Origin of the sequence: Bacillus sp. 005/A4HT-01/001 (genome assembly GCF_004634445.1) — a bacterium.
GTDB lineage: Bacteria > Bacillota > Bacilli > Bacillales > Bacillaceae > Bacillus > Bacillus altitudinis.
In genome coordinates this window covers 115,344-230,686 of the sequence record NZ_SEIZ01000001.1, presented here as the reverse complement: position 1 = coordinate 230,686, position 115,343 = coordinate 115,344, and the positions used below count along the sequence as shown (strand labels likewise).

Here is a 115,343-nt window from a genome sequence, read left to right as displayed (position 1 = left end):
GACAAAGCCGCGCAAAGAACATGATTTCTTCATCGGTGAAGTCAGGCTGATGAAAAAACCATTTCAATTAAGCGATTTGACCATTTCAGGTTTTATTGGCGATGTCAAAATCGACTTATCAAAGGCGATCATTGCAGAGGAAGAGAGCACGATCGTCATTAGTGGGCTCATCGGAGATGTCGATATTTACGTACCGCAGGATATTGAAGTGTGTGTGAGTGCTTCGGCTGCAATTGGTGATATGAAAATCATTGATGAAAAAAGAAGCGGGTTCGGCAGTAAAGTGTATGTCATGACAAATGATTATGATGAGAGCAAGCGAAAAGTGAAAATCTCCATTTCTCTCCTGATTGGGGATGTGGATGTGAGGTACTTATGAGGAAACTGCATTTAGGCATCCAGTGGCAATCTGTTCGTCTTGCAGTCGGTATCTCGCTTGGTGTTGTCATCATGACGACACTCCCAATGTTTTTTTATTACCAGCTTGATCCTATGATTTTGCTGTCTACGCGGTGGTTCGGCATCCCGTTTTTTTGTATTTTACTCATTATTAGTCTCGCCATTGGTGTATCAGCGGGGCATGTGTTTGGCTATCAGCATAAGAAGCGGCTGGATCAGCTTGTAGAGTCGATTTTGAAGTTTGAAAATGGGAATTTTGCCTATAGACTGCCTTCTCTAGGTGATGATGAAATTGGTTTGGCGGCAGATCAATTAAATGAAATGGCGAAACGAGTGGAAGGGCAAGTAGCCTCCTTACAAAAGCTCTCAAATGAGCGAGCTGAATGGCAGGTTCAAATGAAAAAATCGGTTGTCTCAGAAGAGCGTCAGCGTCTAGCGCGTGAGCTGCATGATGCAGTCAGCCAGCAGCTATTCGCCATTTCGATGATGACGTCTGCGATTCTTGAAGGGATGAAGGAAAAGGATGAAAAGATTTTAAAGCAAATGCGTCTTGTGGAACGAATGGCTGGCGATGCACAAAATGAGATGCGTGCACTCCTTCTGCATTTAAGACCGATCACCCTTGAAGGAAAAGACTTGAAAAAAGGCTTGATTGAGCTACTCAATGAATTTCAGGCAAAGCAGCCAATTGATATTGATTGGGAAATAGAAGATGATGCTCCGCTGTCTAAAGGGGTGGAGGACCATCTGTTCCGAATTGTGCAAGAAGCCCTTTCCAATGTGTTTAGGCATGCAAAGGCGACAAAGGTGACAGTACGTCTGCTTATTCGGAACCGTCAAGTTCAGTTGAAAATTATCGACAACGGGATTGGTTTTCAAACAGATCATGTGAAGACTGCTTCCTACGGACTTGAATCGATACGAGAAAGAACAAGTGAAGTAGGCGGTGTCGCAGAGATTATGTCATTTGAGGGAAAAGGCACACAAATTGATGTGAAGGTTCCCATTTTTGATGAAGGAAAAGGAGAGAACGTTCGATGATTCGAGTGCTTTTAATTGACGATCACGAAATGGTGAGAATGGGTCTTGCTGCTTTTTTAGAGGCACAGGCGGATATTGAAGTCATCGGTGAAGCGTCAGATGGACAAAAAGGTGTAGAACTAGCGGTTGAATTAAAGCCAGACGTGATTTTAATGGACCTTGTTATGGAAGGCATGGATGGCATCGAAGCAACGAAAAGAATTTGTCAAGAAATAGAGGATGCTCGGATTATTGTACTGACGAGCTTTATTGATGATGATAAAGTGTATCCAGTGATTGAGGCTGGTGCATTAAGCTATCTTTTAAAAACATCGAAAGCAGGAGAAATTGCTGATGCCATCAGGTCTGCGAGTATCGGCGAACCAAGACTTGAATCAAAAGTAGCTGGAAAGGTCATGAACAAACTCCGCCATTCATCAAATGGGTCCATTCTGCACGATTCGTTAACCGCAAGAGAGATGGAAATATTAAAGCTGATTGCCGATGGGAAATCGAATAAGGTCATTGCTGAGGAATTGTTTATTACCATCAAAACAGTCAAGACGCATATTACCAACATTCTTTCCAAGCTTGATGTAGAAGACCGCACACAAGCAGCCGTGTATGCACATCGCCATAAGCTGATTCAATAAAAAAACAGCTTTCAAATGAAAGCTGCTGGAACATGCGCAAAATTAGTCCTTCTGTCCTGTGATTGGACGTTCGGATAGTTGATGGAGCTCAGGAACTGGAAAAGCCTCCTGCTCCTCGGCCGATTTGTCTTCTAGGGTTTTCTTCAACTCGGAAAGCAGTTTGACGCTTTCCTTTGCCACTGCCGCTTTTTTCTCTTGCAAATCAATGATCTGTGAAAGTCCAACAAATAAACCGCCTCCAATCAGAAGGAGCGCAGGGGTTTGTCCATAATAAATCACGATCAAAAATGTGCTTGAAAAGCTGTCGGCTTCAATGAAGAAATCTTCTTTTGATTGCATGAATACCACGACTAACAGAAGTATTCCTAGAATCAAAAATAGAATGCCGGCCGAAAGTAAAGCTCGTTTCATGATTGACACCCTTTTTTTCTTACCATTTTAACATACTCTATAAGGATTGTGTTGCGCCCTTAGTCCCGAAGTCACGGATTTTCACATTTACCTTGTAACGAATATCCGATTCACTAAAAATGTCATCCCAATGTTTTGCTTCTTTTCGGAATTCCTTCGGATAGGCAATACTCGCTTTTTGATAAAATCCACAAATATCTGCTTTGATCTCATGCTGTAATTCCCCGATAAAATCTTTTACATTTTCCTCAAGTCGATGTGCCACGACTTTCTCAATTTCTTGGAGGTATTTTTCATTAAATGAATTTTCCCGTTCATTCCAATCCTCAGACAATCTTCCATCAAGCTCCACTGACACATCAAATTCATATTTGCCACTGGCTGTTTTATGGGTGTCAATGTTGTGTTTGATTTTAAAGATCTCAAAAGAATAAATGCTATGTTCATATTGGAATTCAATCACTCCGCCTGTTGCATCTCCAGTCAGCAGGTTGTAGGACTGCACCGCTAAAGGAGAGATGTTGGTGAGAAATCGTTTGTTCTGAATAATCGAGGCACCATCCAGCATTAATTTGCCCTGACTAACACTGACTTTCGGAATGGCAAAGGATACGTTGTTTTGCATGGCAGAAGAAATATCTCCTAAGGAAACGGGCTTGAACATACGAATGGTCGTTTTTGTATTCGAAGAAATATCGTATAAGGTGGAAGCGGCAGGCTGGCCGTCGTCATTGATTTTCAGCATATCTCCAGGCTTCTCAGAGGCCATAAAGACAAGGCTTCCTCTTCGTGTTTCATTGTCCCGAATGAATTGATTGATGACCAAATCGAAATTATTTTCATTGATAAGGTCTTGAGAAAACAAATAAACCCTCAGCTGCTGAGCAAAAATGCGGTGTGTTTTTAGGGCCGTTGTACGAAAAATTTGGTGTATGGAATCACCGCTTGTTTCAATAATCTTCGTCGGATCTTTCACGCTCGATTCTTGCTCAATTTTTTGAGGAACGAGCACCTGCATAGACAGCTTCAATTTATGTCCGCCATCTCCTTTATCTACAGCAAATCCAATTGCCATGTTGAGCTCCTCGATATTTGTACTATCCCAGCACCCGCATAATAGAATCAGTGAGAAGAGCGCAAGAACCGCTTTCTTTTTCATGCTGTTTTCCGCCTCCTTTTGAAAAATACGATGATAAATAAAAGAAACGGGAGTATACCAAATAGAAGAAAGAACAAGTTGTTTACGTAGGTTAAATAGTCTCGGACCGTATCAACATCTTTTGGGAAAAGAGCGGCAAAGAAGATCACAATGCCCATCAAGGCGAGCGCGATTTTTTTAGGGAATTTAGTCAATTTGATGACTCCTATCGTAGCAAAAAACGTATATCCTACAAAGCTCGTATAAAGCTGGACAAGCCAAACAATCAGCAAAAAGGATTCAATCCGTTCAATAAAAATCCCCTGAATATCAAATGATTGAAATAAGGCAATGGTCGGCCACGTCAGAGTCGCCGTTTCTTTCACCGTGAGCGCACCAACTACAAGAATATAGGTGAAAATATAGATGATCGCAGGAATCAAAAAGCCGATGGTTCCGTATGCAAAGGTGTGTTTTTGCGTCTTCATATAGGCAGGCATAAAGAGCATCATTTCAATACCGACAAACGAAATGGCCGAAGCATTAAAGGAATTGAAAACAGGGGAAATGCCCTCTCCTAAAACTGGCCGTAGGTTATCGAGCTTAAACTCTTGTACACTAAGTCCGTAGGCTACAAATAAGATGATGAGTGTGACAATCAGAAAAAAAGGGCACAGCCGGGCAAAATCACCAATCCCCCCAATCACAAGGTAAAAACCAACCAAAATAAAGCTGATCATCGTCACGGCTACAGGTGTGTTTTGAAGTAGAAAGAATTTCACCATCTCAGACATGGCTCGCACTTCATAGCTGGCAACGCCGAGAAAGTAAATAATAATCAACAGGTTGGCAAGTGAGCCAATCCATTTCCCAAGTCCTTCTTTTGTATAGTCATAGTAGGAAGAAAAGGAGACCTTTTTCATCATGAGCACATTGACAAAAATGAACACAATGTATATCACACTCATGAGTAAGAGTGCAATCCAGCCGTCAGGTGTAGGCGCAGCTTGAGCCATTGATCTTGGCAGAATCATCATACTTGCGCCTAGCGTGGTATTGGCGATAATGGCACTTGCCTGATAGCTTGTGATCGACTCTTTATGATTGACCATGTCGTTCCCCTTTCTTTTGATTTTTCAAAGGCAATCTGATGATGGAATTGTCCTCATTTTTATAACTGAACACAAAATCTGGTGAAAAATATGGGGTGCCAAAGCTTTTTTGTCTTGTCAAATGAGTGAGTAAGACGAGCATAAACAGGACAAGTCCATATAAACCGAATGTAGCTGCAGTAAACATGGACACAAAGCGAAGGACACGAAATGACATCCCCATCCCATATTGAGGAAAGGTAAAGGATGCAAGTGCAATGACGCTGACAATAATGACCATAATGGAGCTGACAATATGTGCTTGTACGGCTGCCTGTCCAATGACAACTCCGCCCACAAGTCCGATTGTTTGTCCAAGTGGATTAGGCAGCCTTAACCCAGCCTCTCGCAGCAGCTCAATGGTCATTTCCATGATGAGTGCTTCCACAATAGGAGGAAATGGGACATTCTCTCGTGTGCTTGAGATGGAAATAGCTAAAGTTGTGGGCAAAAGACCTTGATGGAAGGACACAAGGGCAATATAAATGGCTGATAAAAACAATGTGAGAAAGATGGACGTAAAACGTAGCAAACGAATAAGAGAAGCGGCGATCCATCTTTCATAATAATCATCAGGTGACTGCATAATCGTCGCGAGGGAAGCAGGCACAATTAAGATAAAAGGCGAATGATCGACAAAGATGGCGACGCGCCCATTGTTTAAAGCAGATGCGACTTTATCAGGCCGTTCTGTGTTTTGAATTTGCGGAAAAGGAGAATACACATTGTCTTCAATGAGCTCCTCAAGAACGCCTGAGTCTTGAATATCATCAATGGTGACTTGTTTGAGACGCTTTTTTACCTCTTTTAAAACAGAGGGCTCAACGATCCCGTCAATGTACATGATCGATACTTGGGTGTATTTCTTTTCGCCGATCTTCATGTCAACTGTTTTGAGATCAGGGTTTTTCAAACGTTGTCTGACGAGAGCTAAGTTCGTGTTGATATCTTCAATGAAGCCAATTTTTGGCCCCCTTGCGACGGTTTCAGACGTAGCATCTCCTAAACTGCGTTTCTTCGTTCCGTGCGTTTCTAAAATATAAGCGTGCTGAAATCCATTAATCAGTACGACACAATGTCCTTGAAAAATAGCATCTACTAGTTCTTCAGAGGTTTTTACCGTACGGGTAGTCATCATCGATAAATTGGATTCTAGCTTCTCTTTTGTTAGAGAGGCATGATCTTGCAATAGCAGCTTTAAGAAGGTTTGAATCTGCATCGCTTCGTTCATTTCTTTAATGTATAAATAGTAGACAACCTGTCCATGAGGCAATGTTTTTTTCTCATGGATCAAATCATCCATGTCCTTTAACTGAGGGAGAATGACAGAGAGATTATCGTATAAGTGCTCTTTCAATGGAGTTTGATTCAAATGGATCACCCACCTCAATTTCTTTTTCTTAGCATTACCTGCTTGAAAAAACAATATTCTGTGTTACATTATTTTGTGGTATATGAAAGAATCACGGTGTTGGAGGAAAGAAGATGGCGCAAATTCGTTTAGCAGGAACAAAAGAGGAGATCGACCTTATTCTACAGTCGTTTGACAAGCATTATGAGGTGACTTATACGTCAAAAGATTACGGAAAAACAAATCCAAAATACAAATATTCCAAAGATGTTCGTGTTTATATTGAACTAAAATTAAAATAAAGATAAAATTTTAATTGAAAACGCTTAAAGGATTTTCGTTTTTTGTATAGAATAGAGTTGAGTGATGAAGCTATGGAGGGATACATAATGACAGAATTTAGAATCGAAAAAGATACAATGGGCGAAATCAAGGTGCCACAGGACAAGTTCTGGGGTGCACAAACACAACGAAGCAAAGAAAATTTCAAAATCGGTTCTGAGAAAATGCCAAAGGAAGTTGTGAATGCGTTTGCAATTTTGAAACGTAGCACAGCGATTGCGAACGAACGTCTAGGCAACTTAGAAAGTGAAAAAGCAGAAGCGATTGCTGCTGTATGTGATGACATTATCAGTGGAAAATATGACGAGCATTTCCCGCTTGTTGTATGGCAAACAGGAAGTGGAACACAAAGTAACATGAACATGAACGAAGTCGTTGCAAATAGAGCAACTGCTTACTTGAAAGATAAAAATAGTGAATTCAGCATTCACCCGAATGACGATGTCAACCGCAGCCAAAGCTCAAATGATACATTCCCAACGGCTATGCACGTGGCAGCTGTTTTAGCTGTGTACAAAAAGCTATTGCCTGCGATTGACCAGTTAAGAGCGACGCTTGATGAGAAAGCAAAAGCATACCAAGAGATCGTGAAAATTGGCCGTACGCATTTGCAAGATGCAACACCTCTTACAGTGGGCCAAGAGATTAGCGGCTGGGTGTACATGCTTGATCGTTCAAAAGAAATGATTTTAGAATCTACTGAAAAAATGAGAGAACTTGCCATTGGCGGAACAGCTGTTGGTACGGGAATTAACGCACATCCTGAGTTTGGTAAATACGTGGCAGAAGAAATCAGCCAGTTAACTGGTCAAACGTTCAATTCTTCACCAAACAAATTCCATGCGCTGACAAGCCATGATGAAATCACATATGCACACGGTGCGCTTAAAGCACTTGCAGCTGACTTAATGAAAATTGCCAATGATGTGAGATGGCTTGCAAGTGGTCCTCGCTGCGGAATTGGTGAATTGATCATTCCTGAAAATGAGCCAGGCAGCTCCATTATGCCAGGAAAGGTCAACCCAACTCAAAGTGAAGCTTTAACAATGATTGCCGCACAAATCATGGGGAATGATGCAACGATCGGTTTTGCCGCAAGCCAAGGAAACTTCGAGCTGAACGTATTTAAGCCGGTCATCATCTATAACTTCCTGCAGTCAGTTGAATTGCTTGCTGACGGTATGAACTCATTCCATGACAAGTGTGCCGTTGGAATTGAACCAAACCTAGAAACGATCGAGAAAAACCTAAACAATTCATTGATGCTTGTGACGGCACTCAACCCACACATCGGATATGAAAATGCAGCGAAAATTGCGAAGCTTGCGCACAAAGAAGGATTAACACTAAAAGAAGCTGCCCTTCAATTAGAACTATTAACAGAAGAGCAGTTTGAAGAGTTTGTGAAACCAGAAGAAATGGTGACACCGAAAGCAAAATAAGACACCAGAGGCCTCTGTGCCTCTGGTTTTTTAATGGAAACTCCCTGAAATCACAGAAAAGAAGTTTGATTGTTTGTCACAATCATAAACCCAGGGCAACCAAGCCCTGGGTTTTATAAATGATCTTCTTTTAGAATGCGTAATAAGGAGCCTGAGACCGGCTGAAGTGGTGTGTATAATTTCAATTGGTAAAGCATGCCTTTGACGATGACTTGTCTTGGTTTTTGTTTGTTTAACTCGTTTTCTAAAATGCCAAGCGCTTCAAATAAATCTGGCTCGTCTTTCACTTCATAATGTGCTTCTGCCAGCTCTCTTAATTCTTTTAATAGAGATTCTGTGAGCGGGTCAAATGATCGTTCATAAATCGGGCCGAACCAGTCGCTTGCTTGGTCCACAGAAATGAGCGGATGGTCATTTCGCTTCATCATACCGCCCATTAGATCATCGATACGGTGAATCATTGTTGCGGCAAGCTCCTCTGCTTCGAGCTGAAAATCATATAAAATGGCAAGCTCAAAGTAAACGTGACTCATGCCCTCAATCGTTAAACATAGATCAGCCATATAAGGAATGGCTGCATCTCCATACACTTGCTTAATGTTATCAATGTGCAACTGAATCGTCGCAAGTCGAATTTGCTTTGCGAGCTGCTGCGTTTCTTCGTTCAATGGGAGCGCCCTGTCGCTTAGCTGCATTTTAATAAAATCTTTTTGCTGTAAAATATTATCGTAATAGACAGTGAGCTGTTTCCGGTAGGCCTCTTTTGGTGTGCCGCCCTCTGTTTGAACCTCGTGAATCCGGGTAAATACCTTATCGTAATAGTAATGCAAGATCGAAATAAGCAGTGCTTCTTTCGATTTGAAATAAAGGTAAAACGCACCCTTTGACATGTGGCATTCATCTGCAATTTCCTGAACAGACGTTGTATTATAGCCTTTGCTGGCAAATAACTTCATACCAGCCTCAATAATCATTTTTTCTTTCTTTTTCAATATGAATGTCATCCTTTCTTACCGAGAGACAAATGTCTTAGGAAACGTGCGCAAAGAGATGTGACTTATCGGTCATAAACGACAAAACTTTTCAAAAATTAATCAGATTGTAACTTGTTTTTTACAGTGTAATTCTTTATATTATAAAGTAAGGTGACCAACCGGTCAAAAAATGTGAAAGGATGATATTCCATGAGAGAAATTGATGATATGATTAGACGCTTGAAAACAAAAGGAATTCAAGTAGAAAAAGTCAAAATGCCGAAAGAGACAACCATTGAAAAGAAATGGATGTATCAAGCTGGCAAGAAAATCAAAGCCACATACCGTGATTTCAATGGGTATTCATTCATCTAAAAAAGACTGCGGTGTAAAACCTACAGCCTCTTCTTTGGAACAGTGATCGTATAGCGTACACCTAGTTCATCATTTTCAATTGATATGGACGCTTGATGCATTGAAAGAATTCGTTTGACAATGCTTAATCCAATGCCGAATTCGCCCTTTTTTCCCTTACTAAAAGGTTCGTATAGGCTGGATAGCATGTGTTCTTCAATTGGAGGGCCATCATTACGAATGATGATGCGAATTTGATCCTCTTCCTGCTTCATATGAATATCAATTTTATTTTTTGCGTAGCGAAGTTGATTTTCTAATACATTTTCAAATAATTTGCTCCATTGTTCTGGATCGCCTTCAAGTGCAGCCTCATCATCTAAGTCCACGTTCCACTGCAATTCATTTTTCGACCAGCGTAAACGGTCAACCACTTCCAGCATTGTATTACTCACAAGGAAGGGAGAATGCGCCGGATGTTGTTTTGATAAATAATCAAGCTTTGTTAAATACAGCAAATCTTTGATTTTCTTCTCAAGCTTTTCCGCTTCGCCTTCAATCACTTCCACCGTTTGTTCAAGATCTCCTTTAGGGAAAATTCCATCTTTAATAGACTGCGTATAACCGCGGATGACCATCACAGGTGTTTTTAAGTCGTGTGATATATTTTGCAAAAGCGTTCGTTCTGTTTCATCCTTTTGAATGAGCTTTTGTCTCATTTCTTCAATCGTATGCCCCAGTTTGCCAATTTCATCTTGCCGGTCAACAATCACAGGATCGTCCCAGTCTTCTTGTGCAATGCGCTTAACGTGCTTTTCAAACGCGACGATTGGACGTGATAAGTAGCGGGCGAGCCAAATCGATGGAATCCAGCTTAGTAAAATAACCGTTCCTAAGATGAAAATCAGCTGTTTAAACAGTGTAAAGGACAAGTCATCTCGATAAGAATCGGGTGCATATGACAAGAGAATATATTGTGTATTGCCTGTTGAGACTTTTTTGATCACAAAAAAGATATGCTGACCATTCACTTCTTCAGAATAGCGTTTTGTTGCGCTTTTTTGTTTTTTAACAAAGGACTGCACTTTTTCAATAAAGGCATGCGGGAAAAACTGAGCCATTTGATTTAATTCATCTGACGGAATCAGAATGTGCTGAACCGAGCGGTTTTCTGGTGTCGACTTTGGTGAGCCGTCTCGATTCAGAGGGTATTCTGTTAACACCTGCTGCTCGTTTTCGATGTTTTTATAAATTTCATTCGTAAAGAAGCTGCGTAATGTATTTGAAAATAAAATGATCAGGACAATCGAAATGGTGAGTAAAATGCCAGAGATGACAACCCAGATTTGAAAAGCGAGCGGTTTGTTCTTCATCCTTTTAGCATCCTATAGCCAAATCCATAAATGGTCTCGACTTTTAAGTCAGGCATTTTTTTGCGCAGCCGTCTGACAAGATCATCGACCACACGATCTGTCCCGAAGTAATCGTGCCCCCAGATCTTGACGAGGATATCTTCCCGGGAAAAGGCATGTCCTTGATGATGGGTAAATAAGAGCAGCAAATCAAATTCCTTAGACGTTAAATTAATCAGCTGATCTCCTTCATACACCTCTCTTACGTCCTCATGAATGATATAGGAAGAAACGGGTGTGACGCTTTGCTGAGGTGTGTCACTGTTTTTATATACAAGCTCCAGCAGTTTTTGCACGCGGATGATCAGCTCGCGCGGAAGAAAGGGTTTCGCAATATAATCACTGCTCCCGAGTTCTAAGCCAAGCACACGATCAATATCGGCATCACGTGCCGAAATAAAAATGACCGGTACGTCAGGCGAGGCTGCTTTGATTTCTTTAATGAGTGTGTAGCCGTCTGTATCAGGCAGCATAATATCTAAAATCCATAGATGCGGTGGCTTGTTCATGGCCGCGCGTGCCGCTTCTCCGGTTAAAAAAGAGGACACATTCCAATTTTCACTCTCTAAATATTTGGTTAACAGTTCATTTAAATTCTGCTCATCTTCAACTAAATAAATGGTGTACGACAAAGTCTTCCACATCCTCTCAACGTCATTATAACGGGATACAAAGGCGGCATGTCAACAATCACACGCTTTTTTCACAATTTCACATATTCTTCTCATTATTATCCCATAATGTTTGTTTATGATAAGCTCAAGGGAAAAAAGGGCATAGACAAAAGGCTAATGAATAGGTGCTTTTCACCAATGTGCACACCTTGCTTTTTTTCTATGAATAAGTATTATATAATTTGACATATTGTCATAAAGAATTTTTCAATGATATTGCCATTAAGAGGACATGAGTCCTGTCTAGACATATGAATGAAGCATTTCATGAAAATGATGCAAAGGAGTGCAAGCGATGGATTTCCGAAGAGAAGATGAAGAGAAAAAGATGAATGATCAAGAACACACACATCAAGAGAATGAGAAACAAATAGAAGAACCAGAAAAAGAGAAAGAACTCGTTTTTCACCACCATGAAAACGAAGCATCTGCCTCTCAGGAGAGGGTGACAAATGGGTCTCCTCAAGTGATTGATGACCGTTCGTCTAAAAAGGAGAAAAAACGAAAGGCTGCATGGCTAAGTCCGATTCTTGGAGGGATTATTGGCGGCGGTCTTGTGCTTGGCATTACACCGCTTTTACCGCAGTCACAAGATACAGCGGCAAACACTCAAACCCAAACAGCATCAAGCGAACCGGCTTCATCTGAAAATTTCTCAACAAAACAAATCACCAATGCGACGAATGTTGCTGATATGGTAGAAGATTTAGAGCCGACGATTGTAGGGGTCTCAAACTATCAATCTACACAAAACTCGTTCGGTCTTAGCGGTGATTCAACTGAAGCAGAAGCTGGAACGGGTTCTGGTGTCATCTTCAAAAAAGATGGCAAAAAAGCATACATTATCACAAATAACCATGTAGTCGAGGGTGCCAATAAATTAAAGGTCACACTATACGATGGGAAAACAAAAGATGCCAAGCTTGTCGGCAGTGACGTAATGACAGATTTAGCTGTCGTGGAAATAAATGCTGACGGCATTGATAAAGTTGCAAGCTTTGGAGATTCTTCTAAACTTCGTGCTGGAGACAAAGTCATTGCAATCGGGAACCCGCTTGGTGCGCAGTTCTCTGGTACAGTAACAGAAGGGATTATTAGTGGTCTCGATCGTACCGTTGAAGCCAATACATCATCTGGAACCGTTGAGATGAATGTGCTTCAAACAGATGCAGCCATTAACCCTGGAAACAGTGGCGGTCCGCTGATCAATACAGACGGTCAAGTCATCGGCATCAACAGTTTGAAAATTAGCGAAAGCGGAGTAGAATCACTCGGATTTGCGATCCCAAGTAACGATGTAAAACCGATCGTAGATCAGCTGTTGAAAAATGGAAAAGTCGAACGTCCTTACCTTGGCGTACAAATGATTGACCTTGAGCAAGTGCCTGAAACGTATCAGGAAAATACACTTGGCCTATTTGATAAACAAATCGGTAAAGGCATCTATGTAAAAGATGTTTCAAAAGGATCTCCTGCACAAAAAGCAGGCTTGAAGTCTGGAGATGTCATCATCAAGTTCAAAGGAAAAGATGTAGCGAACAGCTCACAACTGAAAGAAATCCTTTATAAAGAAACAAAAATTGGCGATAAAACGACAATGACTGTCATCCGTGATGGAAAGAACAAAAATCTGGATATTACCCTTGGGCAGTCTGATAACGAATAAAAGAAAACAGGTGGATAATCGATCCACCTGTTTTTTTGTGTCTATTTTTTTGAAGATAGTGTCCGTAAAATAATGTTTTCCCATACATTCCAAGGCAGGAGCTGCTTTGCTATGAATGAAAGCCGAACACCTTTCCCAACAAGATACCTTAGCTTCTTTAGCCGCTTCTTCTCTGCAAGCGAAACCACAAGCTCTGCAACTTCGTCTGGATCTCCATAGTTGTTTTTTTGCGCCTCTATATAGGCCATCATGTTTTCATAAATAGTTGTGTATTTAGAACCTGCTGCGGGCGGTGTCATTTGCTCATTCATGGAGGTGTTCCAAATGTTCGTTTGGAAAGAACCCGGCTCAATCAAAGCGGCTTGAATGCCAAACGCAGCCAGCTCAATTCGCAAACTCTCTGTATAGCCCTCTAGCGCAAACTTTGACGATACATATGGAGAGAGTGCGGGCATTCCCATGAGTCCGCTGATACTGCTCATATTCAATATTTTTGCACCGCTCGTCATCAACGGAAGGACTGCTTGTGTCATTTCCATCACACCAAAGACATTCACTTCGAATTGCTCTCGGTACTGATCAACAGGCACCTCTTCAGCAAAACCAGCATAGGCCGTTCCCGCATTGTTCACAAGCAGGTGAATGGGAGCATAGGCATTAAGCCTTTTTTGAAATGCTTGAATGGACTGTGTATCTGTCACATCTAATGCTTCAATATGTATCGATTCGGATAAAGCGGCGTTCTTTACTTCTTCGGCAAGCTTTTTCGCATTGGTTTCCTGTCTTACGCCAGCAATCACAGTGTACCCTTGCTGAGCAAGACGCAGTGTGATGAGCTTTCCAAAACCGCTGTTGGCACCAGTCACAATGGCTGTTTTATTCATCATCCGGTTCTCCTTTTTGTTTTAATCTACCATAGTCTGCTGTTTTATTGAATAACGAAAAGGGGCTTGGAGAAGAATAAAAAACGATGCTATAAAATAGGAGGAAATACATGATGTGCTGGAAGAAGGCGGGACTGCTAGGAGTGCTGTTCTTTATGCTGTCTGGCTGTCGTTCAATCGAACCAATACAACATCCACATGAAGCAGAAGCTGAAAGTCTGTCCGCTGTTCAAATGAAGGAACTGCCATTTCAGCATTTGCAATTGCATGTACAATATGGACAAAAAAGCGAATTATATGAAGCTACCTATCGTCAAGCTGGTGGAAGAGAAGAAGCACTGATTCGAGATCATATGAATGGTGTCCGCTATGAAGGGGAAGAAGCTTTACGTGAAATGAAGATGAAGCTCAATGATATGTCGATTCCTAGTGCAAAGCTGAATGAAACATATGTCAATGAATTATTATCTGCTTTTAATTTAGATGATGATTATCAGCGAATACGAGTCGATATGAAGCTCGAAGATGGGACGAAACGCGCGTTCGAAAAGACAAAGTAAACGAGACTTTCTCATTTTTTAATTGAAAATGATTTTCAAGATCACTTAAATCTGATACACTAAATTGAGATAAGTGATCTTTGACGTCTACATAGACGATATTCAATATAAAAAATTTGGATGAGAAAAGGAGCGTTTGAGCGGAATGAGTGCCATTTCTACTGAAGGTTTAAGCTTAGGTTACGGAGAAACAATGATCATAGACGAACTAAATGTGTCAATCCCTAAGGGTGAAATCACAGTATTTATTGGCAGTAATGGATGCGGTAAATCCACGCTACTTCGCTCTTTGGCCCGTCTCATGAAGCCAATGGGTGGTTCTGTCCTGCTTGAAGGTCATTCCATTGCCAAATTACCAACAAAGGAAGTGGCGAAACAGCTCGCCATTCTTCCGCAAGGACCGGAAGCGCCAGAAGGATTAACGGTACATCAACTCGTCAAGCAAGGGCGATATCCTTATCAAAATTGGCTGAAGCAATGGTCAAAGCAAGATGAAGAAGCGGTAAATCGCGCACTGAAATCAACGAAGATGGAAGACCTTGCTGATCGAACGGTTGATTCATTATCAGGTGGACAAAGGCAGCGTGCATGGATTGCGATGACATTGGCACAGGAGACGGATATTATTCTATTAGATGAGCCAACAACGTATTTAGACATGACGCACCAAATTGAAATCCTTGATCTTCTTTTTGATTTAAATGAAAAAGAGCAGCGCACGATTGTCATGGTTCTGCATGACCTCAATCTCGCTTGCAGATATGCGCATCACCTTGTGGCCATTAAAGACAAGTCAATTTATGCAGAAGGAAGACCGGAAACTGTCATTAACTGTGATCTTGTGAAAAATGTCTTTGATATGAACTGCCAAGTAACAACAGATCCTTTATTCGGAACACCGTTATGTATTCCGCACGGCAGAGGACGCTGTATTGTCCAACAGGCACAAGCTGAGACATTTCTTGCTGCAAGATAATCGTATGTGAAAAGCCTGACATCTGTTACACGCAGAGTCAGGCTTTTTTCTGAAAAAAGGAGCGGAATACAAATGGGAAATGAATTAGATGAAAAGCTCGAAGGCCTGCTTGATAAATATACAGAGCTGCTGCTTGGTGAAACGAATGAGGAACTGAAAAGAGATGTCTCGCAGTGGATCATCTATTCTCATATTGCCAAAAGCATACCGCCTTTAGCCAAGCATTTTAATGACACGTATCCAGAGGCAAAAGAAGACATCAAAGAAACGATTCAGCGGATCAAGCAATTAAATGAAGCTCATCGTGCCAATAAAGACCGTTAAAAAACTGCCAGTACGAGCTGGCAGTTTTTCTTTATGACATGGGTGATGATCCGTACGGTGATTGATCTGTCAGTGTTTGCTGGAACTTCTGATGTGCTTGCTGAAGCTTCTGCTGGTCAGCAGCTTCGACAGAGTACCAGCCATATTTGAACATGACATCATATAAATGTCTTTGCGCTTTTTGTGTTTCGAGCGCAATTCGCTGAATATCTTGGTAAAGAGATTCATGGCTGAATTCATTGAGCGCTGTGTTATATCCGCTTGTCATATATTTTTCAGTCGACAAAAGGTCTGTGACAAAGTCGCGATCGTTCATGTTTGTCGTTGTTGGAACCGGCGTTTGTGGATTCCCGATTTTTTGTTGGTTTTGCTGTTCCATGTCTGTTACCTCCTATTGCATAAAGCCAGAAGACTGGCCTTGCCCTGAGCTGCCTAAATGTTGAAGTATTTGTGTGTAATGCTGATGGTGCATTTGACCAACTTGATTGAGTTCTTGTTTCAATGTTTGATCCTGACAATGCTCGGCCATAAAGTGGGCCTTTTTCATCGCGATCAAATTCCAGTTCAGCATATCCTCTAGGTACAAGGAATCCTTTACTGAAATTACCTTTGGGGGCATATTCATTTGCTGGTTGTTCAAGATGTGTTCCTCCTTACGATTTCTTTTTATATTGCTGATTTTGACTGGTCTTTTTACCGCCTAGGTCTGCTTCTTGTGATGGACCTGCGTTTCCTTTCACACTTGCAGCACTTACGCCTGCTTTTGATGGGTTCTTTTGCAAACGAGACATGTGGACATCACCTCCATTCTTACAATTCCCCCTCGTCTTTAATTCATACGCTGTAAAGAAAGACGCATGAGAATGTGTAAATTTTTGAAATCTGCTATTGAACTGTTTCGGAAAATCTTTTAAGATAAAGAAAGAGGCATTGCTTTTTTTTGGACAAAAAATGAATGACTGTTCATTCAAAATGTTTAGGGGGATATTTATGGGCAAACATATTCGCAAGGCGGCTGTCATTGGTTCAGGTGTCATGGGCTCAGGCATTGCTGCACATCTAGCCAATATCGGGATACCAGTAACATTGCTAGATATTGTGCCACATGAACTGACAAAGGAAGAAACGGCAAAAAAGCTAACGCTTGATCACCCTAGTGTTCGGAATAGATTAAGCCAAGACGCAATGAAAAAATTGTTAAAGCAAAAGCCAGCACCTCTTACTTCAGCCAAAAACCTATCATACATCACACCCGGAAATCTCACAGATCACCTTTCCTTATTACACGATGCTGACTGGATCATTGAAGTCGTCACTGAAAAGCTCAGCATTAAACAACACGTATTCTCTCTCATCGACGAACACCGCAAAGAAGGCAGCATCGTATCCAGCAATACATCCGGTATTTCTGTTGAAAAAATGGCAGAAGGCCGATCAGCTGATTTTAAACACCACTTTTTAGGCACTCACTTTTTTAACCCAGCTCGTTATTTAAAGCTGTTAGAAGTAATTCCTATTCAAGAAACAGATCCAGAAGTACTCTCATATATGAAAACATTTGGTGAAGATGTACTTGGCAAGGGTGTGGTCGAAGCAAAAGATACACCGAACTTTATTGCCAACCGAATTGGCACTTATGGGCTTCTTGTCACAGTGCGTGAAATGCTTGAGAACAAATACACGATCGGAGAGGTCGATTCTGTTACAGGTCCACTCATTGGCAGACCGAAAAGTGCGACCTTCCGTACACTTGATGTGGTGGGACTCGACACATTTTCTCATGTAGCCCGCAATGTGTATGAACAGGTAGAAGGAAAGGAAAAAGATATTTTTCAGCTGCCTGAGTTTATGGAAAGAATGCTCGAAAAAGGGTGGATCGGCAGCAAAGCAGGGCAAGGATTTTATCAAAAAAACGGAAAGACCATTTTAGAGCTTGATCCTGTCACACTCACATACGGAGAACGGACAAAGCTGAAGGATCCTGGCATTGACATTGCCAAGCAGCAAAAGGGGACAAAAGCGAAATTGAAAGCGCTTATTTATCAAGACGGCCGTGCTGGGCAATTGCTTTGGAATATGACCGCACCTGTTCTTCTTTATTCAGCTCAACTAAAAGGCGACATTGCGGATGATATTCAGTCCATCGATAACGCCATGAAATGGGGATTTGGCTGGCAGCATGGCCCGTTCGAGCTGTGGGATGCGATTGGCGTGAAAAAAGCCGTCAGTCGAATGGAAGCGGAAGGGCACAGCATCCCGACCTGGGTGCAAGATATGCTTTCAGAAGGACATGACACATTCTATCAAGAAAATGCCGAAGGAGACCGTGCATTTTATCAGAATGGTGCTTATGAACAGGAAAAGGGAAACGACAAGAATATGTCGTTAGCTAGATTGAAAAAGAAACACGATGTCATTTTTAAAAATACAGGTGCAAGCTTGATCGATATCGGGGATGATGTTGCCTTGCTTGAATTTCATTCGAAAAGTAATGCCATTGGGCTTGATGTCATTGATATGATCAATCGTGCTGTAGATGAAACGGAAAAGAATTATAAAGGGCTGGTCATCGGTAACCAAGGAAAGAACTTCTGTGTTGGTGCGAATCTCGCCTTAATTTTAATGGAAGCACAGGACGACAACTTCTTTGAAATTGATTTTGTCATTCGCAGGTTCCAGCAGGCGATGATGAAGGTGAAGTATAGTGACCGTCCAGTTGTGGCTGCACCATTTGGTATGACACTTGGCGGAGGGACGGAGCTTTGTCTACCAGCAGCCGCTATCCAAGCGTCCAGTGAAACGTATATGGGGCTTGTCGAAGCGGGGGTCGGACTCATACCGGGTGGAGGCGGAAACAAGGAACTCTATATTCGCCATCTGCAAGGAGCGGAAAAGCCATCAGCAACTGCGATCCAAGATGCTACGCTACAAACCTTTGAAGCCATTGCGATGGCAAAGGTATCTACATCAGCAGAGGAAGCGCGTGATATGAAGATGCTCCGAGTGAATGACCGGATCAGCATGAATGGTGATCATTTAATCCATGATGCGAAACAACTCGTTCTTTCTCTTGATGAAGCGGGTTATCGTGCACCGCTGAAGCGAAAGGTGCCCGTGATGGGGGAAACAGGCTACGCAGCAATGGTGCTGGCTGCTGAAAACATGAGATTGTCTGGATACATTTCAGACCATGACATGACCATTGCGAAAAAACTAGCGCATGTCATTTCTGGCGGCAAATTGCCATTTGGTACAGAGGTGGATGAACAATACTTATTAGAGCTTGAAAGAGAAGCCTTTTTAAGTCTTGTAGGGGAAGTCAAATCTCAGGCACGCATGCAGCACATGCTCGTTAAAGGAAAACCTTTACGTAACTAGGGGGGAGTCAAAATGAGAGAAGCAGTGATTGTAGCTGGCGCAAGAACACCAGTAGGGAAAGCCAAAAAAGGATCATTAAAACATGTCAGACCTGATGATATGGGCGCATTGTGTGTAAAAGAAACGCTAAAGCGTGCCGGTGATTATGATGGAACAATCGATGATTTAATCATCGGATGTGCGACACCAGAAGCAGAGCAAGGGCTGAATGTGGCCCGGAATATTGGGGCATTAGCAGGTTTGCCATATACAGTACCTGCTATTACCATTAACCGCTATTGCTCTTCTGGTCTGCAGTCAATTGCTTATGCGGGTGAACGAATTATGCTTGGGCAGGCAGAAACCATTTTGGCCGGAGGCGTCGAATCGATGTCGCAAGTCCCAATGATGGGTCACTCCATTCGTCCAAACGCTCTTTTGACAGAGCAAGCGCCTGAATACTATATGAGCATGGGCCACACAGCGGAGCAAGTGGCGCAAAAGTATCAGGTCACAAGGCAAGATCAAGATGCTTTTGCGGTGAGGAGCCATCAAAAGGCAGCAAAGGCACTTCAAGAAGGGAAATTTTCAGATGAAATTGTTCCCGTTGATGTGACAGAAAGACGGGTAGGAGAGCAGAATCAACTAGAAGAACGCCAATTTACGTTCTCACAAGATGAAGGTGTCAGAGCGGGCACAACAGAGGAGGTTCTCTCAACGTTACGACCTGCCTTCTCAACAAAAGGCACAGTGACTGCAGGAAACTCTTCGCAGACGAGTGATGGAGCGGCATGTGTCATGATGATGGATCGCGAAAAAGCATCTTCTCTTTCTCTTCAGCCGCTCGCCAAGTTCAGAGCGTTTGCTGTTGGTGGTGTACCACCTGAAGTCATGGGAATTGGGCCGGTTGAAGCCATTCCGCGTGCGCTGAAAATCGCTGGTCTAGAGCTGAAGGACATCGGGCTGTTTGAATTAAATGAAGCATTTGCTTCTCAGGCGATTCAAGTCATTCGTCATTTAGGGATCGATGAAGAGAAGGTAAATGTCAACGGCGGCGCCATTGCATTAGGACATCCGCTAGGCTGTACAGGAACGAAACTCACGCTGTCCCTCATTCATGAAATGAAACGGCGAAATGAACAATTTGGTATTGTGACGATGTGTATCGGCGGGGGCATGGGAGCAGCAGGCATTTTTGAACTGATCTAAAGGGGGAAAACAGGATGAAAGCAATGGAAGAAGTAAAAAAGGGTGGCAGTTTCTTAATTGATGAGACGAATTATGAGCATATCTTTACACCAGAGGATTTCTCTGATGAACATCAAATGATCGGGAAAACAACAGAAGATTACATTTTACAAGATGTCGTTCCGCACATCGATCAAATTGAGAATCATGAATTCGAGCATTCTGTTCGTCTCTTGAAAAAGGCTGGAGAGCTTGGCCTGCTTGGTGCGGATGTTCCTGAGGAATTTGGCGGGCTTGGGCTAGATAAAATCAGCTCAGCCATCATTACTGAAAAATTTGCAAGAGCAGGCAGCTTCTCTCTTTCTTACGGCGCCCATGTCGGGATCGGTTCTTTGCCGATCGTGCTGTTTGGCAATCAAGCGCAAAAGGAAAAGTACCTGCCAGGACTCGCCTCTGGAGAAACAATTGCGGCCTATGCCCTAACAGAGCCAGGGTCAGGTTCTGATGCGCTAGGTGCGAAAACAACGGCAGTTCTGAATGAAGCTGGAACACATTATGTCCTCAATGGGGAAAAACAATGGATCACAAACTCCGCATTTGCCGATGTGTTTGTCGTGTATGCGAAGATTGATGGTGAACACTTCTCTGCTTTCATCGTAGAAAAGGATTTTCCTGGAGTCAAAACAGGACCTGAAGAGAAAAAGATGGGCATTAAAGGGTCCTCGACGAGAACGTTAATCCTTGAAGATGCCGAAGTGCCAAAGGAGAATTTGCTTGGTGAAGCAGGCAGAGGTCATGTCATTGCCTTTAACATTTTGAACATTGGACGCTATAAACTGGCTGTAGGGACAATCGGTGCATCAAAACGAGTCATTCAATTATCGGCAGAGTATGCCAATCAGCGCAAGCAGTTTAAAACACCAATTTCTCAATTTAGCTTAATTGGCGAAAAAGCAGCCAACATGTCGGCAAAGCTTTATGCCATGGAAAGTGCTGTATACCGCACAGTCGGGTTATTTGAACAAAGAATGGGTCTGTTAAGTGACGAGGAGCAAAAGGATGGGAAACAAATTGCGCAATCCATTGCAGAATATGCGATTGAATGCTCTCTTTGTAAAGTGCTTGGCTCTGAAACGCTCGATTATATTGTGGATGAAGGTGTGCAGATTCACGGCGGATATGGTTTCATGCAAGAATACGAAGTCGAAAGAGCCTATCGCGACTCACGAATTAACCGTATTTTTGAAGGAACGAACGAAATTAACCGATTGCTTGTGCCAGGCACCTTCTTGAAGAAAGCGATGAAAGGAGAGCTTCCGCTTCTTCAAAAAGCGCAAACCCTTCAGGAAGAGCTGATGATGATGATGCCGGAAGAGCCGGGTGATCAGCCGCTTGATCAAGAGAAATACTTACTTGCCCATGCGAAAAAGATCGCCTTGATGGTGGCAGGTATGGCCGCCATGAAATATGGGAAAGCATTAGACAAAGAGCAAGAAATCCTTGTGAATATAGCAGATATCGTCAATGAACTCTTTGCTGCTGAGTCGGCGGTCTTGCGTACAGAAAAAGCAATCGCAGCATCAGGCGCAGAAAAAAATGCACAAAAGCTTGCGTATACACAAATTTTCACACAGGAAGCCTTTTTAAAGATTGAAGCTCATGCGAAAGAATCATTGATTGCCATGGAAGAAGGAGATTCACTCCGTATGAGTCTGTCAGCCCTTCGCAAGCTGACAAGATTCACGCCAATGAATGTCATCGCCAAAAAGCGCGAAGTGGCGAAACGAATCTTTGAAGCAGAGAAATATATCGTATAAGACGGCTTAAAAGGTGCGGATATCATGTCGCACCTTTTTGTAAGCATACATTTAGGTTTTTCATATGTTTTGTGATAAAATGTTGTCACTATTTGCAGGAGGTGAAAATGGTGGCTTTAGATTTTTACGAATACCCATCTTGCGGTACATGCCGAAAAGCAAAGAAATGGCTGGAAGAACACAATAAAGACATCAACAGCATACATATCGTCGAAGAGACGCCTGATAAAGAAACATTAAAAGCCCTTTACGAAAAAAGCGGTTTAGAGCTGAAGAAATTTTTTAATACGAGCGGTCAGAAATACAGAGAGCTGCAGCTGAAAGATAAACTTCCTGCAATGTCAGAGGACGAGCAGCTTGAATTACTAGCGTCTAACGGAATGCTGATCAAGCGTCCAATTACAACAGACGGCAAACGAGTGACAGTTGGATTTAATGAAGATACATTTAAAAGCGTCTGGAAATGATGTAACTTTCATTCAGATTGTGGTATCTTCAATATAGATTGTAAGAAAAGACTGGAGGGGTATGAAATGAGCACACCAAAAGATTTACGTTATTCAGAAGAACACGAATGGGTCAAAGTAGAAGGAGATAAGGTGCGTATCGGTATTACGCATTTTGCTCAATCTGAGCTAGGCGATATCGTGTTCGTTGAGCTTCCTGAAGTAGGAGACAAAATTACAGCGGACGAGCCTTTCGGAAGTGTAGAATCAGTCAAAACAGTTTCTGAACTATACGCACCGATTAACGGCACAATCGTTGAAGTAAACGATGAGCTTGATGACAGCCCAGAGTTCGTCAACGACTCTCCATACGAAAAAGCTTGGATGATCGTAGTAGAGCCAGCGGATACATCTGAAATCGAGAACTTAATGACTGCTGAGCAATATGAAGAAATGACAAAAGAAGACTAATTCATGTGAAATTGGACACTCTACCTTTATGGGGGGTGTCCAATTTGTCTTTTCAAAAAGAACAGGTGGATATAACAGAGCATGTCACTGGACGATTCAAAGAGAGCGGCATGGTGCTTTACCATCAAAACGAAGAGATTGGTACGATGATTAGTGAAAATCAATATGAATTAAAATCAGGTTATTCCTATGATCAAAACCGTTTTTATCGTCTGTCAGATACATTGACCCATGGGACTGAAAAATATGTAGACTGTGACGATGAAAATGGCTGGTGCTGATCACAGATAAGGCTGCAGTGAGTGCTGCAGCCTTTTTGTTGATCAATTGCCCAATCTTTACAACCTGAATGAAAGATTGTAATCTAAGGAAGAAGTGAATCAACGTCAAAAGGGCCGGGTGATCGTGATGAATGTCGAGATAGAAAAGGTCATCATTGTAGAAGGTAAATCAGATAAACAGAAGCTAAAAGAAGTCATAAGTGAACCTGTTACCATCATTTGCACCAATGGCACGATCAGTACATCGAAGCTTGATCAGCTTGTGGACGATTTATTCGGGAAAGACGTTTACATATTAGCAGACAGTGACGATGCTGGCGACAAACTGCGGAAGCAATTTCGAAAAGAATTCCCTGAAGCACTGCATCTTTTTGTCGACAGAACGTACCGCGAAGTGGCCGCTTCACCGTCAGCCCATATTGCATCTATTCTATTAGCTGCAAACATTGATGTTCATTCGAAATATTTATAAGGGTGACGTATATGAAAGAGATTGAAGAACATGAATTCAAGGAGATAGAGGACGATTTATTTCTTTTGTACTTATATACACCATTTTGCGGAACATGCCAGCTGGCAAAGAAGATGCTGGCAGTGGTTGATGCCATGCAGCCGGAAGTTCCTTTTTATGAGAATAACTTAAATTACTCGCCAAGTTTTGCGAAAGCATTTGAGATCGAAAGTGTCCCTTGCTTTCTCCTGTTTAAAAAGGGTGAAATCGTGCAAAAAGGCTATGCCTTTCACTCCGTTCCATATCTTCACGAAATGATTGAAACCGCTAAATAAAGCGGTTTTTTGTCATATTTCAAGCAATTCATTTGAAAATTTGTCGAGCTATTTATAAAGGACAAGCCGATGTTTGTAGAGAAATGTTATGTATAACCAAATGACAGGGAGGTTATACATGTGGAAAATGTGAAAGCCCATGGAAGTGCAGGGCAGCGATTATTGTTAAAGCCGCTGCTCTCATCATCATCCTTGAAGATTACATTTGAGGCGGAAACGGACTCTTGTACATTGATTGTGGATGAACGTGGTGAGGTGAAGAAACTACCTGCAATTGAGTTATCAGATCTCATCTTTTATGGTGAGCGAAAAGAGATTTTGCAATTATTAGATGGAGACATGTCCTTACAGCAGCTGATCAGCAGAGGACAAGTGAAAGTGAAAGGCTCATTTCGAGCGCTTCTTCGACTAGAAGCAGTACTTTGGTTGACGAACGGTTTTTTTCGAAAAATGATAACGTAGTCGTTTACTTGGAAATTAGCGATTTACAGCGTTGACATATCTCAGATAGCATGATATTCTACGTTAGTAAAAACATGAACATCACATAAAACAACATATTTTCTCTTATTAAGAGAGGTGGAGGGACGTGCCCTATGAAACCCGGCAACCGTCAGCATAGCTGAAATTGGTGCCAATTCACTCAAAGCCGCAACGCTTTGAAAGATGAGAGAAAGGCGTATTTGATATAAAAGGCCTTTCTGCTTGCGTTGCAGTTAGGTCTTTTTTACTGACCTTGCGTCAGGCTAGCGTCATAACAGTCGGAAGAATAAATGAACGTATGTGATGGCAACCTATAGATTCAGCAAGAAAGCAGGTGAACAGACTGTGATCCATTTACAGAATGTATCAAAAACGTATCATTCAAAAAGCGGAAATGTTGATGCTGTGAAAGACGTCAACTTGGATATCGATAAAGGTGAAATATTCGGAATTATCGGGTATAGCGGCGCAGGGAAAAGCTCCCTGATTCGCCTATTAAACGGTCTGGAGCTGCCAACAGAAGGAATCGTTGAAGTGGCAGGCAACCGAATCAATGAAGTATCGAATGCGAAACTTCGGAAAGCAAGACAAGAAATCAGCATGATTTTCCAGCACTTTAACTTGCTCTGGTCAAGAACAGTGAGACAAAATATTATGTTCCCGCTCGAGATCGCAGGTGTACCAACGTCAAAACGGAGAGCTCGTGCAAACGAACTGATTAAATTGGTCGGTTTAGAAGGAAAAGAAAATGCATATCCTTCTCAGCTCAGCGGCGGGCAAAAGCAGCGTGTAGGGATTGCGAGAGCATTAGCGAATGATCCAAAAGTTCTGCTATGTGACGAAGCCACTTCTGCGCTTGATCCACAAACAACGGATTCCATCCTTGAGCTTTTAGCCGATATTAATAAACGACTAGGACTCACCATTGTATTGATCACACATGAAATGCACGTCATTCGCAAAATTTGTCACCGTGTGGCAGTGATGGAGAATGGCCGTATTGTCGAAGAAGGCGAAGTATTACGTGTCTTCAGACAGCCGAAAGAAGAAATGACGAAGCGATTCGTGAAACAGCTTGCTGAACCAGAAGAAGCAAAAGAAACGATCGAGCACGTCCTAGAGAGAGTAAAAGAAGGTCAGGTCGTCAGGTTGTCCTTTATTGGAGATTCTGCCGAACAGCCGCTGATCACGGAAATTATTCGATCCTTCAAGGTCGATGTGAACATCCTGCAAGGAAAGATTTCTCAAACGCAGGAAGGCGCGTTTGGAACACTCTTTATCCATATTAATGGAGACGAGAACGAAGTTGAAAAAGCCATCGCCTATATCCAAAGCAAACAGGTTGAAATCGAGGTGATGACACATGTTTGAGAAATGGTTTCCGAACGTTGATCTAGAGGTTATTTGGAACGCGACGGGTGAAACGGTCTATATGACACTCATTGCATTAGCGTTTGCTTTTGCTATCGGCATCATCCTTGGGCTGTTGCTCTTTTTGACAAGTAAAGGCGGTTTGTGGGAAAACAAACCAATTAATGCTGTCATCGGCGCAGTCGTCAACATTTTCAGATCGATTCCCTTTATCATATTAATCATTCTATTATTAGGATTTACTAAACTAATTATGGGCACGATATTAGGTCCAAATGCAGCATTACCAGCCCTTGTCATTGGCTCAGCCCCTTTCTACGCACGTCTTGTTGAAATTGCACTGCGTGAAGTAGACAAAGGAGTCATTGAAGCAGCAAGATCTATGGGAGCAAAAACGTCGACCATTATTTTCAAAGTATTGCTGCCAGAATCACTGCCAGCCCTTATTTCAGGAATTACTGTAACAGCGATTGCTCTGATTGGCTCTACTGCGATTGCAGGAGCAATTGGAGCAGGCGGACTGGGTGACCTTGCTTATGTAGAAGGATACCAATCTGGTAATACAGATGTCACACTTGTAGCCACTGTGTTTATTCTGATCATCGTCTTTATCATTCAAATAATCGGTGATTTGATTACAAATAAAATTGATAAACGTTAAGGGAGGAATTATTCATGAAGAAATTGATTTTAAGTGCACTATTTCTAGCATTTGCAGGCATTTTAGCTGCTTGCGGTTCATCAAATAACGCAAGCGATAACAAAACCATCACGGTTGCCGCTTCAAAAACACCACATGCCGAGATTCTTGAAGAAGCAAAACCACTTCTAAAAGAAAAAGGCTACGATCTAAAAGTGAAAGTACTGAGCGATTATAAAATGTACAACAAAGCATTAGCTGAAAAAGAAGTGGATGCGAACTTTTTCCAACATATCCCTTACTTAAACGAAGAAAATAAATCAAACAAAGATTACAACTTAGTGAGTGCTGGTGCCGTTCACCTTGAGCCTTTCGGTATCTACTCTAAGAAATACAAATCAGTAAAAGATATTCCAAACGGCGGCACGATCATCATGACAAACAACGTAGCTGAGCAAGGACGTATGCTTGCCCTATTACAAAATGCTGGTGTGATCAAGCTTGATCCAAAAGTAGATACAATCAACGCAACAGTCAAAAACATCAAAGAAAACCCGAAGAACCTAAAATTCAAAAAAATCGCTCCTGAACTAACAGCGAAAGCTTATGAAAACAGTGAAGGCGATGCAGTATTTATCAACGTTAACTATGCGATCCAAAATAAATTGAATCCGAAAAAAGATTCAATCGAACTTGAGCAAACGAAAAACAACCCGTATGCAAACATCGTCGCTGTTCGCAAAGGTGACGAAAAATCAGAGAAGATCAAGGTATTAATGGAAGTTCTTCACTCTGATAAAATCAAAGAATTCATCGACAAAAAGTATGATGGTGCAGTATTGCCTGTATCTGAATAACAACTTGTAAACCTCGCTTTCATGAAAGCGAGGTTTTTTTGTGTATTTTTTCAAATCTCGCTCATAATAAAAACGAACAAATGACCTGAAGGGATGGAATGAAGATGAATGAACAACATATGAGCGGATCGATGCAACAATCACTGACGGATTATAAAACGGCAATGGGTGAATTTCAGAAGAAAATGCCGGTGTTTGGCAAGAAATTTAATGAATTTACGGAGCAGTGCTTTCAGAGCGATTCCTTAACACAAAAAGAAAAACAAATGATTGCCCTTGGCATCAGCATTCATGCACAAGATGAATATTGCATGATCTATCATACAAAGGGAGCGCTCGACCAAGGCGCAACAGAAGAGAATTTGCTGGAGGTCGTCAGTGTGGCGGCAGCGTTTGGCGGCGGTGCTGCGCTAAGTCAAGGCATCACAGTTGTTCAGCAATGTATTGATGAATTTGGAGGACAGACGCATTAAGGGAAGGATAAGATGGTATTTTTCCAAATCAGGGAGTTGAGTCGTTCTCAGCCGGTTGTGTGAGAAAATATGCCAGCATAGCGTGTTATATCCCTTTTGAGTGAAGCAGCATGCCTTTGATACAATGAAGCTACACTCAAAGAAGGGAATGGTTTATTATTTGTTCGGACCAGAGTACACTGGGATTGGATTATACCGCCGAGATGGAAAAGGCCATGCATCAATCTCATGGCATGAGTTATGCAGAGTACGAAAGAGACCATGACTTACGAATGAAAGTAGAACTTAAACGAGAGCAGTCCTATCGAGATGAGAAAAGACAGCTCGCAAAAATGAATATACGAGGCTATTAATAGCTAAGGGGCGGGGAGAATAGTTTCCCGTCCTTTCTTTATGAAAACAGTCTTTTCGACATAAATCCTTTTATCTACCTGTATTTTTTGTTAGAATTTTGAGAGCATCCTCTCACGCTTGTCGTGAATGTGTTGTATTCACTTTTAATTTGTTATAAAATTAGAATGAGAATAAATTGAGAATAATGATTATTTTGGAGGTATCGATATATGACTGCTTCGACATTAACAATTAAGGACTTGCACGTTGAGATTGAAGGGAAAGAAATCTTAAAAGGTGTAAACCTAGAAATAAAAGGTGGAGAATTCCACGCAGTAATGGGACCAAACGGTACAGGTAAATCTACTTTATCTGCTGCAATCATGGGCCACCCTAAGTATGAAGTGACAAAAGGCAGCATTTTGCTTGATGGCGAAGATGTTCTTGAAATGGAAGTAGATGAGCGCGCTCAAGCGGGTCTTTTCCTTGCAATGCAATATCCATCTGAAATTAGTGGTGTAACAAATGCAGACTTCCTTCGTTCGGCTATTAACGCACGCAGAGAAGAAGGCGATGAAATCTCTCTCATGAAATTCATCCGCAAAATGGACGAAAACATGGAATTCCTTGAAATGGACCCAGATATGGCACAGCGCTACCTAAACGAAGGTTTCTCAGGCGGGGAGAAAAAACGTAACGAAATTCTTCAATTAATGATGATTGAACCAAAAATCGCCATCCTTGACGAAATCGATTCTGGTCTTGATATCGATGCACTGAAAGTTGTTTCTAAAGGGATTAATAAAATGCGAGGCGAAAGCTTCGGCTGCTTAATGATCACTCACTATCAGCGCCTATTGAACTACATCACACCAGATCACGTTCATGTTATGATGCAAGGACGTATTGTGAAATCTGGCGGACCAGAACTCGCGCAGCGTCTAGAAGCAGAAGGTTATGACTGGATTAAAAAAGAGTTAGGAATTGAAGACGAAACTGTTGGTCAAGAAGCGTAAGCGTTAGGAGGATTATTGATGACATTAGAAACGAAATTATCAGTAGATCAAGATTATGTCAAAAGCTTCTCCGAGAAGCATCAGGAACCGGCATGGATGAGTTCCCTTCGCTTACAGGCTCTTGAAAAAGCAGAAGACCTTCCAATGCCAAAGCCTGACAAAACGAATATTTCAAAATGGAATTTAACCAATTTCAAACAGCATACAGTTGAAAGTGCGCCATTTGGATCTTTAGAAGAGCTTCCTGAAGAAGTGAAATCTCTTATTGATTTAGAGGACACAGATAAGACAGTCTATATTCAGCGTGATCAAACGCCAGCATACTTGTCTCTTTCTAATGAAGCAAAAGACAAAGGCGTGATCTTCACTGATATCCATACTGCGATTCGCGAACATGGAGACCTAGTGAAGAAATATTTCATGACTGATGCAGTGAAAGTGGATGAGCACAAACTAACAGCTCTACATGCTGCTTTAGTGAATGGCGGAGCTTTCCTCTATGTACCGAAAAACGTAGAGCTTGAAGCACCAATTCAAGCCGTTTATCTTCATGAAAATGACGAAACAACGTTGTTCAACCATGTCATCGTTGTAGCAGACGATCATAGTGCTGTGACATATGTCGAAAACTACATCAGTACGGCAACACCAGAAGAAGCGATCTTCAATATCGTGTCTGAAGTCTTCACAGGTGCAAATGCCCGCGTCACTTACGGTGCAGTGGATAACCTTGCAGAAGGTGTGACAGTCTATGTGAATAGACGTGGTATGGCAAATGGTCGTGACAGTAAAATCGAATGGGCGCTTGGTCTGATGAATGATGGAGACGTTGTGTCTGAAAACATCACAAAGCTTATGGGCGACGGTACATTCGGAGATACGAAATCAGTTGTTGTTGGCCGCGGGAATCAAACGGAAAACTTCACAACAAGCATCATCCACTTCGGTAAAAACTCTGAAGGGTATATCTTGAAGCATGGTGTCATGAAGGATCAAGCATCTTCTATCTTTAACGGGATTGGTAAAATCGAGCATGGCGCAACGAAGTCAAATGCAGAGCAAGAATCTCGTGTTCTCATGCTGAGTGAGAAAGCACGCGGTGACGCTAACCCAATTCTTTTAATCGATGAAGATGATGTAACAGCGGGGCACGCTGCTTCTGTTGGGCGTGTTGATCCAATTCAACTTTATTACCTCATGAGCCGTGGGATTTCCAAAGAAGATGCAGAAAGACTTGTCATTTATGGCTTCTTAAATCCAGTCGTCAAAGAACTGCCGATTGAAGGAGTTAAAAAGCAGCTCGTTTCTGTGATTGAAAGGAAAGTAAAATAATGAATATCAAAGACGTTCGTGAGCAGTTTCCAATCCTTCATCAGCAAGTGAACGGACATGATTTGGTGTATTTGGACAGTGCAGCGACATCTCAAAAACCACGAGTTGTCATTGATGCAATGAATGAGTATTACCGGTCTTACAACTCGAACGTCCACCGGGGTGTTCATACCCTTGGCACAAAAGCAACGGACGCATACGAGGGTGCAAGAGAAAAAGTTCGTGCATTCATTGGCGCTTCTTCTGTCCAGGAGATTATTTTTACTAGAGGTACAACAACCGCACTGAACACAGTGGCAATCAGCTATGCTAGAGCAAACCTTAAAGAAGGCGATGAGATCGTCATTACGCATATGGAACATCATGCGAATATCATCCCTTGGCAGCAGGCAGCAAAAGCAACTGGCGCCACATTGAAATATATTCCGTTACAGGAAGACGGCACGCTGTCGCTTGAAGATGTGAAGCAAACCATCACACATCAAACGAAAATCGTTGCTGTCACACATGTCTCAAACGTATTAGGAACCATCAACCCAATTAAAGACATCGCAAAGATTGCTCACGATCACGGTGCAATTATCGTCGTCGATGGTGCCCAGAGCACCCCTCACATGCAAATTGATGTTCAGGACTTGGATTGCGACTTTTTCGCCTTCTCTGGGCATAAAATGTGTGGACCGACTGGCATTGGTGTTCTTTACGGGAAGAAGGACCTTTTGAATAATATGGAGCCTGCTGAGTTTGGCGGTGAAATGATCGACTTTGTGGATCTATATGATTCTACATGGAAAGAACTGCCGTGGAAATTTGAAGCGGGAACACCGATTATTGCAGGAGCAATTGGGCTCGGAAAAGCGATTGATTTCTTAAATGACATCGGAATGGAGGAAGTCAGTCGTTACGAGCATCAGCTTGCGACTTATGCACTTGAGCGCTTTAAGGAGCTTGAAGGTGCCACGGTTTACGGACCGCAGCACCGAGCTGGACTTGTGACGTTTAACTTAGACGACGTCCATCCTCATGATGCCTCAACTGTTCTAGATACGGAAGGTGTCGCCATTCGTGCTGGACATCACTGTGCACAGCCGCTCATGAAATGGCTTGGTGTATCAGCGACTGCAAGAGCAAGCTTCTATCTGTACAATACAGAAGAGGAGATTGACGAGCTCATGGCAGCGCTCCGTAAGACAAAGGAGTATTTTACGAATGTCTTTTAATGTAAACTTAGACACACTGTACAGACAAGTGATTATGGATCATTATAAAAATCCGAGAAACAAAGGTGTGTTAAACGACAGCATTGTCGTCGATATGAACAACCCTACGTGTGGTGACCGCATTCGTCTCACGATGAAAATCGAAGACGAAAAAGTCATCGATGCGAAATTTGAAGGAGAAGGATGCTCGATTTCGATGGCATCTGCCTCTATGATGACGCAGGCGATTAAAGGGAAAGATATTGAAACAGCTTTGAAAATGTCTCAGATTTTCTCCGATATGATGCTAGGAAAAGAATACGACGATTCCATTGATCTTGGTGATATTGAGGCGCTGCAGGGAGTCGCAAAATTCCCAGCGCGCATCAAATGTGCAACATTATCCTGGAAGGCGCTTGAAAAAGGCGCATCTGCCGAAGATAACGGCAAATCATAAGATTGGAGTGAAAATGGATGGCTAAAAAAATGCCAGATGTTGGTGAATATAAATACGGCTTTTCTGATAAAGACGTTTCCATTTTCCGTTCAGAGCGCGGACTGACAAAAGAGATCGTTGAAGAAATTTCTCGTATGAAAGAAGAGCCTCAGTGGATGCTCGACTTCCGTTTGAAATCTCTTGAGCACTTTTACAACATGCCGATGCCACAATGGGGCGGAGATTTAAATGCATTAAACTTTGATGAAATTACGTACTACGTAAAACCATCAGAACGCTCAGAGCGTTCTTGGGATGAAGTACCAGAAGAAATCAAACAAACCTTTGACAAGCTTGGAATCCCTGAAGCAGAGCAAAAGTACTTAGCAGGTGTATCTGCTCAGTATGAATCTGAAGTTGTGTATCACAACATGAAGCAAGATCTTGAAGATCTAGGCATTGTGTTTAAAGATACAGACAGTGCATTAAAAGAGAACGAAGACATCTTCCGTGAGCACTGGGCAAAAGTCATTCCTCCGACTGACAACAAATTTGCTGCGCTTAACTCGGCTGTATGGTCTGGTGGTTCATTCATCTACGTACCAAAAGGCGTAAAAGTAGATACACCACTGCAAGCATACTTCCGAATCAACTCTGAGAACATGGGTCAGTTCGAACGTACACTGATCATCGTTGATGAAGGCGCACACGTGCATTACGTAGAAGGTTGTACAGCTCCAGTTTACACAACAAACTCACTTCATAGTGCGGTTGTTGAAATTATCGTGAAAAAAGGCGGCTACTGCCGTTATACGACGATTCAAAACTGGGCAAACAACGTCTTCAACCTTGTGACAAAACGTACAGTATGTGAAGAGAATGCAACAATGGAATGGATTGATGGAAACATCGGTTCTAAGCTGACGATGAAATACCCAGCTGTCATCTTAAAAGGTGAAGGCGCTCGTGGTATGACATTAAGTATTGCCCTAGCAGGTAAAGGTCAGCACCAAGATGCAGGTGCAAAAATGATTCACCTTGCACCAAACACATCTTCAACGATCGTATCGAAATCGATTTCCAAACAAGGCGGTAAAGTCACATACCGTGGAATCGTACACTTCGGACGCAAAGCAGAGGGTGCACGCTCAAACATCGAGTGTGACACACTCATCATGGATAACAAATCAACATCTGATACGATCCCTTACAATGAAATCTTAAACGACAACATTTCATTAGAGCACGAAGCGAAGGTATCAAAAGTATCAGAAGAGCAGCTATTCTACTTGATGAGCCGCGGAATTTCTGAAGAAGAAGCAACAGAAATGATCGTCATGGGCTTCATCGAACCATTCACAAAAGAACTACCAATGGAATATGCGGTTGAAATGAACCGCTTGATTAAGTTTGAGATGGAAGGTTCTATTGGTTAATACAGAGGGTTGAAAATGATTGATATAAGAGGTTGATGAAGCGTGCCGAATTTGTGCCGGTCAAGAGACCTTTTAGTGTAGGAGACGAACTTTTTAAGTTCGTCTTTTTCTATTTCATTGTTTACATCTAAGTTGACAATGAATAAAAAAACTTTATTGAATGATACTGGGGTTAAGATTTCTCTTTTCACTAAGAAGGTTAAAGGTAACAAGAGTGGAAAGATCCTGCATCTGGTTTGTCCATTTCAAGAGATTTTGGGAAAGGGAATTCTCATGGAGGAGGTTACTACAAATTAATGAATAAATTCGGAGAGCGTATAGCTACACTAAATAAAAGTGGTCGAGTAATTATAAAATAAGAATTGTACATAAAAGAATGAAAGGAGAATGAGATATGGTTCACCTAGATTATTTACAAAGTGAATTCAATATTGATTTAATTAATGATTCTTTTGACGAGTTACCTCTAAGCCTTCATATTCAACTCGAAAAAGACATGTATCAGTTTAATGATCAAGGCAATTTAAATCCTCAATATTTTAATAAGGTTTATAATGTTGCAATAAGTATATTTGATGAACTTTTTGGGGAGAACGATTTATTGTTCGTCGTCACAATTGTTCGAAGCGAGCATTCATTACAGAGGCCGATAGGAGTATATAGTAAGTATTCAAAAAAAATTAATAAATATAGACTCAATGTAAAAAATTCTAAAGATGAGAATGGAAAAGTCATTCAATATTCTTTAGAAACAAAAAAACAGCATATAGAGTACAAGAAAATAATCAAGGCAATATGTAATCAAGATTTTAAAAGTATGGCTCCGAGGTTCAATGACAAATATAGTAGTTATCCTGAAATATTCTTTATAAATAAAGATTTTATTTATCATATTTATGATGACAGAGGGGCATTCTTATTATTTAAAGATGAGAGAAAGCATGAAAAATTTAAAACAAAGTATAGTACTTTACTGGTAGGAGAAGATTATAATTAAAAGAAACTCTCTTATTGTTAGTTTCCTCATTTGCGTTTGACCGCATTGAGAAAACTTTTTCATCAAACTCTTTTCTAAATGATCATAAATACTTGCAATATATAATTTAGTACTGTATAGTTCTAATCATGACAAAGTTAAAATTAATGAATCAAAAACGTGTACTTGAAGTAGCTGCAACTTTATTTTTAGAAAAAGGGTTTGCTTATACAAGTATGGATGAATTAGTTCGTGTAAGCAAAGTGTCAAAGTCTAATGTGTACTATCACTTTTCTAATAAGGAAGAATTATTAGAAGGGGTCGTTGATTATTGGATTGATATGTATCAAGCTGCAATAGACGACGTAATGTCTCAGACTCAATTTTCAGTTGAAGATCGTACCCAAATGTTTTTAAAGCAATTATCACAAGGCGTTCAGTCGAGAGAGTATAAGGGCGGCTGTCCATTTATTACTCTTTATATTCAAAGTCCTGCACAGGCCACACAAATAAAAGAAAAAATAGGTCTTTTTTTTACAGGATTACAAAAGAAAGTTTCTCTGTTACTAAAACAAGGGGTAGAGAATGGAGAATTCAGAAAGACGATTCATATTGATGAAGTGGCATCACTTTTTATGACAAATCTTGAAGGAGCGTTATTTATTTCAGAAACATTGAAGGATGTCACTGTCATCACAAAAACAGCAGATCATTTATTTAACTTGCTTCGATAAAGAAGCATTTTTTTTACATCAAATTAGTACTGAATAGTACTAAAAAGGAGATTTCACATGAAAACAGTATTTTTAACGGGTGGAACAGGGTTTATCGGAAAGCAATTAGTCGAAGAATTAGCGAAAGAGGATGTGAACATTCTTCTTTTAGTAAGGTCAAAAAGTAAAGCAACACGCATTTTTCAAGAAAGAGGTATTTTAAAAGAGTCAGTGATGCACTTTGTTGAAGGTGATTTGACGAGAGTCGATTTGGGTCTAAGTCCTGAAGATCAGGAGAGGGTATTGAAAACGGATGTGATCATTCACGCAGGAGGCCCGATGGATATTCAAGCGACAAGTAAAGAGGCAGCTTCCGTCTTTTTAAATGGCGCCAAATATATTGGTGAATTAGCTAAAAGTATTCATCAATTGAAGGGCTTGCAGCAATTTATTCATGTTGTCGGTTATATGAGCCCCTTTGATGATCAAAATAGCAAGATTGCAATTGACGTATTTGAAGAAGGAAACAATTACTTGAAAATAAAAAATCCTTATGAGAGAACAAAATTTTTAGCAGATCTTTATATCCGTCAACAGGCATCAGCAGTAGGTTATCCGCTTTCTGTCATTAATCCGCCAACTGTCGTCGGTAGTAGTCAAACAGGGAGTACAGAGCAAATTGCAGGATTGGGTTTGCTTGTAAAGAGTATGCGAAGAGGGCTCATGCCGGTGATTCCTGGAGGTAAGGACTATCGGTTACCACTTATTTCAAACGATGAGTTTGCGAAGTTTATTGTACAGGTTTTCAAGTTGGAGCAGCCGGCTATTCAAACATATACACTTGTTGAAGACAAAGAGCACGATCAGAACGTTGCTGGACTATTAAGTATTATGTCAGAAAGTATGAATATGAAGGCCCCTAGCATCTCTGTCCCAATGCCACTGATGAAAGCTATCATGAAGAGTGGCGTAAGTAAACTCACAAACATTCCTTCTGACGGACTGAATTTTATGACAAAACGAACGTTTTCAAATGTTTCAGCGAAAAAAATAATGGGAGAAGATTGGTTTAAGAAGACGAGTGTCATGACATTTTTTCCTGCTGTAGTAGCCGATCTAGATTATCGAATGATGGATCAACATGGTGAGCAGCATCATTTATTTAAACGAACATTATGCGATAATAACACCCTTTACCAATTACAAGGAGAGGGGAAGCCGTTTATTTTATTACATGGTTTATTGAGTGATGGAGAAGATTTATTTCCTTTAGCACAAGAGCTTCATGAGAAAACAGGTCAACCTGTATGGATCTTGGATCTTCCTGGTTTGGGGCGTTCTCCTTTTAAACGAGAGAAACATCTTCTAGATATCTATTTAAATGTAGTGAAAAAAGTAATAGAGAAAGCGACGAATGGTGCACATCTGATCGGCCATTCATTCGGTGCGTATATTCTTTTGGAAGCATTGGGACAAGAATACATCGATAAGAAGTATTCAATCACTTTACTGCAGCCGCCTGTTGCTAAACAAAAGGCAAAATCACTATATGTTCCTCAATTTCTGAACAAATGGACATTAAGATTGGCAACGACTCATTTGATAGAGCGTTATGTATTAAGAAATGGTTTGTTTGAAAGCACGGAGAGCATCCCTGAACATTATATTGAAAAAATCAAAAACAGCTTTACTTCTCCTAGAATTTTAAATACGACGGTTCAGCTTAACCATTTATTACTGGAAACCGATCAAGGTGACTTTAAAGAAGTTACAAAGGATCATCTTCACATGATTTGGGGGGAGTATGACAGAGGCTATTCTGCGCCATCGCATCTTGGGAAGGTTGATTTTGTTCCGTATGGCCATCATTTCCCTCTTAGCCATCCGAGTGAAACGGCAGCATTAGTCATCAATAATATTTGTACTAGCAGATAGGAGTCACCCCAAAACGAAAAAATAAGATTGATGACAAGTGAGCAAAATTTTTCGTTCTGGGTCTTGAAAAAATAGAGGTTAACGAGGTGCATAAAACGCATCTAAGGTTTTCGTCATATCATCAGATGCAGATTGTAAGATCACATCTTGCTCTAAAATCGCTGTCCCTTGTGCCCGGACAATATGAAATTGATGAAAACCCATCAAGTTTTGGAATATTTCCTTTAGGTAGTAATGTGAGAATTCCAGAGGTGTGTAGCGATCGTTATTTGTGAAAATTGAGCCGCTTGCTTGAAGCAAAAGTACACGATAATCATCAGTCATCAGACCAACTGAACCATTTTCTGTATATTTGAACGTTTCTCTAGCAATGAAGATATTATCTATATAATCTTTCATACGTGACGTCACATTGAAATTATGAACAGGTGATACAATCACGATTCGATGATGTGCTTTGAATTGAGCCAATAAAGCAGCAGAAGAAGCGGCGATTTTTTTCTCCGCAGCTGTTAATGATTGTTCAGATGCTTGCTTATCCCAAATTCCTAGCAGCTGGTCTTTTTCGATACGAGGAATTTCAGTTCCATATAAATGTAAAATGGTAGGCTCCTCATAAGGAAATCTTTCTTTAAACTGCTTTAAAAATAGTGCTTGCAGTTTGTTTGAATAACTTTCTTGATGAGTGAAATCAGGGTGCGCGTTAATGATTAGTGTTTGCATATACATGCTCCTTTTCTTTTGATAAACTGAGTATAAAATATAAAGATGACAAAACATGTCACCTTTTTCAGAAGGAAAATCAAATGAAAAAATCAGAACGCTTAAACCAAGAGCTTATTTTTTTAAGTGATAAATATTCATTTCAATTAAAAGATTTAGAAACTGAATTTGGCATTTCTAAACGTACGGCTTTAAGAGATATGGAAGAGCTAGAGTCCATGGGCTTAGCTTTTTATGTTGAAAATGGCAGACATGGAGGATATCGGCTCGTGAATCAATCTCCATTGGTTCCGATCTATTTTCAAATAGATGAAGTTCAAGCCATTTTTTTCGCTCTTAAAGCCTTAGATCTGTTGTCAGCAACACCATTTAAAAAGTCTTACTCACAGATTCGCCAAAAACTGTTTGCTACAATGTCTGATGAGAGAAAACATCGGATCACGGAGATTTTGGATGTGATTCATTACTATCATGTCGCACCAGTGAGTGAACAACATCATTTGGATTTGATATTGCAGGCAATGATGGAAGATCAAATCGTGAAGATGACATACACTCAATATGAACATAAAAGGATCAGGCTACAATTTCTTGAGTTGTTTTATCGAAATGGGATTTGGTTCACCGAAGCATATGATGTTCAGAATAAAAAGTGGGGCATCTACAGATGTGATTGTATGACGGACATGATGATCGAAGAAGAAACGAAAGACACTTTTACGAAGGAAGAATTAAAAGCACTGCAGCTCGAGTACGAAAAAACCTATCATGATATCTCTTTTAAATGTCGATTAACGGAACAAGGGAAAGAGAAGTTTTTGAAGAATCATTATCCGAATATGAGATTGGAGATCATTGAAGATACGCCTTATATTGTAGGGGGATACAACCAAGAAGAATTATCGTATATGACTCACTATTTGATCTCATTTGGGAAACATGTGAAAATTGAATACCCCGATGAATTAAAAGAGAGTTATTTGACTCAATTGCAAGAAATGATGGATCAATATTAAAAATGAACGGATTGTATCTGAATCATAAAAAACTTAACACATTAAAAAAAGGCGAACTGTCGTAATTCGCCTTTTTTCTATTACTTCGCCGCCTGAAATGTATTTGTTTTCGATTTGTCATTGACCTTTCCATACGTCAGCTGACGCCAGATAAATTCCATCGGTCCAGACTTAAATCGCTTTAACCATAACGTACTGAAAAGGACAAGGAAGGCATACACGCCAATGCCAATGAAGAACGTACCAGCGGGTTGAAGATGATCTGCAAGTCCGGCTCCATATTTCAGAAACAGCACTGTTCCAATGATCGAGTGAAGCAAATAGCAGGTCAGGGACATCCGTCCGACCTTGGTAAAAACCATCAAAGCACCTCGCAGCTGAGGAACGTGCAAAAACAGCATCGCAAGTGAACTCATATAGAACATACTGCCAGTTAATCCTCCGTTTTGCTCAAGTGCAGAGATAATGTTCATCCATGGCGAATGTTCAAAAGGGGTGACCGCTGTCATAATCGTACTGCCTTGTGTGATAAGAAAAGCGATTGTACAAATCATCCAAATACGATTCCAAATCGCTTTTTTCGTCTCCATGTTTTTGAAAAACGACATTTTCACAAAATACACACCAAGTAAAAACATGAAGAACATCGAATAGACAGTGGAAAATGAGCTGGAAGCCATCGTGACCATATCGGCCCACCGGTCACCAATAGATGCTAAATAAGCCAGACTGTTGTGGCTAGTCAGCTCGAAATCAGCAAAATCCGGCTTGCCTGATGATCCTGTACTGATGGTATTGAGCAGCATTGTGAAAAGAGGCGTGAGCAATTGAATCACAAAGAGTGTGATCAGCCAGTACAGGATGGTTCTGGCTGTGCGTTTGTAAAAGAAAAGCAATAAAAAGCCCGCGACAGCATAATAGGTCAAAATATCACCAATCCATACAAACGTGACATGCAGAAGACCAATCCCTAAGAGAATGGTTAATCTGCGAGCAAACAGCTTGTTCGGACTATCCACCTTCTGAGTAGCTCGATCCATAAATATCATAAAACCAACCCCGAATAGAAAAGAAAATAACGTAATGAATTTCCCCGAGGCAAACCAATTCACAATGTGGTGAAATACATCATTAGACTCCATCTCAAATCCCTTGACCGAATCCACAATCAAAAAATAGTTGACCAAAATAATCCCCATTAAGGCGAATCCTCGTACGATGTCCAAGAAATGCACCCGTTCTTTAAGACTCATTGGTTGTCCGTGTTCTACCTTGCTTACATTCATATTAATGCTCCTTTTCATGTATTGGATCTAAAGATAGATCCTTCAATGAATCAATATACAGGCCAATTCTTAATCATTTATGAAGATCCAATTTTTTGAAAATAAATGTGACAACTTGATGGCAATTGATCATATTCATAAACACTTAAGATTTATGGTGTATCTTTTCACATAGCTAGATGATATATAGTAATAATATATAAGAATGAAGTCATGGAGGATGAGGTGAGAGAGATATGACCCATCGAATATTAGTTGTAGAGGATGATCAGGATATTGGTGACCTGTTGCAGGAATCTCTGACACGTACAGGGTATGAGGTGTTGAGAGCCATGAATGGCAAGCAGGCATTGCATGTTATAGATGATTCGCTGGATTTGGTGATTTTGGATGTCATGATGCCAGGTATCTCCGGTATAGAAACGTGCCAGCAAATAAGAGCCTCCTCAAACGTTCCCATTTTATTTCTGACAGCCAGATCAAGTACATTGGATAAAACAGAAGGATTACTCGCTGGCGGAGATGATTATATGACAAAACCTTTTTCAGAAGAGGAGCTTCACGCTAGGGTCATGGCGCAATTGCGCAGATATACCATCTATCAGGAAAAAAAGGAACAGGAAGAAACCTATTTAGTTGGTGGTAGCCTGAGGGTGAGTGAGGAATTTAATGAAGTGTGGAAAAGTGGGCAGCAAATCAAGTTATCTGATTTAGAATATCGGATATTAAAACTGCTCATGAACAAACGAAACAAAATATTTTCTGCTCAAAATATTTATGAAAGCGTGTGGGGCCAGCCTTATTTTTATTGTTCAAACAATACGGTTATGGTGCATATCCGAAAGCTGCGTGCCAAAATTGAAGATGACCCGGCTCGTCCCGTGTATATCAAAACAGAATGGGGGAGAGGATACCGGTTTGGCACATCGTAAATATACGCTGACCAAAAAGCTGTCACTGCTCATTTTGGTCGCTGCTATCGTAAGTGGTGTTGTCTTTTTGACACTGCAAAAGATCACTGATCACCTGATTGAAGGATATTTAAGTTCGGATGAGTACTATAAGGAAGAATCTGCTAGATACATTCAAACATTCAGCCGCTACGTTTCAGAACATGAGCTGACTTCAACGGATCGAAAAGCATTCGGTGAGTGGGTGAAAAAAGAAGATTATATTAATCTCACTGTTTACAAGGATGAAGTGCTTCAATATGACTCGATTTACTCTGTCGCTGACGAATCGGCCTATGGGAAAGAAAAGGTGACCGACTACGCAAAGCGTCATTCTTACCCGGTTCAATTTAGCGACGGAGAAGGTAGGGTTATGGTAGACGGGTTTTACTCCTCTCGATATCACGATCTCGCCTTTACACTAGAACTGCTTGGTGCAACACTCATTTTTCTCCTGATTGTGCTTGTTGGCATTCGCCGAAGCCTACGTTACTTGCAAACGATCCGTGAAGAGATTCATATTCTTGAAGGCGGTGAGCTCGATTATGAGATGACAGTGAAGGGGCATGATGAATTGGCCATGATTGCAAAGAGCATTGAGGATTTAAGAACAGCCTTTTTGGACAAGCTTCAGGCTATTGATGATCTGCAGGAAGAGAGCCGCAGCTTGGTGACCGAAATGTCGCATGATATGAGGACCCCGCTGACATCACTCATCATGAATCTGGAATTTGCCAAAAAAGAGGAGGCTCTAGCGGATACCCGCAAGGAGAAGTATATAGCGAGTGCGTATGGAAAAGCCCTGCAATTAAAGAATCTGTCTGACAATCTATTTGCCTATTTCCTGCTAGATAAAGAGCACGAGTCAGAGCTTGAAACCGTTGCAGTGAAAGAAGTGATTTATGATCTTCTATCAGATCAGGTCGCCCTGCTGCATCAGGAGAATTTCACGGTCCATATTGTAGGCGAAATGCCGGATAGCTATATTAATGTGAATGTCGAGGAGCTTGGCAGAGTATTTGATAATGTGATGTCTAACTTACGTAAATACGCAGATCCTGAAAAGGACATTCAGATCACTTTTTTATCCGACCAAGATGTCTTTGAAATCCATGTGAGCAATGCGATAAAAAAGACAGACATCATACCGGAAAGCAATGGACTCGGGGAACGAAGCATCAAGCGGATGATGTCCCGAATGCATGGACAGTTTGAAAGTGTAGAAAAACACGATACCTACTACATCGTACTGCGATTTTGGAATACCAAAATGTAGAGAGCAAAAACAACATCATGGAATGGGGAAACAATCTGATGAAACGATTCAACAATTTCCAAAAGCTACCTGATCTTCTGCAAGCCCTTCTGAATATCTGCCTGTTCTTTCTAGCGATTGCTCTAAGCGTACTCTTAATTAGTGAAACATGGTACATCGTGCAATTCGTCTATAAAACATTGTTTAACAAAGGAGAAAGCTATTATGGAATGCTTGGCGAGCTGCTGATCTTCTTTATGTATTTTGAATTTATCGCCTTAATTATTAAATACTTTAAATCCAACTTTCATTTTCCGCTGCGCTATTTTATTTATATTGGCATCACAGCTGTCATCCGTTTGATTATCATTGATCATGAACAAGCCGTATCGACATTCTGGTGGGCACTGGCCATTCTTGCGATGACCTGTGCGCTCTTTATCGCGAGCAAAAGAGATACTGCTCATGAGCATGAGGAAGTGAAGTAAGGAAGAAGAAGGACGAGTGGTCAACACTCGTCTCAGCATGTAGACAAACCCTCGCATTCGGTGTCAGTCCTGCGCTTCGGTGCTCACGAATGTTAAATTCGCTCCACGCCGATGCTCGTCCTTCCTAGGGCTGCAAAGGTTTTCTATCACGCTGAAAAGAAGACAAAGGGCTAAAATCAAGTTCATTTTAGCCCTTTGTCAACAATCTGGGACGAGTGGTCAACACTCGTCTTTTTTGTGTTTAAATGAACAGTTTTTGAATATGTGTTGATTAATGAACAATGATTGAAAGATTGACAATTGATGATGATGTATCTAGAAAATATAATATAAATAGACAGGTGTTCATAAATGAATATATGTATAGAAAAAGGTCCAAAGCAGTTAACGGATTCACAAGTTCTTATGTTATGCTTTAGAAAAAGAGAAACCATTCTTTTCCTAGACATTGATTGTCATCATTCTATCTATAGGGGTCGATCGTATGCGAAGTATTCAAAGTTTGTTTGTTGAATGGTTACTTGTACTTACAAAGAAGAAACTGAATGTTGAGGGGTATTTAGAAGAACGAAGAATGGCGAATCAATTACCTTATGTGCTGCCTGAGAAGTTGAAAAAGAAATATCACATCACCAAAAGCAGCACGTTTTCAGTCGATACGTACATGTTGAAATCAGATGTGCAGCCAGATGATCATCAGGTGCTATTTTTACATGGAGGAGGCTATATTGAGCAGCCGCTCGTATGGCATTGGCGTTTCTTGGATCGATTGACGAAGCAATTAAATAGTACGGTGTATGTGCCAGTTTATCCAAAAGCACCAAATCATCAGTATATGGATGCAATCGAGAGTGTTCTCCCAGTTTACCAAGCTCTTTTAGAAAAAGGAACACCAGAAAAAATCGTCATCATGGGTGATTCTGCTGGCGGCGGTTTATCGCTCGCCTTTGCTCAATACTTAGCAAAAAAAGGTCTCCCGCAACCTGGAAACATGATTCTATTATCACCATGGCTTGATGTGACATTAAGTCATCCTGATATCGCTAAAATGGTTCCAAAAGAGCCAATGCTCAACCTAGATTTACTGATCGAATCGGGCAAAGCCTATGCAGGTAATACAGATGAAACACATCATTTGATCAGCCCGATCTATGGAGAAATCAAATCGTTAGGACGAATTTCTGTTTTTATTGGCACTCATGAATTCTTTCTCCCAGATGCCCGGAAATTCAAAGAGATGGCAGACAAGCAGGGTGTTCCCATCAACTATATCGAATACCCAAAAATGAATCACGTCTTTCCTGTCTTCCCTATTCCCGAAGCGAACCAAGCGTTAAAACAAATTGTCGCCATTATTGAGAGTAAGACGTTCCCTTTGAGGGATATGACAAAATAGGATGCGAACATGAGGATGGCCAGCAATGCTCTAGCCATTCTCGTTTCTAATTGGAGGATCAAAAGTTAATTATGAACGAAACAGAACCGTTCTCATTTACAAGTATGCAGGAAGTAGCTCCTGTAGCTATTCCAGAAAGACAGTTCATTCAATCACATGACGGCATACGTCTTGCTTATTATCCGTTTTTATCAGAAACAAACACGCAGACCAATGTGATCATCATTCATGGCGGAGGCGCTCACAGCTTGGCTGGTTATGAGCATATTGCCTATACATTGCAACATGATTTTCACGTGAATGTGTTTTTGCTGGATTTGAGAGGCCACGGATATTCTGAAGGAAAGAAGGGGGATACACCCAAAGTCACTGACGTGTGGCAAGATATTTCGCAAGTTGTGGATGTCATCAAACAGCAGCACGAAGGAGCACTTTATCTTTGTGGTCATTCCTCTGGAGCTGGATTGCTGCTTCAATATCTATCTTGGGATGAAAAAAGAAAAGTAGACGGTTACTTTTTTATTGCTCCTGAATTTGGCTACAAATCTGACACAGCGAAGTCTAATCAAGTCCCTTTTGCCACAGTTCAAGTTTGGAAATTCGTGCTATCTGCGATGACAAAAGGAAGGCTGATGGGGCATTCAGAAGCTGTACGATTTCACTACCCAGCATGGGTGATTGCACAAGATCCACTTCTTTTAACAGGCATTACCATCAATATGTCTCTTGCCTTAACGCCATCTGCACCTCAAAAACAATTTGCAAGGCTGGACCAGCCTTATGGCATGTTTGTTGGAAGCGAGGATGAGTTATACGACGTAGACAAATTTCATCCGTATCTGGCGCTTCCAAATCAGCAGGTGAAAAATCAATCTGTTTACCAAGTGATAGAAAACCATACTCATTTGTCCATTTTACTAGAATCGGGAAAAAAGATTGGGCGTACCATCCAAATGTGGAAAAGTTCCAATTAACCTGAACAACTAGTCAACACTCTACCTTTTTCTTAAAAATTTACATTGACACCATCCTTTTCTATGATAAAATCATAGTGTGATAATGAGAATCGTTATCAAACGATATGACTACATATAGAATGGATAGGTGAGGTACATGTTCAAAAAATCTTTTTGGTCGCTATTAGTTGTGCTCTCCATCGTATTACTTGCGGCTTGTGGCAGTAATAGCAGTGAAGGCAAGTCAGATAGTAATGAGAAAACAAGAACCGTTGAAAGCGCTATCGGTTCAACTGAAATTAAAGGATCGCCTAAACGTGTGGTGACGTTGTATCAAGGAGCAACGGATGCAGCCGTCGCTATGGGCATTAAACCAGTGGGTGTTGTAGAATCTTGGCTTGAAGCACCTACGTATAAATATTTAAGAGATGATTTAAAGGGTGTCAAAATTGTTGGGCAGGAAACACAACCAAACTTAGAAGAAATTGAAAAGCTGAAGCCAGATTTGATCATTGCATCAAAAATCCGTCACGAGCAAATTTTTGATCAGCTGAAAGAAATCGCTCCAACTGTTGCAACAGAAACAGTGTTCACTTTTAAAGACACAGTGAATTTAATGGGTGAAGCGTTAAACAAGCAAGACAAATCAAAAGAATTGCTGACGAAGTGGGATGACCGTGTCGCTGACTTCAAAGAAAAAGCAAAGAAAGACATTAAAAACTGGCCAATGAGTGTGTCTGTGGTGAACTTCCGTGCAGATCATGCAAGAATCTATCAAACTGGGTTTGCAGGTTCAATTTTAACAGAGCTAGGCTTTGAAGGTCCTAAAAATGTCAAAGATAAAAAGCAAGATATCATTACACTTACAGACAAAGAGAGCATTCCACAAATGGATGCAGATGTGATCTATTACTTCATGGATGATCAGGATAAAGCAGTTGAAAAAGCATATAAAGAGTGGACAAGTCATCCTTTATGGAAGCAGCTTGACGCAGTGAAAGCGAAACAAGTGCATAAAGTCGATGAAATCACTTGGAACATGGCTGGCGGTATCACCGCTGCAAACATGATGCTTGATGATATTTATGATCGTCTAGGGCTTGATAAATAAGTGTAGCAGAGGAGAAAATGTGAAAAACCATTTTCTCCTTTTTCCATAACAGATTGAAAGCGGGAATCAGATGAGAAGTTTATTAAAAAAGGATTCGAGCAAGGCACTGCTATTTGCTGGATTCATCGTATTGATGTTGGTCTTTTTTATGCTCAGTATTTCTCTTGGGCAAACCTCAATTTCCCTCAAAGCCACCATCCATGCGTTTCTTCAGTTTGATGAGTCAGATCCAAACAGTGTCATTGTCATGACATCCAGATTATCAAGAGCTTTAATTGCGACGGTTGTTGGATCAAGTCTAGCGATTTCAGGTGCACTCATGCAGGCATTGACGAGGAATCCGCTGGCTGCACCAGATCTTTTAGGTATTAATGCAGGTGGACTCTTTTTTATTGTGATTTCGATTGTTTTCTTTTCTACCGATTCGTTAACAGGTTATATGTGGACGGCCTTTTTAGGCGCTGCCATTGCAGGTATGCTCGTCTTTCTTCTAGGCTCCATTGGAAGAGACGGACTGACACCGGTCAAAATTGTACTCGCAGGTGCTGCGATATCTGCTCTGTTTGCGTCCTTTACTCAAGGACTTTTAATCGTCAATGAACAGTCCATTCAAAGCATCCTGTTCTGGATGGCTGGTTCAGTGTCAGGAAGAAGTATAGATATGCTGCTGCCAGTGCTGCCTTATATTCTTGGGGCGACTGTGGTGGCGCTGCTTCTTGGTCGCTCGATCAATGTCCTTTTATCGGGTGATGATATTGCGAAAGGGCTTGGCCAGCGTACGCTTCTTTTGAAGATGACGATGGGGGTACTTGTCGTCTTTTTAGCAGGAGGTTCCGTCGCTGTTGCAGGATCCATTGGATTTGTTGGTTTTCTTGTGCCGCATATTGTGAAAAAGCTCGTTGGACCTGACCACCGCTGGGTACTGCCGTATTGTGCCGTTGTAGGGGCGTCGCTTTTACTTGTCGCAGACCTTGCCGCTCGTTTTCTGATCATGCCGCAGGAAGTACCGATTGGTGTCATGACGGCGGTAGCAGGAGCGCCTCTATTTGTTTATCTCGTGCGCAAGGGGTTGAAGACAGGTGGCTAAAACATACACAGTGCGTTCAAAGGGCGGACGCATTTCATTTCAATTTTCAAAGCGGACGTTTTTAATTTTACTATTATTGACAGGCATTGCCTTTGGTTTATTTATTCTGAGCCTTTGTATGGGCAGCCGGTTTATTCCGCCTGCTGATGTGCTGCTACATATCTTCGGACAAGGCGAGGGAAATACGTTTGTATTAAATACGTTGAGGATTCCAAGGACCCTGCTTGCGGTTTTAGTGGGAGCGGCACTTGCGGTATCGGGGCTTATTTTACAAGGTCTCATTCGAAATCCGCTTGCATCGCCTGACATCATAGGAATTACGAGCGGTGCGTCGTTTGGCGCCATTATGTTCATCGTCTTTTGGATGGGCACTGTGCCTATTGCTTATCAGTCGTTGTGGGCCATTGCAGGCGCTTTTGCGGTATCATGCCTGATTTATTTGCTTTCATGGAAAAAAGGCGTCAAGCCGATCACGCTCGTCTTGATGGGGATTGGGATTTCCGCCATTATGAAGGCGTGTGTGACGTTTACTCTTGTGCTCAGCGATACGATGACCACGACCAAGTCATACATCTGGCTGACGGGCAGTTTATATGGTTCTACAATGAAGGACGTCATCGCAATGCTTCCTTGGGTATTGATGATTTTACCGATTGTCATGGTGCTGGCAAGAACGATGAATGTGAAGGAGCTTGGAGATGATCTTGCAACAGGTCTCGGGGTCAAGGTTCAGGCGAAGCGGTTATTCTTTCTACTGATGAGTGTGACATTAGCCGGTATTGCCGTTGCCTTCGCAGGCGGTATTGAATTTGTCGGACTGATGGCGCCGCATGTTGCAAGGATGATCATCGGTCGTTCCTTTATTGCGCTTGTTCCAGCATCTGCGCTTGTTGGAAGTATTCTCGTGATGCTGGCAGACTTAGTTGCGAGAACGGCTTTTCTCCCGTTAGATGTCCCGGCAGGTGTGTTTACGGCTGCAATCGGCGCACCGTTCTTTATTTATTTGTTATATCAACAGCGAAATCGTTAAACGAAAGATGGGGGTTTTGATATGAAGCCAGAGTGGGTTGAGAGAGAATTACTTGATTTCGGGGTACACATCACAAATGGACCAATGACATCTGATCGCACACTTGCTGCGCTTTTTTCAGAAGCATCTATCAGACGTTTATTAGAAGCTGAAAAGGAAGCGATGCATGCACCGAATATAGCAGTGGCGGCGTCCATGTTTTCAAAACGCTATGCCTATTTAGCTGTTAGTTCTACTTTGTACTTGATGACGATGTATGATGCTGTCTACCGGTTTTCACCAGAGGCGTGTGTCTTTAGAGAAGATCGTAAAATTGAGCTAGATGAAACGCTCTGTTCATTTGTTCAGTCAGAAGGAGATCGTCATGAGTGGAGAGAGCAGGTCGTCCGCATGCTATTTACGCAGTGTGTCACACCTCTTTTAGATGTATTGAAACGTACTTCAAGACTTCCGTATTCAATTTTATGGGAAAATGTAGCGGTACGTATCAATTCTCTTTACCGTAGCATGATGCGAGAAACGGAAGAGCCTAAAATGAAAGAGCGCGTACGGGAGGATTATTTGTTTCTGAAGAAGGCATCGGGTGATCTTTTCGGAGCGAAGCAAAATCCTTTTCAGCACAGCTTAAATTTAGATGAAAGTTTGCTAGACACATCAAATCGAAAGACTTGCTGTATGTATTATAAGCTTGAGAAAAAATCAGAGAGCCTTGATTATTGTCTCGTCTGTCCGCTAAAGTAAAAAACACCTTATGCAAGGTGTTTTTTTATTAGATTAGATTTTTCTTAAATATTTATACAGTAAATTTAAATATGATATTTATGTTATATTGTTTCATTATATCATCATTTATGGAAGGAACTGATATGAAAAAAATTATCTTATATATCATCTTTATTTTCATCATCATCATTGGCTTGTTCTTCATTCAACCACTTAAAAACCACATCTCTTTTCTTAAAGTAAAAAGTACAAATCTTACTGAATTAAAGGTGGGAGAATTGAAGTTGGGATTAATAAAGAGAAACTATAGTGAAAACGAGTGGATTAAAACTTCAAATTCAAATTATTTTAAAGTGAATAATAGAAAAGAAATAGTGGCAATCTCTTTAGAAAATAATCAAAGTAATATAAACAACACAATAAATATTCATTCAACTAAAAAAGATATCTATGATTATTTAGGTGAAAATTATTATCGTAGAAATGACGATCAAGGATATGAGATTTTAGGCTATAAGGATTCAAAGCATGATATCAAAATAGAATTTTTCTGTTTAGATCGCAATATAGAAAGAATTATTATTAGTAAATTGGGGGAATAAACATAACATAATGATCAGAATCTTTATAAGATGAGAAGTGTGTTTGATGTTGTATGATCATCTTTTTTAGAGATATTAATTGGAAAGAGACACTGCTTGCTCATAGCAGTGTCTCTCTTTTTTATTCCCAAATATCGCTTACCCATTCAGGGTGATCAATGAAAGGATTGCGATTGTGCTGGTACGTTTGATAGATGATTTCGTTACGATTCCGTTCGATTTGATCGACTGGATCTTGCTTGTGCCATTTCAATAGGACAGACATTTTGCCGTGAAGAGGGGCGCTTCCATTATTCACTTTGTTGTTTAATTCTAAATCTGGGAAGCGGTCATCGCCTTCATATCGGACGGCCATATAAAAGAGCATTCTTGCTACATCTCCTTTCACCCGGCTATGAGGTTCAAATGAGTCGCTGTCGTAGAAGTTGCCCGGCGCTCCCTTGTATTCATTTCCGCCTATATCAAAATCTAAATTACCTCGTGTGCTATTCGTTTGTACGTCTGTTGCCCGAAGGTGATGGAGATCTGTACCAGGTCCTTGGCTCGTCCCAAAATTGCCGTGAGATTTAGCCCACACATGCTCCCGGTTCCACTGTCCCACGTTTCCTCCATTTGCTTGCTTTGACCTGGAGATACCGCTATAGAGCAGAAGCACATTGCTTGGATTTTTTGGATCTTCATCCGTTTTCTTTAATGCATCCCAAACCTGGCTGTAGGATAGCTGCGTATGATCATCAATAATATCGTGTAATGCTTTCTTAAGAGCAGGCCCAGATTTGCCAGCAGCAGATTGGTAATAGGAATCAATTTGACTTGAAGCGGTTGTTTTCGCATGTTGAGCAGATGTTTCGGTTTGAAGCTGTAACGGGGAAAAGGTGATGGTTTGACTCGGTTCATTCAGAGTAAAGCCTTGAGCACTTGCAGCGGGAGGCAGCGGAGCGGCAAATGTACCGAAAATCATGATTCCGGCGGCCACAGTTCCAAATAAAGATCTTTTCATTCTATTTCCTCCTTCATAGGGAATGTATACTCTTTATTTCTATCATATTGCCATAAAGAAATAAATGGATTTATCGTAAATTTTATGTAATCAATTCGTAAGAAAAGAGATTGCTATTTTATCAGCATTGCTGTATAAGTGGGCATATAAGGATGGACACAGCAAGGGAGAGGATGGATAACATGAAAGAACTACACACACCTACTAGAACCATTATGACACCAGGACCTGTCGAAGTAGATCCAAGAGTCCTTCGGGTGATGAGTACACCAATTCTTGGTCAATTTGATCCTGCATTTACAGAGATCATGAATGAAACGATGACCTTATTACGATCACTTTTTCAAACAGAAAATGAATGGGCTTATCCAATTGATGGGACGTCCCGCTCAGGGCTTGAAGCTGTGCTTGCCAGTGTGATCGAGCCCGGAGATGTGATGCTCGTTCCGGTCTTTGGACGCTTCGGTCATTTGCTGATTGAAATTGGACAGCGCTATGGTGCTGAGGTACATACAATGGAATGTGAATGGGGAACGGTTTTTAAGCAAGACGACATCATCGTAGAGATGCATCAAGTCAAGCCGAAAATTGTTGCGATGGTTCATGGTGAAACCTCTACCGGAAGATTACAGCCGCTTGAGAAAATTGGTGAAGCATGCCGAGCGCTTGATGCGCTTTTTATTGTAGACGCTGTGGCGACAATTGGTGGAGTCGAGGTCAAGGTAGACGAATGGAAAATCGATGCGGCAATTGGGGGCTCGCAGAAATGCTTGTCTGTTCCATCAGGGATGTCACCGATCACATATAATGAACGAGTGGCAGACGTCGTACAATTGAGAAAGAAAGTCGAAAAAGGGATTGCAACACAGGACGAACTGCAAAAACAGGTAGACATTTCTCCAATCAAAAGCAATTACTTTGATCTAAGCCAGCTGCAAGATTATTGGAGCCCGAGGCGGTTAAATCATCATACAGAAGCGACAACGATGCTTTATGCACTGAGAGAAGGGGTTCGACTTGTGCTAGAGGAAGGTCTGGAGGAACGTTTTCAGCGCCACTTGTTTCATGAAAAGGCTTTAATGGCAGGACTTGAAGCGATGGGGCTTGAATTATTTGGTGATCCAGACTGCAAAATGCCGGTCGTGACGTGTATCGTCATTCCAAGTGATATCGACGGAGAAGCGGTCCGGGCTGATCTTCTTCATCATTTTGGAATTGAAATTGCGAGTTCATTTGGGCCGCTTGCAGGACGGATATGGAGAATTGGCTCAATGGGCTATAGCTGCCGAAAGGAAAATATTCTATTTGTTTTAGCAGGCCTTGAAGCCATCTTGATGAAGTACGGAGCAGCCATCAATTGTGGCGCCGGGTTACAGGCGGCTCTTTCCATCTATGAACAAGCTGAATAAAAAAGGGATACTCAAAATACTCGCCACCAGCGGGTATTTTTTATTTGGGAAAAAACGCTGTTTTTTGAAAAACTAGACTTATAGAGAGCGATATCGCTATACTGAAGAAGTTCTTATCATTTTTGTCATCATTTTCATTTATTTTGAAGAAAGAGGTTTTAATATGAAAAAAATGGGCAGATTGTACATTTTGATGCTCAATATTTTTATTGCCATGCTTGGATTTGGTCTGATCGTTCCTGTCATGCCAAGTTATATTGAAGCCTTTGGCGCAACTGGGAAAACACTTGGTTTCCTCGTTGCTGCAACTGGCCTCACACAATTTGCTTTATCACCCGTCGCCGGAGCGCTGACTGATCGATTTGGACGCAGAAAATTGATTATTGCCGGGATTGCCGGCTTTACGGTAGCTCAATTTATTTTTGCATTTGCCGATCAGCTTTGGATGCTGTTTGTGTCTCGGTTTTTAGGCGGAGCTGCTGGTGCGCTGCTGATGCCCGCCATGTTTGCCTACATTGCTGATATCACAAGTGAAAAGGATCGAGGGAAAGGAATGGGGCTATTTAGTGCAGCAATGACGTTAGGCTTTGTCATTGGACCGGGTGTTGGGGGTTATTTGGTTGAGTTTGGGATTGCTTTTCCTTTCCTCATCGCTGGTTCCTTTGCAGCCCTGTCGACGCTGTTGTCTTTCTTGTTCTTACCTGAAACTTTAACAAAGGAAAAGCAGGAAGAAGCACGATTGAATAAAGAGCTTCATTTCAATCCTTTTACGCAGATGATTCAGGCTTTAAAAACACCATACGGTTTTTTGTTTATCTTGGCCTTTGTTTTGAATTTCGGAATCATTCATTTTGAATCGATCTTTGGCTTATATGTGGACCAAAAACATGGCTTTACACCGAAGGATATTGCATTTGTCATTACAGTAGCTGGACTTGCGGGTGTCATCGTTCAAGGTGCTTTAGTAAATACCTTTGTGAAACGATTTGGCGAAATGCGTGTCGTCCGTTATGCCCTTTTAGCTGCGGCGTTTATGCTGATCGCCTGCCGCTTTGCTCCTTCCTTTTGGCTCATTTTTACGGGCTCCATTTTATTTTTATCAGCCACCTCGTTTGTTCGTCCAGCTCTTAATACATTACTTTCTAAAATGGCAGGGAATCAGCAGGGGGTAGCAGGCGGCCTCAATACCTCCTTTATGAGCCTTGCGAATATCGTCGGGCCAAGTCTTGCGGGTATTTTATTTGATGTGAATATTGAGCTGCCATTTATGTTTGGAACGCTGGTGCTTTGTATGAGTTTCATTGCTTCTATTTTATGGGCGAAAAAAGCGCAGCAACATTCCCATGCCGTATCGTAATGACAGCATAGAAAAAACCGATCAGCACAAATGGATCGGTTTTTTTCGTCATCGCTCATACTTCACAACTGGTGATTTTTCTTTATGCAACGCATGAATCAATGCATCGTCTACATGCAAATGCTCCTTCACTAATTGAGGAGGGGTTAAGGCCATCCATTGGTTCAATGAAATATCAGCAAATCGATCGCTTTTAAACATTTCTAGAAACCAAAGGCTCGTTTGCCCGATATTTTGTATGTAATGCCCCATCCCGAAAGGAACATAACCAACATCACCTGCTCTGTAATTAAAAGTGCGAGCTGTCCCGCCTGCCCCAAAAACCGTCATTTTGGCTGTACCGGTTAAATAGTATTGCCACTCATCATTATTCGGGTGCCAGTGCATTTCTCTCATCCCGCCAGGTTTTACCTCCACAAGTGCAGCAGCAATGGTTTTAGATACTGGAAAATTGCGTGAGTCGACGATTCGCACGGTTCCACCAGAGGTCACGATTGGTTTTTGACGAAGGAGCTGGTGGGTAAATGGCGGTTTGATGCCGCCGTATGGATCAGAGACTGTTTGGCTTTCAATAGATGCCGGTGAAGAGCCTTGAAACATATAGCGCTGTTTATGTGGAATGCGGTCAAACAGCTTGATTGGCACGCCGAAATTAGCAGAAAGAATGTCTTTTGGTGTATGAGCAAACCAGTCTGTGATGGTGAACGTATCAAATTCAGAAAAAGCACCATCATCAAACACAAGGAGAAACTCACAGCCATCCTCAAGACCTTGAATGGAGTGCGGAATACCGGGCGGGAAATACCACAAGTCTCCTTCTTCTACATCAGCGATCATATTCCGTCCTTCTGCATCTACAGATGTGATCCGGGCTTTGCCTAAAATCATATATGCCCATTCCGCCTGCTTATGCCAATGAAGCTCACGAACACCTCCGCGCGTAAGCCGCATGTTTACACCAGCAATCGTTGTTGAAACAGGCAGCTCTCGCTCGGTAATTTCTCTCGACCAGCCGCCATGATTCAAGTGCATATGTGTATCAGAATATGAAAATTTTAAATTAGGAATCGTCCCCGCATCCGTTTTAGGGGGAACGAACATATCTGGGTTCTCCATATCGCGCAGAACGTCTCGCGGGCCTAAATCGGTTGCGCCGGCCCCATCGTCTCGAATCGGTTGCGGGATGTGACGAATCTCCTCATCCATTTGATACCACTCCTTGTCATTCACATTTCTCCTCCAAAATATATGAGGCGTAAGAAAAAAAGATTCAATTGGAATCGGATGAAAGGTGCTTTTGAATACGCAAAGCTAATCGCAAGCGCAATGTTGCGTCAGGATCTTTTAGGCTGATCTGGAGCAGTTCTTCACATTTCTCCAGTCGATATATCACGGTGTTGCGATGAACAGATAAACGCTTGGCTGTTTCTGAAATATGGCAATGTGTTTCGACATAAACAGATAAGGTGTGGAGAAGATTTGGATCGACTTGTGGTTGTTCATATAATGGGTGGAGGTACCGCTCATAGAATGTTGTTAAATCTTTTGCTGGGATGAGCCTCAGTAAATCTGACACATCTTTTGCTTGATAGAACTGAATATATTCAGCTCGTAATGAGAGCTGGCCTGATTGCAGAGCATGGGCAGCTTCACTGAATCCTTTTGGCAGATCGGTGATGAGATAACCGCTTAAGCTCACACCAAAGGAAATGGTGGCATTCACATGCTGTTTAATAAGGATCTGCATTTGTTTTAAAAAAGAGCAGATCGATTTGTTCATTGCCTGCCACCCGCCAGTCTCTTCTATAAGGAAGATGCCGATATCTCCTTTGACAAAAAGAAAGGCGGGATATGGACAGTGCGAAAGGGTGCTTTCAAGTAAAGCAAACACATCATCTACAAGGGTTTGCTGCTTAAGGAAACAAGTGAAATGACTGCTCTGATCAAGTTGACAGACGATACATAAATAGGGAATCGTTGTGTTTAATCCAAACATGCGTGCTAGGCGGGTGACATCTTGCTCTGAGGAAATCGTGCCCTCCATCCATTTGCGAAACCATTCATTTTTGGCTCGCTCTGTCGATTGCTTGATAGCATGTTGTTTGATGCGTGAAATGGACATGGCATTTACAGCTTGTTCAATTATCAAATGCAGCCCCATGTCGTCTTGAGGATGAATGAAGGCGGGAACGACTAAATAATCATAAGCTTGTTCGTTTATATAGATAGGAAAAACAGAAAGGCTTTCTTTTGAATGAACCATAGAAAAATATTGCTGCTGCGTACTGTGAAGCAAGCGGAGCATTTGTATCCAATCTGGATTTGTCATACCTTGGGGTGAGGTGAAAAGAATACGTCCATACTGATTGATCAAATAGACAGGCTGATGAATTCTTTGGGCCACTTTTTGCAATGCTTCAACATGATGATCGACAATGTTCATATCCACTCATTCTCCTTTTTTAGAGCTGAAGCCTTTGGTGAAGATGAATAAAAAAATGGACAATCGCTGTCAAAGTCTCTGATATCAATATTATGTTATCAGCTCCATTCAATTTAGATAGAAAGTTGTGATGTAATATCACAAAAAAGATGGCAGGGCAACATCACATCAGTCATCTTCATTCAGAAAAATGGGTAAATATGATATGTTGTAGACAGAAGAATTTCTTTCAGAAAGATGGGTATCCCAAGAAACAAAGACTTTCAATGGGAAAATCCGTTTAGACAAGCAAGTGGCAAGAGGTGAGATAGATGATTTATATCGGATTAACTGGCTGGGGCGATCATGACAGTCTGTACCCGCCGAGAATCGGCAGCTCTCAAAAGCTGTTTCACTACGCATCAACGTTTCCCATTGTGGAACTGGATGCAAGCTTTTATGCTGTTCAGCCTGAGCGGAACCATGAAAAATGGATAAAAGATACGCCAGACGCCTTTCAATTTGTTGTGAAAGCATATCAAGGAATGACCGGGCATCAAAGAGGCGAGATCCCGTTTGCTTCAAAGGAAGAAATGTTTGATGCCTTTATTCTTTCACTGACTCCTCTCATTCGAGCAGGGAAACTGGCGATGGTTCTGTTTCAATTTCCACCATGGTTTGATTGCAAAAAGGAGCACGTCCACTATTTAAGATGGTGTAAGGAGAAGATGGGGGACATTCCTTGTGCACTCGAATTCCGAAACCGAACTTGGTTTTCAGACGAGTTTTATGAACAAACCTTATCCTTTATGGAGAAAGAAGAGTGGATTCATTCCGTCTGTGATGAACCGCAAGTCGGAGAAGGATCTATACCGCCAGTCATAAAAGCCACACACCGTGACAAAACATTGGTCCGTTTCCACGGAAGAAATAAACAAGGCTGGCTTCACCCGGCAGATCATGAGAACTGGCGTGAAGTTCGTTACTTATATTTATATAATGAAGCTGAACTAAAGGAATGGAAAAAGAACCTCGACATCCTGCATCAACAATCGAAAGATGTATATGTCGTATTTAATAATAACTCAGGCGGAGATGCGGCGACGAATGGCCAGCAAATGATTGATTTGCTGGATTTGACGTATTCAAGCTTATCCCCGAAGCAGTTAGATTTATTTAGTTAAACGAGAGCTGCGGCTTTCAACTTGAACGAGACGGTTCAGTGACAACTTGAGGGAGAGATCAACATGCTGCAAAAGCTATGGTTATATCATACAAACGACTTGCACAGCCACTTTGAAAACTGGCCAAAAATCGCAGCTTATATTGAAGAAAAGCGTCAAGTTCACGATCAGATGCTCTTATTTGATATTGGCGATCATATGGATCGAGTAAACCTTGTATCAGAAGCTGATTATGGAAAAGTGAATGTCAAACTTCTCAATCAGCTTGGCTATGATGGCGTCACAATTGGTAATAATGAAGGCATTACGTTGCCTCATGAGCAGCTCGACCAATTGTACAAAGACGCGCAATTCCCGGTGATTTTATCTAATTTATTTGAAAAAGGCAAAAGACCATCGTGGGCAAAGCCTTATGAAGTGATCACGTTGAAAAATGGACTGAAGATCGCCGTCTTAGGGGTGACCATTGCGTATACACCTGTCTATGAAAAGCTGGGCTGGGACATTACAGACCCATTTGAGAGCATACGGGAGATGCTACAAGAAGTGAAAGGACAAGTCGATGTCATTGTTCTTCTTTCCCATCTAGGCATTATCCATGATCGAGAGGTAGCCCATGACTTCCCGGAAATCGACATCATCTTAGGCTCACATACGCATCATCTTTTAGAACAGGGCGAGATGGATAATGGCGTTCTTCTTGCATGTGCTGAAAAGTATGGGCATTATATTGGCTGTGTCGAGCTGACCATTGACACAGCGAGTAGCGAGCTCATCGAGAAAAAAGCGACGGTGCAATCAGTGGACCAGCTGATCAGTGAATCCGATGAAGCGATCACGACTTTACAGAAAGCAGAAAGAAGAGCGAAGTCACTCATGCAGGAAAAAGTGACATCCATTAAATCTAAGCTCGAAACAAAGTGGTTTGATGACTCCCAGCTTCCACAGCTTTTAACAGATGCCATTAAAGAATGGTGCGAGGCAGATATCGGCATGATGAATGCTGGGATGGTGCTTGATTCATTAGAGGCTGGCATCGTCACAAGAGAAGACATTCACCGGATATGCCCGCATCCCATTAATCCAATCAGGGTGACACTTACTGGGAAGCAATTGATCGAAACAGTGTCTCGTGGCTGTGAAGAAAAAATGGAACAGCTACGCATCAAAGGCTTTGGCTTTAGAGGCGAACTGATGGGGAAAATGCTATACAGCGGTTTGACTTATTCATTAGAAGAGGGCGAAGCCAAACGAGTAAAAGAGGTCTATGTAAACGATCAACTCGTCAAAGAAGATGATTCCTATACGGTTGGCACAGTGGATATGTATACACTTGGCTCTCTTTTTCCTCATATACGTGACCATGAACACATTGAATATTTCATGCCGGAATTTTTACGTGATGTCCTGAGCTGGCGATTGAAGGACGCAAAGTGAAATCCGCTCCAGCCTAACAACACTTGCCCTCCCTTCACATAGATTGTGTTGAAGGGAGTGAAGGGATATGGTGAATTTAACACCTATTACAATTGATGGCCATTCCTTTACAGCCGTCACCGTCAAACTGCCAAAGACCAATTTCATGGCAGTGACAAATGAGCATGGTTATATTATGTGCGGTGCACTTGATGTCGGGCTCCTAAATGAAAAGCTTGCAGATAGAGGAATCATCGCAGGAAGAGCAGTCGGTGTAAGAACCATCGAGCAATTGCTGGATGCACCTTTAGAATCTGTGACATATGCCGCTGAGTCGCTCGGCATTCATGCTGGCACAATTGGAAGAGATGCATTATTAAAAATGGTGAAATAAAATGAACAGATGATTCCTATCCCCCCGCCTGTCTGCATACACTTGTAATGGAGAAGGGGGGATTTTTTATTGAGATTAAACCGCCGTTATCGCCCCTATAAAAAGGGCCCTCTGCCATTTCGTTATGTCATGCTGCTTGCCATATTATTTTTTGTGCTCTCAACTGTCATTAGCCTATTCTTCATCAATCGTTCCATTAAACCAACGTTGATTCACATTGCTGAACTAGAAACAGAACGAATTGCCAATCATCTCATCCAATATTCTGTTCAGGATTTTGCAGATGATCAGGAGAATATGAAGGATATGGTTGTGATGAATACAAGTGAGAACGGCAAAGTAACAACTATCGACTTCAATGCGCAAGCAACATCGAAAGCAATGGCTGACCTGTCACGTCACCTTCAAAAAAATCTAGAGGACATTGAAAAGGGGAATTTTCAAAAAGAGGCAAAAGAAGCATTAAAGGATCAAACAGATGGACATGACGGCATTATATATAACATTCCGCTTGGGCAAGCGTCCGGAAATGCACTTATCGCCAACCTAGGACCAAAAGTACCTGTACGATTTAGTGTCATTGGTGACCCGCATACAGACGTTGAAAAAAACATCAAGCCATATGGCATTAACAATGCCTTGATTGATATTAGTGTGCTCATTGAGGTGAAGGTGAGAGTCATCATCCCATTCGCCTCAGAAACCATCGTCGTCAAAAACTCCGTGCCTGTCTCCATTCAAGCCGTTCAAGGAGACGTCCCAGATTATTATAATGGCAGCGGAACAAATTCAGGCGCACCATCGATTGTTCTGCCAGAGAAAAAGGATAAGAAAGAATAACAGCCCAATGGACGAATTGGGCTGTTTTTTTCATACGCTGTGATTGCATATAGTGTTTTTGTGATGCACGTTTTATTGTTACGAAACAGACAGTCTTGTCCTTGCATCATTTTCATCGGTGATATAGGTCACGTCTTCAAATCCACATTCAACTGCATTCTTGTATAGCCATTCGAGTGTTCCCTTATTTTTGCAATAGATCGTGACATAGGAGCAATCGGCTACTAAAAGAACAAGCTCGCATTGGCTTTCAATAAATTCTTCATAGGTCTTAATATGAGTCAATGTCCCTTTTGGATATGCTTGTAAATCGGCGAAAATCATATAATACGTCTTGTTTTCAATGAGGTGTTTGAGTTCTATACCGTCCATTTCTGTTTTACCTTCAGGAAAAAGTTCTTCATCTTTTTCGCCATCAACTAGTATATTCGAGTCTTCGGTATCGATTCGCCAGCTGAATTTAGTGATGTCGATCGGTTTTAGCACTTCTCCAAGGAAGCCTCCGTATTCATTTGGAATGGTAAAGGTCAGTCCTCTTTTCAAAAAACAACCCCCTAACTACTCTTTGTGAAGTAATCTTTCATTGGCTGCGATGCTTAGACTTATTTATGTGATCTGTTCATCTTATCCTAATTAACCACTTGATTCCATACGAATCGCGTGCCATGATAAATGTTCATTGTTTTCCTTTTTGAATAGTGTAGCTATCCTGAAGGCTGATTTTTCACGATCGTCAGTTATGAAAGTGAGAGGAGGATTTGATTGATATGAAGAAAATTCATGTAAGCGGATTTTGTTTTTTAGTATTTGCCATTGTATTTAGTGCTAAATATATGTCAGCATCGATATTATTAGCTGGGAGTGACAGTTTGAGTGTCGACTTATTTAGAGGGATGTTTGACATGATTCCACTTGAAGTAACAGTTGTGTATCTCCTTTTTTTCATCATGGGTATTCTTTTTTTAGTTTTAGGATTGAAAGAAAAGCATAAGCAGTAACAGTAGACAAGTGATGACCGGGAAAATGTTGATACATATTAAAAGGAGAAGCCAGCGGTATCGCTAAACTTCTCCTTTTATTTATCGACGTTTCCGCTCGGCTCTTTCCCATGCCCTTAAATGAGGGTAAGGATCAAACGACCATTCAGTTCGTCCATTGTCTTTATACATGCCGTAATGAAGGTGTGGCGGGAATTTTCCTGCTGTGCCAGGTGGACCGTAACCGGAGCTTCCGACTGATCCGATGACTTGGCCAGGTTCTACAATCTGCCCAGCTTTGAGTCCTTTAGCAAAGCCATTTAAGTGGGCAAAATAATGATAATGATTATGAATATCTCGAATGCCGATCCGCCAGCCGCCAAAGCGATTCCAGCCTTTCATTTCAATCACTCCGTACGATGTCGCACGAACAGGAAGACCGTAATGAGCAAAAAGATCAGTGCCCTCATGAATTCTTCTGCCTCCAAAGCCTCTCGCATCACCCCATGTACTCCTGTAGCTGTAGTCAGCGCCAACCGGAAGAGGAAACGCATGCTTACCAAGGTCAAGATGGCCGTAATGCTTATAGAGCTTCATAAAAGATGAAATGATTCCAACGGTTTGATCACGTCCGTAATAATCCCACAGCGCGATTTTTAATTGATCGATGCTGCTGCCGTAATGAAGCAAGTATTGAGCAAACGTGAACAGGACATCTTCATCGTTATCGATTTCCGCTTTTCCATCCCCATTTCCATCAAGCCCAATACCGTCGAACACTTTAATGCTTAATGGTGAGGTATCTTGCTTATTTGGATTTTCTGGTCCTATCCACATTTCCCGGGGAATGTAGATGCCAATCACACCTGTTTGTTTGGGTAAATCTCTTCTGCTTTTGCGTATATTGTGTTCATACTGATCAACCGCAGCAAGTACATACCACGGGACCTGTGTGGTGATGGCGATCTTTTCATACAGTGCCATTCGCTGTTTTAATTCATCAGGCTGTTTGTTTGCCCCTTGTGCATGGACTGATGCGGGAATCATTGAAAGAGCGATGATGATCGCTAAAACCACTTTCACAAACGTCCATCTCCTTTCTTCGAACATCTCTTCTACCGTTTAGTGTGGTTTGATCACGTTATTTCATAAGAAGAAAATGTTAGTAATTTTCTTCTGTTATTTTAGGAGTCTTTTGGGTATTTTTGCAGCTCATTCCCTTGTTGTTCAATCTGTACTATGTTAAAGTGTCTAAAGAAAAGGCCTTAGGCCGAAGATTCAATTTTTTGCGGCAACAGCTGCATCCATCGTATATAGCAGGAAGATGATTGTATATGCACCTTTAACGAATTCATATGGAGATGATGGAATTGGCAAAGAAGGAAGAGCACGTAAGAAAACCGGACTGGCTTAAAATTAAGCTGAATACGAATGAAAACTATACCGGTTTGAAAAAAATGATGCGGGAAAACAACCTGCATACCGTTTGTGAGGAAGCGAAATGTCCGAATATTCACGAATGCTGGGCAGTGAGAAGAACTGCTACATTTATGATCCTCGGATCTGTTTGTACGCGCGCATGCCGTTTCTGTGCGGTGAAAACCGGACTTCCTACTGAATTAGACTTGCAAGAGCCAGAACGCGTGGCAGATTCAGTGGCTTTGATGAATTTAAAGCACGCTGTTATAACAGCGGTTGCAAGGGATGACCAAAAAGATGGCGGAGCAGGCGTGTTTGCTGAAACTGTTCGTGCCATTAGAAGAAAAAGTCCATTCACAACAATTGAAGTTCTCCCTTCAGACATGGGTGGCAATTATGATAATTTGAAAACGTTAATGGATACACGCCCTGATATTTTAAATCACAATATTGAAACAGTACGCAGGTTAACACCAAGAGTTCGTGCACGGGCTACATACGATCGTTCATTGGAATTCTTGCGTCGTGCAAAAGAAATGCAGCCTGACATTCCAACGAAATCAAGCATTATGATTGGACTTGGTGAAACGAAGGAAGAAATCATTGAAGTTATGGATGATCTTCTTGCTAATAACGTCGACATCATGGCAATTGGTCAGTATTTACAGCCTTCGAAAAAGCATTTGAAAGTGCAAAAATACTACCATCCAGATGAGTTTGCAGAGCTGAAGGAAATTGCCATGTCAAAAGGCTTTAGCCACTGTGAAGCTGGACCGCTTGTCCGTTCTTCTTATCATGCAGACGAACAAGTAAACGAAGCGTCTAAGAAGCGTCAGGCGCAAGCATAACAAAGAAAACGCCAGAGCTCTCTGGCGTTTTTTCTCGTATTAATTTTGGCCGTAAGGTGCGTTTCGTCTCATGGTCCGATCGGAATTCGTCATGCCATTGGCATCTTCTTTCGTTGAAATATCTCCGCCTTGAGGAGAGTATTTCATTTGTTGAATCGTTTTTGTTAAAATTTGATCAAAATCACGTGAATTGGTTTGAAGACGTGAAAAATTGGCAATGGATTGAAAGTGCTCTGGGTTATCAGAGACGTACACATGATAATAACGAGGGAGAACAGAAACCGCTGTTTTTTTCACTTGATCGGCTGATTCATCTCGGTTTTTGTTGCCTGTTCGATACACAATGAGGGCATCCTCGTCTGTGACAAGTGTTGCTGCATCCTTTATATTTGGCAGCTGGATGGCTAAACTTGTAATCACGTGGGCAAGGTGCTCACGATTTAAAGCAGGGGTTCTTTCCTTTTGATCGGTTACTTGCTGGCGCTGATAACGAACATAGCCTGCTCGATTCGTATCTGCTTCTGGCATGTTGGAATTATTTCCTTCATGACGATCAGACAGGCGGATTGTCTTGCTGGAAGAATCTTCATCCACTTGCCGGTTCATGCCTGATTGAAAGCCGCACCCGCCTAAAAGCATGCATAGGAGAATAGTGGCTGTGAGTTGTTTCATCATAAATGTGACCTCCTTTTTTCTTTAGCTTCGGCTAAATCGGAAAAAACATGCTTTAGCAATTGATGGAGTTGTTCCAATGAATTATCATTAAAGATGGATCGTTTAAAAAGAGGTGAGAAGATGATCGTCATTCAGAATGCTACCTTTGATCTTGTCAGAGAAATCAAAGACGGCTTTGATGAGGAAGCGTTTAAAGCAAGGTACTCAGATATTTTAAATAAGTATGATTATATTGTGGGGGATTGGGGCTACAACCAGCTTAGGCTGAAGGGGTTTTTTGATGACCAAAACCAAAAGGCCACATTCGATACAAAAATCAGTACACTCGATGAATACATTTATGAATACTGTAATTTTGGCTGTGCCTATTTTGTCTTAAAGCGGATTAGAAAATAACGCAAAGGGGAGCGTCATGATGTATTTCGTAGACAGAAAGAAGATTGAAGAGACATTACGTTTTTTTGAGGAGCAATATGATTTGATGCGCAGTCATCAAACATGGTCAAGCCCTTTAGAAAAAAAAGCGCTGGAACGAATTGTTCATTTGCTCGTCGAATGTATTCTTGATACAGGAAATGATATGATTGACGGCTTTATCATGCGGGACCCGGGAAGCTATGACGACATCATGGATATTCTTGTGGACGAAAAGGTTGTACCAACAGAAGAAGGCACTCACCTGAAAAAACTGGTCTCGTGCCGTAAAACACTTGTTCAGCAATACCAAGAAGTGGTTCATCACGATTTGTTGCAGGTCATCAGTGAGGTAGAACAGGCGCTGCAAGTCTTCCCGAATCGAATTCGCACTTACTTGGAGCAGGAGCTTGGACCAGTATCAGCGTTTAAATAAACCATTGGAGTTGTATGCAGCATGAAATACAAAGGCTATTTAATTGATTTAGACGGGACGATGTATAAAGGAACAGAAAAGATTGAAGAGGCGGGGCAATTTGTTCACAAGTTAAATGAGTTGAACATCCCTTATTTGTTTGTCACGAATAACTCTTCACGCACGCCGAAGCAAGTAGCAGAGAAACTGGTTTCATTCGATATTCCAGCAACGGAAGAACAAGTCTTTACAACAAGTATGGCGACGGCAAACTATATCGCAGAACAAAAGAAAGATGCCTCGGTGTATGTGATCGGAGAAGAAGGCATTCAGCAGGCCATCGAAGAAAAAGGCTTGTCGTTTGGTCAAGAAGACGCTGATTTCGTTGTCGTTGGAATAGACCGCGGTATTACATATGAAAAACTAGCAGTAGGAGCCATTGCGATCCGTCAAGGTGCACAATTTGTTTCAACAAATGGAGATATTGCCATTCCGACAGAAAGAGGGCTGTTACCTGGAAATGGATCGTTAACATCTGTGCTGACGGTTACAACAACAGTGCAGCCAACATTTATCGGAAAGCCAGAGTCTATCATTATGGAACAGGCCATGCGGGTGCTCGGGACAGATGTGTCAGAGACGCTCATGGTGGGCGATAATTATGATACCGATATTATGGCAGGGATGAATGCAGGGATGGATACACTGCTTGTCCATACAGGCGTCACGACAAAAGAGCTGCTTCAGAAATATGACAAACAGCCAACCTATGTCATTGATTCATTATCTGAGTGGATTGAACGATTATCTTAATGAAAAGAGGACAAGCGTAAAGAGTGGAGTGAAATTCACACTAATATTGAAATAATTTGGAAATCCCCTTACATTACTCATACTTTTTCAATAAAAAACACACAGTTATACTGAATCAAAGTAGCTGTGTGTTTTTATTTTTCATTTTTTGAAAAAATTGGAGGTAATTGGTGTATAATGTCGAAGTGTAAAAAGAACTAACGCTAAAGGGTGTAAATGGATGAATGTTATAAAAAGAGAAGTTGGTGCTCAAGGGAAAGGGTTTAGACTACAGCGATTAAGGGCAATAAAATTATTACTTGACAAAATGAATGTTTCAGAAAAAGCAGTAGTATATTCTGCAACAGAGTATCTGGATGATGTTTATTTGAAGTTTATTAATGATGGTGTTGTAGAAGAGATATCAGAAGGAGATAAGAACTATGATTCTAAAAACTCTTTTAGTTTTATGTCAAATGAAGTGAAAAATAGTATGATAAGCTTTTTAGATTGTTGGTTTCAATATGAATCAGAAGGATTAACTTTATGTTTTTATACAAATGTAAAAATAGGTAAAGAAAATAATTCACAATATACTAAGAAATTAAATTTAGAAATGCCTAAAAAGCCGATTATTGAATTGCTTATTGAAAAGAATTATTATGAGGATAATTTATTAAACATTGTGAAAATTGTATTATTACATGAATATAAAATTCAATATGAGGGTAAAAAAGAGAGCGGTTTTTTAACTCAATTAAAGGAAATGTCAGATGAATTATGGATAGCGTTTCTAGATAAAATTGACTGGAAATTCGAACAAGAAAATGAAGCAGAGTTAGAGAAAACACTGATCAAAGATATATCTACTCAAAGATTTTATAATACTGCAAACTTAAATGGAAAGGAATCATATGTTATTTCTGCATTATTGGATCTCTTTGAGAAAAGACAAAATGTTAAAGATTTATTAGGTCGATTAATTACTGATTCTGAAGTTAGAAGAGTTCTACTTGAAGTTGCCACACATAATTATAAAAGAAATGACCCAGTGTATGCACAGTGGGAAAAAATAGAACCTTCTGATAACAGAAATTTGAAAGAAAAAATTGAAGGTGTCGCTCCAAAATATAACCCGAAAAAACTAGATATGTATGCAAGGAAAATTGGTGCTGTAAAACTTGAGTTAGAGAAAATAGATAGTAGGGAGAAAAGTGCTTATCAGTATCGGATATTTGAGGCTTGTGAAGAAAAATTATTAGAAATACTAGAATCAATTGATACAGAAGTTGTTAGCCCCGAACAAGTTGATATTTGGATGGAAGAGATTTCTATTTTCGCAAGCGGTCATATAGATGAAAAATCAAAAGATTTTGCTTACCCTTTTAAGAATAAAGATACTTTAAAAAACACTATCTTAGAACTTTTTGATAGCTGTTATCTTTCTTTTGATAGGTGATGTGAATATGAAAAAAGACAAAAATAACAATTATGTTTATGAAAAACAAAATTTGGACGTAAAAAAAAGAATAATGTTTGCTAAAGACGAAGATTATAATTTCATTACTTATAATATATTAATTCTATTAGATACATATGATTGTAATAATAGTAAATCTAAGTGGACTGACTATCGAAAACTAAATTATTTGTTACCTTTTATTTCAAATAATTCAATATTAGAGATTTTTTTAAAATATCATAATAGTCAACAACACTTAAAAAGAGATGATTTGGAGATTTTGAGAATCACATATATTAAGAGTAGATTAAACTTGAAACTTGTTGCTTCAATTTTATTTACTCTTGAAGCTAATGGATATGTAAATATGTCCAAAAATGAGAAAAGACGTACGGTTGATATTTGGATTAATAAAAAAAATATCTCGAGAAAATTTTTAAGGTCTGATCTTTTTAGCGTTGAAATTTCTAACATTAATAAAATTAAGGAAGCAATTCCACGACTGAAAATGCTTAAAACTTTAACATTATTAGAAAGGTTATACGAGGAAAATGGAGTGAGAGTATGGGAGAGTTAGCTTTAAAGAGGATTATTTATAAAGGAGATAAATATCATTATTCATCTAGAGAGTTGAAAAGAGGGCTTCAAATAGTAGAAGCAGAAAATGGAGCAGGTAAAACAACTTTTAGTTCTTTGGTTAGTTATGGGTTAGGAATGTACGTTAAGCAATTTGATTTTAAGAACAATAAAGAAAATCATATTGAAATATACAACGACACAAATAATTATGTTTTACTAATAATTACTCTAAATGGTGTTGATTATGAAGTCACAAGGTATTTTAATCCATCCAATAATAATATTATTTTTGTCAAAGGCAATGGAACAGAATCAAGTTTTGTTTTAAATAGGAAAGCGATTTCTAAAAAGGATGATTTAACTTTCTCTGATTGGATACTTGAGCAACTTGGAATTAAGGTATGCGAGATTTATCAAGGGACTAGGAAATTTAAGATTAGTTTTTCCGATTTGTTTCGTCTTATTCATTATGACCAAGATACGAGTGACCAAAAGATTTATAAAGAACATAGGAATGAGAGCAATTTTATATCTGATTCAATTGCTGTTAGAAAAGTAATATTTGAATTATTAGTGGGGTATCAGTTTTCTGATTATTATGCTTTAATTGGCGAGTATAACCATACAGAACGTGAGACAAATACTTTGAAAACTACGTTAGAGAATTATGAAGAAATGGCAGCTCGGATGAAGTATAGAGTTAGAGAGATAAATCTAGAAGATGCTATAAATGAAGTTGCTCAACTAAAAACACAAATTGAAAAATTAGATTTATTTAGGAGAAATTTAAAACAATCAGAATATAACCTTGTTCAATTTGATAGCTTTATTGAAAAGCTCCGAATAAAGAAGTTTAATAGAGATAACTCAATAACTGAATTGGAATCAAGTATTAAGGCGACTACAATAGAACTAAACAATCTTCAAAAGTTAAGAAGTGATTTAGTACTGGAAGTTACACAAATTAAAAAAATTATTCTAGCACATGAAGAGCTAAATATTTTCTCTCCTAATACTTGTCCAAGTTGTCTGAGTAATGTACAAAGAAGGGAAAATCACTGTATTTGTGGACATCCAATTGATGAGAGTGAATATGAAAAATTTTTTTATAGTGCTGATGAATACCTAGCAATTCTCAAATCAAAGCAAAAATCGGTAGAGACAATTGAAGCAGCGATTAAATCTTGTGAAGAAGAGCTTAAATATTCAAAAGAGAAATTAATAAATTTAGAAATAGATAGAGACAAACTCAAAGATAAACTATTAGAGGTTAAAGATGATATTAAAAATACCTCAAATGATATCGAGTTAAATACTGTAAATGATAGGTTGTTAGAAGTTAAAAACAATCTACAAATTAGTGAGCAAAGACTTAATATAATAAAACAATATTACGAAATAAAAAAAGAATATACTAAGGGTAGAGGGAAACTAGAAAAGTTAGATTTGAAGTTGAAAAAGATGGAAAAAATTGCAAGTGAACTGATAGGCAAGCAAAAAACTGAATTCGAAGCTATCTATAGTAATCTTATGAAAAAAGCTGATAATCAAGTAAACAGAGTGGAGTTAGATGAGAATTATATGCCAATTATTAATGGAGGCACATATAGACAAGCAAGTTCCTATGTTCCACGGAGATTTTTATACTATTTAACATTAATAAAATTGTCTCTTGAATCTATAAATGTTCCATTTCCAAAGTTCTTACTAATTGATACACCAGAAAATTTAGGGATAGATGAAGAAAACTTAATTAAATGTATGTCATTAATTGATGAAGTTGCAAATGTTAATGAAGGTAAATTCTCGACTTTTCAAATTATCTTAACTACAGGTAGAAATAAGTATCCAGAAAAATATAATAACTTTGTGATAGAGAGGCTTACAGAAGAAAATAAATTATTAAAGAATATCAGGTAGAAATATTCTTTAATGTTGTAATAGCTTGACAGTTGACTAATACTGTTTGTAGTCTATTGTGCGTTTTTGAATTGTTTTCAATTTTAAAAAGATTATTCTAAGAAACATACAAAACGTTAAAAACTATTAGATGTTAGAGCTTAAAAAGGGGGAATTTTGAATAACATTAATTTCACTATAAAAAAGAGGACAAGCGTTACGCGCGCGTCCTCTTTTTCTTTATTCTGCATTTCTCGCACTATGTGCCAGTCTACTTGATGCTGCCGCAGCAATAGCACCGACAATGTCATCTAAAAAGGTGTGGCATTCGCCTGAGGATTTATCGTTGAGTTTCCCAAGAATCCCTGGTTTTTCTTTATCGATATATCCGTAATTCGTAAAGCCGATGGAGCCATAAATATTAACGATGGCAAAGGATAAAATTTCATCAACCCCATATAGACTTTCATCTGTTTCAAGAATGGATTGCAGCGGTTCTGTCAGCTTTTTTTGCTCAGCGAGAACATCTAGTTCAACGCCTGTTAAGATGGCATTTTGGACTTCACGTTTTGCGATGACACGTTCCACATTGTGGATGCACTCTGTCATGTCTAAGCCAGGATGATATTTTTCCTGTAAAAAGAAGACAAGGTCTGCTATATCTTGAATGGTTACGCCTCGTTCCTGTAAACGGCGTCTTGCTGTTTTTTCTACTTCGTTCATCTCATGATGATGCGGCATGTTCCTCACCCAATCCTCGTAATTTGTCCACAACGTGTGAAAAAGCTTCGGATAGTAAATAGTATTCATAAATCCCTCAACCTGCGACTACGATATGATAAGAGACTGATTTTATGAACGCAGGTGAAATCATGAAAGAAACCATTTATCACACATTTGGTATTGATGTGCGTCAATTTATGCCATATGGCAGTTATCAGAGCTTTCAAACGGCGAAAGCTCTCTTTATCATTGTTCCCGTGTCTCATTTGCGAGAAGAAGAACTCACAGAGCTTTATCATATCAGTCAGTATTTACTGAATGACGGTGACCCATACGTTGCCGTGTTTGAATTAACAAACGAAGAGAAACCGACTTTTACCCATGGAAAAGAACTGTACGCTCTATTAAAGGCAGCACCGCGGGTTACAAGCCGCTCATTTCAGCACGCATCAGAGCTGGCGGCCTTTCATGTCAGGGGGAGAGGGTTTCCATATGAGGTGTCTGAAACAAAACGTGTCGGAGCTTGGAAGGAATTATGGGCAAAACGGTTAGACCAGCTGGAAGGCTTTTGGATGCAGCAAATGCATCAAAAACCACTTGAACGATTTGAAAAGAAATTCATTGAATCCTTTCCGTATTATCTCGGATTAACGGAAAATGCCATTCAATATTTAGTGGATACAGAGCTTGATGATGAACCAAAAGAATGTGATTCAGGAACTGTTTGTCATCAGCGCTTTTCACGTATGACCTGGCCACACGAGCAGCCGCTTCGTTTACCTGTTGACTGGGTATTTGACCACCCAACAAGAGATATCGCGGAATATTTAAGAGAAACCTTTGTCCAGCATAAGGAGGATTTAATTGAAGAGGGATTCTCCTTTTTGCAGCAATATGAGCAGGTTACGCCTCTTTCATCGTTTTCAAAGCGACTGCTGTACAGCCGTCTTCTGTTTCCGCTTCATTATTTTGAAATTGTCGAAGGGTATTATATGTCAGGAGAAAATGAAAAATCTTATTATGAAGAACGATTAGATTACGTTTTAAATGATGCGAACCGCTACGAATATTTTCTCAAGGTGTTTCAAGAATTGAGTGCCATGCGCAGCGGTGGGCATCTCATTCCTCCTGTTGGATGGATTCATCAATCCGCTGATTTGAAGTTTCAGTGAACAGACGAAACGTCTCTTTTCTCTTGAGGCGTTTTTCGTTATGCTTAAAGAAAGCAACCAAAGGAGTGTTCTTCTTGACGAAACCTTATGTCTATATCACAAGAAAGCTTGATGAAACAACACTTACACCATTAAAAGAAGTCGCTCATATTGACATGTGGACGAGCGAGGATGAGCCGTGTCCAAGAGAAGAGTTAGAAAAACAAGCGGCTCAAGCAGATGGGCTGCTCACGATGCTGTCAGATCAAGTAGATGAGGCACTTTTATCAAATGCTCCAAATCTAAAAGTGGTCGCGAATCTCGCGGTCGGCTATGACAATATTGATCTAAAGGCAGCTAAAAAGCACGGGATCACGGTATGTCATACACCGGACGTCTTAACAGAATCGACGGCTGATTTAGCCTTTGCGCTTTTGATGGCGTCAGCAAGACGAATTGTCGAAGCGAGTGATTGGATTAAGGATGGGAACTGGACAGGCTGGGGACCGCTTCTTCTAGCTGGTGCTGATGTGCATCATAAAACGTTAGGGATTGTCGGAATGGGCAGTATTGGAACCGCACTGGCCAAGCGGGCAAAAGGTTTTGATATGAATGTTCTGTATCATAATCGTTCAAGAAAGCCAGAAGCAGAAGCGCAGCTAGGTGTGACCTATGCCGCATTTGATGAGCTGCTTACGCAGTCTGATTTCATCGTTTGTTTGACGCCTTTAACGCCTGAAACGAAAGAAATGTTTAATAAGAAAGCATTTGAGCAGATGAAGAACACGGCTTACTTCATCAACGTTTCCAGAGGGCAGACGGTAGACGAAGATGCTTTATATGATGCTGTCACGACAGGGAAAATTGCAGGAGCAGGTCTTGATGTATTTAGCAAGGAACCAGTCAGCCCAGATCACCCGTTAACGACATTACCAAATGTAACAGTGCTTCCTCATATCGGAAGTGCAAGTGTTGAAACGAGAAAAAACATGATGCATTTATGTGCTGAAAATATTGCGCTTGTCCTGCAAGATCAGCAAGCCAAAACGCCAGTTCAGGCGTAATCTCAAGCTTCCCGGCTTCGGGAGCTTTTCTCACAAAAATATTTTGAAAATATAGAATCTTGATATAAATAGCTGTTAAGCGGTTTCATTCTCATATTCTCTTATTTTATTACCTTGTCAAAATGAGGATACCCCTTTATAATGTGTGTACATTGAATGTCTGTGTTAGGTTAACAAATGTCTTTTTAGAGAGGACATTTACGGAGAAAGGTGGAATTTCAGGTGAAGGCAATTCGAGTTGGACTACTAGGATTAGGAACAGTGGGGAGCGGTGTCGTTAAGATTATTCAAGATCATCAGGATAAATTAATGCACCAGATCGGCTGTCCGGTATTAATACAAAAAGTGCTTGTGAGCAATCCCGATAAAAAAAGAGATGTGGATGTGGCAAGAGAGGTCTTCACAACTGAAGTATACGATGTGATTCGAGATCCAGAGGTCGACGTCATTATTGAAGTGATGGGCGGCATTGAAGAGACAAAACAATATTTAATAGATGCACTAAATGAGAAGAAGCATGTCATTACAGCTAATAAGGATTTAATGGCGCTATATGGCACAGAGCTTTTACATGTAGCAAAAGAAAACGGCTGTGACCTTTACTATGAAGCGAGTGTCGCAGGTGGGATTCCGATTTTGCGTACACTAGAGGAAGGTTTAGCCTCTGACCGCATCACAAAAATGATGGGAATCGTGAACGGGACAACGAACTTTATTTTAACAAAAATGAATGTCGATAAAAGTGCGTATGAAGATGTATTAAAAGAAGCGCAGGATCTTGGCTTTGCAGAAGCAGATCCGACGGCGGATGTAGAAGGACTGGATGCGGCAAGAAAGATGGCCATCCTGGCAAGACTCGGCTTTTCCATGAATGTAGACTTAGAGGATGTGAAAGTGAAAGGCATCTCTGACATCTCGGATGAGGACATTAATTTCAGTAAACGTTTTGGCTATACAATGAAGCTAATCGGAATTGCTCAAAGGGATGGAGAGAAAGTGGAGGTCAGCGTACAGCCAACTTTACTTCCTGATCATCACCCGTTATCTTCCGTCAACAATGAATTTAATGCTGTCTATGTTTACGGAAGTGCTGTCGGAGAAACGATGTTTTACGGACCTGGAGCAGGCAGCCTGCCAACGGCAACTGCTGTTGTCTCTGATTTAGTCGCTGTTATGAAAAACATGCGTCTTGGTGTGAATGGCAGTGGATTTATTGCACCGCAATTTGAGAAGAAAATCAAATCATCATCCGAAGTATTTGCACAGCAATTTTTAAGAATACATGTGAGAGATCAAGTCGGAGCTTTCTCCCGCATTACATCGATTTTTTCTGAAAGAGGCATCAGCTTTGAAAAGATCCTTCAGCTTCCTGTCAAAGGGCATGATGAGCTGGCTGAAATTGTGATTATTACACATCAAACATCAGAAGAAGATTTCTCAAATATCCTGCAAACATTAAACGATCTCGACGTGGTGGTTCAAGTGAAGAGCACGTATCGAGTAGAAGGGAACGGTTTAAGCTGATGAAGTGGAATGGACTCATTGAAGAATTTCAAGAATTCTTACCAGTAAACGAACAAACACCTAAACTAACATTAAATGAAGGAAACACACCGCTGATTCATCTCGCAAAGCTATCTGAAAAGCTAGGGATTGAACTTCATGTGAAAACAGAAGGCGTCAACCCTACAGGTTCTTTTAAGGATCGCGGGATGGTCATGGCCGTCGCAAAAGCAAAAGAAGAAGGCAATGATACGATCATGTGTGCATCGACAGGGAATACATCTGCAGCAGCGGCAGCTTATGCGGCGCGCGCTGATATGAAATGTATTGTCATCATTCCAGATGGAAAAATTGCCTTCGGTAAGCTGGCGCAGGCTGTCATGTACGGAGCAGAGATCATTGCCATTGACGGCAACTTTGATGACGCACTTAAAATTGTCCGCAGCATCTGTGAAAAAGCACCGATCGCACTTGTTAACTCCGTCAATCCATACCGAATTGAGGGACAAAAAACAGCGGCATTTGAAATCTGTGAGCAGCTAGGCTCCGCACCGGACGTACTGGCGATTCCTGTTGGGAATGCGGGGAATATTACAGCGTACTGGAAAGGCTTCAAAGAATATCATGAGAAAAAAGGCACGGGACTGCCAGTCATGCGTGGTTTTGAAGCAGAAGGTGCTGCAGCCATCGTTCGAAATGAAGTCATTGAGCAGCCAGAAACAGTCGCAACAGCCATTCGCATCGGAAACCCTGCAAGCTGGAAGCAAGCTGTAGCAGCGGCAGATGAATCAAACGGGAAAATTGATGAAGTGACAGATGAAGAAATTCTTCATGCCTATCAATTGATCGCACGTGAAGAAGGTGTGTTTGCAGAGCCAGGCTCTTGTGCATCAATTGCAGGTGTACTCAAACAAGTGAAATCTGGAGAAATTAAGCCAGGCAGTAAAGTCGTCGCTGTACTGACAGGAAACGGATTAAAAGATCCAAATACGGCGATTGATATTTCGCACATCAAACCGGTCACACTAGATGCAGATGAAGATCAAATTCTTGAACATTTAGAAAAGGCCGCACGCGTATGAGTAACGCCTCCATGCTTTTTTCAATCACAGTACCGGGAAGCACTGCCAACTTAGGACCAGGCTTTGACTCAGTCGGAATGGCGCTCAGCCGCTATTTAAAGCTATCGGTCTATGACCATGATAGCTGGCTGTTTGAAGCAGAAACAGATGTTGTGTCTGGTATTCCATCAGGCACCGATAATCTGATCTACCAAACAGCTAAAAAGGTCGCAGATGACTTTGGAAAAACACTCCCGCCTGTTCATGTCAAAGTGTGGAGTGATATTCCATTAGCAAGGGGGCTGGGCAGCAGCGCTGCTGCCATTGTCGCCGCTATTGAGCTCGCTAATCAGCTGCTTGAATTAAAGATGACCGATGATCAGAAGCTCTTTTTTGCAAGTGAGGTAGAAGGTCATCCAGATAATGCGGGTGCCTCTTTATTCGGTGGTTTACTCATCGGTCTTCATGAAGAAGACAAGACACATGCCGTTAAAGTGCAGCATGTGGATGTAGATGTCGTCGTCGTGATTCCTTTTTATGAAGTGCTCACAAAGGATGCCCGTGATGTCCTGCCAGAGGATTTTTCCTATAAACAGGCCGTGAGTGCGAGTGCAGTGAGTAACGTCCTTGTTGCCGCCTTAATGACGCAGAACTGGCCGCTTGTAGGGGAAATGATGAATAAAGATTTATTTCATCAGCCATACCGCACGATGCTTGTCCCAGAGCTATCAAAGGTGGAGCACGTTGCTTCATTAAAAGGCGCGTATGGAACAGCATTAAGTGGTGCTGGGCCGACTATTTTGACCTTAGTGGAAAAAGGGAAGGGAGAAGCGCTGAAAAAGCAGCTTGCCCAAAATTTCCCGCATTGTGAAGTGGATGTACTGACGGTGCCGGTAGAAGGTGTCGTCGTCGAGCATCATTCTGTGAATCAAATGAAGAACGTGCTGTGAAGAAGCACGTTCTTTTTTTATCCTTGTTTTTCATAACAAAAGCAGGGATTATTATTTAGAGAAGCGAACTATTTTTGATACATAAAAGGGGGAGATTTATTGATGAAGAAATTGATAACAGCAGAGGATTTAACACAAATCGTGTCTGTTTCTCATCCAGTCTATTCACCAGATGGAAAAAAGGCTGTTTTTACAAAAGTATCGGTGAATGAAAAAAAGGATGATTACAATATTCATTTATGGGTTCGAGATGAAGGGACAGGGGAGCTGTCACAATGGACATTCGATGATGGAAAGCATCATCAGCCAGTGTGGTCAAATGATGGGAAGCAGCTTGCGTTTATTTTGCAGAAGCCAAAGGAAGTCCCTCAGCTCGCACTCATTCAGAGCGATGGCGGCGGCATTCGTACTTTAACGAATATTCCTTACGGCGTCTCTCATCCTGTATTTTCACCGGATGGAGCGTTCATTTATGCAGCGGTCTCATTAAAACAAGAAGAATCTGTTCATGATGAAAAAAAGGAAGAGTGCGATGACTTTGCTCCGGCAGTATATGATGATTTGACTTATAAAGCAGATGGCAGAGGCTTTTTAGACGGGCGTCTGACGCAAATTGTACAAATCGATGTCTGCTCAGGGGAGGTAGAGACGGTTACGAGTGAGCAGCATCATCATGTGAATCATGTCGTCTCTCCTTGCGGGAAGTGGCTCGCCTATATTCAATCCAACCCGCAGACGTTTTACATAAGTGATATCTGTCTCCTGTCATTAGAGGACGGTACATCCAAGAAAATCACCCAATCAACAGGCGCTTACTCGACCGTATCATTTTCTCCAAATGGAGAAAGCCTTTTGTACATTGGACACGAGCGTGAATTTCAGAATGCAACCTTCCCATCATTGTGGCTGTATGATCTGAAGGAGAAAAAGACCATTCAACTGTCAGAAATGCTCGATATGTATGTAGGAAACTGTATGGCAGGGGATAGTGTTATGGGTGAGGCCAATCAGCTTCCACAATGGACAAAGGATAGTCAGGGGTTTTATGCGCTTGTTTCTGATCAAGGGAGTACCGGAATTTATTATTTCTCTATTGAGGGTTTAGCCTATCCCGTTCGTTTAGAGGCAGAACATGTGACGAATTTCAGTCTTCATCCAGATGAATCAAAAATGCTGATCAGCCGTCTTTCGCCTGTCTCGCCTAGTGAGCTGTATGAGCTGACTTTAGGGGAATCCTCACTCAAGCAAATCACGTTTGAGCATGATGACTTTCTAAAGGAACATGTCATATCCGAACCTGAACCAATTTCTTTCCAGTCAAAAGAAGGAGACGTTGTACATGGCTGGTTGATGAAGCCCGCTCAGATGGAAGAGGGGAAGACATGTCCACTAATCTTAGAAATTCATGGCGGGCCGCATGCGATGTACGGTCATACGTATTTTCATGAATTTCAAATGCTCGCCGCCGAAGGGTATGCGATTGTGTACATCAATCCTCATGGCAGTCATGGGTACGGACAGATGTTTACGAACCGGGTAAGAGGCAGCTATGGTGATGTTGATTATGAGGATGTTATGCTGGCTGTTGATCATGTACTCGAAGCCTATGACTTTCTTGATGAAACAAGGCTTGGCGTAACGGGCGGCAGCTATGGCGGTTTTATGACCAACTGGATTGTCGGACAGACAGACCGTTTCCGTGCAGCTGTTACACAGCGTTCCATCTCAAATTGGATTAGCTTTTATGGCATCAGTGATATCGGCTATTTCTTTACAAAATGGCAGATTGATGGGGATATTTATGACTCTGTTGATAAGCTATGGGATCGTTCGCCGCTAAAGTATGTAAAACAGGTGAACACACCGCTTCTCATCCTGCACAGTGATGAAGACTACCGCTGCCCAGTTGATCAAGGAGAACAGCTTTTTGTGGCATTAAAGGAGCTTGGAAAAGATACGAGATTAGTCAAGTTTCCTAAGGCCTCTCATGATTTATCGAGAAGCGGTCACCCTGGGCAGCGTATTCAAAGACTGACTTTTATTCAAGAATGGTTTAGAGAGAAATTATCCTAATCAAAAAACGACCCAGTAAGGGTCGTTTTCATGTCATATATGAATTAGAAAACCTGTTCAACTTCTACAACGCCAGGTACTTCTTCTAATAATGCGCGCTCAATACCGGCTTTCAATGTAATGGTTGAACTTGGGCAGCTGCCGCATGCACCAAGAAGGCGTAATTTCACAATGCCATCTTCAATGTCTACAAGCTCACAGTCTCCACCATCACGTAATAGAAATGGACGAAGTTTGTCCAGAACTTCCTGTACTTGGTCTTTCATTTCGACTTCAGTCATTAGATATAATCGCTCCTTTCACAACATATCACCATTATATTCATCTGGACGATAAAAATCTATTGATTGGTTTCAAAGTTTCCTTCTCATTATAGCACAATCTCATCTTGAAACAAAAAGTGATTTTGACTTTTTTCATACAGAAAATTCAGCTAAAATAAAGAAAGAATAGGGGGCTTGTCAAATGAACAAAACCGTCGACCTTTATGTATATGGAAGAGATGTCCTGTGCGCTAGTTGCGTGAATCTGCCTTCTTCAAAAGATACATTTGAGTGGTTAGATGCAGCATTAAAACGAAAATATCCAAATCAGCCGTTTCGCATCACATATATCGATATTGAGCACCCGCCTGAAAACGAACGCCAAAAAGAATTGTCTGAACGAATTCTTGATGATGAATTCTTTTATCCACTTGTCCTTGTTGAGGATCAGATTGTTGGAGAGGGCAATCCGAAATTAAAAGATATTTATCAAGAAATGGAGAAATACGGGTACGAAGAGAGCAGTGAATGAGCTGTTCTTTTTTTAGGAAAATAAACAGAGCAAACGTTCCTTTTTAGGTTGATTCAGAACATTTGTTCGGTTATAATGAGATGAAAGGAGCGTGAGCATCATGAATTATTTACTAAAACAATCTCTTCATCAACAAATACCGATTGATATGATTTATATGAAGAAAACTGGAGAGTGCTCGAAACGAAAAATCATTGTACATCGTCAAACTGAACAGTTCATACAAGCGTATTGTTTATCGAAGAAGACGATCAGAACGTTTCGTAAAGACTGCATCCTTGCGCTTGCTCCTATCAAAGTGAACCATCCATCGGTACATGCCGTTTCATAATAAAAGCTCCTTCATTAGAAGGAGCTTTGAGAAAAAATTCATATCATTTTATCCATTGTGATGCTTGTACATCCAAAGAAGTCCAGATTTTAAGAGTCTTGGAACACGACCAACAAGTGGACGATCCGCCACTAAACCAAAGCCGGCTTTTTTCCCTAAAGAGCCGAGTACGCCTTTTAACTTAAACTGCGGGTAAGCCTCAGGAAGCGGCTCGTTCTTCCAGCGTTTCTGTAGAGATTGCACAATTTGCTCTGCCTGTGCCTCGGCAAGCTGTGCACTTGGTGCGTGCGGCAAGCTTGCGCAGTCACCTACGACATAGACATGCTCATCTCCAGGGAGATTGTGATGAGGAGTTAAGACGACACGGCCTTGTGCATCTTTTTCAACATCCATATCTCGCACGACTTTACTTGGCTGAATTCCTGCTGTCCACACGATGACATCTGCTTCAATGGCATCGTCATGGTTGTACACAACTCCTTCTTCAACCTTTGTAATATTGGCGCAGTTAATGATCTTTACATCATTTTCTTCAAACCATTTTTGTACATATAAACTTAATCTTTTTGGGAAACTGGAAAGAATCAGTTCTCCGCGGTCAAAAAGAATGATGTTTAAATCAGAACGGCTTTCACGTAGTTCACTGGCTAGCTCTACCCCGCTAAGTCCAGCACCGACGATACCAACCGTTGCACCTGCACTCAAATTGTTTAATTTGTTATACGTATGTCTTGACTGATCAATGGTTTGAATGCTGTATGTATGTTCTTTCGCACCAGGGACATTGTGATACTTGTCCTCACAGCCGAGTCCGATTACCGTATCATCATATGGAATCGGTTCACGGTCGCTAAATAAGATCTGTTTGTTTTCAATATCAATTTTTTCTACTTCCCCGTATTGAATATCCAGCTTCGGATGCTCTGGAAAAGATACTCGAATGTGATGATCAGAGATCGTTCCAGCAGCAAGTGCATAATATTCTGTTTTTAAACAGTGGTAAGGATTTCGATCAATTAATGTGATAGTAACATCATCAGGTAATTGATTTGGCAATAAGCGGTGGAGAACCCGCATATTCCCGTAACCTCCGCCGATCAAGACTAAATTTTTCATGACGATTCTCCTTTTCCCCCTAGACATTGAAAAACACTTATACTAAAAAACTTTAAGTTAAAATACCAAATAAAATTATATCGAATTTACTGTGAAACCACAATAATTGTTTCAAAATAACCTACATATTCATTACTTAGTCCTAAATAGTAAAACATTTTACGGGGAATAGGCGTAACGATTTATTGAAGCTCATGTTTTGACTAATAGAAGGAATTTCGGTAGGATAGTAAGGCAAATGTGAGGTGAAGCACAGTGTTTCCACTGATCGAATTTTGTGTAAGTAATCTTGCACAAGGGTCTCAAGAAGCAAAAGAGAAGCTAGAAAAAGACCCAAACTTAGATGTAATGGAATACGGCTGTTTAAGCTACTGCGGCAAATGTATGGACTCCCCATTTGCTCTTGTGAATGGAGAATTTGTTTCAGGAGAAAATGCAGAGCAGCTAGTCGAGCGTATTTATGCTTTTATAGAGGAAAACGACATGTTTTAAATGCACCACATGGGTCATGAGGTGCATTTTTTTCATATATTCAGTTTCCGTTTTTTAGGAAAAAGTGTAGAAAGCGCATCCAATATGTTATGCTAATAAAATATCATCAAAATGAAGCATCACACGAGAGAAAAAGGGGCATATGCATAATAAAAGCCCTTTGCCATGGCAGCAAAGAGCTTCTATGTATGAAAAACGGGGGATGATAAGATTGTCTCCTGAATCGACTCCTTTTATACTATAAAGAAACAACATTTTTGGAGGACGCTCATGACATCATTTCAATTCACGAAAATGCACGGACTAGGAAACAATTATATATACGTCAATCAGATGAAGGAACAGCTTCCAGAAGAGCAGCTGTCAGAGATAGCGATCCGCGTTTCTTCTGTTTATACAGGTATCGGTTCAGACGGAATGATCCTCATTTGCCCATCAGATGTTGCGCCTGTGAAGATGCGCATTTTCAACAATGATGGATCTGAGGGGAAAAACTGCGGTAACGGTCTGCGTTGCGTGGCAAAATATGTGTATGAGCATCAAATCGTAACAGACACAACGTTCCAGATTGAGACATTGTCAGGACTCGTTGAGGCGACCGTTCATGTGCAGGATGGTCATGTTCAGTTAGTGACAGTAGATATGGGTAAACCTCGTTTTGAAAAAGAAGCGATACCAATGCTTGGTGAACCGGCCAGTACAACGATTAATGAACCGCTTGATTTTGGCACGACGACCTTAAATGGAACAGCTGTTTCAATGGGGAATCCCCATATCGTTTTCTATTTAGAAGACATTGAACAGGCGCCGCTTGATTCACTTGGGCCAATCATTGAAAAGCATGACATGTTTCCAGAAGGCGTCAATGTAGAATTTGTGGAACGTGTCAGTGAAACAGAACTGCATTTTCGCGTGTGGGAAAGAGGATCAGGGATTACGCAAGCGTGCGGAACAGGAGCATGTGCTGCGGCTGTATCAACGATTGTGAATGGACATGCGAAAAAAGAAACGGATATGACCGTTCATCTAGCTGGCGGAGACCTCATCATTCGCTGGAAAGACAATGACCATGTGCTGATGACAGGACCTGCTGAAACAATTTGTGACGGCACATTCTATCTCTAAACCATTTATTTGAGAAAAGGCAACATCACGTTTATAATTGAAAAGAAACATCCAGTCAAAAGGAGGGATGATCGTGAGTACACCAGTAACGATTACAGAAGCTGCTGCATTGCAGATTAAAGATATGATGAAAGAACATGAAGAAGAAAATGCGTTCCTGCGAGTGGGCGTAAAAGGCGGCGGCTGTAGCGGTCTTTCATACGGGATGGGCTTTGACCATGAAGTCTCAGAGAAAGACACGCAGTTCGAACAGCAGGGCATCAAGGTCCTTGTCGACTCCGAAAGCCTTGACATCATGAACGGCACCATCATTGATTTCAAACAATCACTAATGGGTGGCGGTTTCACGATTGACAATCCGAACGCGATTGCGTCATGCGGATGCGGTTCTTCGTTCAGAACAGCCACGAATACCGGTACGCCGGAAGAGTGTTGAAAATTTGAGAAGTCCGGTATATCAACGTTTTAGGGCGAATGTCGCCCGATGATATGTAACGATCACCTAGACGATCACCAAAACGAAGGAGATTGCGGATATCATTAAATAATCCGCGAATATCGACCCTTCATCGGAATAAAAACAACCCTAAATAGGGCGGTTTTAGATTGTTAATAACGTCTTTCTTAGCGATTATTCTCACGAATATTTCGTTAGGGGAGGCGTTTTTGTATGGCTTTAAAGAGAAAGAAGAAACGGGCGGTATTATCTACGGATAAAAAAGATTACCCGAAAATTCCGTTCGACGAGGCGCTGAATATAGTAGTCGCGGGTAAAAGGATCGAGGGTATCAGTAGTAGAACGTTGAGAGACTACACGAAAATGTGGGGCTATTTCACGTCTTGGATAAACGATAACTACGATATAGATTCCGTAGGAGAAATTACGACGGAGGTAGTTCGGAATTACATATCGTACATGAAACACGACAAACTGCTTTACTCCGGACACAAGTTCATCAAAGAGGACGAAAGCAAAGTCGGTCTATCAGATACGACGATCAATATTAATTTACGGACTATTAAGGCGCTGCTGAATTACCTTGAGCGCGAAGAGTTAATCGAAGTCAATCCAGCGGATCGCGTTAAATTGATTAAGCAGGACGTCGATCTTACGAATTGTTTTACGGAAGATGAAGTGAAAGAGATATTGCGGCAACCGAATCAAAAAGACTACGTAGGATTTCGCGATTATGTAGGGATATGCTTGCTTCTCGATTCCGGTATGCGTATTCAAGAAGTTCTAAGCCTGCGACAAAAAGACATCGATTTTTCAAGTCGTTTCATAACGGTATCTTCCGAAGTGAGCAAGAACAGAAAGCATCGATTAGTTCCGATTTCTAATCATACCGTAAAGCTCTTGATGCAACTCATCTCGGAGAACAAGGCGCATTTCGTTACCGACAGAATCTTTTTATCTTGTTACGGCGAACCGTTGTCGCCTAACCACTTTAATAAGCGTTTGAAATTTTACGCGGAAAAGGCGGGCATAGAAGGAAAGAAAGTCACTGCGCACGTCTATCGCCATACATGGGCGAAAACGATGGTTCTAAACGGTTGTGATCCTTTCACGCTTCAGAAAATAGGGGGATGGGCGGACATTAGAACAATGCGTAGATATATACAAATGGATACGAAAGAAATGAGACGGAGTCATGACGACTTTTCACCGTTAAATCACATTAAAAAGAAACGAATATAAAAATACACAAAAAAAGAACGCTCACCAACCGAATATAATCCGGTAAGTGGAACGCCCTAGCCTGCTTCCATTATATCGGAAAAAAGCGTACGAGTCAAACGCTTATTTAAGTGCGCCTTAATTTCGAAATGGTCTGCGTTCTGCTAAAGGGAGCGACGAAAATGTACACGAAAGATTCCGCAAAAATGGCCCAATTCCGTTCAATTGACGATCTGAACGGCGCCATCCGCACGCACATCTACCGCAATAAATCCAACCTATCACCGTCAGCCATAGACGTCTTGAAGGTGCTATCGCGTCACGCAGTCAAAACGCCAGGCGTTGCGTGGCTGAAGATCGATTCCATAGCGACACTTATCGGAAAGCACCGTACTACAATTATCCGCGCAATCAAGCGCTTAGAAACTCTCGGCATTATTCGTAAAGAAATAAAATATCGCCCTGTTAGCGGAGGAAACGGCGCAAATATGTACGTCATCCTAGCGCCTGCGCCTTCTAGTGCTACTGCGCAAATGCAACTCCGCCAAGATGCGGCCAAGCCTACGGAGTCTAAGGCGGAGCGTCCAAAATCCGAAGACGAAGCCGTTATTCTTAAAAGCAAAAATAATTTACTACGTAATACGTATGCTGCGTTCAAAAACGTCATTGATTGTTTTGTAACTGATCGTCGTCTAACAAGCCGTCTATACGGTGTGTACTTGGCGCAGACGTCCGCCCTTAAATCCGTATATGATAAGTCTTTGCTAGATGAAATCGGCTTGAATGCGCTTCGTATCGCTTTTATTGGCGTTAAACGGAAGCATATACGAAATATTGTCGGATATTATAGCGGAATATTAACGAATCTGTTCGATAATCTTTACCGCACGGAAATCGAAAGGGGCGCATTATAGTGGCGAATACAGTTGACGCAATCAAAAATAAACGAGATATAGAACGAATGAAGAAGGCACTTCACGGCCGCGATCTAGTTATGTTTGTACTAGGCGTATCGTTGGGCCTCCGTATATCTGACTTGCTAACGATAAGAGTCGGTGATCTTCGAGGACAGTCGCATCTAACTATCAAGGAAGGCAAAACGGGAAAGACTCGCGATATCAAGTTGTCATCTACGGTTGTTAAGCTGGCGCAGAAGTTAGACGGAGACGACGATTCGTATGTATTTCAGTCGCGCAAAGGTATTAATAAACCGATTAGTCGCGTTCAGGCATACCGTGTCTTAAATGCGGCAGCCGAAAGAGCCGGAATAAATATCGATATAGGTACGCACACACTTCGTAAAACATTCGGGTATCAGCTTTATTCGAAAGGTATAAACATTACGCGGATTATGAAAGTATTCGGCCATAGTTCGGAGGCTCAAACGTTGAAGTATATCGGCATAACTGCGGATGAGATTGACGCAGCATACGAGGCTATCGAGATATAAAACACCAAGCAAGCGCCGCCCGTGGGTAAGACCGCCTAAAACTCAGGGGGGTGTTGCGCCATGTTACCGTATATAGAATATAGGGGATGCGCATAATGGTCGGCACACTGCGACATGAAGAGGCGTCAAGCCTCGTCCTATCAACGTTTATGTGACGATAGGTTACTGGCATAGGACGCCTTAACGGTGTGTGTTACGTATCGACGTGTAACATACGACGACGAACCGTTTATGCATGATCTTATACAGTCGGGCCGGCATAGGGCATCGGGGAGCATACCGGCGTGGTGCGGTTTATACGTTGCATAAAAACAATAGTGTTCATTGCGAAGATAAGAACGTGACAAACGTTGTCATATCAATGCTTTCGTACGTTCGCGAATGTAACAAAAGGTGATTCTGTTACGTTCATTATGCGTTTTTGTGTATATTTTATTCATTTCCGCGATGAAACGAAGGAAAGAGCCGCCCGCCCGCCCCCAAGCGCCCCGGCCAAAACCGCGGAATCTGACGAACAAAACTTGCGCACAATTTTTTAAACTCGGGGTGTTAGGCGGATGTCGTCACAATTTACTACGATTCTCACTACGAAAGCCTTACGTACACTTATTTCGGATAACGGTCCGTATTATTTCGGACACGAATCCGGAATGTAATCAATGCGATTATACACCGGATTTTATAGACGGTCAACGTTTCGAATGTTGGTCGCACGGTGCGACGATCAATCCGCTTCAAGAAACGCCTCGAATGCCTCTAATTTAGCACGCATTTTCCTACGTTTTGCCTCGCTGGCTGCTCGTTGGAACGAAATATACACGTAGTCATCAAAACGGCTAATTTCGTTCAATTTCGCAATAAAAAAGACCAGCCATTACGACTGATCATCGGTATCGTTCGGAACAAATTCGACTATGTCTTCGATGCGGCAATCAAGATAATCGCAAAGCTGCGCGATAACGGTCATAGCAACAAATTCGCCTGCGGAGATTTTAGCGACTGTATTAGGCGAGAGTCCTAACTCATTACGAAGGTCCGTTTTCTTTTTATCCTTCCTAATAAGCATGTGCTCTAACGGCTTGTACGATGGTTTTAACCTAATTTCCTTTTGACGTCTAGTCATATTAACACCTTCCTTCATCTATAATGTATAACAAATAATACATTTTGTCCATTTTTAAAAATATTTTGTATGATTTGTTGACTAATAATGTATAAGAAGTTATACTAAGTATAGAAAGTCATACAAAAAGTATGGCAAGAAGGGAGTGAAAAAAAATAATTGATTGAACTAGCAACAAAAATATCTGTACTCATAGGCGCATGGCTCGGCATTATCAAAATTTCATTAGAGCTAATCGCAATGAGAAAAAAGAAAAAGCGACGGTCTCCCTCCAAGAAGAAACGTCGCAAGTAAACGGACGGGGCGCTAAGCCCCGGTTCAATCAATTATACCACACATGAAGAGACTCTATACTATTGATTACTTGATACTTCTAACGCTCGGCTTTTTAATCGCATCGATGACCTTCAGAAAATTATCTACGCTTGATCAAATAATTATTGCAACTACATCACTATACGCTTCACTACTTATTATGAAGGTGATTAAAAGGAGGAAATGAAAATGAAAAAAGAATCGATCAAGGCTGAACTTGTCTTTTACGACTTTTACGGAAAGGGCGTCCACTTTCGTAAAGAAAAAGATTTAGTGCATTTAGGAGATGGTTACGCGATAGGGTACGAAGAAGGCAACGGGCTTGCGCTTTATAAGATGGCGGGCGTTCCTGGCGCCTGGGAGATCGGCGACCGAGACGAAGTATTGTTCCGAATCGACGACGAAAACGAAGCGATCGCAGGTCGTTCTATAGAGGAAATCGCGCGAATGTCGGTTGTCGATTTTATGATCATGGCATCGCGCCGCATGGTTTCTCACTGAATACGGAAGCCTTGCCATAAATTACACATAAATATTTAGATTTATTCGACAAATAACGACGATAATGGCGATGTGATTAGTGTATTATAGAGAACAAAATAGAACGGAGGTTCCCTTTGTGACGGGAATATCGTCAAAATTGTTGTACGTTTGTACAACTTTCGGGTGACGGGTGTGTCTGACCCGCCAGCGACCGACATCTAATCATACTCAATCCATTCGTAAAGGTCGTCAATGGTGCAATTAATCGCGGCGGCTATGGTTTTCGCGGTATCGAAATTCATGCCACGCGTACCGTTGATGTACTTCGAAATGATGGACTTATCGTAACCAGTTCTATCGGCTAGTTGCGTTTGAGTATAGCCACGCTCACGGAGTCGGTCGCTAAGTAAACATCTACCTCGACGATACTTAACCGTAACAAACACCTCCGCATAGCTTATATCGGGCTATACGGTTCAAATTATACCTTATAAAAGACCAAATATAAAAGAGAGATTCCAAAAAGAGGGGGATTCATTTGTTAAGTATTCGCGATGATGTGTTTAATACAATGGAAGATCGTGATTTAAGTTTAGAGACGGCAGCTTCGATTCTTGAAATTCATGTTAATTCGCTTTACAACTTTAAAAAGAGTGGCTCTATCGGGTTCCGATCGTTGCTAAAATTGGCGCAATTACTTTATGGAAAAGACTATCACGATAAGATGCGGGAATGGTGCTTGCTACTTCCGTCAACTGAAGCTATTAAACATGCGTTCGAATACGCAGCAATTAAACGGGATACAGACTTACTTAAAAATTTACTTGAAGGCGCAGATGGTGACAGTTATCTTGAAGCGTATAGCGGCGTATATGGCGTTATATTAGATTATATGAACGACGAAATCGATTTCAATGATCTGTTTCCTTCTTTACACGCGATAAAGCTCGGTAAGGATAAGGACTTGAAAATCCTTGTCAACATATTCAAGTGTTATCAGCTATATTTCGAAAAAGATTTTACGACTATTTCTAGTGAATCCTTAAAGATATTCGAATGTATTGAAGGTCTTAATAACGACAGAAAGCATTTTTTTAAAGAGTGTTATTTATACCGGCTTTCAGAGATTATGATGCCTGTTAACTTATACTTTTCTCATTATGCAGAGGCTCGGAAATTTTGCAAAGTAATTATTAATTCAAAAATTAGTTCAAAAACAATGTCTGACGCATATTACTATATAGGCATGTCTTATTTACTAGACGACAAAGACGAATGCCTAAAAAATCTTGCAATAAGTCTAAAACTCATGGAGACTGTAGGAGAGGCGAGATTGGTAAAGGAGGCTGAGAATAACCTTGCATTGGCGGAAACGTACTTCACAATTCGTGAGGAAGGTGTACTTAAAGATGTAAGTGATCTAGTCAACTCAATGCGTCTGAAAGAGAGCTCGGATTTTGCGAGATACTTTAGTTTCAGGTTAAAGAATGATTTAGAAGCTATATATGAAGGGTTTTCTCACTTCATAGAAAGCGCGAACTTCTTGTTTGCGGGTCTGATTGTGGAAGATTTAGCAGCTTTTGGGGTCGATCAGCGACAAATAAATGCGCTTAAATCAATAAACTACATTAAAAAAGGGGAGATTGATTTTGAAAAAAATTATGCTAACAGCTTTAGTTATTGGAGTTGCATCGATGGGGTTGGTGCTTAATGGAGGTACTCAATCCGCTTTCAACAACGATAAAGGGATCAGTACAGCAGAAGTAAAACCGGGCGGTTAATGCCGGTAATAGTGAGGGCGCTAGAGTAATTCTAGCGGCTTTTTTTATTTCAATAATTTTCATTAATTACATAAAAATTCTTTTTTCTATGTTTGTGTAGTTTTCAGAATCTTTCGCGGTTCCCGTGCTACTATTTACTTACAGAAGAAAACATTACTAATTCGGAGGCGAGGAAGTGGATGAAAGAAAGGCGTATCTACTAACGTTGGCGATGGAATCCGGCGCAATGCCGTATATACATCATGAATCTGAAAGAATCGCGGGAAGCGTACCCGATCAAACATCGTTTGAACAACGCACATTACTATCGGTTGGTTACTGGCTAGACCGGTATAGGGAAAACGGGCGCGACAAAAGGGCGCTGATACAGCGAATTATCAAACGTGAAAGTATTACGTATCTGAAACAAACGAAACGAGCAGCGGCTTTATCTATAGAAGGAATGCGAGACGTCGGCAATGTCTCGTGGGAGCCGAAAGACGTTTTAGCGGACGTTGAAGGCGAAGTTATATTAAAGGAAAAGACCGCCCTGTTAGCGCAAGGCGATCTTCGTAAAGAAATGATATTAAAGAACTGGTCACGGGGATGTACGAATAACACCGAAATCGCCATGCTGTTAGCGCAGCACTTTGGTGGCAATATCGAAGGTAATCGAAAGTACATCCAACGTTTCCGATTAAAATGCCAGCGGGAACTGGCGTCCTAATCAACTAAACCGCGAGGGCTTCGTCATGTTTATGATAACCGTTTTCAATACGGTTAACAAGCGAACAAAGTACGAACGATCTCGTGTGCAAATACGGGAGGGCATCACATGAACGAAATCATATCAGACTTTGCAATGTACGGAAGTTTTGTCGGGAGCATAGCAGCGGTAATAATCGGGGGTATGTATTGGTCAATCGTAAAGGAAGAACGAGGCAGTTCGAATGATTGATGCACTTGTTATCGAATATCGCGAAACCAAAAACGAGCTTGTATTTAATGAGATATACCGGCAACTTGTCGACAAACAAAGAAAAAAATTTTCCACAATTGCTCGATCTATCAATTCAAATGAAGCTGACGTGATTGCGTTATACGAAGACATATTGATGAAGTGCGTTGAAAAATGGGATGGAGTCCGTCCGTTTGAACACTTGTACAAATTCAGCATGAAAAGGGCGCGCGCGAACGTATACAGGAATCAATCGGCACGCCGCGATAAAGAAACTATCGCCGACCCGCAAGATGTAGGAGCGGATAAAACCGCAGGCATGGCGACAGAAGAAGCCTTTATTGAATCTGATACCATGCGAATTTTTAAAGGCAGGATAGAAGACGAAATAACCTTGAAGATAGTTGAAACGTTTTTGCAGCTCGACAAGCCGTCATACGCGGAAATAAGCAGACTGACAGGCGTAAATAGATGGAGTGTAACACGCATTCTCAAAAGACTAGATACAACTAAAAATCGCGAGCTATTGCTTGCATAACTAAGCGAACCGGAGGTACTAATTATGAAAAAAATTTTTCATGTAACTAATAAAACAATCGCAGAGGCAACCCGCATTTTTGGACTATCGAAAGAGAGCGCAGCTAACGAACTAATCGGACGCGCGCACCAAGCCGTCAAAGTATATACGTTTGATTCGACGAACGGATCTGAAGCAGTATACGACCACTATCCGACTAATACGCGTCTTATCATCGCAACAAATGGCGCAATCATCGGCGTTTACGAGATCGGAAAGCTACCTGGGAGCAACCGGAGCGCGTGCGAATTAGTGAGATCGACTATTCTTCGCGGACTGAAAGAGGACTATGAGCGCCGGTACAGCCAGTGGATGGACGTCGAAGTAACTTTCGCGCAAACGAGTCTTGAAATCGCCTTCACTAAACGTGCGCAGATCGGCGAGAAGGATGCCGAAGTTTTGGTTGAATACGCGAAGAAGTTGTCCGACCTTTGCTTCGAGAATAGCAAGCGTCATAAAGAAAGGAGCAAGTTACATCGCGAACTGATCGAATTGGAACGCGCCTTCGTTCCGTATCTTTAAAGCTGTGAAATCGCACGAAATTAGACGTTTTGGGAGCGTGCGGGGCTTAATATACTCGGAAGGCCTGAACGGTTTAATTTCATGTTTTTCAAAAACAATGTCCCGATTTTGATCGATCACATGCGACTGTACTTATGAAAGCGAAAAAGTTGCCGAGGTTCCGTGCGGACTTGTTGTGGAATTTCGGTAACTAAAAGAAAAAAGGAGGTCATTTCGGTGGTTATCTCATCAGAAATATTTGGACTTATAAGAATGGCGAAGGGCATGACGCAAGCAGAATATGGGGCGTTTCTCGGTATTAGTAAATCGTCCGTCGCGGCTATTGAAGGCGGAGATAGACGTATTACTAAGAAAACGCAGCACGCGGTCATACGTAACGTGGACTTCGACGAAGAATTGATTGCGTTTCTCGATAAGTACGAGAAGGCGAAATCACTAGCGAAATGAGGCGATGCAGTGGGAGCGGCGTCAAACAAACCTGATCAGCATTTGAAGTATGATTTTGCACACAAACTAGACGACTTAGAAGGCGTTCGGAGTATATTAGATGACTTCTTACGCTTGGAGACTCGTAGGTATACCGGTGATGAAGCTGCATCCGATCTGATCATCGACTTAAAGGAGGCGATAAGACTTGCGAAGCTCACCGATAAACAACTCGATGTACTTCAGTTTCACTACGTATACGGGTACAAACAGCGGGAGATTGGGGCGAAGTTGGGGATCGAGAGGTCCGTAGTCTCTCGACACTTACTAGCGGCTGAAAAGAAGATAACGAAGGTGTACGATCATTGGTCGAAATTAGACCGAATTGGCGGATATTCAATCTAAAAAAATATAAATTACTGCCCTACGACCATTTACAGTCTATACGCTAATGGAACACCCTAGACACACTTATTGGACGTGATCAACTTGGCGGCTTAATCGCCGCCTTCTTAAATCGATATACACAAAAATGCACGAAATGTATCCTATATTATGTAGGGGAGGTATACACGAAATTGCTGTATATGCTGTCTTACGTTATAGAAAGTAGTAGTAACTATACACATTTTAGGGCTTTAGTTATCTATGTAGTATGAGAGAGTGATTTTTACTTGCGTTACGCGCTCGAATGCTCGCTTGGTTTAAAGGATACAATCAAGAAAGCGATAGCCTTAAACACCAAGTTATTCGAGGCCTTTACGTCATGCGCGATCGATGGGGGGGGGAATCGATAATGAACGATAAATTTTTCTGTTACTCAACGACACTGATGTATTTCCTTAAAGCCAACGCGATCAGATACGACTATGTAACGAGACACCGCCGGACGAAGAATCGTATGTGGGTGTTTAATCGCGATGAAAGGTTGACGGAATTACTTGCCGAGTATGATGCACGTAAGGCTGCGTCGAAAGAAAAAGCGCTCTAATAGGGCGCCTTATTGAATGAGAGAGGGCGATCATATTGAACGAAACCGCAGGCAGAGCCGAACAGAAAAAAGCGTACGTACTTAAAAAAGGAAACGACCTTACAGGAAGCGCGCCGGTGATCCATGACTTATGGAGAACTATCGTACCTATCGCACGTGAGTTCGATAAGAGGAACGTAGACATAGGCGCATTATATTCGTACTTATTAGCGTATACGAACGGTCAGACAGATAACAATTGGTATATGGCCGCGTTCACTTCCGTTGATACAATAGCCTCCGACTTAATGATCGGGCGAAATCGCATCAACCATTTATCGAAAGTCTTAGAAGCGGTTGGTCTTCTCGAAACTGCATACAATTACGCAGGACGGAAGAAGAACAAGTTATATTATCCGCAATACTACAGCACCTTGACGCCGGATGAAATGCGGGCGAATCTTCGAGAGTTATACAGTAAACCGTCCGTCAGTGATTAACGTAATTCACTCGTCAGTGATTAACGTAAGTCACCCATGAGTGAATGTAATAATAACGAACTCAACAATAACAAACGTAATAATAAAGAACAAAACATTACGAACCTATTCGCTGCGCTCATATGCTTCGAGATAATAGGTTCTTCTTAGTTCCTTGATTGCGTGAAATCTTTAAAGATAAACAAGAACAAACGAAGCTGTTAATCACCCGTGAGTTACTTACAAAATAGAAGAGGGACGTAAGAAGTCTGCTGACAACTATTAATCTAACCGCAGTAAAAAAGTATATATATAGAGGGGTTAAGTGTCGAACGAAATATGTTTGATGCTTTTTTTGTTTTTCATGTAAAAAAATTTTCAATAACGGAGGAGACAAATATGCTTGATAGAAAATCACTTTTTAAAATCCGCAAGCTCTATCGTTTAACACAGGAGGACGTCGCGAAAATTACCCGCACATCACTGGCCACAGTTTCGAGAATCGAGTCAGGCGAACAAGAGTTAAGCGAAGGTTTTTCAGAATGTATTTTAAACGATTTAAAACTGACAGAAACAACCATAAAGTCTTTACTAGAGTTTTATGACAGAACCGAAAGAAAAGAAGACGTTGCGGAAATCAAACCCGACGATTTAGCCCTAAAAACTACGCAAAATTAACCGTCTAAACAATATCGGCAATCAATAGGGTTCAAGGGTGTTTAAATCGCTAATTTCGTTTGATTTTAAAGGAGGCGATCATCGTAATAGTTTTCGTTAAAAGTGACGAGGTGTTACTCGTAGATTCCGAGACCGGCGAAATTATGTATCGAGAAACAGAAGGATCGAAAGACATGCGGATTTCCCGCGCCGTCATGACATGTCGTTATGCAGATGTGAGCGGAGAATTGATATATGCGAAGGGGTGATCGGATGTACTGCGTTTCAAAAGTAACCGAATTTTACGGCGATTACGGCGCCGCAGAGTCTTATTATGTTCGCGAAACTGCAAACGGCAGACTAACCGATCTTTTTAAAGACGGCGCTGCGCGTATTAACTTAGATACTGACCGCGGTGCCTTCGCAGTTACAAATAACAACGGCGAAATTTACGTTAGTTCTACTAATTGTGAACGTGATTTACTTGCGCTGCTTAAAAACGCGGTGTCTAGCGCCCACCTTTTAGGAGCTAACGAAGTGTACGTCTTGCCGGAAATGAAAAACGCTGAAGATATGATCGAAAAATTAACAACCGCAGAATAGCGGTAACAATAGGAGGAACAACATATGCCAAAATTAGAGAAAATGATTCAGGACCTTGGAGAAATGCGCGAATTGATGAACAAACCGAAAACACTTAGTACCCAAGCAGCGGGCATGTTTCAGGAAGAAAGACGTCGCATATATGCAGATCCCTTTCTAAGCGAAGCTGGCAGGGGAGCAAAAATAGAAGAAACACAAAATCTTCTCGCGCGAGAACTTATGAAAGAGTTCAGCCAAGTAAAAGCTGGCATAAAGAAAGTGCAAGATAAAATCGTGAGAGATGCCGAATCTATCATCGTCGGGACAATTGAACAACCTAGCGAACACGATAGTCTAATGTTTAAGCATAAATTTGAACAGCTCAAAGCAGAAATAGGTTTATCACCAAACCAAACAGTAGCTTTAAGGAATTTTAAAGACTTTGTTGAAGCGATTGATCATCCCAGCTTTGCGAGGGAAATCAGAAACGAATTTTCGTCACTGTCTAATTCTTTAGTGGGTTTAGGGGTAGGCAAGGAACAACTACACTCCATTCTCAAAAATATTAATTCTAAAGCAATGACAGAGGAACAAAAGAAGGCCTTAGAGATTAAGGAAAGCGTAGAGTCAGCAAGACAGAGTGATCTTTTATTAAAAGGCGGAATGCATCATAGTACACTTTCGAACATAATCGGCCATCATGCTGCTGATTTTGTAAATAGTCCTGATGAGTACTTAACTAAATATACCGAATAGACTTCGCGGGCGCCTTTGGGCGTCCTTTTTTATTTCTATAAAGAGAGGGTGCGCATTAAATGAGTGAATTAAAACTAACCGTCACTGACCAAGAAGCCGAAGCAACCGGCAGAGCGGTCGGTGTTTTTTTATGGGCTATGAATGAAGCGATTAAAGGGGATTTTGAACTCAGCGAGGAGCAGGCTATCGCAATAAATGACGCTTTAGACGAATTAAATAAGTTCGATCAAAAGGGCCTCGAAATACTATTCGAAGGGGCAAAGAAAGCTAGAGGCGATGAGTCATGAGTGCGGTTTCAGTAGGTGAAATCGTAGCGCGTTTAGAACTTGAATCATCGCAATTCACGGCAGGCGTAGCGCAAGCCCAGGCGCAGATGCAACAGATGGGCAATTCAGCCAAGTCGTTAAGTACACAGATGGGACTTATCCAAACGGCAGCCCTAGCGGTGGGCGGCGCAGTAGTCGCAGGCATCGGCGTATCGGTCAAGACCGCAGCCGACTTCGAGCAAGCAATGTCGAAGGTTCAGTCGATTTCGGGCGCTACCGGACAGGACTTCCAAGACCTTCAGAACATTGCGATGAAACTCGGCGAATCGACGAAATATACGGCGACTGAAGCGGCGCAAGGACTTCAGTACCTTGCGATGGCGGGCTTCAGCGTTAAAGATCAGATCGGCTCGCTACCGGCCGTCCTAAACATGGCGGCAGCGGCTTCCGTTGACATGGGCACATCCGCCGACATCGTATCGAATATCATGACAGGCTTCGGAATCGCATCTGAAGATTCAACGTACGCAGTTGACGTGTTAGTTAAAACGATGACGAGCGCAAACACGGATCTCTTACAGCTCGGCGACGCCATGAAATTCGTAGCACCGGTTGCGACGTCGCTCGGCTTCACGTTCGAGGAAACCGCGGCTGCCGTTGCGAAAATGTCAGATGCCGGTATTCAAGGATCGATGGCTGGTACGGCATTACGAGCGGGCCTATTGCGACTCGCTAACCCAGTAGGGCGCGCAGCCAAAGCGATGCATGCGTATGGAATCGAAGTAGAACAAGCCGACGGAAAGATGAAGCCGATACCAGAAATTATCGGGCATCTAAACGAGAAGCTAGGTCATCTAGGGAAAGCGCAAAAGACGGCGGCAGTCGCATCATTAGTGGGAACAGAAGCTGCGTCCGGATTTGCGGCGTTACTATCCGCAGGTGAAGGAACGTTAAAGTCGTATACGAAGTCGCTAGAAGAGTCGGGCGGAACGGCTGATCGTGTGGCTAAGACGCAGATGGATAACCTTAAAGGCTCATTCGAGGAGTTCACGTCGGCACTCGAAGGCGTCGGAATTAAGCTCGGAAACGAATTTTTACCTCATATACGGTCGATTGTCGATCAAGGAACGAAGCTAGTCGGCTTGTTCAGTCAGATTAATCCGAGCGTAACTGCAACGGGTCTTGCAATGGCGGGTACGTCAGTGGCAATCGCACTTACGGCTGCTTCGGTAGTCAAACTCGGCTTTGCATTGCGGGGCTTATTCGCAGCGATGGGTCCGGCGGGTTGGATTATAACGGGCCTTTCGGTACTTGGCGGCTTATTAGTCGGAGTCAGCGCGGGCTATAAAGCGCTAAACACCGTCAGTCTCGAAGCGGCAAACGCGAAACAAAAGGAAGTTGACGGAATCAACAAGATGATCAAAGAATACGACGGTTTGCAGGCGAAGATGAAGCTGACGAACGACGAACTATTGCGTTATTTAGATAACAAGGACGCGCTGGCTAACGAAAAAGATTCGGCTGCGATTAAAAAGCTAAACGCCGAGCAAGACGGCCTCCGCAAAAGTTCAGGCCTAACGAATGAGGAGTTTGATCGTTTCTTACAGTTGAACGATCAGATCATCAAGAAGTCTCCGGAAACGGAAGCGGCTTTCTCAGCTCAAGGTAATGCGATTGCGAAGAACACCGAGGCGATGAAGGCGTACAGTAAGGAGAAATATGAAGAACTAAGCATAGAACTAGAGAAACAAGCAACAATCGCTGAACGAAACGAGGACCAAAACTTGGCGAAGGTTACGGAGCTACAAACCGGTATAAATAAACTTAAACGTGAAAGAAACGACTTAGAAGACGACCTAGCTAAACAAAAAAGCCTCATTCTTCAAAAAGAAATGGAACTTCAGAGTGCAGAGAAAGAAGGTAATGCCGGAAAAATCTCGATGGCACAGCATGAGGTGGAACTTGAAAAGTTCAATCTGAAGAAGAAACAAGATCAATATGCCGAGATATTGAAGCAGATACAGGCGAAGAACAAAAGTCTCGGAGAAACGCAAAAGGAACTCGGAAAATTGGATCAGGTAAAGCAAAAGCAGGTCGATCTAGCGCTTCAGCAAGTCGGTCTCAACGCCAAGAAAGGTCAAGGCGTCGCCGTTCTTGATAAAGAGATTATGAAATTGAAAGATGCGCGCGCTAATCTCGTAAATAACACCACTGAAGCGGATAAAAAGACGGCTGAATATCGAGAATCACTCGCAGCCATCGAAAAAGAACTATCGCAGTTAGATCAGACGAAGAATAAAGTTATCGATATCACTAGCCAAGCGGAGAAAATGAATAACGCACTCGGCAAAGACTTGAGTAAATACATCACGATATTTACTAACGATGTCACACGTAAAACGGAACGAGCTGTCAGCCGTGGGCGCGGAAACGAAGGTACGTATCACGTCGGAGGCATCGTAGGTAAACCGGCCGGCAAGCTACACTCAGGCGGTATGGCATCCAAATTCGGCAATCCAATGAGCCGAGAAGTTGATATCCGCGCGCTCCGCAACGAGATGGTCTTGACAGAAGCACAACAAGCGAATCTTTTCCGTATGGTTGACGCCGGGCATACGGCCCGAATCGGTAATGGCGCGCCGTTTGCTTCTTCCGAAGTAACACGCCTTTTACAATCGATGGATAGCACGCTCAAAGCAAAAGGGAGCGCCGCCGTCATTATGGATTCGGAAGTGGTTGGGCGATTAGTAGAACCGCATGTAAGTAGACGACAAATGGACGAAATTGACAGAAGTAGCTACTAAAGAAACGGACGGCCATCGCGACTAATATTGCGTGGCCGTTTACATATTTACGTTGATGCCGATATAAAGAACATCGTATAATAAATTCATACATAGAAGGGGGATAATTCCATGATTAAGGTATTTCCGAAAGTCCTATTCGTTCTTGCGTGGGTATTGCTGGCGGTAGGTATATTAACGAATATAGAAAATACGATGTATTATAACGCTACTCAGTTCGTAGTGGAAGGCGAGACAGCGAAGCCTATACGATTAATGGAGATCGTCAGGGACATCACTTCGCCTATATTTAATTCGGCGGTGCTTATCGCGATTTCGTATATACTTCAGTTAATGATAGATCGTAAAACAAACGCGTAACTCAATACGTAGCCTCGTCCTTAATTGGGCGGGGCCCTTTTTTTATGCCGTAAAATAGATGCGAATAATACTTGTTTATCCCCGCGTTCTTAGGTATTATGATAATAACGAGATTAATCGCTACTATACGGCGACGTTAACAATCATTCCGAACAAAAACAATCGTTACTAACTCGTACAAACGTTGATATGACGCGCTTTTCACCTAGCGAACACCTACCGGCGGTTTCACGATTGACAATCCGAACGCGATTGCGTCATGCGGATGCGGTTCTTCGTTCAGAACAGCCACGAATACCGGTACGCCGGAAGAGTGTTAATATCTGACCATGGATAAAGATGAGTCTTCTTGTTTGTTTGCTTTATGAACAAGAAGGCTTTTTTTGTTTTATTAAGAAAGACAAATATAAAAGAGACACTCATTCAGCGTCTCTTTCTCAAATGGCTTCTTCTATTTTCATTAGTTCTTTATCCAAGACATCCACCAAATCTTGGGTGCTAAACATATAGATCACCACTTCTTTATTGCCATCTTCCACATGAACTTCAACCTCAATTTTCATCTTGGCTCGTTCTCCAAGATAAACCACTTCAAAGATGCCCATTCTTTTTGTTTCATTGTTTTTATTCATTTTTTGAACGTTGGTGAGTATCTGTTTGATTTCTTGATCACTCAAACCAGCATCTAAAACCGAAGTGGATACACGCTTTAAAAAAGGTTCTAGCTGATCAACATCCATATTCGATCCGGCAGCGAATTGAGCATAATGTTTGTTATAATCTTTTGCGAACACTTCTACTGAGCCGCCAATCATCAGTAACAAGCTCAAACTAATCATGAAACGCTTTATCATCTTTCCACCTATCCTTCATGACAATCTTCTACTTCTTATATCGGTTGAACCAATCAAACCTTCATTCATTCCATTCCTTCTTAAACAATTTGTAAATCGCTCAATTTTGTTACAGCTTGTCCTCACAACTGGCTATTTCCCCTCGAAAAGAGTATCATGAGAACCAAACATAAACTGTCATCAGAAAAGAGGTTGCTGAGGTTTGAGTGAACAAATCAATTGCAGGAACTGTCATGAACTGATTCCGTATCGGTCCAAAACATGTCCATCTTGCGGGATAGACAAGCCGCTTCCGAAAAAGGAACGCGTGAAGGATCGGGTGATTTTGGTTGTGGCAGGAATTGTTGTGGTGTTACTTGCTGCAATGGTACTTGGAATGGCGAATGCCTATATTGGGATTTTTAAATAAACAAAAAAGGAGTTCCGCAGATGGAACTCCTTTTTTTGATCCGTTCTTATTTATTTTCAAATAAGCTTGTGGAATGAAGCGGCTGTACACGAGCTTTCGGGTCCATGTAAGCTTTCGCGTTGTTCACAGCAGTTGGTGCTTCACCAAATCCGCTTGCGATTAATTTGACTTTTCCTTCATACGTACAGATGTCTCCTGCCGCATAGAAGCCTTCGATGTTTGTTTCCATCGTGGATTTGACCACGATAGAGTTCTTTTCGATTTCAAGGCCCCATTGTTTGATTGGTCCAAGGGAGGAAACAAAACCGAAGTTGACGATCACGTCGTCCACATCTAGTACTTGTTTTTTATCGCCTTTCACTTCTTCAAGCACAATTTGTTCAATGCGGTCTTCCCCAATGAGCTCAGTTGGCACAAACGGTGTCAGTACATTGACTTTCGAGTTGTGCAAGTTTTCTACACTATGCTCATGTGCACGGAATTTATCACGACGGTGAATAATCGATACTTCTTTTGCGATTGGCTCAAGCATCAGTGCCCAGTCGACCGCAGAGTCTCCGCCGCCAAGAACAGCAACACGTCTGCCAGCGAATTGGTTCAAGTCATTGATGAAGTAATGCAGGTTGCTTCCTTCAAATGATTCTGCAGTATCTAGCTCAAGCTTTCTCGGTTGGAATGCACCGTTACCAGCTGTAATGATGATCGTTTTTGAATAATGAACTTCTTGATTCGTAACGAGTTTGAAGATACCGTCTGCTTGTTTTTCAACCGTTTCCACAGCTTGCTCTAAGCAAACGGTTTGATCAAATTTATCCATTTGTTCCTTTAGATTATCAATTAATTCTTGTGCGCGGATTTTTGGGAAACCAGCCACATCATAAATGTATTTTTCAGGGTAAAGAGCGGATAGTTGACCGCCGAGCTGAGGAAGGCTTTCAATGATTTTCACACTTGCCTGTCTCATGCCTCCGTAAAACGCAGTAAACAATCCGACTGGGCCGCCCCCGATAACGGTAATGTCATATACCTTAGAATCTTCTTGCATTCCTTAATCCTCCCAAATGAAAATTGTTATCACTATATCATATCATACCACATATCGTCGTTTGACTTGTTTTGAAAAACTTGTCGTTTTTTGATGCCGATGCTGTGAAAAGGGGAAAAAAGAGAGAAAGACCGTTTATCCTAAGGATTTTCAGTTTAAAGCCTTGAAAAAAGGAGCAGAACTCGCTATTATTGTTAAGGGAACTAAATATTAATTTTTTATGAATTTTTGTCGGATACGGTCAAATGCTTTCGTTTTTTGTAGGTGAAAGTTCAGATTTTCACATACTTATTTTTTGTTTAAATTTCATAAAATGCCGCAAAGCGGTTGAGAATAACGATATGTAATTCTTTATCCGTTTTACAGCAAATTTAAAAAAGGTGGATGTGATTCCAGTGAATAAACCGAAAATCGTTGTATTAGGTGCAGGTTATGGCGGATTAATGACTGTAACAAGATTAACAAAACAGCTTGGCACAAATGATGCGGACATTACTCTTGTGAACAAGCACAATTATCATTACGAAACAACATGGTTACATGAAGCAAGTGCAGGTACTCTTCATCATGACCGTTGTCGTTATCAAATCAAAGATGTGATTAACAGTTCCCGTGTCAACTTTGTACAAGCAACAGTTGAAAGCATTAATAAGGAAGAGAAGAAAGTTGTGACATCAGATGGCGAACTTTCTTATGACTACCTTGTTGTTGCGCTTGGTGCTGTTCCTGAAACATTTGGTATTGCAGGACTGAAAGAATATGCATTCTCAATCTCTAACATCAACTCTGCTCGTCAGCTTCGTGAGCATATTGAGCTTCAATTTGCGACTTATAATACAGATGCTGAAAAGCGCCCAGAGCGTCTAACTATCGTTGTCGGCGGTGCAGGCTTCACAGGTATTGAGTTCCTTGGTGAGCTTGGAAACCGTGTACCTGAGCTTTGCAAAGAGTATGATATTGATCAAAAAGACGTGCGTATTATCTGTGTAGAAGCTGCACCAACAGCTCTTCCAGGATTTGATCCTGAATTGATCGACTATGCGATGAACTACCTTCAAGGTAAAGGTGTTGAGTTCAAAATCGGTACAGCGATCAAAGAATGTACGCCTGAGGGCATCATTGTTGGAAAAGACGATGATACAGAAGAAATCAAAGCTGAAACTGTTGTATGGGCTGCTGGTGTACGTGGTAACCCAATCGTTGAAGAAGCTGGATTTGAAAACATGCGCGGCCGCGTAAAAGTGTCTCCAGATCTTCGTGTACCAGAAAATGAAGATGTATTCATCATCGGTGACTGCTCATTAATCATCAATGAAGAAATTAATCGTCCATACCCACCTACTGCACAAATTGCGATGCAGCAAGGTGAAACAGTAGCGAAAAACCTTGCAGCACTAGTAAAAGGTGGCACGCTTGAAAGCTTTAAGCCAGACATCAAAGGAACAGTTGCTTCTCTTGGTGAACACGACGCTGTAGGTGTTGCGTTTGGTAAAAAACTTCAAGGAACAAAAGCTTCTGCAATGAAAAAAATCATCGACAACCGTTCATTATTCATGGTTGGCGGACCAGGACTTGTTCTGAAAAAAGGAAAATTCAAGTTCTTCTAAACCGATATAGACAAAAACGTGTATCCCTGTGGTACACGTTTTTTCATGTTTGACGGAATATTTTCTCACTTGGTACTGGACAGAAAAATATGTTATGATGAATTATCAGAAAATTTAGATTAAGGAGTGAGCAATATGAATGCACAAACGAAAGAAAAAAAGTCAACTTGTCAGTATTGTTCAGGAAAAGGATATTTTCAGTTATTGCTCGGCGGATCAGAAACATGTGAGGAATGTAAAGGGACAGGAAAGAAGCATTAATCTTACGGCTTTTTCCATTGATTGACTTCATCTCTATTTCCAAGTTAAACTAATGATGGGATATTTGGGGGTGGAGATGAAGTGATCAGTTTACCAGTCGTTATCATTTCAGTTATTTTATTTTTCGTGTTATTCTTCGGCATTGGCTTTTTGCTGAATATGCTGCTGAGAATGTCATGGATTATGGCAATTTTATATCCAATTGTATGCCTTTTCATTATCAATAATCAAAAGATGATCGCTTATGTAAGAGAACCAGGCATTGCTTTTTCCGGGATAGGAGACCGCATCGTTTCTCTTGCTGCGGCAGATATCATCATTTTATTAAGTGGTCTAATTGGTGCCATTGCCTCAGGTTTTGTCATCAATGCCCTTCGTAAAAGAGGCTATCAAATGTTTTAACTCACTTGTCTACACGCAAGTGGGTTTTTTTGTTTCTCCTTTGCATAGTTTCCATTTTGTTTGGAAACAAATAGATGGGTAGAGGAGTGACAAATAGAAATGAAAACATGGATGAAACGATTGTTCATGACAGGTCTGTTTATGCTTGCCTTGATGACAAGCTTTACGGGCATATCTGGCGTAGAACCAAGTGATCTCGCTGCATGGGTGAAAGAGACCGATGCCGGTAAGCACGTATCTTCTTTTTTAAAGCATCCAAAAAGGCAGACGATGGCGGTGAAAAGTGATGATTTGCGTGCTGTTTCTCTCGAAGAAGCATTTAATTGGAACGATTATCCGAAGCAAAAGGTTGTCGCCACAGGTTATACAGCAGGAGTAGAATCAACAGGTAAGACGAAAGAACATCATGCATATGGCATTACATATTCAGGCGTCAAAGTAAAACGTGATTTATATTCAACCGTGGCAGCGGACCCATCTGTCTTTCCGATAGGAACTGTCCTGTTTATCCCCAATTATGGCTATGGTGTAGTCGCAGATACTGGGAAAGCGATTAAAGGTCATAAGCTTGATTTATATTATGAAACGGTTGATGATGTGTATAGAGAATGGGGTAAAAAAGTGCTGGACGTTTATGTGATTAAAAAGGGTGAAGGGACGCTGACAGAAAAAGACTTAAATCAGTTGAATGAAGCAGAATCGATGCAAGTGTTCCGGCAGCAGTTTCAAGCCAATAAAGAATAAAAAAGCTTTGGATCTCAAAAGGTCCAAAGCTTTTTCGTTTCTACATGAAGTAATAATCTAAGATGAGTGTGAGCAAGATTCCTGTTAAGCCGCCGAAGAAGACTTCAATCGGCTTATGCCCAAGAAGCTCTTTCAATTTCTTTTGCTTCTCTTTTTCTTCCGCATTTGGGAAGTTCTTTGCCTCGGCAACAAACCGGTTAAAATCTGTGACCAGTTTGTTCAGGACAGTTGCCTGTTCTCCTGCCTGTCTGCGAACACCTGTCGCATCAAACATTGTAATAATGGCAAAGATGGCGGAAATGGCAAAAATAGATGTTCCTAGCCCGTGCTCTAAAGCAACTGCTGTTGAGAGTGCTGTTACTGCTGCGGAGTGTGAACTTGGCATTCCGCCTGTGCTTGTAATGAGCGACCAATCTAGTCGTCTAGAAATGATAAATTGAATCGGTACTTTTACAAATTGTGCAAAAAAGATGGCTGCAAGGCTGGCAAGCAGCGGAAAATTCGTCAGTACGCTCATGAACAAGAAACATCCTCTCTTTAAGAAAAAATAACGTGCGAAATGATAAAGTATTTACCCTAGTAAGATAAAAAAATGATGGCAGTAAGAACTGTTGCCAAGTCCATGTTCATTATAACATTAAAGAAAGTAGATGTGGAACGAGGAGACCATGGACAGGCTGCTATAGATCGCTGCCGCTTTTTCATGATACCCTTCCGCGTGCCAAAATATAAATGTTCTTCAAGGGAAGACAGGCTGGCAATGATCGTATCAGCACATAAATTTTGATATAATAGAAGTTCCAATGTGAAATATGGAGTTCATTGAAGGAGCGTGTGATAAATATGTTTTTCTCGACAAATGAGTTGCAACATAAAGATACACTGGCCATCGGACTTTTTCAAAAGAGCCAATTATCAGGAAAAGCAAAAGAAATGGATGAATTACATGGAGGAAGAATCACTGAATTACTAAAAGAAGGCGATATTTCGTCTAAGCGAAATCAGCTTTCGAAATTTTTCCCATCCCCTGAAACCGGCATTAAACGTATTTATTTTGTCGGGCTTGGGAAGGAGTCAGATTACACGTTTGAAGAGGCAAAGGAAGTGTTTGCGCATTTATTTAAAAAGCTTCATCAAGATAAAAAGCAAGCAGTTTCGGTTTTGCTTGATACATTTACAGGAAAGGATCTGCCTGTTCAAGATGCAGCCCATGCCCTTTCTGAAAGCTGCCTTTTAGCTACATATGAATTACAAGATTTTAAACATAAAACGAATGAACCGGATCGCTTTATCGAATTTGTTTATGCAACAACGGATCATGATGCTGCCGAAATTCAGGCAAGTCTGAAAGTGGGCGAAGTCTACGGACAATCTGTCAATTCGGCTCGTACACTTGTGAATATGCCGCCGAACATGCTCACGTCCTCTGATCTTGCATCCTATGCGGCAGAGCTTGCTTATAAATATGAATTCGAGATTGAAATTTTAGATAAAGAACAAATGGAAGAGCTCGGAATGGGCGCTATTCTAGCCGTTAATAGAGGCTCAACAGAACCACCGAAGCTGATTGTATTGAAATATCAAGGCAAGGAAGAATGGACAGACGTCATCGGTCTTGTCGGTAAAGGGATTACGTATGATACAGGCGGGTATTCCTTAAAGCCAAGAGCAAGTATGGTGGGGATGAAAACAGATATGGGCGGCTCAGCCTCTGTTTTAGGTGCAATGGAAATCATTGGTGAACTTCGTCCAGAGCAGAATGTCATTGCGGTCATCGCCTCAACAGATAATATGGTCTCAGCAGATGCGATGAAGCCAGATGACGTCATTGTCTCACTAAGCGGCAAAACAATCGAAGTGCTTAACACGGATGCAGAAGGCCGTCTTGTTTTAGCAGATGGTGTGACCTATGCGAAGCAGCATGGTGCCTCTGTGCTTGTGGATGTTGCGACATTAACAGGCGGTGTCATTGTGGCACTTGGGAATGAAACAACAGGCGTGATGACCAATAACGATGAACTGTATGCCCAGTTTAAAGAGGCATCAGAAGAATGTGGGGAAATGATTTGGCAGCTGCCAATCACCGAAAAAGATAAAAAACGAGTAAGAAACAGCAAAATGGCTGATCTGAATAACTCACCAGGTCGTGATGGTCATGCGATCATGGCAGGTGCATTCATTGGGGAATTCGCTGAAGACACCCCTTGGGTTCACTTAGATATTGCAGGAACAGCCACGACAGAAAAGCCTTCATGCTTTGGTCCAACAGGAGCAACAGGTGTGATGGTCAGATCATTAGCAACATTTGTGGAACGATTTGAACCGAAGAAATAACGACGGAAGCTCTGCCAACTGGCAGAGCTTTTTATGTAGGACATACGCCATTTGACGAAGTAAATTTTCTATGGTAACATACGTTGGTACTTTAATTATCTACTACATTAGTAAACTAAAGGATTTCGGAGGTTTCACCATGAATGCAGTTGTTTTAGCGGTTGTTTTAATGTTGATATTAAGCTTGCTGCGGGTCAATGTCGTGATTGCGCTGGCACTTGGCGCTTTAGCGGGCGGACTTGCAGGTGGATTAGGTCTAGGGGGAACAGTTCAAGCGTTCACTGACGGTCTTGGCGGAAATGCGACAGTGGCGATTAGTTACGCACTATTAGGTGCATTCGCAGCCGCACTGACGAAAACGGGTCTTCCTGATGCCATGGTCGAAGGAGCTGTGAAGCTTCTTGGAAAAGAAGGCGATTCAAGAAGAAAAACATTATCAAAAGTGCTCATTATTCTGGTCATTTTGATCGTATCTTGTTTTTCTCAAAACGTTGTTCCTGTTCATATTGCCTTTATTCCGGTCTTAATCCCGCCATTATTAAAGGTGTTTAACGAGCTTCAAATTGACCGCAGACTGCTAGCATGTGTGATGACTTTCGGACTTACTGCACCATATATTTTGCTTCCGGTCGGTTTTGGACAGATTTTTCACGGAATGCTTCGTGACAACATGAAAGATGCAGGTTTAACAGTGAATTTAGCAGACATTCCGTATGCGATGCTGATTCCTGTAGGCGGCATGGTTCTTGGCTTGATCGTTTCACTCTTTGTCTATCGTAAGCCAAAAACATATGAGAATCGTGACATTACGGATGTAGAAAAATCAGCATATACAAAAAAGAGCTTATTCTTTGCTGGACTTGCGATCCTTGTATCACTTATTGTTCAGTTATATCTCTCTCAAAGCCTTGGAGTCGAAGGGATGATCTTCGGTGCGCTTGCAGGCTTGCTTGTCTTGTTTGTAACGGGAATGATGAAACGCGATGAAGCAGATGCGCTGATTACATCTGGCATGAACATGATGGCATTTATCGGATTTGTCATGCTTGTTGCAGCTGGATTTGCCAATGTTTTAACGAAAACAGGAGATATTGAATCTCTCGTCAAGGCGTCTTCTCAATTTATCGGAAACAGCCAAAGCTTAGCGGCTATTTTAATGCTACTGGTGGGTCTGCTAGTGACAATGGGCATTGGCTCATCATTTGCAACGATTCCGATTATTACGACGATCTTTGTCCCGCTTTGTTTACACTTAGGATTCAGCCCGATGGCGACTATTGCGATTATTGGTTCAGCTGCGGCGGTAGGAGATGCAGGTTCACCTGCAAGCGACAGTACACTCGGACCAACATCTGGACTGAATATGGATGGACAGCATCACCACATTTGGGGTACATGTGTCCCAACATTCGCTTTTTATAATATCCCGCTCGTCTTGTTCGGCTGGCTTGCGGCAATTATGCTATAAATGAAAAAAGGTTCCTTACTCATAGAGTAAAGGAACCTTTTCTGATATTAGGAAGCTGTTTGTTCTTTTCGAAAGGATGTGGCTTTTGAAACTGATCGATAAATTTTAGGTGCCAGCATCGCAAGGAGGATGGTCAGCGCATAGTCTTTTACCATAAACCAAATCATGAAGAACCATGTAGTTTGATAAGAGATTGGTGCGTTCAGCCATACATTTAATGCGATGTATGTATAAGTTGTCCCGATCACATACATCACGGTCGTTCCTGCAATGGCTGCAAATAAAAAGCGGCCAAAACCAGGGTTTTGTCTTTTTTCAAGAATGAATCCGGCAAGCCAAGCAGCAGGAATGTATGATAACACAAAGCCACCGCTTTTTCCTAAAATAACGCCGAGACCCGCCGAGAACTGTGCGAATACAGGTGCACCAGCGATCCCAACAAGAGCATAGACAATCATGGCCAATGCGCCAAGTCGTCTGCCCAACAAAAGACCAGCAAGCACACAAAAAAACGGCTGCATCGTAAGTGGGATTCCGCCGACCTGTAAAAATGGCACAATGGATGTGATATTGGCTCCGATAGCCATGAGTGCAGCAAACATCCCGACGAGCACAAAGTCAGCTGTTCTTGTCTTCTTTTGCATGATATTTCCCCCTGTCTTATCTGTACAAATAGATTAAGGGGAAGAGGTTTTTTTGTCAACTCATTTTTATTTTAGGTTAACAATAAAACCCGCCCCTGAAAAGGGCGGGCTAGATATTAAGCTTCGGTCATGGAAGAGGTTTCAAGGGCTTTACTAACAGGCACATAATCATAGCCGAGATCACGAGCGACAGCTTCATAGGTGATATGTCCGTTCATCACATTGACGCCTTCAGCAATTGTCTTGTTTTCTTTGATCGCTTTTGCAGCGCCTTTATTTGCAATCTGCAGTGCGTATGGGACCGTGACGTTTGTTAAAGCAACTGTCGATGTTCTCGGAACCGCTCCTGGCATATTGGCAACAGCATAATGTAAAATGCCGTGCTTTTCATAAGTAGGCTGATCATGTGTTGTAATATGATCGATTGTTTCCACAATCCCGCCTTGGTCAATGGCTACATCGACAATGACAGAACCAGGCTTCATTTGTTTCACCATTTCTTCTGTGACAAGGGTTGGAGCTTTGGCACCTGGGATGAGAACCGCACAAATGAGCAGGTCTGCCTCGCTCACTGAATCTGCAATGTTAACAGGATTAGACATTAACGTTTTCATTTGGTGACCAAACTGATCGTCCAGCTGACGTAATCGTTCCGCATTTACATCAATAAGGGTGACATCTGCGCCAAGTCCGATCGCCATTTTCGCTGCATTTGTTCCAACGACACCGCCGCCAATAATGGTGACTTTCCCTCTCGATACTCCTGGCACGCCGGCGAGCAAAATGCCTTTTCCACCTTTTGGCTTTTCTAAAAATTGAGCACCAATCTGAGCAGCCATTCTACCTGCTACTTCAGACATTGGCGTTAATAGAGGGAGTGATTTTCCGTCCGTTACCGTTTCATAAGCAATGGCTGTTACACCTTTTTGTTTTAATGCTTCAGCCAAGGAGGGCTCTGCTGCAAGGTGCAAGTACGTAAATAAGATCAGACCTTCTCTGAAATATGAATATTCTTCTGGTAATGGTTCTTTTACCTTCATAATCATATCAGAAGATGCCCACACATCTTTCGCTTGATCAAGAATCTCTGCACCAACAGATACATAATCGTCATCAGTGAATCCGCTTCCAAAACCAGCGTTCGTTTCAATTAAAATCTGGTGTCCAGCTGAAAGCAATTGAGATGCTGCTCCTGGTGTTAATGCGACCCGGTTTTCATTGTTCTTAATCTCTTTCGGAATGCCGATGATCATATCAATTCCTCCTATGCTTATCTATTGATATTGTATGTCTAGTGTATCCTGAAAGTTTAGAAAATTCTTCGGTTGAATGAAAAAATTAAAAAACGCCTCTTTGTGAAATTTCACAAAGGGACGTTTTTTAGCTTCATATCAAGATAAATAGTCATTTTCTCATTCATGTTTTTTAAATCAATTTCTGCAATGTCCGTAATCCGCTTCAGTCTATAATTCAATGTGTTGATATGAATATTTAACTGCTTTGCGGCGATATTGGCGTTGCTGTCACAATCAATAAATCGTTCAAGGGTCTCGACAAGGTTGGAATGATGCCTGAGATCGTAATCCTCAAGCTTTGATAAAGAGTAACTGGAATAAGACGATCCCTTTCGTTTTTCAGCCAGCACATCTAAGTATTGATAAATTCCCAGTTCAGAAAAGCTGTTTAATCGTTCTGTTTCCACAGGAAAGCGTTCTTTTGTTTTTAAGACGGCCAGTGCTTCTTTATAGGATGGCTGAATATGAGTAATGTGATCGTAAATTCCACCAATGGCCGCTTGAACGTCATGGAGCTGATACCGATCAGACAACTGCTTTAGCATGCCGCTTGTGAATTGTTTAATATCTTGAAGCGGATGTTCTGTTTTTGGCGAGACAAGAATAATGAATTCGTTAAAATCAACAGTCGTTAACAGCACCTGCACTTGCTGCGTTGTTTCAAGCAGATAGGAGAGCTTCTTTTCCGTATCTTCTGTCAGTTCATCACGAAGGCGAAAAATAATAATCGCATACGTGTCTGGACACCTCATCCCAAGCCTCAAGAAGAGATCAAGCATCTCATCCTTTTCATGAATATGTCCTGTGAGCATCTTCCAAAATAGCTCCTGATTGCGTTCTTCTGTTTTCGTTTTTCGAATTTGTAAATTGAGTAATTTGTTTTTCACGGCATGTGCTGCCATCTTGAGAAGGTCCATTTCTTCATCTGAAAAAGGCTGCGTGGATTCAATTGCCCAGATAAAACCGAGCACCTCTTTGTCTTTCCATATGGAAATGGCAACCCTGCTGGATAGACCGACTTCTGCAATTTGAGGTACGCGAAGCGGTTCATCTGTTTTAAGGAGTGTAGGAATGATACCGTCTTTCCAAAGCCGATTAATGACTTTTTCCGGTACACGGCGGGAGATAATGGTTGAAGTTCTGGCGGGATCAGTGAAATCATTATGTGTGCTATAGGCTAATAATCGATGATGAGTATCTTCTATAGTAATAGGGCAATTGAGCACATCACTAATTTGGTCTGCCACATCCTCTAAACGATCAAGGCTATACTTAAATGGATCTGTCTTTTTTGTCATAAAAAACCCCTGCTTTTTCGAATATTTCACGTACTTACATTATGAAGAGAATCAGGTACGTAAATCAACAAAAAAATGCCATAATCATTAAAAAAACAAAAAGCTTGAAAAATGAGCACATTGGTCATGCGTTGATCACAAAAAGAAATAGTACAATAATAATGTAGTAAAAAATCAATAGGCGGAAAGATTCATGGAAGTGCACGCCCTTTTATTAAGAATATATGACCAAAAAACTGTTAAATACTAGATAAAGAGCGAAAAAACAGTAATTCCATAGACTCATTTTGTAAAATAAAAACAGATTTGTTTGACTGTGTATCATTTCTGTTTTTATAATAATAACGTCAAAAAATAAGTGGATTAGCCCATTATATGGCGGCTATGCACGGGAGGTAATGAGGAATATGTCAGGAATTATTCGCGTAACCCCAGAAGAACTAAGAGCGACCGCTAAGCAATATGGTGTTGAAAGTCAAGAAGTGTTAAACCAAGTTGATCGTCTAAATAGAATGATCTCTGACCTAAAAGGAATGTGGGAAGGTGCTTCTAGTGAAGCATTCGCTGATCAATACGAACAGCTTAAACCTTCATTCATCAAAATGTCTGATCTATTAACAGATGTCAGCAATCAGCTTGATCAAACTGCAAATACACTTGAAAGCACTGACCAAGACATCGCTAGCCAAATCCGCGGCTAATCAAAGGGATTTCCTTTCTAAGTGTGAAAAGCAGAAAAAGCGCCGAGTCTGTCAGTTGATGCCGGCGCTCTTTCTATTTTGTGAGGTGGAAATTTGTGTATATCGATATTACCATCGACTTAAAAAACTATGATGGCAGTGTGTTTGATTTGAGACTATCAAATTATTTACATATTAAACAAGTCATCCATATCGCCTGGCAGGCAAAACAAATCTCACTACCTAAACGAGATGGCGGATGGGTGCGTGTAGTCAATAAGAAAGCTGTGTTTTCAGGCGAATATAAGCTGTCAGACTGTGGAATCACCACAGGAGACAGGCTGGAAATACTATGAAAGGACTTTTGTAAATGGCAGATAAAAAGAGTTCCTATTTAGAAGAACAATTAGAAGCAGTCATGAAAAAAGAGGAAGGCACTTACACCTTCATTTTTCAAAGAGAGACAATTAAACTCTTAGACGGTTTAGAAGCGGCACCGATTAAAGACATCAATCCTTCATTTGAAAAAGAGATCCAATTAACCGAAGGTGAGGTCATCATTTCGATTCAACCGCCTCCTGCCTATCAGGAATTTCGTTTCATCCATGCAAAGGATGAAAAAAGCAAATGGATTTTTTCATACCAGCTTGTCGATGCAGTGTGCAAACACGACGTGAAGCGGCTGCATCCTATTGTTTCTCCTGAAAACATTGTTTTTCATCAAGGCTTAGCGCCTGCATTTTTGCATTACGGGGTCAAAGAAAGCATCCCGCCATATGAAACCGACGAACATCGTTTGTTAAAAGAGGTCAAAGCCGTCATTCTTCGAGTGGTGGACCATGAATATCAGTTTCAAGAATATTTGTCTTATCATGATACATTGAAATTATCTGAACAGGCAAAGGAAATAAGTGATACACAGTCACTGGAAGAATTGTCTGCATTAATTCAACAAAAAATAGAAGCCATCGAAGCAAAAGAAAAGACGCTCTTAACCATTCCAAAAAAGAAATGGAAGATCGAACGATACATTGGACTTGGTCTCCTTGTTCTTTTGATTCCTGCATTGGTGTATACCATTTACACGTTCTTTTTCGCCATGCCGAAACAAGAAGCGTATGTGGAAGCGAACAAATATTATCTCAACAAACAGTACAGCCAAGTGGTGGATACGCTCGAAAAATACAAAGCCGATCAAATGCCAGTCTCTCTTCAATATGAACTGGCCATTTCGTATGTGCAAACGAATCAAGGGAATCTATTGCTTGACCAGCACAAAAAAGAAATCACGGATACGTACACATTGCAGACAGACCCGCAATACTTCCTGTTCTGGATTCATATTGGACAAGGCAATAGCAAGGAAGCTCTGGATATTGCAAGGGTGCTCGGGGACGACCGATACATATTCACAGCACTCGTCGCCTACCGCAATGAAATTCAAAATGACGACAGCCTATCTGCTGAAGAAAAACAAAAACAGCTAGATCCAATCATAAAGGAAATGGCGAAGTATGAAGAAAAAGAAACAACGGAGACGAGCACCAATGACTCCTCAGATGCAAGCCAAACAGATGAAACAGCTGAACAAAAAGAGCAGTCAAAAGCCGATCAGGAGAAAAAAGAGAAAGAATCTGATGCAAAAAAGAAAACCTCTCAGACGAAAAAAGATGAGAAAAAATAATTCTTTCGATACAACTGACAGTTGGTGCTGTCCGATGAGGAGGTGGAGCGTTTGAGTCTTCTATGGGTTTTTTATGAAGAAGATTATCAAACCGTCCGTTTAGATGAGCAGTTCAACCGGGAAGCTGTGATTGGACCTGAAATAGAGCATACAGTAACGATTCCTTCCCTTTCGTTTGATGAAGGATTGATTCGTTTATCTCCAGATGAAACGAATGACGGCTTTTCTCTTTATCAGGGCGAAAAAAAGAAAGGTCACTTACTTCCACATGAACCATATCAGGTTGGTTCACTCACACTCATGTTGATGGATTCACATCATGATCAAATCATTTATTACCTAGGAAATAGAGTCGAAGTGACTATTTCAAGTGAAGAAATAGATGAAGCGGATGTGTGGAAAGAAGAAGCCCATTCAATGTTTCAAAATGCCAAATCCTTCACGTTGGAAAAAATAGAAGGCGCTTGGTATGTGATTCCCCAAGATGAAACGATCTATGTGAACGGGAAACAGCTGCACGGTCCACAGCAGCTTCTTGCTGGAGATGAGCTGTTTTGGAACTTTTTGACGCTGTCATTGAAAGATGATGATTTATTGCAAGTAATAGCATTTGAACCATTTCAAACAAGTTTAGAAAAAACAAGGCCGCCGAGTACCGAAACGAAACAAAAATATCCTTTATATAGACGAACACCACGTTTGATTTACGATCTGCCAGATGACCGGGTGTCTTTCAGCTTTCCTTCACAGGAGAGTGAAAATAACGGCAGAGGACTTTGGCTCGTGGTTCTTCCGCCGCTTGTCATGCTGATTGTCATGGGGATCGTGGCCCTTGTACAGCCGCGAGGTATCTTTATTGTCGTGTCGATGGCGATGTTTATTATGACGTTAATTACTTCGTCCGTTCAATATTTTAAAGAGAAATCACAGCGCAAAAGACGAGAAGAGAAGCGGCAACGCGTTTACTCTCTTTACTTAGAAAATAAGCGGAAAGAGCTGCAAGAGTTGTATGACCGTCAACAATTTATTTTAACGTATCATTATCCGTCTTTTGAACAAATGAAATATTTGACGTCAGAAATCAGCGGGCGTATTTGGGAAAAGACGCTTGTCAGTGATGATTTTTTACAGTTGCGTCTAGGGACAGGTGCAGTTCCTTCAAGTTATGAATTATCGACGAGCGGCGGCGATATGGCCAATCGTGACATCGATGACTTAATGGAACAAACCCAGCATATGCAAAACGTCTATCGCGAGGTAAAAGATGTACCGATTACGTTCGGTCTTGCGGACGGTCCAACCGGATTAATAGGAAAACCGGCAATTGTCAAAAATGAACTTCACCAGCTTGTCGGTCAGCTTGCTTTCTCGCACAGCTATCATGATTTGAGATTTGTTTTTATCTTTAATGAACAGGAGTATGAGAACTGGGAATGGATGAAATGGCTGCCGCACTTCCAACTTCCTCATACATACGGGAAAGGGTTTATATACAACGAACAAACACGTGATCAGCTTTTGTCTTCTATTTATGAAATTTTGCGAGAGCGTGATCTGGAAGAGGAAAAAGAGAAAAAAATCTTTACGCCTCACTTTGTGTTTATCGTGACAAACCATGAACTCATTGCGGAACATGTGATTTTAGAATACCTAGAAGGCAGCCGGACGGATTTAGGCATCTCAATTATCTTTGCGGCAGAAACAAAGGAAAGCTTGGCTGAAAATATTTCAACGCTTGTTCGTTACATTAACGAAGAAGAAGGAGATATTCTCATTCAGCATAAGAAGGCCGTACGAATTCCATTTCAGCTGGATGCACATGAGCGAGCGGACAATGAGCTGTTTGCTAGAACCTTAAGAACATTAGATCATCAAGTCGGGATGACCAACTCGATTCCAGAAACGGTCTCCTTCCTTGACCTGTTTCATGCCAAACAGGTAGATGACATTGGCATTCGTGAAAAATGGCTGACATCTGAAACAGCAAAGTCATTATCTGTGCCTATCGGTTATAAAGGAAAAAACGATATTGTCGATCTGAATCTGCATGAAAAAGCACATGGCCCACATGGTCTATTAGCAGGAACAACGGGATCAGGAAAAAGTGAGTTTTTACAGACGTATATTTTATCCTTGGCTGTACACTTTCACCCGCATGAAGTGGCGTTCCTGCTCATTGATTACAAAGGGGGCGGAATGGCGCAGCCGTTCCGAAATATTCCGCACTTACTTGGTACGATCACAAACATTGAAGGCAGCAAAAACTTTAGTGAAAGAGCGCTTGCCTCTATTAAAAGTGAACTGAAGAAAAGACAGCGCTTGTTTGATCAGTATCATGTGAATCATATCAATGACTATACGAAACTCTATAAAGAGAAAAAGGCGGAACAGGCGATGCCTCATTTGTTCTTAATCTCTGATGAGTTTGCTGAATTAAAAAGTGAAGAGCCAGATTTTATTAGAGAGCTTGTCAGTGCCGCGCGGATTGGACGAAGTCTCGGTGTCCATCTCATTTTGGCGACACAAAAGCCCGGCGGGGTCATTGATGATCAAATTTGGAGTAACTCCCGCTTTAAAGTCGCATTAAAGGTACAAGATGCATCAGACAGTAAGGAAATTTTGAAAAATAGTGATGCAGCGTCGATTACCGTGACAGGTCGTGGATA

Annotated in this window: 125 protein-coding genes, 2 pseudogenes and 1 riboswitch (2 of these 128 cut by a window edge); of the genes and pseudogenes, 97 read left to right on the top strand and 30 right to left on the bottom strand. The window is 41.4% G+C overall.

The window, feature by feature from the left end:
- The 3 genes in view from liaF to liaR are tightly spaced (each overlapping or abutting the next) and all read left to right on the top strand, a layout consistent with a single transcriptional unit that may run on beyond the window.
- Window positions 1–379 carry the 3' portion of a cell wall-active antibiotics response protein LiaF gene (liaF, locus tag ES896_RS01280; protein ID WP_007500301.1) on the top strand. 386 nt of this gene lie to the left of the window's left edge, so the window shows 379 of its 765 coding nt (coding positions 387–765); its start codon lies off the left edge, out of view; it ends in the stop codon at window positions 377–379.
- Window positions 376–1,440, top strand: coding sequence for a two-component system sensor histidine kinase LiaS (liaS, locus tag ES896_RS01275; RefSeq protein WP_007500303.1), 1,065 nt, complete (start codon window positions 376–378; stop codon window positions 1,438–1,440). The genes liaF and liaS overlap by 4 nt, the downstream gene beginning before the upstream one ends.
- Complete coding sequence (gene liaR, locus ES896_RS01270) at window positions 1,437–2,072, top strand: two-component system response regulator LiaR (RefSeq protein ID WP_007500305.1); 636 nt, start codon at window positions 1,437–1,439, stop codon at window positions 2,070–2,072. The genes liaS and liaR overlap by 4 nt, the downstream gene beginning before the upstream one ends.
- Window positions 2,073–2,114: 42 nt before the next feature.
- Here liaR and ES896_RS01265 read toward each other — a convergent pair whose 3' ends face one another.
- Genes ES896_RS01265 through ES896_RS01250 form a run of 4 tightly spaced genes read right to left on the bottom strand, consistent with a single transcriptional unit; the run spans window position 2,115 to window position 6,144 of the window.
- Window positions 2,115–2,483: a hypothetical protein gene (locus ES896_RS01265; RefSeq protein WP_041091878.1), complete on the bottom strand. Its 369-nt coding sequence runs from the start codon at window positions 2,481–2,483 to the stop codon at window positions 2,115–2,117.
- Window positions 2,484–2,520: 37 nt separating this feature from the next.
- A complete protein-coding gene (locus tag ES896_RS01260) occupies window positions 2,521–3,642 on the bottom strand; it encodes a Ger(x)C family spore germination protein (RefSeq protein WP_135226260.1) in 1,122 nt (373 codons plus the stop codon).
- Entirely contained in the window at window positions 3,639–4,733 is a 1,095-nt protein-coding gene (locus tag ES896_RS01255) for a GerAB/ArcD/ProY family transporter (RefSeq protein ID WP_135226259.1), read from the bottom strand. The genes ES896_RS01260 and ES896_RS01255 overlap by 4 nt, the downstream gene beginning before the upstream one ends.
- The gene (locus tag ES896_RS01250; protein WP_072367964.1) at window positions 4,720–6,144 is read right to left on the bottom strand and encodes a spore germination protein; all 1,425 of its coding nucleotides are present in this window, start codon (window positions 6,142–6,144) and stop codon (window positions 4,720–4,722) included. The genes ES896_RS01255 and ES896_RS01250 overlap by 14 nt, the downstream gene beginning before the upstream one ends.
- Before the next feature lie 113 nt (window positions 6,145–6,257).
- On the opposite strand from ES896_RS01250, the gene ES896_RS01245 reads away from it, so the two are divergent.
- Window positions 6,258–6,425: a YvzF family protein gene (locus ES896_RS01245; protein ID WP_017359274.1), complete on the top strand. Its 168-nt coding sequence runs from the start codon at window positions 6,258–6,260 to the stop codon at window positions 6,423–6,425.
- A gap of 87 nt (window positions 6,426–6,512) precedes the next feature.
- The gene (gene fumC, locus ES896_RS01240; RefSeq protein ID WP_017359275.1) at window positions 6,513–7,907 is read left to right on the top strand and encodes a class II fumarate hydratase; all 1,395 of its coding nucleotides are present in this window, start codon (window positions 6,513–6,515) and stop codon (window positions 7,905–7,907) included.
- A gap of 113 nt (window positions 7,908–8,020) precedes the next feature.
- Here fumC and ES896_RS01235 read toward each other — a convergent pair whose 3' ends face one another.
- Entirely contained in the window at window positions 8,021–8,899 is an 879-nt protein-coding gene (locus tag ES896_RS01235; RefSeq protein ID WP_017359276.1) for a TetR/AcrR family transcriptional regulator, read from the bottom strand.
- A 192-nt stretch (window positions 8,900–9,091) separates the two neighbouring features.
- Between ES896_RS01235 and spxO the strand changes: the two genes are divergently transcribed.
- On the top strand, window positions 9,092–9,256 hold the full coding sequence (gene spxO, locus ES896_RS19995) for an anti-adapter protein SpxO (protein WP_096881830.1): 165 nt from the start codon (window positions 9,092–9,094) through the stop codon (window positions 9,254–9,256).
- Window positions 9,257–9,276: 20 nt separating this feature from the next.
- Here the strand turns inward: spxO and ES896_RS01230 are convergent, their stop codons facing one another.
- Together ES896_RS01230 and ES896_RS01225 are read right to left on the bottom strand one after the other, a co-directional pair.
- Window positions 9,277–10,608, bottom strand: coding sequence for a HAMP domain-containing sensor histidine kinase (locus tag ES896_RS01230; RefSeq protein WP_135226258.1), 1,332 nt, complete (start codon window positions 10,606–10,608; stop codon window positions 9,277–9,279).
- Window positions 10,605–11,279 carry a response regulator transcription factor gene (locus tag ES896_RS01225; RefSeq protein WP_008347066.1) on the bottom strand — a complete coding sequence of 225 codons (675 nt, stop codon included), beginning with the start codon at window positions 11,277–11,279 and terminating at the stop codon, window positions 10,605–10,607. The genes ES896_RS01230 and ES896_RS01225 overlap by 4 nt, the downstream gene beginning before the upstream one ends.
- Before the next feature lie 337 nt (window positions 11,280–11,616).
- Here ES896_RS01225 and ES896_RS01220 point away from each other — a divergent pair, with 337 nt between their 5' ends.
- Window positions 11,617–12,987, top strand: a complete 1,371-nt coding sequence (locus tag ES896_RS01220; RefSeq protein WP_008347064.1) for a S1C family serine protease — start codon at window positions 11,617–11,619, stop codon at window positions 12,985–12,987.
- A 41-nt stretch (window positions 12,988–13,028) separates the two neighbouring features.
- On the opposite strand, the gene ES896_RS01215 is transcribed toward ES896_RS01220, so the two are convergent.
- Window positions 13,029–13,871: an oxidoreductase gene (locus ES896_RS01215; protein ID WP_025207949.1), complete on the bottom strand. Its 843-nt coding sequence runs from the start codon at window positions 13,869–13,871 to the stop codon at window positions 13,029–13,031.
- Window positions 13,872–13,984: 113 nt separating this feature from the next.
- Between ES896_RS01215 and ES896_RS01210 the strand changes: the two genes are divergently transcribed.
- The 3 genes from ES896_RS01210 (at window position 13,985) to ES896_RS01200 (ending at window position 15,731) form a co-directional block, all read left to right on the top strand.
- Window positions 13,985–14,431, top strand: coding sequence for a YusW family protein (locus ES896_RS01210; RefSeq protein WP_170916856.1), 447 nt, complete (start codon window positions 13,985–13,987; stop codon window positions 14,429–14,431).
- Between the two features lie 145 nt (window positions 14,432–14,576).
- Entirely contained in the window at window positions 14,577–15,407 is an 831-nt protein-coding gene (locus ES896_RS01205; protein WP_008347057.1) for an ABC transporter ATP-binding protein, read from the top strand.
- 72 nt (window positions 15,408–15,479) lie between these two features.
- A complete protein-coding gene (locus tag ES896_RS01200; RefSeq protein ID WP_135226257.1) occupies window positions 15,480–15,731 on the top strand; it encodes a YusU family protein in 252 nt (83 codons plus the stop codon).
- A 31-nt stretch (window positions 15,732–15,762) separates the two neighbouring features.
- Here ES896_RS01200 and ES896_RS01195 read toward each other — a convergent pair whose 3' ends face one another.
- From ES896_RS01195 to ES896_RS01185, 3 genes are read right to left on the bottom strand one after another with little or no spacing between them, the layout of a single operon-like run.
- Window positions 15,763–16,110 carry a spore coat protein gene (locus tag ES896_RS01195; protein WP_017359283.1) on the bottom strand — a complete coding sequence of 116 codons (348 nt, stop codon included), beginning with the start codon at window positions 16,108–16,110 and terminating at the stop codon, window positions 15,763–15,765.
- A 12-nt stretch (window positions 16,111–16,122) separates the two neighbouring features.
- On the bottom strand, window positions 16,123–16,374 hold the full coding sequence (locus ES896_RS01190) for a hypothetical protein (RefSeq protein ID WP_230677024.1): 252 nt from the start codon (window positions 16,372–16,374) through the stop codon (window positions 16,123–16,125).
- A 10-nt stretch (window positions 16,375–16,384) separates the two neighbouring features.
- On the bottom strand, window positions 16,385–16,522 hold the full coding sequence (locus tag ES896_RS01185) for a YuzL family protein (RefSeq protein WP_008347049.1): 138 nt from the start codon (window positions 16,520–16,522) through the stop codon (window positions 16,385–16,387).
- Between the two features lie 199 nt (window positions 16,523–16,721).
- Between ES896_RS01185 and ES896_RS01180 the strand changes: the two genes are divergently transcribed.
- The 22 genes from ES896_RS01180 to ES896_RS01075 all read left to right on the top strand — a co-directional run bounded on the left by ES896_RS01180 (window position 16,722) and on the right by ES896_RS01075 (window position 37,277).
- Entirely contained in the window at window positions 16,722–19,109 is a 2,388-nt protein-coding gene (locus tag ES896_RS01180) for a 3-hydroxyacyl-CoA dehydrogenase/enoyl-CoA hydratase family protein (protein WP_065461021.1), read from the top strand.
- Window positions 19,110–19,121: 12 nt separating this feature from the next.
- A complete protein-coding gene (locus tag ES896_RS01175) occupies window positions 19,122–20,297 on the top strand; it encodes an acetyl-CoA C-acetyltransferase (protein ID WP_019743167.1) in 1,176 nt (391 codons plus the stop codon).
- A gap of 14 nt (window positions 20,298–20,311) precedes the next feature.
- On the top strand, window positions 20,312–22,093 hold the full coding sequence (locus ES896_RS01170) for an acyl-CoA dehydrogenase family protein (RefSeq protein WP_024719779.1): 1,782 nt from the start codon (window positions 20,312–20,314) through the stop codon (window positions 22,091–22,093).
- A gap of 110 nt (window positions 22,094–22,203) precedes the next feature.
- Window positions 22,204–22,560 carry an arsenate reductase family protein gene (locus ES896_RS01165; RefSeq protein WP_008356673.1) on the top strand — a complete coding sequence of 119 codons (357 nt, stop codon included), beginning with the start codon at window positions 22,204–22,206 and terminating at the stop codon, window positions 22,558–22,560.
- 66 nt (window positions 22,561–22,626) lie between these two features.
- Window positions 22,627–23,010 carry a glycine cleavage system protein GcvH gene (gene gcvH / locus ES896_RS01160; protein ID WP_003213614.1) on the top strand — a complete coding sequence of 128 codons (384 nt, stop codon included), beginning with the start codon at window positions 22,627–22,629 and terminating at the stop codon, window positions 23,008–23,010.
- A gap of 44 nt (window positions 23,011–23,054) precedes the next feature.
- Window positions 23,055–23,291 carry a YusG family protein gene (locus tag ES896_RS01155; RefSeq protein ID WP_008347037.1) on the top strand — a complete coding sequence of 79 codons (237 nt, stop codon included), beginning with the start codon at window positions 23,055–23,057 and terminating at the stop codon, window positions 23,289–23,291.
- 127 nt (window positions 23,292–23,418) lie between these two features.
- Complete coding sequence (locus ES896_RS01150) at window positions 23,419–23,763, top strand: toprim domain-containing protein (protein WP_008347035.1); 345 nt, start codon at window positions 23,419–23,421, stop codon at window positions 23,761–23,763.
- Between the two features lie 11 nt (window positions 23,764–23,774).
- The gene (locus tag ES896_RS01145; protein ID WP_007500346.1) at window positions 23,775–24,077 is read left to right on the top strand and encodes a thioredoxin family protein; all 303 of its coding nucleotides are present in this window, start codon (window positions 23,775–23,777) and stop codon (window positions 24,075–24,077) included.
- 120 nt (window positions 24,078–24,197) lie between these two features.
- Window positions 24,198–24,539: an SCP2 sterol-binding domain-containing protein gene (locus ES896_RS01140; RefSeq protein WP_008347033.1), complete on the top strand. Its 342-nt coding sequence runs from the start codon at window positions 24,198–24,200 to the stop codon at window positions 24,537–24,539.
- A gap of 102 nt (window positions 24,540–24,641) precedes the next feature.
- Window positions 24,642–24,750: riboswitch (SAM riboswitch) on the top strand.
- 155 nt (window positions 24,751–24,905) lie between these two features.
- Entirely contained in the window at window positions 24,906–25,931 is a 1,026-nt protein-coding gene (locus tag ES896_RS01135) for a methionine ABC transporter ATP-binding protein (RefSeq protein ID WP_024719778.1), read from the top strand.
- A complete protein-coding gene (locus ES896_RS01130; protein ID WP_025207943.1) occupies window positions 25,924–26,592 on the top strand; it encodes a methionine ABC transporter permease in 669 nt (222 codons plus the stop codon). The genes ES896_RS01135 and ES896_RS01130 overlap by 8 nt, the downstream gene beginning before the upstream one ends.
- A gap of 14 nt (window positions 26,593–26,606) precedes the next feature.
- Complete coding sequence (metQ, locus tag ES896_RS01125; protein ID WP_007500351.1) at window positions 26,607–27,428, top strand: methionine ABC transporter substrate-binding lipoprotein MetQ; 822 nt, start codon at window positions 26,607–26,609, stop codon at window positions 27,426–27,428.
- 104 nt (window positions 27,429–27,532) lie between these two features.
- Window positions 27,533–27,901 carry a carboxymuconolactone decarboxylase family protein gene (locus ES896_RS01120; protein ID WP_003212803.1) on the top strand — a complete coding sequence of 123 codons (369 nt, stop codon included), beginning with the start codon at window positions 27,533–27,535 and terminating at the stop codon, window positions 27,899–27,901.
- A gap of 215 nt (window positions 27,902–28,116) precedes the next feature.
- On the top strand, window positions 28,117–28,254 hold the full coding sequence (locus ES896_RS19990; protein WP_008356693.1) for a YuzK family famiily protein: 138 nt from the start codon (window positions 28,117–28,119) through the stop codon (window positions 28,252–28,254).
- Between the two features lie 210 nt (window positions 28,255–28,464).
- Window positions 28,465–29,250 (top strand): Fe-S cluster assembly ATPase SufC, encoded by a 786-nt coding sequence (gene sufC, locus ES896_RS01115; protein ID WP_007500355.1) that lies wholly within the window; start codon window positions 28,465–28,467, stop codon window positions 29,248–29,250.
- Between the two features lie 18 nt (window positions 29,251–29,268).
- Complete coding sequence (gene sufD, locus ES896_RS01110; protein ID WP_017359290.1) at window positions 29,269–30,582, top strand: Fe-S cluster assembly protein SufD; 1,314 nt, start codon at window positions 29,269–29,271, stop codon at window positions 30,580–30,582.
- A complete protein-coding gene (locus ES896_RS01105; RefSeq protein ID WP_008347019.1) occupies window positions 30,582–31,802 on the top strand; it encodes a cysteine desulfurase in 1,221 nt (406 codons plus the stop codon). The genes sufD and ES896_RS01105 overlap by 1 nt, the downstream gene beginning before the upstream one ends.
- Window positions 31,792–32,238 carry a Fe-S cluster assembly sulfur transfer protein SufU gene (sufU, locus tag ES896_RS01100; protein WP_008347017.1) on the top strand — a complete coding sequence of 149 codons (447 nt, stop codon included), beginning with the start codon at window positions 31,792–31,794 and terminating at the stop codon, window positions 32,236–32,238. Before ES896_RS01105 ends, sufU begins: the two co-directional genes overlap by 11 nt.
- A gap of 17 nt (window positions 32,239–32,255) precedes the next feature.
- Window positions 32,256–33,653, top strand: coding sequence for a Fe-S cluster assembly protein SufB (gene sufB / locus ES896_RS01095; protein ID WP_007500362.1), 1,398 nt, complete (start codon window positions 32,256–32,258; stop codon window positions 33,651–33,653).
- 394 nt (window positions 33,654–34,047) lie between these two features.
- Window positions 34,048–34,650 carry a DUF3885 domain-containing protein gene (locus ES896_RS01085; RefSeq protein WP_135226256.1) on the top strand — a complete coding sequence of 201 codons (603 nt, stop codon included), beginning with the start codon at window positions 34,048–34,050 and terminating at the stop codon, window positions 34,648–34,650.
- Window positions 34,651–34,796: 146 nt separating this feature from the next.
- On the top strand, window positions 34,797–35,363 hold the full coding sequence (locus ES896_RS01080) for a TetR/AcrR family transcriptional regulator (protein ID WP_135226533.1): 567 nt from the start codon (window positions 34,797–34,799) through the stop codon (window positions 35,361–35,363).
- A gap of 57 nt (window positions 35,364–35,420) precedes the next feature.
- Window positions 35,421–37,277 (top strand): alpha/beta fold hydrolase, encoded by a 1,857-nt coding sequence (locus ES896_RS01075; RefSeq protein WP_135226255.1) that lies wholly within the window; start codon window positions 35,421–35,423, stop codon window positions 37,275–37,277.
- Window positions 37,278–37,355: 78 nt separating this feature from the next.
- Here the strand turns inward: ES896_RS01075 and ES896_RS01070 are convergent, their stop codons facing one another.
- Complete coding sequence (locus tag ES896_RS01070; protein WP_079919068.1) at window positions 37,356–38,000, bottom strand: FMN-dependent NADH-azoreductase; 645 nt, start codon at window positions 37,998–38,000, stop codon at window positions 37,356–37,358.
- An 83-nt stretch (window positions 38,001–38,083) separates the two neighbouring features.
- Between ES896_RS01070 and ES896_RS01065 the strand changes: the two genes are divergently transcribed.
- Window positions 38,084–39,016, top strand: coding sequence for a helix-turn-helix transcriptional regulator (locus tag ES896_RS01065; protein ID WP_025207934.1), 933 nt, complete (start codon window positions 38,084–38,086; stop codon window positions 39,014–39,016).
- Between the two features lie 80 nt (window positions 39,017–39,096).
- Here the strand turns inward: ES896_RS01065 and ES896_RS01060 are convergent, their stop codons facing one another.
- Window positions 39,097–40,302, bottom strand: coding sequence for a DUF418 domain-containing protein (locus tag ES896_RS01060; protein ID WP_135226254.1), 1,206 nt, complete (start codon window positions 40,300–40,302; stop codon window positions 39,097–39,099).
- 236 nt (window positions 40,303–40,538) lie between these two features.
- Here ES896_RS01060 and ES896_RS01055 point away from each other — a divergent pair, with 236 nt between their 5' ends.
- The 10 genes from ES896_RS01055 (at window position 40,539) to ES896_RS01010 (ending at window position 49,900) form a co-directional block, all read left to right on the top strand.
- Window positions 40,539–41,234, top strand: a complete 696-nt coding sequence (locus tag ES896_RS01055) for a response regulator transcription factor (RefSeq protein ID WP_046526621.1) — start codon at window positions 40,539–40,541, stop codon at window positions 41,232–41,234.
- Window positions 41,221–42,528 carry a HAMP domain-containing sensor histidine kinase gene (locus tag ES896_RS01050; protein WP_135226253.1) on the top strand — a complete coding sequence of 436 codons (1,308 nt, stop codon included), beginning with the start codon at window positions 41,221–41,223 and terminating at the stop codon, window positions 42,526–42,528. The genes ES896_RS01055 and ES896_RS01050 overlap by 14 nt, the downstream gene beginning before the upstream one ends.
- 38 nt (window positions 42,529–42,566) lie before the next feature.
- Complete coding sequence (psiE, locus tag ES896_RS01045; RefSeq protein WP_135226252.1) at window positions 42,567–42,995, top strand: phosphate-starvation-inducible protein PsiE; 429 nt, start codon at window positions 42,567–42,569, stop codon at window positions 42,993–42,995.
- A 484-nt stretch (window positions 42,996–43,479) separates the two neighbouring features.
- Window positions 43,480–44,391 (top strand): alpha/beta hydrolase, encoded by a 912-nt coding sequence (locus ES896_RS01040; protein WP_135226251.1) that lies wholly within the window; start codon window positions 43,480–43,482, stop codon window positions 44,389–44,391.
- Window positions 44,392–44,462: 71 nt separating this feature from the next.
- Window positions 44,463–45,365: an alpha/beta hydrolase gene (locus tag ES896_RS01035; RefSeq protein ID WP_008346992.1), complete on the top strand. Its 903-nt coding sequence runs from the start codon at window positions 44,463–44,465 to the stop codon at window positions 45,363–45,365.
- Window positions 45,366–45,504: 139 nt separating this feature from the next.
- On the top strand, window positions 45,505–46,458 hold the full coding sequence (locus tag ES896_RS01030; protein WP_007500381.1) for an ABC transporter substrate-binding protein: 954 nt from the start codon (window positions 45,505–45,507) through the stop codon (window positions 46,456–46,458).
- A 70-nt stretch (window positions 46,459–46,528) separates the two neighbouring features.
- The gene (locus ES896_RS01025; protein WP_135226250.1) at window positions 46,529–47,545 is read left to right on the top strand and encodes a FecCD family ABC transporter permease; all 1,017 of its coding nucleotides are present in this window, start codon (window positions 46,529–46,531) and stop codon (window positions 47,543–47,545) included.
- Window positions 47,538–48,575: a FecCD family ABC transporter permease gene (locus tag ES896_RS01020; protein WP_057079118.1), complete on the top strand. Its 1,038-nt coding sequence runs from the start codon at window positions 47,538–47,540 to the stop codon at window positions 48,573–48,575. The genes ES896_RS01025 and ES896_RS01020 overlap by 8 nt, the downstream gene beginning before the upstream one ends.
- 21 nt (window positions 48,576–48,596) lie before the next feature.
- Window positions 48,597–49,316, top strand: coding sequence for an IucA/IucC family C-terminal-domain containing protein (locus ES896_RS01015; protein ID WP_065461003.1), 720 nt, complete (start codon window positions 48,597–48,599; stop codon window positions 49,314–49,316).
- A gap of 125 nt (window positions 49,317–49,441) precedes the next feature.
- Complete coding sequence (locus ES896_RS01010) at window positions 49,442–49,900, top strand: hypothetical protein (protein WP_039963822.1); 459 nt, start codon at window positions 49,442–49,444, stop codon at window positions 49,898–49,900.
- 121 nt (window positions 49,901–50,021) lie between these two features.
- On the opposite strand, the gene ES896_RS01005 is transcribed toward ES896_RS01010, so the two are convergent.
- Window positions 50,022–50,900 (bottom strand): endonuclease I family protein, encoded by an 879-nt coding sequence (locus ES896_RS01005; RefSeq protein WP_116306160.1) that lies wholly within the window; start codon window positions 50,898–50,900, stop codon window positions 50,022–50,024.
- Window positions 50,901–51,073: 173 nt separating this feature from the next.
- Between ES896_RS01005 and ES896_RS01000 the strand changes: the two genes are divergently transcribed.
- Both ES896_RS01000 and ES896_RS00995 read left to right on the top strand, forming a co-directional pair.
- Window positions 51,074–52,309, top strand: a complete 1,236-nt coding sequence (locus ES896_RS01000) for a pyridoxal-phosphate-dependent aminotransferase family protein (RefSeq protein WP_025207926.1) — start codon at window positions 51,074–51,076, stop codon at window positions 52,307–52,309.
- 163 nt (window positions 52,310–52,472) lie between these two features.
- Window positions 52,473–53,666, top strand: a complete 1,194-nt coding sequence (locus ES896_RS00995) for an MFS transporter (protein WP_019743815.1) — start codon at window positions 52,473–52,475, stop codon at window positions 53,664–53,666.
- Window positions 53,667–53,714: 48 nt separating this feature from the next.
- On the opposite strand, the gene ES896_RS00990 is transcribed toward ES896_RS00995, so the two are convergent.
- The gene (locus ES896_RS00990) at window positions 53,715–54,872 is read right to left on the bottom strand and encodes an oxalate decarboxylase family bicupin (protein ID WP_007500396.1); all 1,158 of its coding nucleotides are present in this window, start codon (window positions 54,870–54,872) and stop codon (window positions 53,715–53,717) included.
- A 64-nt stretch (window positions 54,873–54,936) separates the two neighbouring features.
- Window positions 54,937–56,109, bottom strand: a complete 1,173-nt coding sequence (locus ES896_RS00985) for a PucR family transcriptional regulator (RefSeq protein WP_135226249.1) — start codon at window positions 56,107–56,109, stop codon at window positions 54,937–54,939.
- A gap of 311 nt (window positions 56,110–56,420) precedes the next feature.
- On the opposite strand from ES896_RS00985, the gene ES896_RS00980 reads away from it, so the two are divergent.
- The 4 genes from ES896_RS00980 to yunB all read left to right on the top strand — a co-directional run bounded on the left by ES896_RS00980 (window position 56,421) and on the right by yunB (window position 59,922).
- A complete protein-coding gene (locus ES896_RS00980) occupies window positions 56,421–57,272 on the top strand; it encodes a DUF72 domain-containing protein (protein WP_135226248.1) in 852 nt (283 codons plus the stop codon).
- A gap of 63 nt (window positions 57,273–57,335) precedes the next feature.
- Window positions 57,336–58,709 (top strand): bifunctional metallophosphatase/5'-nucleotidase, encoded by a 1,374-nt coding sequence (locus ES896_RS00975; protein WP_135226247.1) that lies wholly within the window; start codon window positions 57,336–57,338, stop codon window positions 58,707–58,709.
- Window positions 58,710–58,776: 67 nt separating this feature from the next.
- Window positions 58,777–59,082 carry a YunC family protein gene (locus ES896_RS00970; protein WP_007500404.1) on the top strand — a complete coding sequence of 102 codons (306 nt, stop codon included), beginning with the start codon at window positions 58,777–58,779 and terminating at the stop codon, window positions 59,080–59,082.
- A gap of 69 nt (window positions 59,083–59,151) precedes the next feature.
- Window positions 59,152–59,922, top strand: a complete 771-nt coding sequence (gene yunB, locus ES896_RS00965) for a sporulation protein YunB (RefSeq protein ID WP_135226246.1) — start codon at window positions 59,152–59,154, stop codon at window positions 59,920–59,922.
- A gap of 78 nt (window positions 59,923–60,000) precedes the next feature.
- Here yunB and ES896_RS00960 read toward each other — a convergent pair whose 3' ends face one another.
- Entirely contained in the window at window positions 60,001–60,465 is a 465-nt protein-coding gene (locus tag ES896_RS00960; RefSeq protein WP_081114360.1) for a DUF2691 family protein, read from the bottom strand.
- Between the two features lie 224 nt (window positions 60,466–60,689).
- Here ES896_RS00960 and ES896_RS00955 point away from each other — a divergent pair, with 224 nt between their 5' ends.
- Complete coding sequence (locus ES896_RS00955) at window positions 60,690–60,920, top strand: hypothetical protein (RefSeq protein WP_008346846.1); 231 nt, start codon at window positions 60,690–60,692, stop codon at window positions 60,918–60,920.
- An 81-nt stretch (window positions 60,921–61,001) separates the two neighbouring features.
- Here ES896_RS00955 and ES896_RS00950 read toward each other — a convergent pair whose 3' ends face one another.
- Complete coding sequence (locus ES896_RS00950; RefSeq protein ID WP_234710308.1) at window positions 61,002–61,946, bottom strand: M23 family metallopeptidase; 945 nt, start codon at window positions 61,944–61,946, stop codon at window positions 61,002–61,004.
- Between the two features lie 323 nt (window positions 61,947–62,269).
- Here ES896_RS00950 and lipA point away from each other — a divergent pair, with 323 nt between their 5' ends.
- Window positions 62,270–63,166: a lipoyl synthase gene (lipA, locus tag ES896_RS00945; RefSeq protein ID WP_008360456.1), complete on the top strand. Its 897-nt coding sequence runs from the start codon at window positions 62,270–62,272 to the stop codon at window positions 63,164–63,166.
- 39 nt (window positions 63,167–63,205) lie between these two features.
- On the opposite strand, the gene ES896_RS00940 is transcribed toward lipA, so the two are convergent.
- The gene (locus ES896_RS00940) at window positions 63,206–63,841 is read right to left on the bottom strand and encodes a YhcN/YlaJ family sporulation lipoprotein (RefSeq protein ID WP_007500413.1); all 636 of its coding nucleotides are present in this window, start codon (window positions 63,839–63,841) and stop codon (window positions 63,206–63,208) included.
- 120 nt (window positions 63,842–63,961) lie between these two features.
- On the opposite strand from ES896_RS00940, the gene ES896_RS00935 reads away from it, so the two are divergent.
- The 6 genes from ES896_RS00935 to ES896_RS00910 all read left to right on the top strand — a co-directional run bounded on the left by ES896_RS00935 (window position 63,962) and on the right by ES896_RS00910 (window position 69,423).
- Window positions 63,962–64,237 (top strand): YutD family protein, encoded by a 276-nt coding sequence (locus ES896_RS00935; protein WP_008346837.1) that lies wholly within the window; start codon window positions 63,962–63,964, stop codon window positions 64,235–64,237.
- Between the two features lie 19 nt (window positions 64,238–64,256).
- On the top strand, window positions 64,257–64,691 hold the full coding sequence (locus tag ES896_RS00930) for a DUF86 domain-containing protein (RefSeq protein ID WP_024719757.1): 435 nt from the start codon (window positions 64,257–64,259) through the stop codon (window positions 64,689–64,691).
- A gap of 21 nt (window positions 64,692–64,712) precedes the next feature.
- Entirely contained in the window at window positions 64,713–65,483 is a 771-nt protein-coding gene (locus tag ES896_RS00925) for a TIGR01457 family HAD-type hydrolase (protein WP_008346835.1), read from the top strand.
- A gap of 220 nt (window positions 65,484–65,703) precedes the next feature.
- Window positions 65,704–66,921, top strand: a complete 1,218-nt coding sequence (locus ES896_RS00920; protein ID WP_135226245.1) for a hypothetical protein — start codon at window positions 65,704–65,706, stop codon at window positions 66,919–66,921.
- A gap of 7 nt (window positions 66,922–66,928) precedes the next feature.
- On the top strand, window positions 66,929–67,501 hold the full coding sequence (locus ES896_RS00915; RefSeq protein WP_017367986.1) for a hypothetical protein: 573 nt from the start codon (window positions 66,929–66,931) through the stop codon (window positions 67,499–67,501).
- On the top strand, window positions 67,489–69,423 hold the full coding sequence (locus tag ES896_RS00910) for a coiled-coil domain-containing protein (RefSeq protein ID WP_135226244.1): 1,935 nt from the start codon (window positions 67,489–67,491) through the stop codon (window positions 69,421–69,423). Before ES896_RS00915 ends, ES896_RS00910 begins: the two co-directional genes overlap by 13 nt.
- A gap of 219 nt (window positions 69,424–69,642) precedes the next feature.
- Here ES896_RS00910 and ES896_RS00905 read toward each other — a convergent pair whose 3' ends face one another.
- A complete protein-coding gene (locus ES896_RS00905; protein ID WP_024719755.1) occupies window positions 69,643–70,143 on the bottom strand; it encodes a phosphatidylglycerophosphatase A family protein in 501 nt (166 codons plus the stop codon).
- A gap of 113 nt (window positions 70,144–70,256) precedes the next feature.
- Between ES896_RS00905 and yutH the strand changes: the two genes are divergently transcribed.
- The 6 genes from yutH (at window position 70,257) to ES896_RS00875 (ending at window position 77,927) form a co-directional block, all read left to right on the top strand.
- Window positions 70,257–71,297, top strand: a complete 1,041-nt coding sequence (gene yutH / locus ES896_RS00900; RefSeq protein WP_035389301.1) for a spore coat putative kinase YutH — start codon at window positions 70,257–70,259, stop codon at window positions 71,295–71,297.
- Between the two features lie 74 nt (window positions 71,298–71,371).
- Window positions 71,372–72,340 carry a 2-hydroxyacid dehydrogenase gene (locus ES896_RS00895; RefSeq protein WP_017367983.1) on the top strand — a complete coding sequence of 323 codons (969 nt, stop codon included), beginning with the start codon at window positions 71,372–71,374 and terminating at the stop codon, window positions 72,338–72,340.
- Between the two features lie 222 nt (window positions 72,341–72,562).
- Window positions 72,563–73,864 carry a homoserine dehydrogenase gene (locus ES896_RS00890; RefSeq protein ID WP_017358915.1) on the top strand — a complete coding sequence of 434 codons (1,302 nt, stop codon included), beginning with the start codon at window positions 72,563–72,565 and terminating at the stop codon, window positions 73,862–73,864.
- Entirely contained in the window at window positions 73,864–74,925 is a 1,062-nt protein-coding gene (gene thrC, locus ES896_RS00885) for a threonine synthase (protein ID WP_008346825.1), read from the top strand. The genes ES896_RS00890 and thrC overlap by 1 nt, the downstream gene beginning before the upstream one ends.
- Complete coding sequence (gene thrB / locus ES896_RS00880) at window positions 74,922–75,854, top strand: homoserine kinase (RefSeq protein ID WP_007500423.1); 933 nt, start codon at window positions 74,922–74,924, stop codon at window positions 75,852–75,854. The genes thrC and thrB overlap by 4 nt, the downstream gene beginning before the upstream one ends.
- Window positions 75,855–75,956: 102 nt before the next feature.
- Window positions 75,957–77,927, top strand: coding sequence for a S9 family peptidase (locus ES896_RS00875; protein ID WP_135226243.1), 1,971 nt, complete (start codon window positions 75,957–75,959; stop codon window positions 77,925–77,927).
- A 44-nt stretch (window positions 77,928–77,971) separates the two neighbouring features.
- Here the strand turns inward: ES896_RS00875 and ES896_RS00870 are convergent.
- Window positions 77,972–78,271: pseudogene (locus ES896_RS00870) on the bottom strand (NifU family protein).
- A 121-nt stretch (window positions 78,272–78,392) separates the two neighbouring features.
- On the opposite strand from ES896_RS00870, the gene ES896_RS00865 reads away from it, so the two are divergent.
- Both ES896_RS00865 and ES896_RS00860 read left to right on the top strand, forming a co-directional pair.
- Window positions 78,393–78,722 (top strand): YuzD family protein, encoded by a 330-nt coding sequence (locus ES896_RS00865; RefSeq protein WP_008346819.1) that lies wholly within the window; start codon window positions 78,393–78,395, stop codon window positions 78,720–78,722.
- A 100-nt stretch (window positions 78,723–78,822) separates the two neighbouring features.
- Window positions 78,823–79,053 (top strand): WYL domain-containing protein, encoded by a 231-nt coding sequence (locus tag ES896_RS00860; RefSeq protein WP_057079127.1) that lies wholly within the window; start codon window positions 78,823–78,825, stop codon window positions 79,051–79,053.
- A 48-nt stretch (window positions 79,054–79,101) separates the two neighbouring features.
- Here the strand turns inward: ES896_RS00860 and ES896_RS00855 are convergent, their stop codons facing one another.
- Window positions 79,102–80,169 (bottom strand): NAD(P)/FAD-dependent oxidoreductase, encoded by a 1,068-nt coding sequence (locus ES896_RS00855; protein WP_039168948.1) that lies wholly within the window; start codon window positions 80,167–80,169, stop codon window positions 79,102–79,104.
- Between the two features lie 255 nt (window positions 80,170–80,424).
- Here ES896_RS00855 and ES896_RS00850 point away from each other — a divergent pair, with 255 nt between their 5' ends.
- From ES896_RS00850 to ES896_RS00825, 6 genes are all read left to right on the top strand, one after another.
- On the top strand, window positions 80,425–80,661 hold the full coding sequence (locus ES896_RS00850) for a YuzB family protein (RefSeq protein WP_008346813.1): 237 nt from the start codon (window positions 80,425–80,427) through the stop codon (window positions 80,659–80,661).
- 270 nt (window positions 80,662–80,931) lie between these two features.
- Window positions 80,932–81,786, top strand: a complete 855-nt coding sequence (gene dapF, locus ES896_RS00845) for a diaminopimelate epimerase (RefSeq protein ID WP_116306149.1) — start codon at window positions 80,932–80,934, stop codon at window positions 81,784–81,786.
- A 73-nt stretch (window positions 81,787–81,859) separates the two neighbouring features.
- A complete protein-coding gene (gene erpA, locus ES896_RS00840; RefSeq protein ID WP_017358921.1) occupies window positions 81,860–82,222 on the top strand; it encodes an iron-sulfur cluster insertion protein ErpA in 363 nt (120 codons plus the stop codon).
- 234 nt (window positions 82,223–82,456) lie between these two features.
- Window positions 82,457–83,485, top strand: a complete 1,029-nt coding sequence (locus tag ES896_RS00835; RefSeq protein ID WP_135226242.1) for a tyrosine-type recombinase/integrase — start codon at window positions 82,457–82,459, stop codon at window positions 83,483–83,485.
- Window positions 83,486–83,646: 161 nt separating this feature from the next.
- Entirely contained in the window at window positions 83,647–84,378 is a 732-nt protein-coding gene (locus ES896_RS00830; RefSeq protein ID WP_135226241.1) for a helix-turn-helix domain-containing protein, read from the top strand.
- Window positions 84,378–84,914 (top strand): site-specific integrase, encoded by a 537-nt coding sequence (locus tag ES896_RS00825; protein WP_135226240.1) that lies wholly within the window; start codon window positions 84,378–84,380, stop codon window positions 84,912–84,914. The genes ES896_RS00830 and ES896_RS00825 overlap by 1 nt, the downstream gene beginning before the upstream one ends.
- Before the next feature lie 874 nt (window positions 84,915–85,788).
- Here ES896_RS00825 and ES896_RS00815 read toward each other — a convergent pair.
- Entirely contained in the window at window positions 85,789–86,037 is a 249-nt protein-coding gene (locus tag ES896_RS00815; protein WP_034622470.1) for a helix-turn-helix domain-containing protein, read from the bottom strand.
- 504 nt (window positions 86,038–86,541) lie between these two features.
- Here ES896_RS00815 and ES896_RS00810 point away from each other — a divergent pair.
- Entirely contained in the window at window positions 86,542–86,853 is a 312-nt protein-coding gene (locus ES896_RS00810) for a hypothetical protein (protein ID WP_240688358.1), read from the top strand.
- A gap of 200 nt (window positions 86,854–87,053) precedes the next feature.
- Here ES896_RS00810 and ES896_RS00805 read toward each other — a convergent pair whose 3' ends face one another.
- On the bottom strand, window positions 87,054–87,281 hold the full coding sequence (locus ES896_RS00805; RefSeq protein ID WP_135226238.1) for a helix-turn-helix domain-containing protein: 228 nt from the start codon (window positions 87,279–87,281) through the stop codon (window positions 87,054–87,056).
- A 92-nt stretch (window positions 87,282–87,373) separates the two neighbouring features.
- Between ES896_RS00805 and ES896_RS00800 the strand changes: the two genes are divergently transcribed.
- The 14 genes and pseudogenes from ES896_RS00800 to ES896_RS00735 form a co-directional block, all read left to right on the top strand.
- The gene (locus ES896_RS00800; protein ID WP_135226237.1) at window positions 87,374–88,546 is read left to right on the top strand and encodes an AimR family lysis-lysogeny pheromone receptor; all 1,173 of its coding nucleotides are present in this window, start codon (window positions 87,374–87,376) and stop codon (window positions 88,544–88,546) included.
- Window positions 88,547–88,842: 296 nt separating this feature from the next.
- Window positions 88,843–89,322: a hypothetical protein gene (locus tag ES896_RS00795; protein ID WP_240688357.1), complete on the top strand. Its 480-nt coding sequence runs from the start codon at window positions 88,843–88,845 to the stop codon at window positions 89,320–89,322.
- 223 nt (window positions 89,323–89,545) lie between these two features.
- Window positions 89,546–90,091 carry a sigma-70 RNA polymerase sigma factor region 4 domain-containing protein gene (locus ES896_RS00790; protein ID WP_135226235.1) on the top strand — a complete coding sequence of 182 codons (546 nt, stop codon included), beginning with the start codon at window positions 89,546–89,548 and terminating at the stop codon, window positions 90,089–90,091.
- A gap of 24 nt (window positions 90,092–90,115) precedes the next feature.
- Window positions 90,116–90,652, top strand: coding sequence for a hypothetical protein (locus ES896_RS00785; protein WP_135226234.1), 537 nt, complete (start codon window positions 90,116–90,118; stop codon window positions 90,650–90,652).
- 216 nt (window positions 90,653–90,868) lie between these two features.
- The gene (locus tag ES896_RS00780) at window positions 90,869–91,099 is read left to right on the top strand and encodes a helix-turn-helix domain-containing protein (protein WP_135226233.1); all 231 of its coding nucleotides are present in this window, start codon (window positions 90,869–90,871) and stop codon (window positions 91,097–91,099) included.
- Window positions 91,100–91,108: 9 nt separating this feature from the next.
- Complete coding sequence (locus ES896_RS00775) at window positions 91,109–91,483, top strand: sigma factor-like helix-turn-helix DNA-binding protein (protein WP_135226232.1); 375 nt, start codon at window positions 91,109–91,111, stop codon at window positions 91,481–91,483.
- Window positions 91,484–91,874: 391 nt separating this feature from the next.
- On the top strand, window positions 91,875–92,069 hold the full coding sequence (locus ES896_RS00770) for a hypothetical protein (protein ID WP_135226231.1): 195 nt from the start codon (window positions 91,875–91,877) through the stop codon (window positions 92,067–92,069).
- A 35-nt stretch (window positions 92,070–92,104) separates the two neighbouring features.
- Entirely contained in the window at window positions 92,105–92,548 is a 444-nt protein-coding gene (locus ES896_RS00765; RefSeq protein WP_240688356.1) for a hypothetical protein, read from the top strand.
- 378 nt (window positions 92,549–92,926) lie between these two features.
- Entirely contained in the window at window positions 92,927–93,205 is a 279-nt protein-coding gene (locus ES896_RS00760) for a helix-turn-helix domain-containing protein (RefSeq protein WP_135226229.1), read from the top strand.
- 252 nt (window positions 93,206–93,457) lie between these two features.
- Window positions 93,458–93,787, top strand: a complete 330-nt coding sequence (locus tag ES896_RS00755) for a hypothetical protein (protein ID WP_135226228.1) — start codon at window positions 93,458–93,460, stop codon at window positions 93,785–93,787.
- 24 nt (window positions 93,788–93,811) lie between these two features.
- Window positions 93,812–94,522: a hypothetical protein gene (locus ES896_RS00750; RefSeq protein ID WP_135226227.1), complete on the top strand. Its 711-nt coding sequence runs from the start codon at window positions 93,812–93,814 to the stop codon at window positions 94,520–94,522.
- Window positions 94,523–94,581: 59 nt separating this feature from the next.
- Entirely contained in the window at window positions 94,582–94,809 is a 228-nt protein-coding gene (locus tag ES896_RS00745; RefSeq protein ID WP_135226226.1) for a hypothetical protein, read from the top strand.
- Window positions 94,806–97,592: a phage tail tape measure protein gene (locus ES896_RS00740; RefSeq protein WP_135226225.1), complete on the top strand. Its 2,787-nt coding sequence runs from the start codon at window positions 94,806–94,808 to the stop codon at window positions 97,590–97,592. Before ES896_RS00745 ends, ES896_RS00740 begins: the two co-directional genes overlap by 4 nt.
- Before the next feature lie 581 nt (window positions 97,593–98,173).
- Window positions 98,174–98,272, top strand: a pseudogene (locus ES896_RS00735) (iron-sulfur cluster assembly accessory protein); the annotation flags it as partial.
- Between the two features lie 117 nt (window positions 98,273–98,389).
- Here the strand turns inward: ES896_RS00735 and ES896_RS00730 are convergent.
- Window positions 98,390–98,806, bottom strand: a complete 417-nt coding sequence (locus ES896_RS00730) for a hypothetical protein (RefSeq protein WP_135226224.1) — start codon at window positions 98,804–98,806, stop codon at window positions 98,390–98,392.
- A gap of 202 nt (window positions 98,807–99,008) precedes the next feature.
- Here ES896_RS00730 and ES896_RS00725 point away from each other — a divergent pair, with 202 nt between their 5' ends.
- Window positions 99,009–99,215, top strand: a complete 207-nt coding sequence (locus ES896_RS00725; protein WP_008346803.1) for a hypothetical protein — start codon at window positions 99,009–99,011, stop codon at window positions 99,213–99,215.
- A 46-nt stretch (window positions 99,216–99,261) separates the two neighbouring features.
- Here the strand turns inward: ES896_RS00725 and yumC are convergent, their stop codons facing one another.
- Window positions 99,262–100,260, bottom strand: a complete 999-nt coding sequence (gene yumC, locus ES896_RS00720) for a ferredoxin--NADP reductase 2 (RefSeq protein ID WP_135226223.1) — start codon at window positions 100,258–100,260, stop codon at window positions 99,262–99,264.
- A 389-nt stretch (window positions 100,261–100,649) separates the two neighbouring features.
- Between yumC and ES896_RS00715 the strand changes: the two genes are divergently transcribed.
- The 4 genes from ES896_RS00715 (at window position 100,650) to ES896_RS00705 (ending at window position 103,274) form a co-directional block, all read left to right on the top strand.
- Window positions 100,650–101,867, top strand: a complete 1,218-nt coding sequence (locus ES896_RS00715; protein WP_162149727.1) for an NAD(P)/FAD-dependent oxidoreductase — start codon at window positions 100,650–100,652, stop codon at window positions 101,865–101,867.
- A 135-nt stretch (window positions 101,868–102,002) separates the two neighbouring features.
- Entirely contained in the window at window positions 102,003–102,128 is a 126-nt protein-coding gene (locus ES896_RS19985; protein ID WP_008346797.1) for a YuiA family protein, read from the top strand.
- 81 nt (window positions 102,129–102,209) lie between these two features.
- Window positions 102,210–102,530 (top strand): YuiB family protein, encoded by a 321-nt coding sequence (locus ES896_RS00710; RefSeq protein ID WP_003212933.1) that lies wholly within the window; start codon window positions 102,210–102,212, stop codon window positions 102,528–102,530.
- Window positions 102,531–102,629: 99 nt separating this feature from the next.
- Window positions 102,630–103,274, top strand: coding sequence for a 3D domain-containing protein (locus ES896_RS00705; protein WP_017358926.1), 645 nt, complete (start codon window positions 102,630–102,632; stop codon window positions 103,272–103,274).
- A gap of 40 nt (window positions 103,275–103,314) precedes the next feature.
- On the opposite strand, the gene ES896_RS00700 is transcribed toward ES896_RS00705, so the two are convergent.
- Window positions 103,315–103,791: a divergent PAP2 family protein gene (locus ES896_RS00700; RefSeq protein ID WP_008346791.1), complete on the bottom strand. Its 477-nt coding sequence runs from the start codon at window positions 103,789–103,791 to the stop codon at window positions 103,315–103,317.
- A gap of 326 nt (window positions 103,792–104,117) precedes the next feature.
- On the opposite strand from ES896_RS00700, the gene ES896_RS00695 reads away from it, so the two are divergent.
- Both ES896_RS00695 and ES896_RS00690 read left to right on the top strand, forming a co-directional pair.
- A complete protein-coding gene (locus ES896_RS00695; RefSeq protein WP_046344402.1) occupies window positions 104,118–105,608 on the top strand; it encodes a leucyl aminopeptidase in 1,491 nt (496 codons plus the stop codon).
- Window positions 105,609–105,747: 139 nt separating this feature from the next.
- On the top strand, window positions 105,748–107,076 hold the full coding sequence (locus tag ES896_RS00690; protein ID WP_008345907.1) for a Na+/H+ antiporter family protein: 1,329 nt from the start codon (window positions 105,748–105,750) through the stop codon (window positions 107,074–107,076).
- 47 nt (window positions 107,077–107,123) lie between these two features.
- On the opposite strand, the gene ES896_RS00685 is transcribed toward ES896_RS00690, so the two are convergent.
- From ES896_RS00685 to ES896_RS00675, 3 genes are all read right to left on the bottom strand, one after another.
- Entirely contained in the window at window positions 107,124–107,720 is a 597-nt protein-coding gene (locus ES896_RS00685) for a biotin transporter BioY (RefSeq protein WP_008345905.1), read from the bottom strand.
- Between the two features lie 116 nt (window positions 107,721–107,836).
- Entirely contained in the window at window positions 107,837–108,973 is a 1,137-nt protein-coding gene (gene ald / locus ES896_RS00680; RefSeq protein ID WP_135226222.1) for an alanine dehydrogenase, read from the bottom strand.
- 110 nt (window positions 108,974–109,083) lie between these two features.
- Window positions 109,084–110,313, bottom strand: a complete 1,230-nt coding sequence (locus ES896_RS00675) for a PucR family transcriptional regulator (RefSeq protein WP_007500450.1) — start codon at window positions 110,311–110,313, stop codon at window positions 109,084–109,086.
- 407 nt (window positions 110,314–110,720) lie between these two features.
- Between ES896_RS00675 and ES896_RS00670 the strand changes: the two genes are divergently transcribed.
- From ES896_RS00670 to essC, 4 genes are all read left to right on the top strand, one after another.
- Entirely contained in the window at window positions 110,721–111,014 is a 294-nt protein-coding gene (locus ES896_RS00670) for a WXG100 family type VII secretion target (protein ID WP_003213769.1), read from the top strand.
- Between the two features lie 95 nt (window positions 111,015–111,109).
- Entirely contained in the window at window positions 111,110–111,349 is a 240-nt protein-coding gene (gene yukD, locus ES896_RS00665) for an ESX secretion system protein YukD (RefSeq protein ID WP_008345897.1), read from the top strand.
- A 14-nt stretch (window positions 111,350–111,363) separates the two neighbouring features.
- Entirely contained in the window at window positions 111,364–112,677 is a 1,314-nt protein-coding gene (essB, locus tag ES896_RS00660) for a type VII secretion protein EssB (protein ID WP_135226221.1), read from the top strand.
- A 51-nt stretch (window positions 112,678–112,728) separates the two neighbouring features.
- A protein-coding gene (essC, locus tag ES896_RS00655) for a type VII secretion protein EssC (RefSeq protein ID WP_135226220.1) crosses the window boundary here: on the top strand, window positions 112,729–115,343 show its 5' portion. 1,861 nt of this gene lie beyond the right edge of the window; only the first 2,615 of its 4,476 coding nucleotides appear in the window; its start codon is at window positions 112,729–112,731; the stop codon falls past the right edge of the window.

Coding starts and splice junctions, on each gene's coding strand:
- liaS (WP_007500303.1), top strand. CDS start 376: ATGAGGAAACTGCATTTAGGCATCCAGTGGCAATCTGTTCGTCTTGCA.
- liaR (WP_007500305.1), top strand. CDS start 1,437: ATGATTCGAGTGCTTTTAATTGACGATCACGAAATGGTGAGAATGGGT.
- ES896_RS01265 (WP_041091878.1), bottom strand. CDS start 2,483: ATGAAACGAGCTTTACTTTCGGCCGGCATTCTATTTTTGATTCTAGGA.
- ES896_RS01260 (WP_135226260.1), bottom strand. CDS start 3,642: ATGAAAAAGAAAGCGGTTCTTGCGCTCTTCTCACTGATTCTATTATGC.
- ES896_RS01255 (WP_135226259.1), bottom strand. CDS start 4,733: ATGGTCAATCATAAAGAGTCGATCACAAGCTATCAGGCAAGTGCCATT.
- ES896_RS01245 (WP_017359274.1), top strand. CDS start 6,258: ATGGCGCAAATTCGTTTAGCAGGAACAAAAGAGGAGATCGACCTTATT.
- fumC (WP_017359275.1), top strand. CDS start 6,513: ATGACAGAATTTAGAATCGAAAAAGATACAATGGGCGAAATCAAGGTG.
- spxO (WP_096881830.1), top strand. CDS start 9,092: ATGAGAGAAATTGATGATATGATTAGACGCTTGAAAACAAAAGGAATT.
- ES896_RS01230 (WP_135226258.1), bottom strand. CDS start 10,608: ATGAAGAACAAACCGCTCGCTTTTCAAATCTGGGTTGTCATCTCTGGC.
- ES896_RS01220 (WP_008347064.1), top strand. CDS start 11,617: ATGGATTTCCGAAGAGAAGATGAAGAGAAAAAGATGAATGATCAAGAA.
- ES896_RS01215 (WP_025207949.1), bottom strand. CDS start 13,871: ATGAATAAAACAGCCATTGTGACTGGTGCCAACAGCGGTTTTGGAAAG.
- ES896_RS01210 (WP_170916856.1), top strand. CDS start 13,985: ATGTGCTGGAAGAAGGCGGGACTGCTAGGAGTGCTGTTCTTTATGCTG.
- ES896_RS01205 (WP_008347057.1), top strand. CDS start 14,577: ATGAGTGCCATTTCTACTGAAGGTTTAAGCTTAGGTTACGGAGAAACA.
- ES896_RS01200 (WP_135226257.1), top strand. CDS start 15,480: ATGGGAAATGAATTAGATGAAAAGCTCGAAGGCCTGCTTGATAAATAT.
- ES896_RS01195 (WP_017359283.1), bottom strand. CDS start 16,110: ATGGAACAGCAAAACCAACAAAAAATCGGGAATCCACAAACGCCGGTT.
- ES896_RS01185 (WP_008347049.1), bottom strand. CDS start 16,522: ATGTCTCGTTTGCAAAAGAACCCATCAAAAGCAGGCGTAAGTGCTGCA.
- ES896_RS01180 (WP_065461021.1), top strand. CDS start 16,722: ATGGGCAAACATATTCGCAAGGCGGCTGTCATTGGTTCAGGTGTCATG.
- ES896_RS01175 (WP_019743167.1), top strand. CDS start 19,122: ATGAGAGAAGCAGTGATTGTAGCTGGCGCAAGAACACCAGTAGGGAAA.
- ES896_RS01170 (WP_024719779.1), top strand. CDS start 20,312: ATGAAAGCAATGGAAGAAGTAAAAAAGGGTGGCAGTTTCTTAATTGAT.
- gcvH (WP_003213614.1), top strand. CDS start 22,627: ATGAGCACACCAAAAGATTTACGTTATTCAGAAGAACACGAATGGGTC.
- ES896_RS01150 (WP_008347035.1), top strand. CDS start 23,419: ATGAATGTCGAGATAGAAAAGGTCATCATTGTAGAAGGTAAATCAGAT.
- ES896_RS01145 (WP_007500346.1), top strand. CDS start 23,775: ATGAAAGAGATTGAAGAACATGAATTCAAGGAGATAGAGGACGATTTA.
- ES896_RS01130 (WP_025207943.1), top strand. CDS start 25,924: ATGTTTGAGAAATGGTTTCCGAACGTTGATCTAGAGGTTATTTGGAAC.
- metQ (WP_007500351.1), top strand. CDS start 26,607: ATGAAGAAATTGATTTTAAGTGCACTATTTCTAGCATTTGCAGGCATT.
- ES896_RS01120 (WP_003212803.1), top strand. CDS start 27,533: ATGAATGAACAACATATGAGCGGATCGATGCAACAATCACTGACGGAT.
- ES896_RS19990 (WP_008356693.1), top strand. CDS start 28,117: ATGCATCAATCTCATGGCATGAGTTATGCAGAGTACGAAAGAGACCAT.
- sufC (WP_007500355.1), top strand. CDS start 28,465: ATGACTGCTTCGACATTAACAATTAAGGACTTGCACGTTGAGATTGAA.
- sufD (WP_017359290.1), top strand. CDS start 29,269: ATGACATTAGAAACGAAATTATCAGTAGATCAAGATTATGTCAAAAGC.
- ES896_RS01105 (WP_008347019.1), top strand. CDS start 30,582: ATGAATATCAAAGACGTTCGTGAGCAGTTTCCAATCCTTCATCAGCAA.
- sufU (WP_008347017.1), top strand. CDS start 31,792: ATGTCTTTTAATGTAAACTTAGACACACTGTACAGACAAGTGATTATG.
- sufB (WP_007500362.1), top strand. CDS start 32,256: ATGGCTAAAAAAATGCCAGATGTTGGTGAATATAAATACGGCTTTTCT.
- ES896_RS01085 (WP_135226256.1), top strand. CDS start 34,048: ATGGTTCACCTAGATTATTTACAAAGTGAATTCAATATTGATTTAATT.
- ES896_RS01080 (WP_135226533.1), top strand. CDS start 34,797: ATGAATCAAAAACGTGTACTTGAAGTAGCTGCAACTTTATTTTTAGAA.
- ES896_RS01075 (WP_135226255.1), top strand. CDS start 35,421: ATGAAAACAGTATTTTTAACGGGTGGAACAGGGTTTATCGGAAAGCAA.
- ES896_RS01070 (WP_079919068.1), bottom strand. CDS start 38,000: ATGCAAACACTAATCATTAACGCGCACCCTGATTTCACTCATCAAGAA.
- ES896_RS01065 (WP_025207934.1), top strand. CDS start 38,084: ATGAAAAAATCAGAACGCTTAAACCAAGAGCTTATTTTTTTAAGTGAT.
- ES896_RS01060 (WP_135226254.1), bottom strand. CDS start 40,302: ATGAATGTAAGCAAGGTAGAACACGGACAACCAATGAGTCTTAAAGAA.
- ES896_RS01055 (WP_046526621.1), top strand. CDS start 40,539: ATGACCCATCGAATATTAGTTGTAGAGGATGATCAGGATATTGGTGAC.
- psiE (WP_135226252.1), top strand. CDS start 42,567: ATGAAACGATTCAACAATTTCCAAAAGCTACCTGATCTTCTGCAAGCC.
- ES896_RS01040 (WP_135226251.1), top strand. CDS start 43,480: ATGCGAAGTATTCAAAGTTTGTTTGTTGAATGGTTACTTGTACTTACA.
- ES896_RS01035 (WP_008346992.1), top strand. CDS start 44,463: ATGAACGAAACAGAACCGTTCTCATTTACAAGTATGCAGGAAGTAGCT.
- ES896_RS01030 (WP_007500381.1), top strand. CDS start 45,505: ATGTTCAAAAAATCTTTTTGGTCGCTATTAGTTGTGCTCTCCATCGTA.
- ES896_RS01025 (WP_135226250.1), top strand. CDS start 46,529: ATGAGAAGTTTATTAAAAAAGGATTCGAGCAAGGCACTGCTATTTGCT.
- ES896_RS01015 (WP_065461003.1), top strand. CDS start 48,597: ATGAAGCCAGAGTGGGTTGAGAGAGAATTACTTGATTTCGGGGTACAC.
- ES896_RS01010 (WP_039963822.1), top strand. CDS start 49,442: ATGAAAAAAATTATCTTATATATCATCTTTATTTTCATCATCATCATT.
- ES896_RS01005 (WP_116306160.1), bottom strand. CDS start 50,900: ATGAAAAGATCTTTATTTGGAACTGTGGCCGCCGGAATCATGATTTTC.
- ES896_RS01000 (WP_025207926.1), top strand. CDS start 51,074: ATGGATAACATGAAAGAACTACACACACCTACTAGAACCATTATGACA.
- ES896_RS00995 (WP_019743815.1), top strand. CDS start 52,473: ATGAAAAAAATGGGCAGATTGTACATTTTGATGCTCAATATTTTTATT.
- ES896_RS00990 (WP_007500396.1), bottom strand. CDS start 54,872: ATGGATGAGGAGATTCGTCACATCCCGCAACCGATTCGAGACGATGGG.
- ES896_RS00985 (WP_135226249.1), bottom strand. CDS start 56,109: ATGAACATTGTCGATCATCATGTTGAAGCATTGCAAAAAGTGGCCCAA.
- ES896_RS00980 (WP_135226248.1), top strand. CDS start 56,421: ATGATTTATATCGGATTAACTGGCTGGGGCGATCATGACAGTCTGTAC.
- ES896_RS00975 (WP_135226247.1), top strand. CDS start 57,336: ATGCTGCAAAAGCTATGGTTATATCATACAAACGACTTGCACAGCCAC.
- ES896_RS00970 (WP_007500404.1), top strand. CDS start 58,777: ATGGTGAATTTAACACCTATTACAATTGATGGCCATTCCTTTACAGCC.
- ES896_RS00955 (WP_008346846.1), top strand. CDS start 60,690: ATGAAGAAAATTCATGTAAGCGGATTTTGTTTTTTAGTATTTGCCATT.
- ES896_RS00950 (WP_234710308.1), bottom strand. CDS start 61,946: ATGATTCCCGCATCAGTCCATGCACAAGGGGCAAACAAACAGCCTGAT.
- ES896_RS00940 (WP_007500413.1), bottom strand. CDS start 63,841: ATGATGAAACAACTCACAGCCACTATTCTCCTATGCATGCTTTTAGGC.
- ES896_RS00935 (WP_008346837.1), top strand. CDS start 63,962: ATGATCGTCATTCAGAATGCTACCTTTGATCTTGTCAGAGAAATCAAA.
- ES896_RS00930 (WP_024719757.1), top strand. CDS start 64,257: ATGTATTTCGTAGACAGAAAGAAGATTGAAGAGACATTACGTTTTTTT.
- ES896_RS00925 (WP_008346835.1), top strand. CDS start 64,713: ATGAAATACAAAGGCTATTTAATTGATTTAGACGGGACGATGTATAAA.
- ES896_RS00920 (WP_135226245.1), top strand. CDS start 65,704: ATGAATGTTATAAAAAGAGAAGTTGGTGCTCAAGGGAAAGGGTTTAGA.
- ES896_RS00915 (WP_017367986.1), top strand. CDS start 66,929: ATGAAAAAAGACAAAAATAACAATTATGTTTATGAAAAACAAAATTTG.
- ES896_RS00910 (WP_135226244.1), top strand. CDS start 67,489: ATGGGAGAGTTAGCTTTAAAGAGGATTATTTATAAAGGAGATAAATAT.
- ES896_RS00905 (WP_024719755.1), bottom strand. CDS start 70,143: ATGCCGCATCATCATGAGATGAACGAAGTAGAAAAAACAGCAAGACGC.
- yutH (WP_035389301.1), top strand. CDS start 70,257: ATGAACGCAGGTGAAATCATGAAAGAAACCATTTATCACACATTTGGT.
- thrC (WP_008346825.1), top strand. CDS start 73,864: ATGAAGTGGAATGGACTCATTGAAGAATTTCAAGAATTCTTACCAGTA.
- thrB (WP_007500423.1), top strand. CDS start 74,922: ATGAGTAACGCCTCCATGCTTTTTTCAATCACAGTACCGGGAAGCACT.
- ES896_RS00875 (WP_135226243.1), top strand. CDS start 75,957: ATGAAGAAATTGATAACAGCAGAGGATTTAACACAAATCGTGTCTGTT.
- ES896_RS00865 (WP_008346819.1), top strand. CDS start 78,393: ATGAACAAAACCGTCGACCTTTATGTATATGGAAGAGATGTCCTGTGC.
- ES896_RS00860 (WP_057079127.1), top strand. CDS start 78,823: ATGAATTATTTACTAAAACAATCTCTTCATCAACAAATACCGATTGAT.
- ES896_RS00855 (WP_039168948.1), bottom strand. CDS start 80,169: ATGAAAAATTTAGTCTTGATCGGCGGAGGTTACGGGAATATGCGGGTT.
- dapF (WP_116306149.1), top strand. CDS start 80,932: ATGACATCATTTCAATTCACGAAAATGCACGGACTAGGAAACAATTAT.
- ES896_RS00835 (WP_135226242.1), top strand. CDS start 82,457: ATGGCTTTAAAGAGAAAGAAGAAACGGGCGGTATTATCTACGGATAAA.
- ES896_RS00830 (WP_135226241.1), top strand. CDS start 83,647: ATGTACACGAAAGATTCCGCAAAAATGGCCCAATTCCGTTCAATTGAC.
- ES896_RS00815 (WP_034622470.1), bottom strand. CDS start 86,037: ATGACTAGACGTCAAAAGGAAATTAGGTTAAAACCATCGTACAAGCCG.
- ES896_RS00810 (WP_240688358.1), top strand. CDS start 86,542: ATGAAAAAAGAATCGATCAAGGCTGAACTTGTCTTTTACGACTTTTAC.
- ES896_RS00795 (WP_240688357.1), top strand. CDS start 88,843: ATGCCGTATATACATCATGAATCTGAAAGAATCGCGGGAAGCGTACCC.
- ES896_RS00790 (WP_135226235.1), top strand. CDS start 89,546: ATGATTGATGCACTTGTTATCGAATATCGCGAAACCAAAAACGAGCTT.
- ES896_RS00785 (WP_135226234.1), top strand. CDS start 90,116: ATGAAAAAAATTTTTCATGTAACTAATAAAACAATCGCAGAGGCAACC.
- ES896_RS00770 (WP_135226231.1), top strand. CDS start 91,875: ATGAACGATAAATTTTTCTGTTACTCAACGACACTGATGTATTTCCTT.
- ES896_RS00760 (WP_135226229.1), top strand. CDS start 92,927: ATGCTTGATAGAAAATCACTTTTTAAAATCCGCAAGCTCTATCGTTTA.
- ES896_RS00755 (WP_135226228.1), top strand. CDS start 93,458: ATGTACTGCGTTTCAAAAGTAACCGAATTTTACGGCGATTACGGCGCC.
- ES896_RS00750 (WP_135226227.1), top strand. CDS start 93,812: ATGCCAAAATTAGAGAAAATGATTCAGGACCTTGGAGAAATGCGCGAA.
- ES896_RS00745 (WP_135226226.1), top strand. CDS start 94,582: ATGAGTGAATTAAAACTAACCGTCACTGACCAAGAAGCCGAAGCAACC.
- ES896_RS00740 (WP_135226225.1), top strand. CDS start 94,806: ATGAGTGCGGTTTCAGTAGGTGAAATCGTAGCGCGTTTAGAACTTGAA.
- ES896_RS00730 (WP_135226224.1), bottom strand. CDS start 98,806: ATGATAAAGCGTTTCATGATTAGTTTGAGCTTGTTACTGATGATTGGC.
- yumC (WP_135226223.1), bottom strand. CDS start 100,260: ATGCAAGAAGATTCTAAGGTATATGACATTACCGTTATCGGGGGCGGC.
- ES896_RS19985 (WP_008346797.1), top strand. CDS start 102,003: ATGAATGCACAAACGAAAGAAAAAAAGTCAACTTGTCAGTATTGTTCA.
- ES896_RS00705 (WP_017358926.1), top strand. CDS start 102,630: ATGAAAACATGGATGAAACGATTGTTCATGACAGGTCTGTTTATGCTT.
- ES896_RS00700 (WP_008346791.1), bottom strand. CDS start 103,791: ATGAGCGTACTGACGAATTTTCCGCTGCTTGCCAGCCTTGCAGCCATC.
- ES896_RS00695 (WP_046344402.1), top strand. CDS start 104,118: ATGTTTTTCTCGACAAATGAGTTGCAACATAAAGATACACTGGCCATC.
- ES896_RS00690 (WP_008345907.1), top strand. CDS start 105,748: ATGAATGCAGTTGTTTTAGCGGTTGTTTTAATGTTGATATTAAGCTTG.
- ES896_RS00685 (WP_008345905.1), bottom strand. CDS start 107,720: ATGCAAAAGAAGACAAGAACAGCTGACTTTGTGCTCGTCGGGATGTTT.
- ald (WP_135226222.1), bottom strand. CDS start 108,973: ATGATCATCGGCATTCCGAAAGAGATTAAGAACAATGAAAACCGGGTC.
- ES896_RS00675 (WP_007500450.1), bottom strand. CDS start 110,313: ATGACAAAAAAGACAGATCCATTTAAGTATAGCCTTGATCGTTTAGAG.
- ES896_RS00670 (WP_003213769.1), top strand. CDS start 110,721: ATGTCAGGAATTATTCGCGTAACCCCAGAAGAACTAAGAGCGACCGCT.
- essB (WP_135226221.1), top strand. CDS start 111,364: ATGGCAGATAAAAAGAGTTCCTATTTAGAAGAACAATTAGAAGCAGTC.